The following is a 112,537-nucleotide window of genomic DNA, read 5'->3' as shown; positions in this document are numbered from 1 at the left end:
CGTCCGGTTGGCTGCTCGTGTTGCCGAAGTGGGCCATGGCCGCGCGCAGCGGCGCCAGCGCCGCGGACGGCTTGCCCCAGCGTTCCAGCAGGCGTCCCAGCGCAAGGTTGCCGGCGGCGCTGGTGGCGGGATCGGGCGAGGAGGCGAGCGCCTGGTACTGCGCCTGCGCGGCGTCGTAGTCGCCGTTGCGCTCGGCGGCGTCGCCCGCGGCCAGCGCGGCGGCGCGCATCGCCGCGTGCAAGGGCGCCAGCGGAACATCGGCCGCGGCCGGCGCTGCGCCGGCGAGCGTGAGCGCCATGAGCGCGGCCACGAGCACCAGTCGGTATTGCCACGCCGGCCGGCCGCCGGCCGCCGCGAGATGGCGGGCGGCGAGACGGCCACGCGCGCGGCGCTGCACCGGCTCACGGAGGCGCAGGTTCACAAACACCGCATACAGAGTACCCGTTTCAGGCGAACTGCATCGGGCGATCGTATGTCGGGTGCGGGGATTTCTCTTGCGCCGGCAGGCTGCCGGCGGCTCAGTCTCCGGCTGCCGGCGCTCCGTCCAGGCCGCGCGGCGTGCCCATGGTCTTCGCCGCAACGACGACGAACTGCAGGTCCTCCATACCCGTGTTGCGCACCATGTGCGGAATCGCGGCCGGGAAGAAGAGAAAGTCACCCGCGTTCACGCCGCGCTGCCACGGCCCGCAGGCGACCTCGCCCTGACCCTGGAGGAAGTAGTAGACCTTCTCGATGTCCTCGTGCACGTGCAGCTCGTTGGCGCCGCCGGCGGGAATGCGGTTCCAGAGCACGAATGAGAGCGAGCTTTCGAAGCCGGCCGTCTCGGCCTGGAAAATCTGGCGCACGCGCAGCTCGCCGCGCGACTGCCGCTCGGCGACCTCGGCCGCGGGCTGCACCAGCAGCCGTGACGCCGCGGCGCCGGTTTCTGGAGTGGTCATCGCGTCTCCTCTCGCGCTCTGCTCCCTGAGGGAGCCCGCGGCACTGACTATACACGCCCCCGCCGCGGCTCACTCGCGCTAGGATAGAGGGCGTGCGGCGCGGCGCTCGGGCCGGCGGCGCGCGAGTGAGACCTGGTTTCAAGTCCGGAGATGCGCTGCCATAGCGACGCTCAGGCGCAAGCCGCGGGCCGGTCTTGAAACCACCAAACGAAGCGGGGTGTGGCGATGGCGGACCTGCCGACCTGTCAACTGGGCCGCACGGGCCTGCGCGTAACGGCGCTGGGCTTCGGCGCGATGGAGCTGCGTGGGGCGCCGCGCGGCCGGCCGGTGCAGCCGGATCAGGCGCAGACGGTGCTCAACGCCGTGCTGGATGCGGGCATCAACTACATCGACACCTCGATCGACTACGGCCAGAGCGAGGAGTTCATCGGGCAGTTCATCGCCGGGCGCCGCGGCGAGTATTTCCTGGCGAGCAAGTGCGGCTGCCTCGTGGGCGCGCCGCCGGCGCCGGCCGGGCAGCGCAACCCGCACGACTTCAGCCGCGAAAACATCATCGCCGGCGTGAACCAGAGCCTGGCGCGGATGAAGACGGACTATCTCGACGTGGTACAGTTCCACGCCTCGCCCTCGGCGGAGACGCTGGCGCAGCAAGGCGCGATCGAGACATTGCGCGACCTGCAGCGCGAGGGCAAGATCCGCTTCCTCGGCATGTCCTCAACGCTGCCGAACATCGAGCAGCACGTCGATATGGGCGTCTTCGACGTCTTCCAGATTCCCTATTCAGCGACGGACCGGCAGCACGAGGCGGTCGTGACGCGCGCGGGCGAGGCGGGCGCGGGCATCGTGATCCGCGGCGGTGTGGCCCGCGGCGCCGTCTCGGCCGAGGGGCAGGCGTCCGACGCCGCGCGGACCTGGGAGCAGGCGCAGCTCGACGACTTGCTGGAAGGCATGAGCCGGCAGGCGTTCATGCTGCGCTTCACGCTTTCGCATCCGCAGCTCGATACGACGATCGTGGGCACGCTGAACCCGGAGCACCTGCTCGAGAATCTGGCCGCCGCCCAGGCCGGTCCTCTGCGGCCGGACGTCTACGAGGAAGCGAAGCGCCGCCTTGCCGCAGCCGGCAGCACGCCCGCAGCCTGAGGTAGATCGGCGTTTCAGTGTGCGCTGCCTGACGGGCGCTAGCCCCGCGGCGTGGAGGCGAGCAGGATAGCGAGCTTCTGATAGACCTCGCGGTTCCAGACCAGACCGCAGTGCGTGCCGTGGACTTCAATCCCCTGCGCCCGCGGGTCGCGATCGATGCAGGCGCGCCAGTCGACCACGGCGTCGCTTTGGCTGTAGAAGCAGGAGATGCGCACGTCTTGCGGCAGCGCCACGTCGAGCAGCGCGGCTTCGAGGGCGTCGTTGGCACGCATGCCGCCGCGCTCGGTCAGCAAGAGGTTGCCCAGGCTTGCCACCAGCGGATGCGAGGCCGCGCGCGGGTTGCCCTGCAGCGGCGAGCCGAGCGTGATGACGTGCGAGACCAGGTCGGGCCGCATCACGGCCACGGCGCGAGCGAAGATGCCGCCCAGACTATGGCCGATCAGCGTCAGCCGCTCGCCGCCCGCCACGAACTCGGCGCGGCGCAATAGCTGGGCGATCAGCGAGGAGGGGGTGCCGAAGTTGAAGACAATGCCCGAGGCCCGCGGTTCGTAGCCGACGCGCTGCAGCCAGCCGCGCAACGGGCGCAGGTATTCATCGTTGCCGAGGAAGCCGGGCAGCACCAGCACAGTGCGGCCGTCGCCCCGGGGCACGCCGACGCCGAGATAGACGGGGCTGCTCAGCAGGCAGGCAAGCTCGAGGCCGGCGGCGCTTTCGCCGCCCAACGGTGGGCGCGCCGTCTTTGATTCAGCATAGGGAACCTCGATCGGGGCGCCGCGCATCGCGACCATCGCCCGCCTCACCCACCTTCTGGTGTAAACGTATCCACGTTGTAACTCAGTTGCCATACTCCGCGCCATACGGAATCACCCACATAAACGGTTATGTTGCCAACACTTGTGCGCGCCCGGCTGGTTCCGGCCCTGTGCGCCCGCCCGGGCGGCGGTTCCAGCGCCGTCACGCCGGACCGTGCGGCGAATCCGCCGGCGCGGACGGGAGCGCGGCCGCGACCAGCTAGCCGTTCGGCCGGGTGATGGTCTGCCGATCCGGGCGTATGAGCGGCGCCAGCGCCGCGCCTACGCTTGCCGTACAACGAGACGGCGCCTGCCCGCGGAGGCCGGGCGCCGCTGGAGGAAGCACCATGGCAGAACCAGGAAACACGCTCAGCGCCTTCTCCGACGCGCTCGCCGCGGCGGTGGAACGCGCGGCGGCCGGCATCGTCAGCGTGCACGCGCGGCGGCGCCAGCCGGCCAGCGGCGTCGCCTTCACCGGCGGCGTGATCGTCACCGCGGACCATGTGATCGAGCAGGAGGAGGAGATCGGCATCGGCCTGCCGGACGGCAAGCGCGTTGCCGCGAAGCTGGTGGGCCGCGACGCCGGCACGGATCTGGCCGTGCTGCGGCCCGACGGCACCGCCCCGGCGCCATTGGCGCTCGGCGGCGCGGCGCGGCCCGGCACGATCGTGCTGGCGGTGGGCCGGCCGGGCGCGGGCGGGCCCGTGGTCTCGCTGGGCGTGGTCAGCTCCGTGAGCGGGCCCGCGCGCACCTGGCGCGGCGGTCAGCTTGAGGGCGTCATCCGCACCGACGCCACGATGTATCCGGGCTTCAGCGGCGGTCCCCTGATCGACGCCTCGGGCGCGATGCTCGGCCTCAACACCACGGGGCTTTCGCGCGGCGGCGGGCTCACGCTCTCGGTTGCCACGGTGCAGCGCGTTGTGGGTCAGCTCGTGCAGCATGGCAAGGTGCGCCGCGGCTTCCTCGGCATCAGCAGCCAGCCGCTGCGCCTGCCGGACGCGTTGGCGGGCAAGCTCGAGGGTCAGAGCAACGGCCTGCTGATCGTGGGCACCGAGGCCGGCGGACCGGCGGAGAAGGGTGGCCTGCTCGTGGGCGATATCCTGGTGGGACTGGCGGGCGCTGCCGTGAAGGACACGGACGATCTGCAGGCTCAGCTCGGCGGCGAGCGTATCGGCCAGTCGCTGCCGCTCAAAGTGCTGCGCGGCGGCGACGTGCGCGAGCTGAACGTGACGATCGGCGAGCGCGGCTGAGCGCGGCAGAGCCGGAGGGCGGCGAGACGGCGGGGCTCGCTGAAGGGCCGTCCGCCGCTCCCGGCTTCGGTTGGTTGAGGCGATGGTGAAGGATCTCGAACTGCCGCAGGTGGCGGGCATCACGGAGTTGCCGCCGCCACACGGCGCGGCTGCCGCCGGGGAGCCGATCGGCGTTGGCGTCGTCTCGCCCTACCCCAGCGTGCGCGCGGGCCTGCGCGTGCTGCTGCACGCGGACGCGGGGCTGGAGGTGCTGAGCGAGGCGTCCTCACTGGAATCGCTCGCCGCGGCGCGTCTTGACGTGCTGGTTGCGGATCTGCCGGCGCTTGAGGTGCTGGAGTGGTTTGGCCCCGAGGTTGAGGAGCACACGGCCGCGGCCGTCGTCCTGCTCGGCCCGGCGCCGGACGATGCCCGCGTGCTCGCCCGCCTGGCGCCGCGGCCCTGGGGCTACCTGCCGCGCGAAGTCGATGCGGCCGAGCTGGTGATGGCGGTGCGCACCGTGCACGCCGGCCTCAGCGTGTTGCACCCGGCGCTGGCGCCGGGGTTGTTCCTGCCCGCCGTGGGCGTGCGCAGCGCCCCCGCGGGCGAGGGCGTCGAAGAGCTGACGGCGCGGGAGCTGGAGGTGCTGGCGCTGCTGGCGGAGGGCATTCCCAACAAGGCGATCGCGCGACGGCTCGGCATCAGCGACCACACCGTGAAGTTCCACGTCGGCTCGGTGCTCTCCAAGCTCGACGCCGCCAGCCGCACGGAGGCGGTGCGCATCGGCGCTCGCCGCGGCCTGATCGCCCTGTAGCGCCGAAGGCGTGCCGCGCCGCCGGCACGCCCGTATCCTCGAACGAGAGGCCCGTTCCGCCGGGCCGGCCCCGCCGCGCTTAAACGACCCGCAGCACCCGGCGCAGACGCCGGCCGAGGCGGTGCAGCAGCCCGCCATGGCGCCGGGCATGCTGCCGTTCGAGTACCTGCACGTAGATCATCAGATCGGGCATCCGCGTCTCCTTTGTCCCATGTCGCATGTCGCATGTCGCATGTCGAACTTCACCCCTTGCAAAACGTGGACGGCCGCCGCGGGCGCTTCCTTGCGAGGAGTAACGTCCCGCCGCCGCTGGCTCGTTGCGCGAGCGCAACGCGTCCTGATGCCCTGAAGTGTGTCATCGTCCCGGCGCGGATTCCGTCAAGCCGTTCACAGATCGCGTGTGAAGCGCGCGGCCGCTGCGCTACGCTCGCGATCGATGGCCAGCGACGCTGCGCCGCCGACCTGCGCCGCCCGAAGCTGCCGGGAGCGATGCCGCGTATGAGTGAGCCGCCGCTCACCCTCACGCTCAGCGAGACGACGCCGAGCGATGCCGAGACCGTGGCCGCGGTGACGCTGGCCGCGTACGCGGAGTACCGGCTGACGCTGGTGCCGCCCAGCGGCGTCTTCAGCGAGGCGCTGGCGGACGTGCGCCGCGATCTGGCACACGGCGGCGGTGTGATCGCCTCCCTAGGAGGCGAGGCGGTGGCCTGCGCCCGCTACGAATGCGACCCCGCCGGCGGCTTTCTCTACTTCGGCCGGCTGGCGGTGCTGCCGGCCCATCGTCGCCGGGGCATCGCCGGGCAGATCGTGCGCTGGCTGGAGGAGCGGGCGCTGGGGCTGGGTCTGCCCGAGGTGCGGCTTGGTGCGCGGCTCAGCCTGCCCGCGAACATCCGCCTCTACGAAGGCCTCGGCTACACGACCTACAACTACGAGGAGCGTGCGGGCTTCGGCATCGTCTCCGCCGAGATGCGCCGCCGCCTGCGGCCAGAAATGCCTCGGCCCGAAGGCGGCCTGCTGGCGCTCTTCGGCGGCGCCGCCGGCGGCGGCAAGAGCACGATCGCGTCCGGCTGGTGCGCCACGCGCCCGCGCGCCCTGCACCTGCAGCTCGACGGCATGCGGGAGCTGATCGTCCAGGGCCGCGCCGACCCGCTGGCGCCCTCCGACCTTGCCGGCGAGCAGTATGTGCTCAGCGTGCGGGCCTGCATCGCGGCGGCCCGCCCGTTCCTCGAATCCGGCTACGACGTGGCGATCGACGACGTCTTCGAGCCGGCGCCCTTCACCACGCTCTGGCAGCCGCTGCTCGCCGGCCTGAACTGGCGGCTGCTGATCGTGCATCCGGACCTGGCCGAGCTGCTGCAGCGCGGCGCTGACCGCGGCAAGCGCGTGCCCGCCGCGATCGTGCGCGCCCAGCACGCGGCTTGCGAGCGCTGGCCGGAACCGCGCCGCCTCAACACCAGCGGCTTTTCGATCGAAGAGAGCGTGCGGCTTGCGGCACGGGCGATCGCGGCGGGTTGAGCGCGGCCGGACCTCGGCGCTGCGCTACACTGAGGGCCAAGAGGATCGCACCATGACGCTGCAAGAGATCGTCGAGCAACTGCCGAAGCTCACCGTCGCCGAGCGCCGCGCCCTGCGCGACGCCGTCGAGCGCTCGCTGCGCGAGGCCAAGCCGACGCCCGCCGAGCGCGCCGAGGCGATCCGTGGACTGAAGGGGATGGCAAAGCCAGACGCTCCCATTCCGCCAGAATGGGACGCGCGGGAGGGCTACATCGACTACCTCGTGAAGAAGTACTCATGACTGATGCCCTGCTGGACGTAAACATCGTTCTTGATTACGTCCTCGCACGAGCGCCATATCTCGCGGAAGCAACCGCGATCTGGGAGGCGGCGGCTCGTCACGAGTACACCGGGTATGTGGCTGCAATTACCCCGCCGACGGTGTTCTACATTGTGCGCCGGGAGCGCGGAAGGGCGGCCGCACGCCTGGCCATCGAACGCATCCTGGCGGGGTTGCAGATTTGTCCGGTTAGCGAACCGGTGCTGCGCGACGCGTTGCTGCTTCCATTCACCGATTTTGAAGATGCTGTGCAGTATGCGAGCGCCGTGGCCGCGAGCATCGACGTGATCGTGACGCGCGATCTGAATGACTGCCGCGGCGCGGCGCTGTCGGTGCTCTCGCCGGCCGAGTTCATCACGCAGCATCTCAGTGTGTAGGCGGGTGAGACGGAGGCAGCTCGGCGTGAACCTCGCAGAACTCGCTGCCGCGGCCGAACGGCTGCCGGTAGACGAACGACTGCAGTTGCTGGAGCGCATCGCCCGCTCGCTGCGCCGCGATCTCGGCGAGGCGGCCGCGGCGCTGACGCCCTCGCCGGGAGCCGCGTCAGTGACCACGCCGCCGGTCGAAGCCGGCCTCGACGACGCGGAGCTTGAAGAGCTGATCGCGGAGACGCTGTTCGAAGATCTGGGCTGAGGCGCAGAGCGCAGACGGCGATCGCTTCCTGTCACGCAGCCGTTCTGGCACGATGCACAGTGCCTGCCGTGCCGAGGCCGCGGCGTTCCAGGAGCAGCCGATGATCCAGCGTGACCGCCTGGTGCAAACGTTTCTCGATCTCGTGCAGATCGACAGCCCCTCGGGACAGGAGGCGGCGATCGCGCGGCGGCTGATCGCGCTGCTGGAGGAGCTTGGCGCAGAGGCGGGCCTCGATGCGCACGGCAATGTGCTCGCCAGCCTGCCCGGCCGCGGCGAGCCCGTGCTGCTTTCGGCCCACATGGACACCGTGCAGCCCGGCGAGGGCATCAAGCCGGTCGTGGAGGGCGACACGATCCGCACCGACGGCAGCACCGTGCTCGGCGGCGACCCCAAGGCCGGCGTCAGCGCGATCGTCGAGGCGCTGCGCTCGCTGCGCGAGGACGGCAGCGCCCACCGCGCCGTCGAAATCGCCTTCAGCCGCGGCGAGGAGATCGGTCTCGTCGGCGCCCGCAACCTCGACTACGAGCGCATCCGCGCCCGCCAGGCGCTGGTGTTCGACGGCGAAGGCTCCGTGGCGAACATCACCAGCGAGGCGCCCAGCCACCTCACGCTCGACCTGACGATCACGGGACGCGCCGCCCACGCCGGCGTCGAGCCGGAGCACGGCATCTCCGCGATCGGCATCGCCGCCGACTTCATCCGCGCCTATCCGCAGGGGCGGATGGACGAGGAGACGACGGGCAACATCGGCCTGCTGCGCGCCGGCAGCGCCCGCAACGCCGTGCCCGAGGAGGCCGTCCTGCAGGCTGAGCTGCGCAGCCGCGACACTGCGAAGCTGGCTGCCTTGCGGCAGCGTGTCGAAGACACGGCGGCCGCGCTGCGCCGCCGGTACCCCGAAGCGCGGCTCGATCTGCAGATCGCGGACCAGTACGGCGGCTACAAGCTGAACGAGTCGGACCCGCTCGTTGCACTGGCGATGGCGACGCTGCGCCAGATCGGCCTACAGCCGCGGCTGCTCGCCTCAGGCGGCGGCACCGACGCCAACGTCTTCACCACGCGCGGCATTCAGTCCGTGGTGCTCGGCCTGGGCGGTGAGCACTTCCACACGAAGGCCGAAACCCTTTCAATCCGACACATGCTGGACGCCGCCCGCTTCTGCGCCGCGCTGCTCGCCGGTTAGGCAGGCGCCGCCTCGGCCTCGGAGAAGATCTCCTCGCCGCGGTGCAGGCGCACGGCGATGCGCACCGTCTGGTTGAGAGCGCGGGCCGTGGGTGCGTGCGCCGCGAGGAAGCGCGTGACGCCGAGCAGGGCGCGGCGTGCCGCCAGCGGCTCGCGCTCGCGCAGGCTGCGGTAGAGGTGAAGGCCGGCCTCCAGCGTCTGGTACATGTGAAAGCCCGCGTCCTCCCGCAGCACGAGTTGGCCCAGTGTGGCGAGCAGCGGCGCGTCGTCGTGGCCGGCGGCGAGATAGGCGTCGATGACCCGTGCCGCCGGATCGACCTGCTGGTTGAGGTCGAACAGCGCCCGCAGCTCGCTTAGAAGCTCCTCGCCGTTCGCGCTGCGGCCGTTGCGGGGCAGCTCGTCCGGCAGGCGCGCGGCAGGCACCATCAGGAAGCGGTCGAGGTAGAGCGCCATCGCCGCGTGGTAGAGGCCGCGCGCCAGCTCCGGCGAAGGGTAGCGCGTGAGGGCGCGGAAGAGGGCGCTGCACGACGACCAGGTGTTGTGCACGCTGTCCCAGTCGCCGAACTCGTTGCTGGTGGGGAAGCGCGCCAGGCGCAGGGCGGCAGCGTAGGCGATCGCCTGCGCGACGGCGGCCGGCGCGGCGCCGGCGCGCAGCTCCTCCTGCACGGCGGCGGCGATCGGCGCCGGCTCCTCGCCAAGGAAGGCGGCGCTCAGGGCGTGCAGGTCGCGCACCGGGCCGTTTCCCCGCGCCGGCCAGACCGCGTCCAGCTCCTCCAGCGCCGGGGCGATCAGCGCGGGCAGATCGATCGGATAGCGCCAGGCGTACTGCTCCTCGCTGCGCTGCGCCTCGCAGAGGCCGCGGACCAGGCTGCCAAGGGCGGCCGGCGCCTGCCCTTCGCCGGCGTGCTCGAGATACTCTGCCGCCTTGGTGATGAAGTCCAGCTCGTGGCCGCCGTCGATGAAGAGATGGTCCGTCGCCGCGGAGTAGAGGAGGTCGAGCGCGGCGGAGACGCCCGCACCGGACGTGAGCACGGTCTGCAGCACACGCTCGGCGCCCTCGGCGTCGCGCACGTCCACGGCCCGCCGGAACCAGACCTTGAGCTGCGCGATCGGCACGTCGGCGGCGGGCAGCGCTTCCACGATGAAGCGCGGCGCCTCGCCCGAGGTATCGGCCGCTATGCGCGCCAGACCGTGGGTCAATGCCAGCGGCCGGTCTTCTTCGTTGAGCGCGGGCAGCACGTTGGTCACGGCGGTGAGGATCGTCATGCCCGAGCCCCAGCCGCGGCCGCGGTAGCGCAGGCCGAAGGCGCCGCCCTGCGCGGCGATCGTCTCGGCGGGCACGGCGGCGGCGCTGAGCGCCAGCACCGCCTTGGCCATCACCAGCGTGATCCCTTGCTCCAGGCCATCTCTCAGCCGCCGCTGCCAGTAGGCCACGTCGATCGGCGCCGCGCCGACCTCGACCAGCACGTCGTCGCCCTCGATGCGCAAGGGGTAGCTGCGCACGTCGTCGGCGAAGGGATCGAGCGTGCCGCCGCTGGCCAGGTCGAAGCGGGCGTGGTGCCAATGGCAGGTGAGCAGGCCATCGGCGACGCTGCCGCGGCTGAGGGGAAAGCCCATGTGCGGGCAGCGGTTGTCGATCGCGTGGAGTTGCCCGTCGCTGGCGACGACGGCGAGCGTGTGCCCGCCGGCGCTGACTACGCTGCAGCCGGCGGCACGCAGCGCCGTGGCCGACCCGACTCGCACCCAGCTCTCTTCCCGTCCGTTCATCGCGCCGCTCCTCACCGCCAGGCGCCGGCCGCCGCCGGTGACGGCCCGCCACGGGTTCACGATGACACGCGCGCGTCCGCCTGCCTAGCTGGCCGGGCGGACAGGGCCATTGCGCCATGCGTGGTCGTTGTTTACGCTGCGCGGCGTCGCGCAAGGGGCGAGAGGGGCCGGCCATGTCTCCGTTCGATGTCGCGGTGGTGGGCAGCTTCATGACCGACCTGGTCACGCGTGTGCCGCACTGGCCGCGGCCGGGCGAGAGCGTCTTCGCCAGCGAGTTCGGCATCTACCGTGGCGGCAAGGGCTGCAACCAGGCGATCGCCGCCGCCCGCGCCGGCGCCCGCGTGGGAATGCTCGGCCGTTTGGGTGCGGATGCCTACGGCGATGACTTTCTGGCGGCGCTGGCGGAGGAGGGGATCGTCGACGCCGGCATCGTGCGTGACTCCGACGAGGGCACCGGCATCGCGCTGCCGATCCTCGATTCCTCAGGCGAGAACATGATCGTCGTCGCTCCGCGCGCCAACATGCGCCTGCGGCCGGCCGACATCGAAGCGGGGGCAGACCTTCTGTCCGGGGCGCGCGTGCTGCTGTTGCAGATGGAGGTTCCGCTCGACGCGTCGCTCGCGGCGGCGACGATCACGCATGCCGGCGGAGGCACGGTGGTCTGGAACGTCGCGCCCGCGGTCGCCTTGCCCGATGCGGCGTTCGCGCTCTGCGATCTCCTGGTCGTCAACGAAGCCGAAGCGAGCGCCCTCTGCGGCGTGGCGACGACGGACCGCGCGGGCTGTGCGGCGGCCGCGCGGGCGATCGCGGCCCGCGTCCCGGCCGCCATCGTCACCCTCGGCGCCGCTGGCGTGCTCTACACGGCAGGCGGCAGCCTGCGCCGGCTGCCGGGCCACGCCGTGCCCGTGCTGGACACGACCGGCGCGGGCGATGCCTTCTGTGGGGCGCTGGCGGCGGCGCTGGCGCGCGGCGAGCCGCTGGAAGCGGCGATCGGGGCGGGAAACGCGGCGGGAGCGCTGTGCGTCGGCCGCCTGGGCGCCGCGCCGTCACTGCCACGGTCGGGACAGATCGAGGAACTGCTGCGGAACAGTTCTGCGACAATGGCCTGGGAGATCCTACATAACGGCCGCGAACTGTAAGACAACAGCAAGATTATGGCAGTCCATCCGCATTTTGCTGCGATGAGCGATTGACTTTCCCCGGCATTGCATCGGATAAATAGAATGGTCTGCAGCAGCGGGAACGTGGCTCCCGTCACGGCACGGCCAGCGCGGAAGCGAAATCATCGGCTGGACACCTTCGCAAGCATTACGTATGGAGAAGGTCTAGCTGGTGACACAACGGCCGGCTCTGGCATAGGCGGGTATGTGTGCGTTACTGCTGCTGGTCCGCGGCGTGTGTTGGGCGCGGCGTGTGGCAAGGACGGCGCCAAACTGCACAGAGGGGGTGCTATGGCATCACGCTTGACTAAACTGAGCAAGTGGCTGCTCATCTCCGGCGGCGCCATGGTGGCGCTCGGGCTGATCATCGGACTGGCCGTTGCCACCACGGGCGGCCCGTCCGTCTCCGCGCAGGCCTCGCCAACCGCGCGTCCGGCAACCGCGGCTCCCGCGACAGTGGCGCCGACGGTGGCGCCGACCGCAACGCGCCCGCCAACGGTGGCGCCGGCCGCGACAAGCACGGCGAAGGCGCCCGGGCAGTTGCCGGTCAACGGCGACAGCATGACCTTCCCGGCTCTGGCCATCGCCCTCGTGGGCGCTGGGCTCCTGGGTCTCGGCCTCTTCGCACGCTACGCCACAGGCAGATCGAAGGCCTAAGGGTCCGCGCCGTCTCCGATCGTCCCAACACACGGGCCGGGTGGTCGCGCCGTAGACCACCCGGCCTGCGGTTTTCCCGCCGTGCCGCCCTCTACACCGACTCTGTCGTGCGCGAGGCGCTCCGGCCGGCGTAGCATGGAAGCGGCGCTCCGGCACAAGCGCTGTATCACGGGGCGATCGGCGGTCTGGCCGCGCCTGTCGCGCTCGCAACGGATCGAACGCTCGTGCGCCGACTGCTCTCGCTGCTGCTCCTGCTCGATCTGCTGGCGCTCGCCGGCTTCGTGCGGCCGCTGCGCTTCAGCTCCCACTTCCCCGGTGCGACGCTCGCGCTGTTCGACATCATCGGCCACAACTACGGCGCCACCTGGCGCTACACGGCGCTCGTCGCCGCGCTGGTCGCGCTCTTCCTCGCCGCGCACACGCTGGCGGGTGAGCTGCGCGGCGGGCGGCTCACGTATCTGGTGTTCGGCGGCGCGGCGCTGCTCTCGCTCACCTACCTGTTGCTCTACCCGGCTACGTCGTCCGACCTCTTTCACTACGTGATGGAGGGCCGCATCCTCTGGGTGCACCACCAGAACCCGTTCACCGTGCCGCCCGCCTTCTACCCGCACGATCCGTTCTACCTGGTGAACGGCTGGGACATCGTCGTCTGGGAGACGCTGCCATCGCCGTACGGCCCGCTCTGGGCCGTGCTCACGGCACTGCCCTTGCTGCTGGGGCACGGCGACCTGCTCTGGACCTTCATGGCGTTTAAGCTGCTGGCGATCGCCTTCTACTTCCTGGGCGCGGTGGCGATCTTTCACACCGTGCGCTATCTGCGGCCCGGCAAGGAGTGGGCCGCGACGTTGCTCTTCACCTGGAACCCGCTGGTGCTGCTCTACGTGGCGGGCAACGGCGCCAACGACGTGATCATGATGGGCTTCACGCTGCTCGCGCTCTATCTCGGCGTGCGCGGACGCTGGAACGTCGCCTTCCCCGTGCTGGCGCTGGCCACGCTGGTGAAGTTCGTGAGCGCGGTGCTCATTCCCGTCTTCGTCGTCTATGCCGTGCTGACCACGCCCCGCGAGCAGTGGCGCGGGCTGGCGACCGCGCTGGGACTCTCCGCCCTGCTGGGGCTGCTGCTCTACGCGCCGTTCTGGCGTGGACAGCTCACCTTCACCACGTTGCGCTACCAGGCCTCGCAGTTCACCGACTCGCCCGGCGCCCTGCTGAAGACGGCGCTGGACAAAGTGCTCACGCTCAACGACGCGATCGTCATCACCAAGGTCATCTTCTTCTCGACGCTGGCGGCGGCCTACGCGCTGGTGCTCTGGGGCATGATCAAGCGGCGCGCTCGGCTCACGCCGGATGATCTGCCCAGCGCCTGTTTCGCCGTGATCTGCGCCTACCTGATGCTCGCCGTGTTCTGGTTTCAGCCCTGGTATCTGCTCTGGCTGATCAGCCTGGGCGCCCTCACCGTGGGTGTACGCCAGCGCGTGACCTTGCTGTTCACCTTTACCGGTCTGCTCACGCACACGGCGACCGCGATCGCCGCGATCGAGGGCTGGTACTACTTCTCGCCCGAGCTTCCCGGCCGCCCACTGCTGGAGATCGGCGGGGTGCTGGTGCTCGTCTTCCTGGCGCCCGGTCTCTACATCGGCGCTGCCCTGCTCTCCCGCACGCGGCAGGGCCAGGCGCTGATCGCCCGGCTGCCTCGCTCCGGCGCCGGTCCGCGCACGCCCGCAGTCGGTTCGGCCGGCGGCGCGCCCGCCGCCGGCGACTAGCCGGCGACGATGGCGAACACGATGAGTTACCGCGTGCGCGGGCCGCTCTCGATCGCGGCGGCAATCGCCGACCCTTCGCCGGCGCAGGTGACGCTTTCGCCTCGCGGCGACCGGCTCGCCTTCACGCTCGAACTGGACGAAGCGCAGCCGCTCTACCTGCTGGACGCCGCCGGCGGCTGGCCCCTGCGGCTAACCCCCGACGCCGGACGCTACGGCCGCCCGGCCTTCTCCCCGGACGGCCGACGCCTGGCCGCGGTGCTGGACAACGCACTGTGGACGCTGAACGACGGCGGGCTGGAGCGCACACGCGTCTATGCGCACCCCGCCGGCGTCTCCGAGCCTGCCTGGTCGCCTGACGGCGCCACGATCGCCTTCCGCTCGCGCGAGCGGGGCTGGGACCAGGTCTGGAGCGTGCCGTTCGCGGGCGGAACGGCGACGCGCCTGAGCGGCACGCCCGCCGACAACGGCCCGCCGCAGTGGTCGCCCGGCGCCCGTTTCCTGGCCTACACGTCCGTTCGAGAAGACCTGCGCGCCTCCGACATCTACACGGTCGATGCCGCCAGCGGCCGCGAGCAGAACCTCACCCCGGACAGCGGCTGTTGGAACACGGCGCCGGCCTGGGCCCCGAGCGGCGGGCGGCTGGCGTTCTTCGCCGAGCGCGACGGCTTCTTTCACCTGTACGTGCGATCCGGCGATGGCGAGGTGCGGCAACTGACCTTCGGGGAGTGGGAGGACGGCGGCCTGCACGCCAGGGGGCCGCAGCACCTTGCCTGGTCGCCCGACGGCACGGAGATCGCCTTCCTGCGCAACCGCGAGGGCAAGACGGATGTGATGGTGGTCGACGCGGCGGGCGAGTCGCTGCGCCGCGTCTCGCCGGGCGAAGGCAACTGGGGCATCGTCGGCTGGCTGCCGGACGGCAAGCGCCTGATCGCCACCTTCGACAGCCCGACGCAGCCGCCGGACATCTTCGTGCTCGCCGCTGACGGCGGCGCGGCCGAGCAGATCACTCGCTCGTGCGGCGGGATTCCCACCGCGGAACTGGTGACGCCGGAGCGGGTACCTTTCCGCGCCCGCGACGGGCGCACGATCTGCGGCTTCTTGTACCGGCCGAAGCTGGCGGCGGGTGAGCGTGCGCCGGCGCTGGTCGTGCCGCACGGCGGGCCGAACTCGCGGTTCCAGTTCGCCTGGCGGCCGCTGTTTCAGCTCTTCGCGCAGGAGGGCTACGCTGTCTTCGGGCCGGACTTCCGCGGCAGCACGGGCTACGGGCGCGAGTTCCGCGAGGCGAACTTCGGCGAGTGGGGGCACGCCGACCTGCATGACGTGTTCGACGCCGCGGAGTATTTGCGCTCGCTCGACTGGATCGACGCCGCGCGGATCGGCATCTACGGCCAGAGCTACGGCGGCTATCTGGTGCTCTGCGCGCTGACGCGGGCGCCGGAGCTGTTCGCCTGCGGCGTGGACCTGTTCGGCGACTCGGAGATCGCGGAGTCGTACCGGCACGGCGACCGCGTGGGGCGGCTCGACCTGCAGCGGCAGATGGGCGACCCGGCCGACAACACGGACCGCTACCGCCGCGGCTCGCCCGTCTACGCGGCGGAGCGGATCGAGGCGCCGCTGCTGATCCTGCATGGCCGCGACGATCGCCGCGTGGCGCCGCTGATGTCGGAGCGGATGATCGAGGCGCTGCGCATCGAGGGCAAGTTCTTCGAGCACCACTTTTATGACGGCGAGGGCCACGGTTTCCGCTCGCCCGCCAGCAAGCGCGACGCGACCGAGCGTACGCTCACCTTCCTCAAGCGCTATCTCAAAGGCGAGCGCGAGGAGTAGGCGGCGAAGGGCACCATCACTAATCGCGGGCTTTGCGCCGATAGCCAACAGCCGCGTTGTGAATCACAACTCCAACAGGGTACGGAGTCGCACATTGACCTGCCGCATGGTGGCCGGCGCCACGCGGCCCCATCTGGCGCGCAAACGCAAGTGTGAAATGGTTGTGGGCTGCTCGCAGAGGATGAAACTTGTCCGCCGGACACCACCTTCGGGAGGCCGGATCTCGAGGTGCATTGAACTCTCGTGCCGTTGTGTGGTCAGTGGCACAATCGTGAGCAGATTGGGGCCGCTGCTGTTGAACCAGTCGGCCGAGACGACAAGCGCTGGTCGCGGCTCCGCCTGTTCGTGTCCCTGAGCGGGCGGAGCCGGATCATAGACGAACCAAATCTCTCCGCGCTGTGGCCTGGGGCGCCCGCTATTCATGCGAGGCGTCTTCGTCGATTGGATACACCTCCTTGGGCCACGTCTCGATTCCCAAGCGTTCCCAGGCCGCTTGTTCCTCCTGATACTCCGTCCATGCGCGCGGATCCTCGCGCAGCGTGGCGTACGACTTGATGGCCTCGGCGATCAGCGCGGCCCGCTCCTCTTCACTGAAGTCGTCGCCAATGACCGGCCGAATCAGAACGCCGCCATCGAATTCTTCGGCCGTGACCGTCGTGCCCTCTTCGAGGCCGAGGGCATGACGGAACGTCGCCGGAATCACGAGCGTCCCGCGTTTGCCCACGCGCGTGGAAACCATGCCTCGGCTGCCGACGTGAGTCATCACTTCCGTCCCTTCGTCCGATACTCGGATATCAGAGTATCCGACGAAGGAGGGCACGACAAACCGCGCCGTCAGCAGCGGGCGCCGCGGCGCTTGGGGCCGAGGCGCGTGGCCTCGACCGCGTAGGCCAGCTCGGCCCAGTCGCAGAGCAGGGCGCGGGTGTCGCGCGGGTCGATCAGCTCCTCGATGCCGAAGGCCTCGGCCACGCGGAAGGGCGAGCGCACCATGTTGAGCTTGCGCTCGATCTCGGCGCGCAGGGCGGCCGGGTCGGGCGCGTTCGCCAGGTCGCGCCTGTAGGCCGCCTCGATGCCGCCCTCGATCGGCAGCGAGCCCCAGTCGCCCGAGGGCCAGGCCACGCGCAGGTTGTAGTGCGAGTGGTTCATGTGCGCGGCGCCGGCCACACCGTAGGCGCGGCGCAGCATGATCGCTGCCAGCGGCACCGTCGCCTGGTAGACCGCCGCCATCGCCGCGGCGCCCTTGCGGATCGTGCCCGCCTTCTCCGCCTGCACGCCGATCACGAAGCCGGGCTGATCGACGAAGTTGACGATCGGCAGGTGAAACGTGTCGGCGATGTCCACGAAACGCTCGAGCTTCTCCGAGGCGGGCGCGTCCATACCGCCGCCGTAGACCAGCGGATCGTTGGCGAGCACGGCCACCGGGTAGCCGTGGAGCCGGGCGAAGCCGGTGATCTGCGACGGTCCCTGGAAGCGCCCCATCTCGAAGAACGAGTCGCGGTCCACAACGAGCTGCAGCAGCTTGCGTGCGTTGTAGGGCCGGCGGCGGTTGCGCGGGATGATCGAGAGCAGTTCCTCCTCGCGGCGGCAGGGGTCGTCGTCGCTCGGGCAGCGGTGCGGCTGCTCCCAGACGTTCTGTGGCATGTAGGAGAGGAAGCGGCGGATCTGCTCGAAGGCGTCGTCCTCGCTCTCGGCTTCATTGTCCACGGCCAGGCTGCCGTGCGCGTGGATCTGCGAGCCGCCCAGCCCTTCCTTGGTGATCGGTGTGCCCATGCCCGCCTCGACCACCGGCGGCCCGGCGACGAAGAGCTGCGAGCTGTCCTTCACCATCACGGAGAAATGCGAGGTGACCACGCGCGCCGCGCCGAGGCCGGCGACCGAGCCCATCGCCGCGCCGACGACCGGGATCTCGCTCAGCGCCGCGATCACTGTCTCCCAGGCGGGATTGGCGGGCACATAGGTGCGGCCGCTGCTGCCCAGCGTGCGCACGCTGCCGCCGCCGCCGGTGCCGTCGACCAGCCGCACCAGCGGCAGCTTCATCTCCAGCGCCATGCGCTCCGAGTAGCCCTGCTTGCCGCCGACCGAGGCGTCGGCCGCGCCGCCGCGCACGGTGAAGTCGTCGCCGCCTATGACGACGCGCCGGCCGTCGATCCGGCCGTGGCCCATCACGAAGTTGGACGGGCGGAACTCGACCAGGTTGCCCTCGTCGTCGTAGCGGGCGCCGCCGGCCAGGGCGCCGACCTCGTGGAAGCTGCCCGCGTCCAGCAGGCGATCGACGCGCTCGCGCACGGTGAGCTTGCCGCCGTTGTGCTGGCGGGCGATATTTTCGGGACCGCCCATGCCCAGCGCCAGCTCGCGGCGGCGCGCCAGCTCATCCAGTTCCGGTTGCCAAACCATCGTTGCACTCCATGATGGGGCGGTTGCGCGTGCCCGCGCCGCTTCAGGCTCTGCCCCACCAGTGCGGCGCCCGCGGTGCGAGGCCTGGTGCAGCAACAAGCTCCGGCGCCTGCGTGAACAGCGCCGGCGCGCCGCCCGTGTGCAGAAAGACGACCGTCCTCTCCGCGCCGATGCGGCCCGTGCGCACGTAGTCGATCAAGAGCGCCATCGCCTTGCCGGTGTAGACCGGATCGAGCAGCACGCCTTCTGTGCGCGCGAGCAGGCGGATCGCCTCCGCGCCGCCGGGCGTGAGCACGCCGTAGCCCTTGCCCAGGTAGCCGGTGAGCAGGTGGAAGGGCGCCACCGGCTGCTCGCTCGGCAGGCCGAGCAGTGCCGCGCCCTCGGCGTAGACCTGGCGCGTGCGCCCTTCCAGCTCGTCGTTGGCCGGATCGTCCACGTTCACGGCCAGGATCTCGAAGCGCGGTTTGAACAGCGCCGCGCCCAATAACAGCCCGGCGTGCGTGCCGCCGGAGCCGGAGGCGCAGACCAGATAATCGGGCTCGACGCCGCGCGCCGCGAGTTGGTCGATCAGTTCCTGCAGCGCCAGCGCGTAGCCGAGCGCGCCCAGGCCGATCGAGCCGCCGGAGGGGAAGGCGTACGGTTTGCCGCCGCGGGCGCGCACCTGCGCCGCAAGCTCGGGCAGCAGCGCGTTGCGGTTGGGCACGCGGCTCGATGAGGCGAAGCAGACCTCGGCGCCGAAGAGCTGATCGAGCAGCAGGTTGCCCTGCAGCGCCGGCGCCTCGTCCTTCGCGCCGAGCAGCAGCAGGCACTTGAGACCGAGCCGTGCGGCCGCGGCTGCGGTCATGCGGCAGTGGTTGGAGTCAGCCGCGCCGGTGGTGATTATGGTGTCCGCGCCCTGCGCCAGCGCCTCGGCCAGCAGCAGCTCGAGCTTGCGCGCCTTGTTGCCGCCCAGCGCCAGGCCGCTGAGATCGTCGCGCTTGAGCAGGATGCGCGGCCCGCCGAGTGCCGCCGATAGGCGCGGCGCCTCGTCGAGCGGGGTGGGCACCTGCGCCAGCGGCACGCGGGCGAAGTCGTGCAAATGCATGACGGTTGCCATTCCCTCCGGCTCCCGCGGCCGCACGCGCCGGCGCCGCGCCGCGAGCCAAGTCTACCGTCCGGCCGCGCGGGGCGTACAGCGCCGCGGACCGCGACGGCTGGTGTACGCTGTGCAAACGAAACCGCACCGGCGGCACTGCCCGCGCATGGAGAGGAGCCGAGATGGCCGAAGGCGCGATGAACGAGTTCCCGCTCATCCTCGACGGCCATGAGGACTTTTTGACGCAGATGAGCGGCTATCAGGATGTCGCCGGTGGCCAGGGCCTCACCGTCGCGCCCGAAAAGGCGCCGCGCCGCCGCGACTTTCTCGCCGAGAGCAGCGATGGCCACGTCGATCTGCCGCGGGCGCGCAAGGGCGGCATCGGCGCCGCCTTCGCCTCGATCTGGATGCGCGACGAGGACGCCGAGCGTGATGCCCGCGGCACTGCCGCCGTGCAGATCGACGATCTGCTGCACACGATCGACCGTGCGGACGGCCAGGTGCGGCTGATCCGTTCCGCCGCCGACCTCGACGCCTGCCTTGCCGGCGAGGCGTTCGGCGCGATCCTGCACTTCGAGGGCGCGGATCAGGTCAGCGAGGACCTGCGCGAGCTGCGCTGGTACTACGAGGCGGGGCTGCGCTCGCTCGGCATCACCTGGAGCCGCTCGACGGTGTTCGGCCACGGCGTGCGCTCGGCCCGCGCCCAGCCGCCGGAGACGGGGCTGACCGAGGCCGGCAAGCACCTGGTGGCCGAGTGCAACCGGCTGGGCATCGTGGTCGACGTCTCGCATCTCAACGAGGCCGGTTTCTGGGACGTGGCGGCGATCTCCACGAAGCCGTTCATCGCCACACACTCGGACGCCTTCGCCGTCTCGCCGCACGTGCGCAACCTGACGGACGAGCAGATCAAGGCGCTGGCGCGGGCCGGCGGCTGCATCGGCATCAACCTGGCGAACAGCTTCATCCGGCCCGATCGCGGCCGCGACAGCTCGACCTCGCTGGCGATGGTGGCCGCGCACGTGGACCATATCGTCGGCCTGGTGGGCGACGCGCACGTGGCGATCGGCACCGACTTCGACGGCACCGACGTGCCCGACGTGCTGGCCGACGCCACGCGCCTGCCGCTGCTGCTGCGCGAATTGAAACGGCGCGAGTACAGCGACGACGCGCTGGAGCGGATCACCCACGGCAACTTCGCCCGTGTGCTGGGCGAGGTCTGGCGCTAGAAGCGGCTGGCAAGCTACGGTTTCCCGAGCGAGCGCGGCGATCGGACGGCGCGGAGGGCCGTGATTCTGCGATTCAGTGCGGCAGGAGCGTTGCGAGATGGAAGCGGGTGAAGAGCCGAACAAGGTCGGCAAACGGTATGTGTGCCCGGTGTGCGGCTCGGAGTTCATCGTGACGAAGGCAGGCACGGGCCAGATCCGGCCGCTGTGCTGCCACGCGCAGGTGATGGCGCCGAAGTGATCGGTTCGCGGCGGAGCGGGCGATGGCACAGTCGATTCCTGAACTGAAGCAGCGGGTGGAAGCCGTCGATCTCTGGCCGGAGAGCACGAACGACGACCGCTGCGACAACTGTCGCTTCTACAAGCTGCTGCGCGAGGGCATCGGCTACTGCGCCCATCGCGAGGTGGACATGGTGGTGGGCGGTCCCTGGTGGTGCAAGCTCTGGCAGCCGGACCGCGCCACAGAGCAGGCGCGGGCGCGAGCGTAGCGCCACCGTGGCGCCTGACCCAGATGCCGCAAGCGGCATCGGTCCCTTCCTGAAGCGGGTAAGGGGCTCCTGCAGCGTTCCTCGGTATGCGCCACGCGAGCGCAGGCTGGGTGTCCTCGCCGGACGCGCGGAGCACTTCACTCCGTGCTCTCCGCGAAGACACCAAACCCCGTTCCCCTCGTTCAGTGATTGGAACGCTCCAGAAGTCCCTTCCGGTGTCGGGAATGGACGGGTTTCGCCTGCGAAACCAGGGTGAGGCGCCCCGCTTACCGCGATCAGTCTGCGGCGTCTTCGCGCGGCGCCTCCAGCGGCGGGCGGTTGTCGAGGCTTTGCCAGAGCAGCAGCAAGGCGGCGCTGCGATGCGGCCGCCACGGCTCCGCGATCGTTTCCAGCTCCGCTGGTGTGGGCAGCGCCGGCAGGCGGTAGTGGCGCATCACCGCGTTGCGGATGCCGAGGTCGCCGGTGGAGAGCACGTCGGGGCGGGCCAGCGAAAAGAGCAGGATCATCTCCGCCGTCCAGCGGCCGATGCCTCGCACGCGCGTGAGCTGGGCGGCGACGGCATCATCATCGAGTCCCGGCAGCGCCGCGAGATCGAGCGTCCCTTCTACCACCGCCTCGGCGAGAGCGCGGACGTAGCGCGCCTTGGCGTTGGAGAGGCCGGCGCCGCGCAGGATCTCGTGGTCGGTGCGCAGCACGGCCTCGGGCGTCATGTCGCCAGTGGGCGCCACCGCCTCGTGCAGGCGGCGCATGATCGTCGCCGCCGCCTTGCCGGAGAGCTGCTGGCTGACGATCGCCTCGACCAGGTCGTGGAAGAGGCCGTGCTCGGGCCGCGGCGCGCGTGGCTGGAACTGTTCCAGCAGCGCCGCGAGCACGGGGTCCGCCGCGGCCAGGTGGGCGAAGGCTGCGTCGAGGTCGAGGGCAGCAAAACGGGGCATTGCAGGTACTCCAGCAGCAAGCTGCACGTCGGGAGGGCGCTCATTCCTCATTCGATGTAGTTTAGCACTGCTGTTCGCTTCGACGCGCGTTGACAGTGTCGTGGTGCGGGGCTATTGTCCCGATACCCCGTTCCCGCCGCCAACGCGGCGGTTTGGAGCGAAACGCCATGGTGACGGTCGATCCGCGCATCAACTTCGCCCCCTCAAGCTTCGATCCGGCCCGCGACCTGCCGCCCGGCTTCATGGACTTCCTCACGCCGCTGCACCGCGATCTGACGCCGCGCCAGCAGGCGCTGGTGCGGCAGCGCGCCGAGGTGCTGGCCGAAGCGCACGCCGGCCGGTTGCCGGCGTATCTGCCCCCCTCGGATGCGACGCGCGGCGACTGGCGCATCGAGCTGCCGGCGTGGAGCCTCGACCAGCGTAACCAGATGACCGGCCCCGCCGACGAAGCCGAGCTGGTGGTGAAGATGCTCAACTCCGGCGCGCCGGCGGTGATGCTGGACCTCGAAGACTCGATGGCCAACACCTGGCCGCACCTGCTGACCGGTGTCCAAAACATCCGCCGGGCGCTGCGCGGCGAGCTGACCTACGAGGACCAGAAGCGCGGGCGCGCGGTCGGCATCGAGCCGAGCGGCACCGTGATCTTCACCCGCGCCCGCGGTCTGCACCTGAACCAGGGCGGCGTCTTCTCCGGCGAGCTGATGGCGGCGGCGCTGCTGGACGTGGCGCTGGTCTGCTACCAGGCCGAGCCGGCTGCCCTGCGCCATCCGCTCTGCTTCTACATTCCCAAGTCGGAGTCCGCTCAAGAGGCGCTGTGGTGGCGCGACCTGTTCGACGCGATCGAGGAGGCGCGCGGCTGGCCGCGGGGCTGGATCCGCTGCATGGCGCTGGTGGAGGCGCACCCGCTCGCCTTCCAGATGGAGGAGTTCATCTACAACCTGCGCGGGCACATCATCGGCCTGAACCTGGGCCGCTGGGACTACATGGCCAGCCTGATCCACTTCAACCTCAACGATCCGGCCTGGGTGCTGCCCGACCGCAACACGATTCCGCACGACGTGCCCTTCTTCCAGAACCTGCGCACGCTGCTGCCGGAGATCTGCCACAAGCGCGGCATCTTCGCGATCGGCGGCATGACCGCGCTCTACCCCAGCCGCACGGACGCCGACCTGAACGCCCGCGCCCTGCGCGTGCTGGCGGAGGACAAGCACAACGAGGCCGCCTGCCTGATGGACGGCGCCTGGACGGGCCACCCGGACCAGAACGCGATCGCCGTGCAGCAGTTCCCGGCGCCGAACCAGTTGCAGGCGCGCCGGCCCGACGCCGACCTGCACCCGGACCTGCGGCCGCTGCCGACCGGCGTGGGGCGGCACTCGCTGCAGGGCACGCGGGCGGCGGTGCGCACGGTGATTCGCTACCGGCACGGCGTGCTGAGCGGGCGCGGCGCCAGCCTGCTGGATGGCTACATGGAGGACCTGGCCACGGATCGCATCTACCGGTTGATGCTCGCGCAGCGCGCGCAGCACCACGAGGTGGTGACGATCATGGACGACGCGGACCTGCCGCTCGTGCACACGCCGGTGCTGATCACACGCCTGTTCGACGAGGAGCTGACGAAGATCCTTGCGGAACTCCCGGCCGGCACGCCGGAAGACGAGCGTGCCCGCTACCGCGAGGCGCGGCGGCAGAGCGAAGCGATGATCGTAGCCGGGCGGCACGACCCGGTCTGATTCAGAACGGCGGCTGGCGGAGGGGGTGGGATTCGAACCCACGGCGGCGCGAAACCGCGACGGTTTTCAAGACCGTTGCCTTAAACCACTCGGCCACCCCTCCAGCGGCCCGATGCGCGCATGGCGCGCTTGCGCCGTACCATCGTACCGCTCCCGGCCTGTTGGCCCAACGGACAGCCGGCGGACCGGCCACGATTGGCCGGTCCGCCGGCCGTGCCGGATCAATGGCCGTTACGGTAACAGGTTGGCCAGGTCGTGCACGAAACTGTGCGCCTTCGGGCTGCCGAAGCCGGTGGCGAGGTCGTAACCGGGCGTGACCGCCATGCCGGCGATGCCGCTGCCGAACTCCGCGTTGTCCGCCAGCGTGACGGCGCCGGGGCCAAACGTCTGCGGCACGATGTCGGTGAAGTCGCCCGCCGGGAGCTGGTAGATCAGCGGGTTGAGATAGCCGACGTGGGCCTTGTGCGCCGCGTCGGCTAGCTGGTTGGCGAGCGCGACGAGCGCCGCGAGTTGCGGCGAGGCGGCGCTCGTGCCGCCGACGATGTGCCAGCCGACCCGCACGGTGGGGAAGCTCGTGTACACCAGCACGCCGCCGTCCACCGCCGCGTTCCAGGAGAGGTCCGGCAGGCCGCGGCGCCCCTGCAACAGGCTCTGGGCGATGCCGCTCTGGAAGGCGGGCGTGGAGAACAGCACGCTGCGGCCGCCGCCGCCGGCCGCCGGCAGGAACGGCTCATCCCACACGGCCTCGGTGCGGCTGCCGGGGGTGGTAAGGAAGCTCAGGCTGGTGGGGCTGGTTGGATTCCACGTCCAGCCGTACTGCAGCCAGGTGCCGCCCGCGGAGGTGACCATCGGGTCCGACGAGGGCCAGTTGACCGTCGGGAAGGGGAAGACGCGGCCCTGCTTGTCGCCGTTGGCCGTGCCGCTGTCGCCGCTGGAGCCAAGCACCGTGACGCGGTTCGCCGCGGCCCGCTGGTAGACCTGGCCCAGCAGTTGCACCTGCTCTGCGGCCGCGGCGTGGAAAGACTGCTCGGTCACGGCGAAGCTCTGGCTCAGCACCGCGCCGGGGAAGCGGCCGACCGCGATCTGCTCGCCCTTAAAGATGCCGGGGAAGCCCTGCACGCCCTGTGTCTCGGCCGGGTTGGCCGCGACCAGCACCAGGTGGGCGTCGGGTGCGATCGCGTGCGCCCACTGCAGGTCGAGGCTCGTCTCGAAGGCCCAGCCGGCCGGCGAACCGTTCACGGAGTTGTTGAACGGCGGCGTGCCGTCCGGATAGATGAACTCGATCTGCGTGCGCGGCAGCCCGAAGGTGTCGCTGAACACGTCGAGATCGTGCTGCGCGGTGGGGCTGCCATACGAATCGACGATCACGATCGTCTGGCCCTTGCCCGTGGTGCCCTCCGCGTGCAGTGCGTCCACGCCGTAGGCGGCGAAGATCTGCGACGGCGTGTAGCAGTGAAACGAGACGGAATGGACGACGGGGGCGGGCGTCGTGCAGGCGTAGGCCGGCCCCGCGGCGCCGGTCAGGTCGAGGTCGCTGTCGGGCGCCACTTCGGCCAGCGGGGCGAACTGCAGCCCGGCCGAGGCCGGCCGCCAGGCGGCAGCCGTGCTCAGCAGCGCCAGGGAAACGGCGCACAGCGCGAGGATGCGCCCGCGCCGCCAGTGCCAGGACATGAAACCACCTCCACGTGCAGTGTTGGGCAATATAACGCGGCGCGAGCGAGATTGTTACGAAACGGCGGCAGCCTGGCCAGCCGCGCCATGGCAGCCGGCAGCAACGAGCGCGGGGCCCGCGCGGTGGGAAGGCGGGGCGTGCCGCGGCAGCGGGCGGCTCACGCCCTTATGCAAGGCGACGGCGAATCAGCCAAGACTGCCGCCAATCCTCTTGCTTGCAATGTTGTTACTGCATTACACTGGCTGCAATATAAACGTTGCGGTGCGGTAACGTGACGCTTCACTACGACGCCCAGGGCCGGCGCTACATCGGCGAGCGCATCGCCGTGCCGGCGGAGGTCTTCGCCACGGTGCAGCAGGAGCTGGTGCGTAGCGGCGCCATCCCCGCCGACCGCGCCGAAACACTGCTGCTCAACGAGCTGGTCTGGAAATACGACCGCCGCGCCGTGGCCGTGGCGTAGCCCGTCTGCGAGTAGCACTGAACCTGCGCGGGTACCCCCGGGCGGACTCGAACCACCGACACGCGGTTTAGGAAACCGCTGCTCTATCCACTGAGCTACGGGGGCAGGGACGGCGTCCGGCGCCGTTCACCAAGTATAGCGGATGGCGACGCTTCAGCCCGTGGCGGCGGGCTGCGCCGCCGGCAGCGGCTTCAGCTTGCCGACCGCCGCGGCCGCACCGGCGTAGCTCCTGGCGGCAAGCAGGGCGTCCAGCTCGGCGGCGACGCGGGCGAAGATGCCGGTGCCCTCCTGCATGTAGGCCGTGCCGAGCTGCACGGCGCTGGCGCCGGCCAGCAAGAACTCGAACACGTCGCGGCCCGTGTAGGCGCCGCCCACGCCGATGATCGGAATCGCGCCGCCGGTGAGCGTGTGGAAGGCGCGTACGTTTGCCAGCGCCACCGGCTTGATGTATTCGCCGCCGAGGCCGCCGAAGCCGCCGCGCGGATGGATCACCGGCGTCTCGCTCTCGGCGTCGATCACCAGCGCGTTGCCCACCGAGTTGATCAGCGTGAGGAAATCCACGCCGCTGCGGCGCACGATCGCCGCCATGCGCTCGTGGTGCACCGGGTCAAAGTAGGGCGGCAGCTTCACGCCCAGCGGCCGCCGGCAGACGGCGCGCACCGCCGCCAGCACCTCCTCTGAATGCCCGAAGTCGTAGCCCACCTGCGGCTCGCCGGCGATGTTGGGGCAAGACAGGTTGACTTCGATCAGGTCGAAGCCCGCCTCCGAAGTCGCCCGCACGATCGTCACGTAGTCGTCCAAGGAGAAGCCGGCGATGCTGGCGACCACCGGCTTGCCGAACTCGCGCAGGCGCGGCAGCAGGCGGCAGTATGCGAGATAGCCCAGGTTCGGCAGACCCATCGAGTTGATCGATCCGAGCGGCAAGTCGGCGTAGCGCGGCTCGGCGTTGCCGGCGCGCGGCTCGCGCGTCATCGACTTGGTGACCACGGCGCCGGCGTCCGACTGCGCCAGCGCCGTGAGCTGCGCCAGTGTCGTGCAGTTCGGGCCGGAAGCGTTCATCAGCAGCAACGCGAGGCGCACACCGCCGATCTCGGCCGCAAGCTCGGGCATCGCGCTCCTCCCGCCGTCTCGTACCAACGAACAGCGTAGCAAATCGCCGCCGCGCGGGCCGGGCGCTTACGTCCTGCGCCGCGAATCGACTCACCGCGGGACGAAGGCGATCGGCACTCTCACGCGGCCCTGAACTCGACGATCGCCAGCGGCCCCGCCGGGTGCACCGCGGCCAGCTTCAGGCCGGCTTCCGCGCCGAGGGCGGCAAGCTCGGCCACGCCGCGCTCCTTGCCGCCGAAGAAGGCGAGCATGCGCAGGTCCATCGCCGTCTGCAGCGACTTTCCGTCCGCGCCGATCTTCTCCAGCACGAAGACCTTGCCCGCCGCACCCGCCGCCTCGGCGCAGCGCCGCAGAATGGCGAGCGCCGCCGCGTCGGGCCAGTCGTGCAGGATCGCCGAGAGCAGATAGCCGTCCGCCCCCGCCGGCAGGGGCTCGAAGAAGCTGCCGCCGACGGCATCGCCCCGCGCTTGCAGGCCCGCCGCCGCCAGCGCCGCGCGCGCCGTCGTGGCCGTGGCCGGCAGATCGAAGACCGTGCCGCGCAGCGCCGGGTGTGCCTGCAGCAGGGCGATCAGCATCGCGCCGTTGCCGCCGCCCACATCCACCAGGCGCCCGAGCGCGCCCCAGTCGTAGGCGCCGACCACGTCGCGCGCCCAGGCCGCGGCATCGACGCCCATCTGCGCGTCGAAGGAGGCGGAACGGGCGGGATTCGCCGCCAGGTCGTCCCAGAACGAGCGGCCGAACTGCAAGGGAAACGCCGACTCTCCCGTGCGGATGCTGTGCGACAGGCAGGCAAACGCCAGGTCCGCGTGGCCGACCGCGCCCTCGATGTCCAGCCGCTCGCGCAGGCCGGATGGATGATCGTCGCGCAGCGCCTCGCCCAGCGGCGTCACCCCGTACTCACGGGCGTCCCCGTGACTCAGCACCCCGGCCGTGACCAGATGGCGCAGCAGGCGCTCGAACGCGTCGGCGTCGGCGCCCGCCGCGGCGGCCAGCGCGGGCGCCGTGTTCGTGCCCTGCGCGATCCGATCGGCGATGCGCAGCGTGGCCGCCACGCGCAGGGCCATCGGCGTCACAAGGTCCGCCAGCTCCCAGAGGCTTCGCTCGCCCGGCACACCATCCTCCGATCCCGACGTTGCGGGGCACACCACAACGTCGAATGGTCTCACCTACGGGCGGACTGGCGCAGCGCCGTCGGTGCGACACTGCCGTCCACGGCGCAGCAGACGGCGGGGGGTTGGTTTGAGCGCAATTCAACCGGCCGGTCACGAAAATAGGGCCGCATCCGCAATGGCGGAAACGACCCCAATCGACGTGACTCCCGCGGTGAACAGCTCGGTGGAGATAGGGGGATTCGAACCCCCGACCTCTGCGATGCGAACGCAGCGCTCTCCCAGTTGAGCTATATCCCCATGCGCCGCGGCCCGATGCCGCCCGAAGATCGTAGCAGCGGCCGCAAAACGGTGTCAAGGAAAGTCGTGTCTCAAGGAACGGGCGCGGCCAGTGGCTCGGCCAGCAGGTCGTAGGGCATGGCGCCGGTGATGCGCACGGGCACGCGGCTGCCCGGCTCAAGCTCGCCGTGCACCAGCACCACGCCGTCCACCTCCGGCGCGTCGCGGGAGCCGCGGCCGACGGAGATCACCTCGCCGCCGTCCTGCTGCCGCTGCGCTGCCTCGATCAGCACCGTCATCTCGCTGCCGACCAGCGCCTTGTGCTTCTCGTGCGAGATGCCCTGCTGCTGGGCCATCAGCTCGTCGCGGCGGCGCCTTTTCACCCGCTCGGCGATCTGCCCGGGCATGGCGGCGGCGGGGGTGCCCTCCTGCGGCGAGTAGGTGAAGACGCCGACGTGGTCGAAGCGCGCCTCCTCGACGAACGCCTGCAGCTCGGCAAACTCGGCCCGCGTCTCGCCGGGAAAGCCGACGATCAGCGAGGTGCGCAGCGCAATTTCGGGCATCGCCGCGCGCAGCTCGGCCAGCGTGCGGCGCACCATCACCATGTTGCTCGGCCGCTGCATGCGGCGCAGCAGGGCGACGCTGCCGTGCTGCAGAGGCATGTCGAGATAGGGCACGACGGTCGGCAGCTCGGCCATCGCCCGGATCAGCGGCTCGCGCACGCGGCCGGGATAGGCGTACATGATGCGCAGCCAAGGCTGCTCGGGCAGCGATTCCGCCAGCAGGCGCAGCAGATCGGCGAGGCCGTCGCGCCGGCCCAGGTCTTCGCCCCAGGCCGTGCTGTCCTGCGCCACCAGCACCAGCTCGCGCGCCCCTTCCGCCACCAGCCGCCGCGCCTCGGCCACGATCGCGCCGGCGCCGAGGCTGGTGAAGCGGCCCTTGATCTTCGGGATGATGCAGAAGGTGCAGGGCGCGTCGCAGCCGTCGGAGATCTTCAGATAGGCGCTGGTGCGGTGGCGCATGGGCGATGCGGTCAGGGGGATGTCCCACGGCGCCGCGGCTTCGCCCTCGGCCAGCGCCGCCACCTGCTGCCACTGCTCGACGCCGAAGACGTGATCGACCTCCGGGATCTCCCGCGCGACCTCGTCGCCGTAGAGCTGCGTCATACAGCCGGCGGCGATCAGCCGCTGGCCCGGTTTCTTGATCGCGGCCAGCCGCAGGATCGTGTCCACCGATTCCTCTTTGGAGGCGTCGATGAAGCCGCAGGTGTTAACGATCAGCAGATCGGCGTCGGAGGGCCGTGGCGTGGGTACGTGGCGGCGGGCCAGCAGCAGCCGCTCCAGCCGCTCGGAGTCGACCGTGTTCTTGGGGCAGCCCAGGGTGACAAGGTGATAGCGCACGCGTTCGTCCGTTCTCTGCTGCCGATCAGCGTACCGTGCGGGGCGTCGCCGTGGCACGGGGCGTCGCCGTGGCACGGGGCGTGGCGCCCGGCTGCGGCGTCGGCGTGGCAGCGGCCGCGGCGCCGTTGACGATCAGGGAGATGGCGGAGTTGGTGGTGATCGCGGTGCCGGGCGAGGGATCCTGGCGCAGCACGGCATCAGGGGCCGCGGCGGCATTGGCGCTGCTTACTCCGACCACCAGCGGCGTCACCCCGGCCTGCTGCAACTGCGCGAGCGCCTCTTGTCGAGTCTTGCCGACCAGGTTCGGCATCTTGCCGGCGCTGCGCGGCGGCGCCGTCGGGCTGGCGGCGGGCTGGTTGCCGCCGGCGGGCCGGGAGGCGCTGGGCCGGTTGGCGCTGCCGCCTGGCGCGGACGCGCCGCCGGCGCGCGAGGCGATCAGGGCGATCAGCAACATAGCCACGACGGCGACGACCACCGCGAGAAGGGCGGGTGCGGCGGAAGTCTGCCCGCCACGCGGACCGGCGCCGCGCGAGAGCGGGCCGGGCGCCGCGCCGCCGCGCGAGCCGAACGGCCGGCGAATGCCGGAGCGATCCGACGGGCCGCGCGTGCGCAGCGGCCCCGTGCGCCGCTCGAACTCGCTGCGCCCGGTTTCGGGCGCTGGCTCCGGCCGTGCCGGCTGCTGATCGGCGTTCCCCGGCCAGAGGTCGGCCATCTCGTCCGGGTCGAGGCCGAGGTACTGGCTGTAGTTGCGCAGGAAGCCACGCGCGAAAACAGGAGCCGGAAAGACGCTGAAGTCCTCGTCTTCGAGCCCCTGCAGGTAGCGGCGGGCGATGTGCGTCACCCGCTCGGCTTCCTCCAGGGAGACGCCGCGCGCCGCGCGCGTTTGCTGGAGGATCGCTCCCAGGCCGGTCATCCGCGCTCCGGACTCGGTACTGGACCGGGCGCCGTGGATCAGGCCTGCGGCGCCTTGGCCGCGTTGAGCTTGCGCATCAGCCGCGACTTGCGTCGCGCGGCGTTGTTCTTGTGAATGATGCCCTTCTGCGCTGCCTTGTCCAGGGCGCGCAGGGCGAGGTGCACCGTCGTCTCCGCATCGGCCATCTCGCCGCCGGCGATCTGCCGTTCCGCGCGGTGGACGTAGGTCTTGATCGTGCTGGTTGCGGCACGGTTGCGCAGGCGGCGCTTCAGCGCCTGCCGCATGCGTTTTGCCGCCGATCGCGTGTTCGGCAAGGTCGCTCCCCCACTGCCGCGCTGCCCGCGGGCCGCCCAGCGGCGCGCAGCGTGCAGCCGCAGCCCGTTCACTTTACCCGACAATTGCAGCAATCATACGAAGCGGCATCGGCTGTGTCCAGCGAGCGCGAACGGCGCCATCAGGCTCGCCGAAGGCGCGTTGACGCGGCGCTCCGGCGGGCGTAGCGTCGGGACGGGGCAATGGCCCGGCGGAGGCGGCGATGCGCATCGTGCTGATCGGTCAGCAGGCGTTCGGCGAGAGCGTGCTCACGCGGCTGCGCGAGGCGGGGCACGACGTCGCCGGCGTCTGCGCCCCGGCGACGAAAGAGGGCGCCCGCCCCGATCCGCTGCGCGCCGCCGCCGAGGCCGCCGGCCTGCCCGTGCTGGAGACGCGACGCCTGCGCCGCCCCGAGGTCTTCGAGCAGTACGCGGCGCTGAAACCGGACCTCAACGTGATGGCCTTCGTCACCGACATCATCCGCGAGAACGTGCTGACGCTGCCGGCGCAGGGCACGATCCAGTATCACCCTTCGCTACTGCCCCGTCACCGCGGCATCTCCTCGATCAACTGGGCGATCATCCAGGGCGACGCCGTGACCGGCCTGACCGTCTTCTGGGTCGATGCCGGCATCGACACCGGGCCGATCCTGTTGCAGAAGGAGGTCCCGGTCGGACCAGACGACACGGTCGGCTCGATCTACTTCAACAAGCTCTTCCCGATCGGCGTGGACGCGATGGTCGAGGCGATCGACCTGGTGAAGGCCGGCACGGCGCCGAAGATCGTGCAGGACGAGAGCAAGGCGACCTACGAGCCGCCCTGCAGCGAAGAGCATACGCGGATCGACTGGCAGGCGCCGGCAGACACGACCTACAACCTGATTCGTGGCAGCAACCCGCAGCCCGGCGCCGTCACCAGCCTGGGCGGCGCCAGGCTTAAGCTGTTCGACGTGGAGCGCGTGCCCGGAGCAGGCGGCGCGCCCGGCTCCGTGCTGGCGGTGGAAGACGCGGGCGTGCTCGTAGCCATGCGCGAGGGCGCGGTGCGGCTCAAGCGCGTGACGCCGGAGGGCCAGGGCAAGATCGCGGCGGCGGACTGGGCGCGGGCCACGGGCCTTGCGCCCGGCGCCCGACTGGGCGGGTAGTCCAATGGCGCCGCACACCTGCCACGTCTGTTCAACCGTCATCGATGAAGGCGCCGGCGTGCCCTGCACCTCCTGCGACGGCTGGTTTCATCTGCCGCTGAACACCAGCACCGCCGGCGCCGTTTGCGGCCGGCGCACACTCAATTACACCGCCGAGGGCGCCTGCGGCGTGCTCTACGTCTGCGCTCCCTGCGAGGCGCGGCTGGCCAGGCAGTACGGCACGACGGGCGTGGCAGAACGCTGAACGCCGCCCCGCTCAGTAGTTGATGCGGCGGCGCAGGCCGTCGGCCTTGACCACGGTGATGCGCTGCCGCCCGAGCGTGATCAGCCCGGACTCCTGGAAGCGGCGCAGGCACTGGTTTACGCTCTCGCGCGTGGCGCCCACCATCGAGCCGAGCTCCGCCTGGCTCAGGTTCAGCTCGATGCGCCGGCCCTCCGGCGTGTCGGCGCCGTGGGAGTCGGCCAGCTCCAGCAGCCGCTTGGCGATGCGCGCGTCCAGGTTGAGGAAGACGATGTCGGCGACATCGCTGGTCAGCCGGCGGATCTGGGCCGCGAGCACGCTGAAGATCTGGCGCGAGACGCTGGGAAAGCGATCGATGATCGCGAAGAAGTCGTCGCGATTGAGGTTGAGCGTCAGCGTCTGCTCCATCGCCACGATGTCGGCCGAGCGCGGCATGTCGTCGAACAGCGCCAGCTCGCCGAAGAACTCGCTCGGCCCCAGCACTGCCAGCAGCGCCTCCTGCCCCTGCTCCGAGACGGAGACGACCTTCACCCGGCCCGATTCGATCACGCAGAGCGCACGGCCAGGGTCGCCCTCGTGGAAGATCACCTCGCCGTTGTTGAAACGGCGGCGCCGAACCTTGCCCGCGATCGCCTCGATCACGGCGGGCGGAAGGTTGGCGAAGAGGGGGACAGCCGTCAACGCGCGGACGGTGTGATCGCTCTGCACTGCGGTGCTGCTCCTCGGCGGCGGGCGCCGCTGCGCCTCGTGTCTCAAGCGGGCGCTGCCGCGTCCTGCTCGCTGGCTTACTCTACACGGCGCGGGCCGGCTCTGTCAGGTCCGTGTGGCGCGAGCGCAACGTTTCGGCCGCGTTGACCGTGCCGCGGCTGTGCCGCTAGCATGGCCGGCAACTGCGCCTACACGGTGAGCGATGCAGCCCGATGCGACGATCGTGGCCGCCGGCCCGACGAGCAGTGCGGTCGTCGCGGTCGCACCGCGGCCGCGGCTGTGGTCGGTTTCGCTGGCGCTGCTGTTCGGCGTCGTCCACCTCTACTTCCTCAGCTTCGCGCTCTACTTCGCCGCCCTGCCTTTGTACGTGAAGGGCGCGCCGCGCTGGCAGATCGGCCTGGTGGTAGGGGTGCCGTTCATCGCGTCGATGCTGTTGCGCCTGCACACCGGGCGCATCGTCGATCGCCTCGGCCGCCGCCGGTTGCTGGCTGCGGGCGCGGCGGGCTGCGCCCTCGCCTCGCTGCTGCAGGCCGTCAGCGCCGATGTCTGGTATCTCTCGGCGGTGCGGGCGCTGTACGGCATCACGGCCGCCTTCTTGACGACCGCAATCATGGCCTCGCTCGCCGACGTGCTGCCGGCGCCGCGGCGCGGCGAAGGCATGGGCTGGTATGGTGTCGTCTACACCAGCACCAGCCTCTACGGCCCGGCGCTTGGTCTCTGGCTGGCGCAGGCGTTCGGCTACGGCGCCTTCTTCGGCGCCGGTGTCCTGCTCAACCTCGGCTGCCTCGGCCTGGCGCTGCTGCTCCCGGAGACGCAGACGGCGCAACATCGTGCCGCGCCGCGCGGCAAGCTGTTCAGCCCGAGCGCCCGCCTGACGATGCTGACGTTCCTCTCGCTCACGATCCCGGCCGGCGCAGTCACCGCCTTCCTCGCCCTCTACGAGAAACAGCGCCACGCCGGCGATCCGGGCGTGTTCTTCGCGCTGTACGGCGTCACGCTGCTGCTGGGGCGGATCGGCGGCGGCTGGGTTGCCGATCGCTGGTCGCGGCGGGCGGCGATCGTGCCCGGCCTGCTGGTCACGGGCGGCGCGATGCTGCTGTTGAGCGCGGCACACAGCGCCGCCGCCTTCTATCTCGCCGCCTTGCTCTACGGCGCTGGCTTCGCCTTCGGCCATACCGGCCTGACGATCCTGACGATGGACCGGGCGCCCGAGGCCGAACGCGGGGCGGCGATGGCGACGCTCACGGGCGCCTGGGACGTAGGCACGGTGCTGGGCGCCTTCGTGCTGGGCTTTCTCGCGGACGCCGGCGGCTATGCGGCGCTGTTCGCGCTCGTCGGGTTGCTACCGCCGGCGCAGCTTGTGGTCTTTCTCGTCTGCCTGCGCCGCGATCGGCGGGCGGCGCCTGAGTCGGGTGACAGGTTCCTGGTGACAGGGTACAGGTAAGGGAACAGGGAACAGGGAACAGTGGTTTCGGCGACGTCAGCCGCGGGCAGCGGCGGGAGCCGGCTCGCCCTGACCCGCGGGAGTATCCCGGGAGTGTAGCTGTAGCGCCGCACGCTCCTGCAGCTCTTGCAAGCGAGCGGCCGCCTCCAGCGGCGAGATGCGCAGCACGTCGAGCGCCGCCAGCTCCGTCAGCAGCGCGTCGGCGTCGGTGCTCCGCTTCCCTGTTCCCTGTTCCCGGTCCCCTCCAAGTTCCCTGTTCCCTCGCAACAGCTCCTCGGCGCGGGCGGCGACCAGCGGCGGGATGCCGGCCAGCCGCGCTACGTGCACGCCGTAGCTGCGGTCGCTGCCGCCCGGCCGCACCCGATGCAGGAAGACGAGGCGGCCCGCCTCCTCGATCGCCGCGACGTTGAACGGGCGCAGCCGCGGCAGGGTGCGCTCGAGCAAGGCCAGCTCGTGGAAATGCGTGGCGAACAGGGTGCGGGCGCCGACGTAGTGGTGCAAATACTCGACCACCGCCTGCGCGATTGCCATGCCGTCCTGCGTGCCGGTGCCGCGGCCGACCTCGTCCAGCAGCACCAGGCTGCGGCGCGTGGCGTGACGCAGGATCGTCGCCGTCTCGATCATCTCGACCAGAAAGGTGCTCTGGCCGGCGCTGATGTCGTCCTGGGCGCCGATGCGGGTGAAGATGCGATCGACGACGCCGATACGCGCCGCCGCGGCCGGCACAAAGCTGCCGATCTGCGCCAGCACCGTGCAGAGCGCGATCTGGCGCAGGTACGTCGATTTGCCGGCCATGTTCGGCCCGGTGATCAGCGCGATCTGGCAGCCGTCGTCGCCGGCATCGAGGGCGCAGTCGTTGGGAATGAACTCGCCCGGCGGCAGCCGCTCCTCGACCACGGGGTGACGGCCGCCGTTGATCTCCAGCCGCAGCGACTCGTCCAGTGCGGGCCGTGTCCAGCCGTGCGCCACGGCCGTCTCGGCCAGCGCGAGATAGACATCGAGCTGCGCCAGGGCGCCCGCCGTGCGCAGCAGGCGTGTGCGCTGCCCGGCGAGCTCGCGCAGCAGCCCGGCGAACAACTCCTGTTCGAGCGCCGCCGCGTTCTCTTCGGAGTGCAGGATCTGGCTCTCGCACTCGCGCAGCTCTGGCGTGGTGAAGCGCTCCGCGTTGGCGAGCGTCTGCTTGTGCCGGTATTCCTTCGGCACGTGCGCCAGGTTCGGCCGCGTGACCTCGATGTAATAGCCGAAGACCTTGGTGTAGCCGACCTTGAGCGAGCGGATGCCGCTGCGTTCGCGCTCGCGCCGCTCCAGCTCCAGCAGCGTGCGCTGGGCGCCGTCCACGGAGCCGAGCAGCCCGTCCAGCCGTTCGTCGTAGCCGCGGCGGATCAGCCGGCCGTCCGCGTCCGCCACGCCGCGCTCGATCATCGCCACGGCTTCAGGCACGCCGTCCAGCTCGGCAGCAACGGGGGCGAGTGCGGCCAGCGGCGTCAGTTCCTCGCGCAGGGCCGGGGCGCGCCGCAGCACGGCGGCGAGGCCGTGCAGGTCACGGGCGCCGGCTGTGCCTTCGCAGACGCGCCCGGTGAGCCGCTCGACGTCCGCCAGCCGGTCGAGCGGGCCGCCGAGCCGGCGGCGGCGGGGCGCGTCGCTCACCAGCGCGGCCACGGCGTCGAGCCTCGCCTGGATCTCGGTCACGTCGAGCAGCGGCTGGCCGAGCACCCGACGCAGCAGCCGCCCGCCCATCGCCGTGCGCGTGCGATCGAGCACGGCGGCGAGACCGCCGCGGGCGGCGCCGCTGCGGGCGCTACGCAGCAGGTCTAAATTGCGTCGGCTCTGCGGATCCAGCGCCAGGTAACGTGCGGCGGTGTAGGTGCGGAAGCCGTCCAGCAGACCGAGCAGGTCGGGGTTGGTCTGCTGCAGGTAGGCGACGATCGCGCCGGCCGCGCCGGCAACCGCGGGCGCCCCGGCGCAGCCGAAGGCTTCGAGCGACGCGACCTTGAGCGCGCGCTTCAGCGTCTCGGCCGCGGCCTCTGGCTCGAACAGACGCGCTTCGAGCCGCGTGGCCGTGCCGGCGTGCGGCAGCCCTTCGCCCATCGCCAGCAGGCACTCGGCCGGCGCCACGCGCGCCAGCTCCGCCTCCAGCGCGGCCTCGGCCCGCTCGCCCGCGAACTGCGTGGCGGCGAACTCGCCCGTGGTCACGTCGACATACGCAAGGGCGAGCGTCTCTTCGTGGCGGCAGACGGCGGCGAGGTAGCTGTTTTCACCGGGCCGCAGCAGATCCGGTTGCGAGATCGTGCCCGGCGTGACGATGCGCACGACGCCGCGGTCGATGATGCCGCGGCCGGGTTCGGAGAGCTGCTCACAGACGGCGACCTTGAAGCCGCGCGCCAGCAGCCGCGCCAGGTAGCCGTTCAGCGCGTGATGGGGAATACCCGCCAGCGGCACCCGCACGCCGCGCCCGAATTCGCGCGAGGTGAGCGTGATGTGCAGCGCTTCGGCCACGCGCTGGGCGTCGTCGTCGAACGTCTCGTAGAAGTCGCCCAGGCGATAGAGCAGGATCGTGTCGGGCGGACACTCCGCCTTGATCTCGAGGTATTGGCGCCGCGCCGGTGTGAGCCGCGCGTCGGCAACAGGGGAAAAAGCCTGGGACACTGCCGTTTCCTGCGCCGCCCGGCTGTTATGTCCGGCGGTCGGGCCATTCTAGCACGGCGCTCGGCCCTCACCTCATTTCACATACCCCTCTCCCAATCCCGGGCGAGTGGCGATCGGGCGGAGCACGGCTCGGACGGCGTCGGGTTAACCGTTAACAGGTTGGAACGCTTCAACCTGGATCGTCTCCTTCTCCCAGGATTGGGAGAAGGAGACCGGAGAAGATGAGGGCCGTGCCCCCCGCCCCGCCGTATCATGGTGCTTGAACGGTGGAGGTGCGCGATGAGCGAGTCCGTTCCCCTGCTGCAGAACTACATCGGTGGGCGCTGGCAGCCCGCCAAATCCGGCGCCACATTCGAGAACCGCAACCCAGCCACCGGCGCCGTGCTGCACGAGGTCGCCGGTTCCGGCGCCGCGGACGTGGCCGAAGCCGCCGCCGCCGCCGAAGCGGCCTACCCGAAGTGGCGCGCCATGCCGGCGCCCAAACGTGGCGAGATCCTCTTCCGCGTGGCCGAGCTGCTGCGCGATCGCAAACAGCAGCTCGCCCGTGAGCTGTGCGACGAGATGGGCAAGGTCATGCCCGAATCGCTCGGCGACGTGCAGGAAGGCATCGACATGACCTTCTACATGGCGGGCGAGGGCCGGCGCCAGTTTGGCGAGACGGTGCCCTCGGAGCTGCCGAACAAGTGGGCGATGTCGGTGCGCATGCCCGTCGGCGTGATCGGCGCGATTACGCCCTGGAACTTTCCGATGGCGATCCCGACCTGGAAGCTGATGCCGGCGCTGATCAGCGGCAACACGGCCGTGTTCAAGCCGTCCGAGTACTCGCCGCGCAGCGCCTGGAACCTGGTGAAGCTCTTTGAAGAGGCCGGGCTGCCGCCCGGCGTGCTCAACGTCGTCTTCGGCCAGGGCGCGGAGCCGGGCGCCGCGGTGGTAGACGATCCGCGCATCCGCCTGATCTCCTTCACCGGCTCGAACGCCGTCGGCACGGGCGTCGGCAAGCGCTGCGGCGAGCTGGGCAAGTCCTGCCATTTAGAGATGGGCGGCAAGAACGCGATCATCATCATGGACGACGCCGACCTGGAGCTGGCGCTGGAAGGGGTGGTCTGGAGCGCCTTCGGGACGAGTGGCCAGCGCTGCACCGCGGCCAGCCGCGTGATCGTGCACCGCAGGGTCGAAGGGCAGTTCGCCGAGATGCTGGTCAAGCGGGCGCAGGGGCTGCGGCTGGGTCCCGGCTGGGAGGCGAGCACCGACGTCGGCCCGGTAATCAATCCGACCCAGCTCAAGAAGATCGAGTCATACATGCCCGTGGGCGTGAGCGAGGGCGCCCGCATCGCCACCGGCGGCCACGAGGCGCACCCGCAGGGCTTCGCCGGCGGCTACTTCTTCGAGCCGACCGTCTTCACCGGCGCCCGCGGCTCGATGCGCATCGCGCAGGAGGAGATCTTCGGCCCGGTGACGACGCTGATCGCCGTCGATTCGCTGGACGAGGCGATCGAGGTCAACAACAACGTGCCCTACGGCCTCTCCAGCGCGATCTACACGCGCGACGTGAACCAGGCGTTCCGGGCGATGGAGCGGCTGACCACCGGCATCGTCTACGTCAACGCCGGCACGATCGGCGCCGAGATTCAACTGCCCTTCGGCGGCACGCGCGGCACGGGCAACGGCCACCGCGAGGCCGGCCGCGCCGCGCTCGACACCTACACCGAGTGGAAGACGATCTACGTGGACTACAGTGGGCGCCTGCAGCGGGCGCAGATCGACACCAACTGATGGCCGCGCTGCCGGAGGCGGTCGATCTGGTGGTGGTCGGCGGCGGCATCGTCGGCGCCAGCGTCGCCTACTTCGCCCGCAAGGCGGGCATCGAGCGCGTGGCGCTGATCGATCGCGGGCTGTTCGGCTCGGGTTCCAGCGCGCGCGCCGCCGGCGGCATCCGCCAGCAGTTTTCCACGGAAGTCAACGTGCGGCTCTCGCAGCAGAGCCTCGCCTTCTACCACCGTTTCGAGGCCGAGCTGGGCATCGACGCTGGATTCCGCCAGAGCGGCTATCTCTTCCTGCTGACCGACGGCCGCGCCTGGAAGGCGTTCCAGCGCCAAGCGATCATGCAGCGCGACCTGGGCGTGCCGGCGCAACTGCTGGACCGCGCCGGCGCGCAGAAGCTGGTGCCGCAGCTCGCGGTCGGCGACGTGCTCGGCGCCACCTACTGCCCGACCGACGGCTTCGCCGATCCCGGCTCGGCCGTGGAAGGCTTCGTCGCCGGCGCGCGGGCTGCGGGCGTCGTTTGCCGCGACGAGACGTCGGTGACGGGCATCGAGCTGAGCGGGGGGCGCGTCGCGGCGGTGCAGACGGCGGCGGGCAGCGTGCGCACACCGATCGTCGTCAACTGCGCGGGCGCCTTCGCCGCCGTGATCGGCCGCATGGTGGGGCTGGAGCTGCCGGTGCTGCCCTACCGGCGGCAGATCTTCGTCACCGACCCGTTCGAGGGCCTGCCCGCGGAGATGCCGCTGACCGTCGATTTCGGCACCAAGTTCTACTGCCGGCGCGAGGGCCGTGCGGTGCTGCTGGGCATGGACGACCCGACCGAGCCGAGCGGCGAGGACACGGCGACCACCGTGGCCTTCCTGGAACGGCTGATCGAGGCGGCCACGCGGCGCGTCCCCGCCCTGGCCGAGGCGGCGATCCGCACGGGTTGGGGCGGGCTGTACGAGGTGACACCCGACCACAACCCGCTGATCGGCGAGACGAGCGTCCCCGGCTTCTGGTGCGCCTGCGGCTTTTCCGGCCACGGCTTCATGCACGCGCCGGCCGCGGGCATGGTGATCGCCAGCCTGCTGACGACCGGCCGCTCCGATCCCGACGTGAGCGAGCTGGCGCCGGATCGCTTCGCCCGTGGCGCCGCCATCCGCGAGACGGCGGTGATCTGAAGGCAGCCGCGCGGGGCGCCGGTATCGCATTTCCCTCGTCTCGCCCGCAAAACCAGCCCCTTCCCTGCAAACGCGTGATGCAGATTGCAGGGCTATTTCACCAGGGTTGCAAAGGCGAGGTTGGGGCGGTGCAGGCGCTGATTGAGCCGGCTGCCGAGGTTGTGCGCCACCAGCCTGGCCGCCGGCCGAGCCCGCGGCCTCCAGCACGTGCGCGCCTGTAGATACTCCGGGCCGAAGTCACCCTTCAAGCTGTCTGAAGATCGACCATGAACCTTCCTCTTTTGCATCACGCGTCACCGGGGAAGGGTGGGTTCGAGGACAACCGACAGCTCCAGCCCCCTTTCCTCGTAGGAATGGGACAGCCGAGCCAGAGCGGGGCGGGCATAGGCGCGACGCGCCTTGCTACACTGCTGGCGTGATGGAGAAGGCGCCCGTTCGCATCACCCCGCGTGCGCGGCCGCAGGAGCGGCGGCTGCCGGTGCCGCGCCGGTTGCTGACCCTGCCCATCTTCTACAAAGTGCTGTTGGCCAACTCCGCCATCGTGCTGCTGGGGGCGCTGGCCGGCACGGCGATCACGGCGGCACGCGTGCGGGCACATCCCGGCGTCAACGTCGCCGAACTGATGGCGGCGTTCGTGCTGGCCGGCATCGTGATCAGCGTCGCCGTCAACGCGATCGTGCTGCGCGCCGCGCTCTCACCCTTGCTACGCATTGAGCGCACGATCGACTCTGTGCGGGCCGGCAGCACCAGCGCTCGCGTGCCCGCGGGAGGGCTCACCGATCCGGAGATCGAGCGGCTGGGCGAAACGCTGAACGCGATGCTGGACGAGCTGGACCGCGCCCGCGACCGCCAGACCGCGCTCGCCGCGCAGGTGATCTCCGCCCAGGAGGAGGAGCGCCGCCGTATCTCCCGCGAGCTGCACGACGACACGGCGCAGTCGCTCACCTCGCTGCTCCTCTACGCGAAGGCACTCGAAGAAGGCGAACAGCGGCCGGCGGTGCGCGAGGCGCTCGCCGAGATCCGTGGCGAGGTCGGCCGCAGCCTGGACGGCGTGCGCCGGCTGGCGCGTGAGCTGCGGCCCTCCGCCCTCGACGATCTCGGGCTGGCGGCGGCGCTCGACTGGCACGTGCAGGAGTTCGGCCGGCGCACTGGACTCGCGGTCCGCTTCGAGAACGGCTGCGCCGGCGAGCGGCTGCGGCCCGCCGTCGAGCTGGCCCTCTTCCGCGTGGCGCAGGAGGCGCTGACCAACGTCGCCAAGCACGCCGGCGCCCGCTCGGCCACCGTGCGGCTCGCCTGCTCGGAGCACCTGGTCCGCCTCAGCGTGCAGGACGACGGCCGCGGCTTCGATGTCGCGGCCACGCCCGCCGGCGTCGGCCTCTACAGCATGCGCGAGCGCGTGGCGCTGGTACGCGGCGCCTTCACGATCGTCTCCGGCACGCACGGCAGCGAAGTGCGCGCCGAGGTACCCCGCGATGGCCGCTGAGGCGGGCGGCGGCCGGCGGGCGGGCCGCATCCGCGTGCTGCTGGCCGACGACCATCGCCTGGTGCGCGCCGGGCTTCGCCTGCTGCTGGGCACCCAGCCCGACATCGAGGTGGTGGGCGAGGCCGGCAACGGCGAGGAAACCGTGGTCGAGACGCAGCGGCTGCGGCCCGACATCGTGCTGATGGACCTCGCCATGCCGAAGGGCGGCGGCCTGGAGGCGACGCGGCGCATCGCCGAGAGCGGCCTGCCGGCGCGCGTGCTGATCCTCACGGCGCAGGCCGAAGCGCAATATCTGCTGCCGGTGCTGCGCGTCGGCGGCTCCGGCTTCTTGCTGAAGGACGCGGCCGACGAGGAGCTGGTCGAGGCGATTCGCGCCGTGCACCGCGGCGAGGCGTACCTGCCGCCCTCGGCCGCGACGCTGCTGGTGCGCGACTACCTGAAGCGCGTGGGCGAGAGCGAGCCGAGCGATGCCTTCGAGCAGCTCAGCCCGCGCGAGCGCGAGGTGTTGCGCATCACCGCCGAAGGCTACGACGCGCGCGCGATCGGCGAGCGCCTCTTTCTCAGCCCGAAGACGGTCGAAACCTACCGGCGCCGGGCTATGGAGAAGCTGGGCCTGCAGAGCCGCGCCGAGCTGGTGCGCTACGCCCTGCGCCATGGCCTCTTGCTGGCCGAGCAGAACTGAAGCGGAGCGCCGGCGCGCTGCCCCGCCGGCCTACTCGTAGGCGTGGCCGGGCAGGTACTCGATCCTCTTGAACGAAGTCGTGCCCTTTTCGTGCTGAATGCCGGTTTCGTCGTGACCGGGGAAGACGAAGGCGTCGTGCTCGGTGGCGATGCGGCGCAGCCTCGCCACGGAGCGCGCCCACAGCTCAGCGTTCCAGACGATCGGCGAGCCCGTGGCCGGCGGGCCGTAGCTGTCGTGCGTGTAGAGCGCGTCCGAGGTGAGCAGCACCCAGCCGGTGTGATCGAGCTTCATCAGCAGGCCCATCGTGCCGGGGGTGTGGCCGGGCAGGCTGATCAACCAGACGCCCTTGAGGATCTGCTGGTCGCCGTACGTCGTGACGGGCGCCTTGTAGCCGAGGAAGTCCCAGTCGGCGCGGACGAAGAAGGCGTCCGCCGTCTCGATGCCGCGCACGAACTTGTACTCGTCCTCGTGGCAGACGATCGTGGCGCCCGCGTCTTCGAACAGGCGCAGGCCGCCGGCGTGGTCGGTGTGCAGGTGGCCCTGGATCACGTACTTGAAGTCTTCCGGCGCCATGCCCACCGACTTGAGCCGTGCTTCGAGGCACATCTCCGGCGTGATCGCGCTGAGATCGACGAGGTACTGCCAGCCCGGCAGCCACTCGGCCTTCCAGTTGGTCGAGATGCCGGTCTCCCAGAGGATGCGGCCGTCCGGGTGGTCGATGATGTAGCTTTGCGCCGGACACTGGTACCAGGTCAGCGCGCCCGCGCGCTGGCCGCCGGCCATCAGCGCGTAGTTGGCGTGCGGATAGACCATCACGCCCATGTCCATGCCCATGTAGCCGAGATTCAGCCCCCTGAGCGTCGTGCCCATCGCCGCCTGCCTCCTGCCGGATACGACCGGCCCCCGCATGCCTTGCTCGCCGCTGGTCTCGCGTCGCCCGGGGCGGCCGAGCAGCGGCAACCGCCCATACGCTGGTCGGCGCATGGGCGGTTGACAAGACCTGAAGGAGGTAAATCTGCGCCCTGTTGCGCAACCAGCGGCCGCGGCGAGCCGAGCGAGCGGCTCTATGCCGGCAGCAGCACGAAGTCGTACTCGACGGTGTAGAACGGCGCCTGCACCCCGCGCCGCGCCGCCTCCTCGGCCGAGTCGTGGCGGGCGAAGTCGACCACGAGTGAATCCTTCTTGCCGAACACGGCGTCCGAATCGAGATACGGGTCGCCGCTGGCAAAGAGGTGCGTCGTCAGGCTTCGGTAACCGGGCGCGGAGATGATGAAGTGGATGTGCGCCGGCCGGTACGGGTGCCGGCCCAATGCGAGCAGCAACTCGCCCACCGGCCCGTCGACCGGCACGGGGTAGCTCACCGGCTTGATGCCGACAACGGTGAAGCGGCCCTGCGCATCCGTGCGGTAGCGGCCGCGCAGGTTCATGTCCGGCTGGTTCGCGTCCTGCTGCTCGTAGAGGCCGTCGTCGTTGCCCTCCCAGACGTCGAGCACGGCGCCGGCGATCGGCTTGCCGTCGGTGCCGAGCACGCGGCCGCTGACGATCGCCGGCTCGCCCTTGCCGTCGAGGCTCGTGGATTCGCCCGCCGCCAGCTCGCGCGCACCCTCGCGGTAGAAGGGGCCGAGCACGGTAGATTCCGTCGCGCCGTTCGCCGCGCGGTGGTTGATCGTGTCCACCAGCATACTGACGCCGAGCGTGTCGGAGAGCAGGATGAACTCCTGGCGCGTGTCGTCGCACTTCTGGCCCACGGCGGTGAGGAACTGGATCGCCCGCAGCCATTCGGCCTCGGTGAGCTGCACCTCCTGCACGAAGGCGTGCAGGTGCTTCACGAGGCTGGTCATCACCGTCTTGAGGCGCTCCTCCGGCGCCTGCTCCAGGCTCTTGAGCACGTTCGCGGTGATCTGCGCTTCGCTCTCGACCGCAACCATTTCTTCCCCCTCGCCTGTCCGGTCACGCGGCGCGCCGCTCACGCATCGCGCGCCGAAGCGCATACTATTTCTGCAGCCGCCGCGCGGCCAGATCAACACTACACCCGCCGCGGCCGGACGAGGAGATCGCAGATGACCGCACAGCCCGCCGATGCGACCACGCAGACCACCACCCGGCCGATGACCGGCGCCGAGTATCTCGAAAGCCTGCGCGACGGGCGCGAGATCTGGCTCTACGGCGAGCGCGTCAAGGACGTGACCACGCATCCCGCGTTTCGTAACACGGCGCGCATGATCGCCCGCCTCTACGACGCGCTGCACGACCCGAAGCACAAGGACGTGCTGACCACGCAGACGGACACCGGCTCCGGCGGCTACACGCAGCGCTTCTTCAAGGCGCCGATGAGCTGGGAGGAGCAGGTGGCGGGGCGCGACGCGATCGCCGCCTGGGCGCGGCTCACCTACGGCTGGCTGGGCCGCGCGCCCGACTACAAAGGCGCCTTTCTCGGCACACTCGGCGCCAACGCCGCCTTCTACAAGCCCTACGAGGCGAACGCGCGCGCCTGGTACAAGAAGGCGCAGGAGCACGTGCTCTACCTCAACCACGCGATCATCCATCCGCCGGTGGACCGCGACCGCGCCATCCACGAACGCGCCGAGGTCTGCGTGCACGCGGTGAAGGAGACGGACGCGGGCATCGTCGTCAGCGGCGCCAAGGTCGTGGCCACCGGCTCCGCCCTGACCAACGCGACTTTCGTGGCGCACAACGGCCTGATCCCCGTGCAGGACCGGCAGTACGCCTGCATCTTCATGGTGCCGATGGACGCGCCCGGCGTGAAGCTGATCTCGCGCGCGTCATACGAGAACACGGCGGCGGTGATGGGCACGCCCTTCGACTATCCGCTCTCCAGCCGGCTGGACGAGAACGACGCGATCTTCGTGCTGGACAATGTGCTGATCCCCTGGGAGGACGTCTTCTGCTTCGGCGACATCGACGCCGCCAACAACTTCTTCCCGCAGACCGGCTTCCTGCCGCGGGCGCTTTTGCACGGCTGCACGCGCCTGGCCGTAAAGCTGGAGTTCATTGCCGGCCTGATGATGCAGGCGTTCGAGGCGACGGGGCACAAGGACTACCGCGGCCAGCAGGTGCGCCTGGGCGAAGTGATCGCCTACCGCAACCTCTTCTGGAGCCTGTCGGACGCGATGGCGCGCAACGCCACGCCCTGGGTGAACGGCGCCGTGCTGCCCAACATCGAGGCGGCGACGGCCTATCACGTCTTCGGCGCGACCTTCTACCCGATCGTGAAGAACCTGATCGAGCAGAGCGTGGCCAGCGGGCTGATCTACCTCAACTCCAGCGCCCGCGACTTCCACAATCCCGAGCTGCGGCCCTACATCGACAAATACATCCGCGGCTCCGACGGCTACGACGCGGAGAAGCGGGTGAAACTGATGAAGCTGCTGTGGGACGCGATCGGCACGGAGTTCGGCGCCCGCCACGAGCTGTACGAGATCAACTACTCCGGCTCGACGGAGGAGAATCGTCTCACGGCGCTGAACATCGCCAACGCGATCGGCCTCACCGACCGCGCGAAGGCGATGGTCAACGCCTGCATGGCCGACTACGACATCAACGGCTGGACGGCGCCGGACCTGATCAACCCCGACGACGTGAGCTGGCTGCCGAAGCGCTGACTATGGTTGCGCGGAACCGGGCCAGACCTGCAGGGGCGCACGGCGTGCGCCCTGGCCGAAGATCCAGCCACGGTTTCGCAGAGAGCAGGTGCCTTAAGTTCGATTCCGAGGACGCGATGACGACACAGCAGGACCGGGACGCGCAGATCATCGCGGAGTTCCGCGCCAACGGTGGGCGCGTGGGCGGCAGGTTCGCGGATCGGCCGCTGCTGCTGCTGCACACGATCGGTGCGAAAAGCGGCATCGAACGCACGACGCCGGTCGCCTGCCTGCCGGACGGCGATCGCTGGCTGATCTTCGCCTCGAAGGCCGGCGCGCCGGTGAGTCCCGGCTGGTATCACAACCTGGTCGCGCACCCCGACGTCACGATCGAGGTCGGCACAGCGACGATCCCGGCGCGGGCCGTTGTCCTGACCGGCGAGGAGCGCGACCGGCTCTATGCGAAGCAGGCGGCGCTGGTCCCCGTCTTCGCGGAGTACCAGGCGAAGACCACGCGGCGCATCCCGGTCGTAGCCTTGCATCGGCGCGACGGCTGAGCGGGCGGACTGCCGCGTCGAGCGATATTGGCCAGCGAACCCGAGGTGAACATTGCGGCAAGGGCCGCTCTGCTCGTTGCCCCAGCCCCAGCGATGCTGATCCTGGCAGCGTTGTGCTGGCAGGCGTCGAACGTGTTTGGCAGCCCCAGGGCCAGCTCAGGCGTCGGTTTGTGCGTGCTCCGCCCGCTCCGCTCGCTGGGCGTCGACATCGGCTTCCATGCGCTGGCGCATCGCCGCCCGTTCCTGGTCTGTCTGGCCGGTCTCCTGCCCGTGCATTTGCTGTTGTCGCGCGCGGTCCGCCGCCAGCGTTGCGCTCGGAGCGGAACGCCTCCCGAGCAACCGGCCGATGCGTTCATTGAGTCCCATCATGAGCATCCTTTGGCTAAGCTACGGCCGCAGTAGCAGACCGCGCGGCAACTACGAGCATAGCGGTGCGAAGTCGAGAAATTCGACCGAATACTAACAGATTACAGACAGTATCCAGCAAACGCCGTCGGCGGTGGCGCATGAGTGGCCGGCGCACCGCACGAGCCGCTGGGCCCGGCTGACCTCGCCACCGTGACGGCCTCCCGATCGGACGGCGCATGGACGGCGACGGCTGCCGGTCGCATGGAGGCGAACTCGCGGCGAGCACCGCCGATGAGGCAGTTCCGCAGCACCACATTGTCTGCTAATTGGTATTAATACGTCGCACAATTCCACGTCGATCGGTTATAGTGGAGGTACGGGATCGCGGCGCATCGCCGGTCCTGGTCCTCCGCAGCGGGACGTTGCCGCGGTACATACCGGAAGGCGCATCCCATGCTCCGGCTCATCAAGAGTCACCCCGGCGTAAGCCTCGTGCTTACGGTCCTCGGTCTGTTCGTCCTGCTCAAGCTGGTTGGCTAAGGCGCCGCATTGCGCGTGTTCCTGACCGCTTGACCTGGGGAGCGGGCAGTACCCCTGCAGCCGGTCACCCCGCAGCGCTGTCTCACCCGTAACTCACGCCTCCGCGAGCCGGCGGGCAGGTCACGGGCTGCGCCCGACACACTGTTTTCCTACCTGCCTAAGCCGCCCGCAGCCGCGCTGCCCAGGCACACCGCGACCGTGTGGTTCTGTTGTCGAGATAGTCGGGCTCAAACGCATCCAGACGACGCGGCCGGAGCCGGGACAGGCAACCGCCGCTGTTGGCCGCGGCACGCCCGCAAGGGCAGAAGGGAATCGTTGTCATGAGCAGTTCAGCCGAAATGTATGGACGTCCGGAGGCGCCCGGCACCGCCGAGCAAGACCGCGGCCGGAGCAGGCTCGCACAGGCGGCGCGAAAGGTGGGCGCGGTTGTGCAGCAACTGCTGCGGCGCGTGCAAGCGGCGCGCCGGCGCTAAGCGGCTGGCGCGCAACGCCGCTCTCAGCGCAGCGCCTGTGAAACGAGGCATGACGTGAGGCTTCGCCGTCGTCTCTTTTTCCAGGTCGGCCAGAAGCAGCCGCCTGGTCCACAGCCGCAACCGGGCGGCGCGATGAAGGATCCGCCCGCGGCTGCCGCAATTGATACGGCGACTGCCGCGATCGAGCCAGCGCCACCGCGCCCGCCGATCGCCATCCGTTCGCTCACGCAATACCAGCGCGATCCAGCCTTCAAGAACTTTCAGAAGAAGCTCCGGCACGTGCCGGGGACAACGGCGTCACGCAATCGCGGCCGTGCCGATTACGAAGCGCGGCGCCAGGCGCCCGGAAGAGTCGAAGCAGAGGGCGTCGATCCGGGCACCGGGCAGAGGAGATAGCCAGCATGCGCAGCGATTCCGTGGCCGAGGTTCGCGGTCGGCCGGAACTGGAACGCGACCGCCTCACGACGTACCCGTCCGGCGCCGGACCCTACCGCGTGTTCGACGGTCCCAGCTACGACCACGCAAACGGACCCACGCATCAGGCGGGGGTGATGCCCGGACACGACTACGAGCCGCTGCGCACGCCGTTCGGGCAAACCGGCACGCCGGGCGCAGGGCTGGAGCGCAATCTGCGCGACCTGGATTTGGCGGCCAACCGTCATCCGACGAACCGCAACGTCGCAGTGCGGTAGTTCGTGCGAGAGAAGGCCAGCGTGCGCCTTGGCAATCTGTGGTGGCGGCATATCCAGCCCGCTCGGCCGGCCATGCAAGCGGGCAAGCCCTGTGTCCACGCCACGCTGCTGCCGCGCTGGTCGAACGTCGAGGGCGCCGCGTCACGGCAGACCGTGCAGGGGTGGCTGTGTCCGGCCTGCCACCAGGTCTTCACGGCCGAGGAGAGCCGTCTCCTGCGCGGACCCGCGGCCGCGGGAAGGTGAGCAGCGGCGCGGCGCTCGGCGATGCGCCCGCTCTGCAAGCCTGCGAAGGCTCTGCTCGAATCACCATCACGTTACAGCGTCGGTCAGCCGTGCCGGCGCTGCGCCGGCAGCATCGCCCAGGGCTACCGGCCGTTCGGGAGGACGACAATGGCTGAGAACAACTACTGGACCCGTCACGCCGCCCGGCACCCGCGACAGCGGCCGATCCGCTCGGCCTTGCTCGCAGCCTGCGCCGGAGCGGTTTCAGCTGCATACCTCCGCCAGCGCGCGAGCGCACGACCGGCCTGAGATCCGCCGATCCCACGCTCAGGCAAAACGGGCCACGCCAGAAAGCGATAGACCGTGACAGCGAAACCGGTAGCCCTCTACATCGCGACCTACGAGAGCGCCGACGGGGCGGAGGAGGACTTTGCCATTGTGCGCCGCCTGCGGCGCGATGGCGTGATCGGCACGGCCGTCGGTGGGGTCATGGCCCAATCCCCGGCCGGTTGGGCATGGCGCGAGGCTTCCTCATCGTCCAGCCCTGCCGCGGGTGCGGTATCGGAACTGCGCGTCGACGAGCTGCTCGGCATGCTCCTTTCGCCCTCGCTGCCCGGCGCCGCGGTCTCTTCATCCAGCGCCGATGCTGACCCAGATGCCCTGCCGAACAGGCTCGACGTGGCCGCACGCGAGGAGTTCCGGGAGACGCTTACCAACGCCGGTGCGGCTGTGGTCATCCTGGCGGAGGAGAAGATCGCCCCCGCGTTGCGTGTCGCGCTCGCGCGTGCGCACAACCTGATCCAGCACCGACTTTCGGAGGCCGGGATGCGGTGCGCGATCGCCGCCCAGACGGCCGCCGCCCCCGCTGGGTAGGTCCGGGATGCGCCGAAGGCAGAGTGCGCGGCTGCCCGCCGGTGTCCACGGTCCTACCATCCTGTGGTGTATGTCGTATCGCTGGACCTCTGGTCCAGCCCCAGCGCCGCCGATACCCGGTGCGGCAGAAAGCGAAGCGCCCCGATGCTTGCGATGTTGTCGCTGCTGAAGGCCCACCCGTGGACAAGCCTGCTCCTCGCCATCCTTGTGGTCTTCCTCGCGTTCAAGCTGGTGCTATGACGGTTGCAGCAGAAAACCAGGCGGAGGCACAGACTCCCGCCACGCACCGGGCCGTGCGCCTGTCCGCATGTCCCCGCTGCGCGGCCCGCTCCCTCTATCGCGAAGTCAGCGACGAGGAAGCGGATGGGACCGTGTGGTGTTGTCTAAGCTGCAGCTGGCGCCAGTCGCCGGGGGCCGTCGAACCGTCGCCGTCGAACCCAGGACGAGGGCGAGGCCACAGCCCGCTTCACGCCGGGCTGCTGCTGTGACGCACCGCGCAGAACGCCCTGCCGCGCGCTGCGTCCGCGCCGCCACCCGCCGCGGGCGAGCAGCGCTGACTGGTACAACGGCTGACTAGCGATACAGCCGTCATCGAAGGAGATTGCGCATGCGCATCGCGCAACTTGCACCGTTGCAGGAAAGTGTGCCGCCCGCCAGATACGGCGGCACGGAACGCGTCGTGTCGGTGCTGACCGAAGAGCTGGTGCGTCGCGGCCACGAGGTCACCCTCTTTGCCAGCGGTGATTCGACAACCACGGCTCGTCTGGTGCCGGTGGTGCCGCGGGCCCTCCGCCCGCTGGGAGTGCCCGACTATCTGCCGGCCACGATGCTGAGCATCGGCCAGGTGTTTGAACGAGCCGCCGAGTTCGATCTGATCCACGCGCACGTCGATGTGCCGGCTCTGCCCTTTGCCCGATTGGTGGAGACCCCTGTGCTGTTCACGTTGCACGGCCGCCTCGACCTGTCCTGGCTGCGTCCGCTGTTCGATGCCTACCGCGACACCAACCTGGTCTCGGTGAGCGACAATCAGCGCCGGCTGCTGCCGGGGTGGAACTGGCGCGGCACCGTCTACAACGGCATCAACCTGCCCGACTACAACTTCCATGCGCGCCCCGGCGATTACCTGGCCTTCCTGGGACGTCTCGCGCCTGACAAGGGCGTGGAGGACGCCGTTGCCGTGGCCCGCATGGCAGGGTTGCCACTCAAGCTTGCCGCCAAAGTTGACCCTATCGACCAGGCCTACTACGAGCAGCGAATTGTTCCCCTGCTGGCTGACCCACTGGTCACCTACATCGGCGAAGTGGATCAGCAGACGAAGGACGCCTTTCTGGGCGGCGCGTTGGCGCTACTTTTTCCGATTCGCTGGCCGGAGCCCTTCGGCCTGGTCATGGCCGAAGCTCTGGCGACCGGCACACCGGTGATCGCCGGGCGGTTCGGGTCGGTGCCCGAAGTCATCGACGACGGCGTGACGGGCTTCATCTGCGACTCAGTTGAAGAGATGGCGTTGGCCGTCGAGCGCGTGGGAGAGATCGACCGCGCAGCATGCCGGCGCGCGGCGCTGGAGCGCTTCTCGCCGGCGCAGATGGCGGCCGGCTACGAGGTTCTCTACGACCAGTTGACCGCATCCCGCACGGTTCCGGCGCTGGCGCTCAGCAGACCTTCGGCGCTGCGCACCGACCAGCCGGTGACGAGCAGCAACGGCACGGCGAGCACCTGATGTCAGGGGCAAGCGCACAGCATCGCTCGCCCGTACGCGTGGGCAGCGCCATCGGGCGGAGCCAGCAACGGGTACGCCGACACGGCCGCCGCAGCCCACACGGCGGCGTAATAGATTGTGGAGTACGTCCATGACCACTCCCCCCGAGCCCTCGATCGCAGCCACGTATGCCGGCTATCGCCTTGTGGCGCAGCTCGACCAGGCGCGCGAGGATGACGGCAGCTCGCGCTATTCATGTCAGCTAACGGCGAGCGAAATCTCCGACCGTCCCGACCCGCTCGTCTTCACGCGCACGCTGATCCTTGGCGAGGCCCAGGCGGCGCTGATGAACGCACGGCAACCGGGCACGGTCCCGCCGCTGGATCGCCTGCATGCGGATCTGGTGAAGCACGGCGTGCGTTACATGGAGGCGCTGATCAACGCGGTGAACCGCGGCTTCCGGACGATCGCCCCGGAAGGCAGACGCAGCGTCAGCGATGTGCGTTCATTTGTCGGGATGACCGACACGGCGTTGCAGAACCGGGAGGGCTAAGGCCAATACGGCTTCGTTAAGCGTCGGCGGGCCGTCGTCTGGCCCCGATGATCGTCGGGAAACGGCCGCCGAGGCTGCGCAGCCACGCCTGCAGGCGGCATCTCATTGCACCGCTCTCGGTAGTCCTCGCTGTTGCTCACGCCTGGAGCGCCACTAACGAAATCGTATTGGGGCCAGGGCCCGCGCTACGCCTTTGCGGTAGCTCTGGTCGCGGGAGCGCGCAGGCAAGGAGACGCACGCCGCCGGAGTTTGGTGGTTCATTGGTGGTTCCGAGGAAGGACGGGCAGAAGCGGGCACGATGAACCCTCGATGAGTCCTTCCCTGCTCGGCCGCTGACGGCCCGCTCCCGGCCTCTGCTAAGCTCTACACAGGCTGCCCTGCACCCCGGCTTTGTACACCCGGCAGGCACTGGCACGGTGGATGCCGCTCGCGCCGGGGCTTGAGGCTCGCCCGCATCCAACCTTGCAGCCTCGGAGGCGACGGCTATGGCGACCGAAGTGATCATGCCCCAGATGGGCGCCGACATGCAGGAGGGCACACTGCTGCGCTGGCTGAAGCAGCCGGGCGAGCACGTGGCGCGGGGCGAGATCATCGCCGAGATCGAGACCGACAAGGCCAACGTCGAGATCGAGTCGTTCATCGACGGGGTGCTCAGCCGGACACTGGCCGCCGAGGGCCAGGTCGTGCCGGTCGGCGAGGTGATCGCCCTGATTGAAGCCGGCGCCGATGCTGCCGTCTCGGCCCCGTCCGCCGCCGCGCCGCCCGCTCCCGAACCCGTGCTCGCGGCCGCCGGGGGAGCAGTGGAACCGCCGCCGGTGGCCGCGCCCGTCCCTGCAGCTAACGGCGCGGGCGGCGGCGAACAGGTGCGCGAACCCGTGGCCGCGGGCGCGGCGCCGCCGGCAAGCGATCGCGGAGAATTGCGCACGCCCCCCGACGGCTCGCAGATCGCGGGGCCGGGGCAGCGGCTGCGCGTCTCGCCCGTGGCGCGCAACATCGCCGAGGAGCTGGGTGTCGATCTGCGCTCGCTGCAGGGCAGCGGCCCCGAAGGCCGCATCATGCGCAAGGACGTGGAGCGCGCCGCGGCCCAGGGCCAGCCTGCCGCGGCGAGTGCAGCAACGGCGGCGCCCGCAGCGCAACCCGCAGGCGGGGTCGCCACCATTGAGCGCCCGGCAGCCGCCCCATCGCCGGCGCCTGCCGAGCCGGTCGTGCCGCGCCGCTGGGAGCAGCCGGCGGAGCCAGCGGCAACACCCGTCTCGACGCAACCCGCCGCCGCGCAGGCCGCGCCGCCGCCAGCGCCCCGGCCCGCCGCGCCGGCCGCGCCTCAGCGTCCCGCGGCGGCGCCTGCCGCCGGCGTGCAGCCGTTCTCGAAAATGCGGCAGGCGATCGCGCGGCGCATGGCGCAGAGCAAGCGGGAGGCGCCGCACTATTACGTCACCGCCGAGATCGACATGACGGAGGCGATGGCCTTCCGCGCCCAGCTCAACCAGGCGGCGCCGGAGGGCCTGCGCGTCTCCGTCAACGACCTGATCGTCAAGGCCTGCGCCGAGACGTTGAAGCGGTACACCCCCTTCAACGCCGCCTACGGCGACGACGGCCTGCACCTGAACGAGCGCATCAACGTCTGCATCGGCGTGGCTCTGCCCGACGGGCTGATCGCCCCGGCGCTGCTGGACGTGGGCGTGAAGAGCCTGGGGACGATCGCTGCCGAGGCGCACGACCTGGCGGAGCGCGCTCGGTCCGGCATGATGCGCCCCGCCGAGCTGAACGACGGCACCTTCACGATCAGCAACCTCGGCATGTACGGCATCGAGACGCTGATCCCGATCATCCAGCCGCCGCAGGCCGCGATCCTCGGCGTCGGCGCCGTCGAGGACAAACCGGCCGTGCGCGAGGGGCAGATCGTGATCCGCAAGCTGATGATGGTGGCGCTGGCCGCCGACCACCGCGTCACCGACGGCGCCCAGGGCGGCGAGTTCTTGCGCGACCTCAAGGAGCTGCTGGAGCACCCGCTGCGGCTGGCGTTGTAGCGCGGGTTCCAGCACGCGGCATCCCTGCTCACAACTTCAATCGGCCGCGACCACACCGAAGCCCCGGCAGAGGGAACTGAGTCCGTGCACATTTCCGATCAGCAGCTGGCCGAGGTGCGGGAGCAGGGCTTCACCGTCGTCCGGGGCTTCCTCTCCGGTACGGAGCTGGCAGAGGCGCAGGCGGCGCTCTGGCTGCACTTTCCGCGGCCGGAGGACTACTTCGCCGCGCCGGAGCAGTACGAAGCGATCGGCAAGAGCCAGTTCTCCGGAATCAACCTGTTCCCTTACAAGTCGTGGGCGCTGAACCGGCTGCCGTTCCATCCCGACATGGTGGACGCCGCGGAGCGCCTGATCGGCTCGGCCGAGCTGGAGATCTACAAGATCGAGCTGTGGGGCAAGTACGCGGGCGCCGTCAATTACGATCAGCCGCATCACTATGATTACGGCAACCACACGCTGGTTGTGCCGCGCCGCGATGGCCGCTGGCTGCAGATGACGACCTTTCTGCTGTTGTCCGACGTGACGGAGCTGGACGGCCCAACCAAAGTTCTGCCCGCGCCGCTGACGAAGGACTTGCCGCTGGTCCCAGACCTGCTGCCGATGGGCGAGCTGTTCGACCAGGAGATCGCGGCCACCGGCCCCGCCGGCACGCTCCTCATCTACCGCACCGACGTGATGCACCGCGGCTCGGACTTCCGCGCGCCCGGGCGCTCGCGCTTCGCGTTGCTGACCGATTACAAGGCGAGGGGCACGCCCTGGGCCGGCAAGCTCGCCTGGCCGAACCGCGCCAACGACCCGAACATGACCGAGGCGATCGTGCGCATGTCGGTGCGGGAGCGCGACCTGTTCGGCTGGCCGCCGCCTGGGCACGAGTACTGGAACGAGCAGACGCTGGTCGACACGGCCGCGCGCTATCCCGGCATCGATTTGTCGCCGTATCGGTAGCCGGGCCGCGGCCCCCATCCCCCGGCCCCTTCCCCCAATCCTGGGGGAAGGGGAGAGATGCAATACGGAGCGATTGGGGCTAGAGGCAGAGCTTCAAGGCCACCTGTAGGGGCGCACGGCGTGCGCCCTTCGCGCCGCCGGCCGCGACCCACGGCGCGCCGCGGTGCCAACCGTTCGTGACGGCCGGTCCATCACCGGGCGCGGTCGAGCTCGTCGCTACCGGGAATCGCCCTGACGGTTCCGGGAAAGTGCGCGAGCCCCCAGGTGGCGAGCGCATCGATCGCACGTCCCAGCCCTCTGCCTTCGGCGGTGAGGCGGTACTCGAAACGTGGCGGATGCTCGCGGTAGCGAATTCGCTCCAGCAGCCCCGCGCGTTCCAGGCGCTTCAGGCGGTCGGCCAGGATGTTGGTGGGGATGTGCTCCGCTGAGGCGAGGAGATCGCCGTAGCGCTTCTGGCCGCCGAGCAGATCGCGGATCACCAGCAGGGTCCAGCGGTCCCCCACCAGGTCCAGCGCGCGGGCCACTGGGCACAGCGAACGGCCGGGGCCAGCCGTGGTCTCATCGCCTGCCCGCTCCTGACCGATCATCGTTGCCGGTGAACTCCTCTCGCATGCCGCGTTCCAGCCACTTGCATTTTAGAACAGACTGGTTGACACTGGTCCATAGGATCACTTGTTATTCGCAAGTGACCAGTGCGGGACGCGTGGGCGGTAGCCGCCGCCTGGCTCGGCCCGCCGAAGCATTGACGTGCAAGACGAAAGGCAGTCTCGACCGATGCGTACTCATGCCAATCCCAACACCAGCCGATACCTGGAGCTCGATGCCCTGCAGGAGGCGGTCCGCTGGCCGACCGTGGAACGCCGCACCATCGTCGTGCTGGCCGGCCAGCTTCTGGCTACCCGCCAGTTTCAGCGCGGCTACGCCTTTTTCCGCGAGCGGGCCGCCGCCCAACCGAACGAGCCGCTCCTCCTCGCCCTGGAAGGGGTCTTCCAGGCGAGGCTCGCCGGCCGGAAGCCCCTGTTCCGGCGTCCGGCCTGGATCCGCGACGCGGTGGGCAAGCTGGACCGCGCCGTGGCCCGGGAACCTGGTCTGACGACCTACTTCCGCGGCCTGGTGCTCGCCGAGCTTCCCGCCATGCTGGGCAAAGCGGGCGCGGCGGTGGCCGATCTCGAATGGGTGCTCGCTCACATGAACGCGTTCCCGACCGCGATCCGGCGCAGCGTTTACCGCGCCCTGGCCAGGGCCTACACGGCGCAGGGACGTGGCGCGGAGGCGCACGAGGCGCTGCAGCGCTCGGGCTATGCTTCCCTGGAACCCGGCGAGCCCCAATTCGTGACCGACGCCTGGCTCACGGCGGCGGATGGTTACCGCTTCGTCGCGCCCAGGTTAATCGAGCCGTCGCCCGGGATCTACGTCGCCCAGGGCTACGACTTCAGCGACTTCGCCTTCATCGCCACCGGCGATGGCCTGGTGGCCATCGACGCCGGCACCACGCCGGCCCGCGCCCAGGCCGCCCTGGACGACCTGCGGCGGCGGACCGATGCCCCTATCCGCCACGTGATCCTCACCCATGCCCACTGGGATCTCATCGGCGGCCTGAGCGCGTTCGCGCCGCCCGGCGTTCAGGTGATCGCCAGCGCCAACTTTGCCGATGAACTGCGCATCGTGAACGAGACGGGCGGCCGGCTTGGCGCCTTCTTCGGACGGGACGACCGCCACGACTACGCGCTGGCGCCCGACCGCCTGGTGGCCGAGCCGGAGACGCTGACCCTCGGCGGGGTGCAATTCACCCTGTACCCGGCCCACGGGGGCGAGACCAACGACGCGCTCCTGGTTCACCTGCCTTCGGCCGGCGTCCTCTTTGTCGGCGATGTCCTCATGCCGGAATTCGGCGCGCCCTTCCTGCCGGAGGGCTCGGCGGAGGGTCTGTTCGATACCCTGGCGCTGATCCAGCGGCTCGCGCCGCGGCTGCTCATCCACGGGCACACGGCGCTGACCGAGAACATCGGCTCAGAAACGCTCCCCGGCCTCGACGCCGCGCTGCGCGAGGTGTATGCGCAGGTGATGCGGGCGATCCGCGAGGGCAAGACGCTGGTGGAAATCCTCGAGGACAACCCGCTGCCCGGCAGCCTGCGCTCGCACCCAGGCGTCGTCGTGCCGTTCGTGGTGATGCGCGACGGCTTCATCGAGCGGCTCTACCACCAGCGCACGGGCTACTGGCAGCCCGATGGCGAGGGCATGGAGCCGGTCTCGCCCGCGGAGTGGGCGGCAGCGCTCGACCTGCTGGCCGGAGGCAAGGAGCGGGCCTTCGTACGCAGCGCCCGCGTCTTGCTGAGCCGGGGGAATGCCGCACTCGCCCTCAAGCTCATCGATCTGGGCCGGCAGCGTCATCCCGCGAGCAAGACCCTGGCCCGACTCCGCCGGCAGGCGCTGGATCGATTGCGCGAGCGCTACCACCAGCTCAACCCCTTCAAGTTCATCGTCTACTCGGGACTCGCGGGCGCGGAGCTGCTCCCGCTGCCCGATGACGTCCGGCAGGTCGCACCCGCCTTCGCCGAGCGCGAGCTTCCCCAGGCGCTGGCCGGCTAGAAGCCGCGGCCCACGAAGGCAGCGAGGCCGCCGCGTGCCGCGCCTGCAGCAGCCTGCTAACCCGATGCACTCCCGGAACTTACTCCCCACGATCGCCCCTCTCCCTCTCCCAGGATTGGGAGAGGGAGAGGGGTCGGGGGTGAGGATGAGGGCCCGCCGCTCGCCCGCCCGACCTCACACCTCGAACGGCAGATCGTACAGCTCCACCACGTTCTTGACGGTCATCGCGTAGCGCTCGTCCGCGGTGCAGTCCTGCATGATCGTGTCCAGCACCTTCTGCGAGTCGGGGAAGACGGAGTCGCCGTGCGGGTAGTCGCTGCCCCACATCAGCGTGTTCGTACCGGAGAGATAGCGCGTCATGATCCCGATCTCGTCGTCTTCGAAGGTGATCAGGAAGTTGCGCCGCCAGTAGTCGCTCGGCTTCAGCGGCGTGGCGCCCGGCTGCCGCGGCCCGCCGCGACGGAAGTAGGCCATGTCGAGCCGCTTCAGCAGGGCGCCGAGCCAGCCCGTCTCGAACTCCGTGGGCACGAAGCGGATCTCGGGGAAGCGCTCGCAGACGCCGGAGGTGATCAGGTCGGCGATCGTGAACATCACGCCGGCGAAGGCAAGCGCGTAGCCGGCCTGCGGGTGCGGCAGGCCGTGATTCGGCGTGGCGCCCGTGAAGATGTGCATGGTGAGCGGCAGCTTCAACTCTTGCGCCGCGGCCCAGAACGTGTCGTACCAGGGGTCGGAGTAGGGGTGCTCCGGCGGCGCCGTGGCGGGAATGCAGACGCCGATGTGGCCCAGCTTTTTCGCCCGCTCCATCTCCGCGATCGCCGCGTCGAGATCGAAAAGCTGGATGCAGGCCAGGGGGAAGAGCCGGCCGGGCGCGGCGGCGCAGTAGTCGGCCGTCCAGTCGTTGTAGGTGGCGAAGCTGGCCTTCACGATCGCCAGATCTTCGATCTGGTAGACGTTGAACAGCACGCTGGGATAGAGCACCTCGGCATCGATGCCGTCGATTTCCTGGTCCGCGATGCGCTGCTTCACATCGTAGACGCCGGGCCGCGCCAGGCCGTAGCCCTGCTTCACCAGCTCGCGCGTGTCGGTCTTGGTGAAGTCGACGCCGGCCATAAAGAAGCCGGAGATGCCGAGGCCGAACTTGCCGTTGCCCAGGTCCAGCACCGGGCCGCGGTCTGCCGTCTCCACCACGCGCGGCGCCCGCTCGCCGAAGCGCTTCGCCAGCGGCAGGAACAGCTCCGGCGGCTCAACCACATGCGAATCGGCCGAAATGCACAACTGCTTCGCCATCACGCTTCTCCATCATGGAACGCTCAGTGCCCGCACCGGTGCCCGGTGCGCGGCCAACGTACACCCGCGAACCGCGCGGCAACAACCGGCCAGTGGCCGTCGCCCTTGACGGTGTCGGCTCCCGGTTCCACGCTAAGCCTGCGCCGCACGATCGAGGCCGGCGCTGCGGGAGACAGGGCACGGCTGGCGTATCCAACCTGCCCGAGGTGACATGTGTCGCAAGAGTGGGATACGGCGCCGCTCGCCGGCCTGAGCTTCGCCATCGGCAGCCGCACCGCCGCCGCCGATCTCGCCGCCTTCGTACTGCGCGACCTCGGCGCACGCACGGTCGCCGCATCCGACGGCGCCGCGGACCTGGCCGACGCCGGCGTAAACGTCCGGCGCAGCGCCGTGCTGCTCAGCCCCTACGGCGCAACGGGCCGCTTCGCCGGCGCGCCGGACCACCACGCCGCGATCGGGGCCGTGGGCGGCGCGCTGCTGGGACAGTACACCTACGCGCCCGGCCCGGCTTATCTCGTCTCGCCCTACGCCACGGTGGGTCAGGCGCTGCTCGCCACCGCGGCCGCCTGCGCCGCGCGCCTCGGCGGCGCAGGCGGCGAGCCACTGCCGGTGAGCGGCATCCAGGGGCTGTTCGCTGTGCAGGCCGGCTTCTACTGCTTCGGCGCCGAGCCGGAGCCACAACGTTTCGCCCACAGCCCGCGCGGCCAGTCGCCCACCTATTCGACCTACCGCGCCGCCGACGACTGGATCTTCATCGGCGCCTCCACCACGCCGTTCATGATCAAGGTCTTGCAGACGGTCGGCCTCGACAGCCTGCTGGACGACCCGCGCCTGCACGGCGGGGCGCGCGGGCTGCGCGACCCGGAGCTTGCCGGCGAAGTGTGGCAGCGCATGGACCCGATTGTCCGCCGCGAGCCGCTCGACGCATGGCTGGCCCGCTTCGAGGCGGCGAAGGTGCCCGCCGGACCGGTGCTCAGCCTGGAGGAGACGCTGGCCCACCCGCAGATCCGCGCCGCCGGCCTGGCCGAGCCCGGCGAGCCCATCGGCCGCCTGACGCGCATGAGCGCCGTGACGCGCCGTGGCGACGGCGTGCCTCGCACGGCGGCCGGGTCCGGCCCGCTGCCGCTCTCCGGCCTGCGCGTGGTCGAGCTGGCGGGCTACATCGCCGGCTCGTACGTCGGCCGGCTGCTGGCCGATCTCGGCGCCGACGTGGTCAAGATCGAGCCGCCGGACGGCGACCCGTTCCGCGTCAACGGCCTCGGCTTCCCGGCGTGGAACCACGGCAAGCGCGCCCTCTCGCTCAACCTGCGCGACGCGGCCGGGCGCGATCGCCTCACCGCGCTGGTGGCCGGGGCCGACATGCTCGTCACTAACTACCGGCCGGAAGCGCTGACGCGCATGGGCGTCGGCCGCGACGACCTGTTCGCGGTCAATCCGGCGCTGATTCACTGCACCGTCTCGGCCTTCGGCGAGAGCGGGCCGCTGGCGCACCTGCCCGGCTTCGACCCGGTGGTGCAGGCGTTCGCCGGCATCATGAAGCGGCAGGGCGGCGAGGGCGAGCCGGTGAAGCCGCAGATGGCGGCCACGGACTACCTCTCCGGCATGCTCGGCGCCATCGGCGTGCTGGCGGCGCGGCTGGCGCAGCTCCAGCGCGGCGGCGGCTACGAGGTGCGCACCTCGCTGCTCGCGGCGGCGCTGCTGCTCAACTACGCCGCCTACGAAGACGTGCGCGCCGGCCGCGCCTATCTCGTCGGCGGCCGCGACTTCAAAGGCCCGCGCCCGCTGCACGGCCTGCACCAGACGCGGGACGGCTGGCTGCTGACGGCCGCAGACGAAGAGGCGGCGCCAAACGCTGCGGCCGAGCGCTATCTCGCCGGCCATCTCGTTCAGGAGACCACCGAGGCCGCGATCGCACGGCTGGCGGCGCTGGGTGTGCCGTCCATCCCCTGCATCCACCCCTACGATCTCAGCGCCGAGCCGCACTTCAGCGAGAACCGCCTCTGGCTGCGCATTGAGCAGCCTGAGCTGGGGCCGCTGACGCTGCCCGCGCCCGTGCTCGGTCCGCCTGGCGACGGCGCGCCTGCCCCGGCGCTGGGCGAGCACAACGGGCTCGCGGACGTGTGGCGTGCAGGGCCGGCGGCGGTGCCCGTGCGGGGCGCCTCCCCCCGATTTGGCTGAAGCCAAATCTCCCTTCCCTGCAAACGCGTGATGCAAAACAGGGGCCGCCTGGCAGTGGCGCTGGCGGGCCGCCTATGGCGCGACGGTGGTGCCGCCGGCCGCCGATCGCCGCGGAGGGGCGATCGGCAATCAACGCGGGGTTAGGCGCGTAGGCCGGCCAGCACGTCGTCCGGGCGGTGCAGGCGGCCGCAGGCGAAGACGGCGGCGATGCGGCGCGTGTTGCGGATGTCGGCCAGCGGGTCGGCGTCAAGCAGCAGGGCATCGGCGCTGAGGCCGGGCTTGATCGCGCCGAACTCGTCCTGCCGGTCCAGCCGTTCGGCCGCGCGGCGCGTGGCGGCCTGCAGCGCGGCCAGCGGCGAGAGGCCCGCCCGCACCAGCAGCTCCAGCTCGCGGTGCAGGGAGAAGCCGGAGACGATCGCGACATTGGGGCAGTCCGTGCCGGCCAGCACGCGCCCGCCCGCGGCATGAAAGCCGCCCACGAGCTGCAAGATGTTCTGCCAGCAGCGCCGTGAGCGCCCCTTCGCGTTCTCCGAGGCGCCGGCCGCGGCCTGGCGGCGCTCGGCCCAGCGGCTTTGCAGCTCCTCGGCAACGGGCGCGGGCAGCAACGGCAGCAGGGGCGTGCGCTCGGGGTCGTCCATCGACGTGTCGCCGGCATCGTCGCCGATCGCGGCCGGGCGTGCGGCGAACAGCACCAGCGTCGGGTCCAGCGCCGTATCCGCGGCAAGCAGGCGCTCGTAGAGGCGCTGCACCGCCGGCCCGCGCGGATCGATCTCGGTCAGCACGCGCCAGAGCCAGCCGCCGTACTCGAACGGCGTCATGGTGCCGGGATGCTCCGGCCGCTCGGCGGCGGTCGCCAGCTCGCCGAAGGCCATCAGGTGTTCGAGGCAGTCCACGCCGGCGTCGGCCGCGTCCGCGCCCCAGGTCGCCTGCTGGTGCATGAAGACGCGCAGGCCGCGTGCGTGCGCCCGCGCCGCCGCTCGCCGCGCCGTCTGCGGCCGGATGGTGATGTAGAGCTTGACCGCGTCAGCGCCGGCGCCGGCCAGTCCGTCGATCTCGCCTTCGATCTGCTCGGCGTCGATCTCGCGGCTCATTGCGGCGAAGCCCGCGAAGGCCTTGCCCTCTTCCAGCATCGGGCCGGTGAACAGCAGGCGCGGGCCGAGCTGCTCGCCGCGTGCCAGCGCGCCGCGGCGGGGAACGAGGTCGCCGAGCTGGCCGCCGAGATCGAGCACGGTGGTGACGCCGGCGGCGAGGAACAGGGACAGATGCGCGCGCTCCGGCGGCTGCGTGTGCACGTGCATATCGACCAGGCCAGGAATCAGGAACTTGCCCCGGCCATCGATCGTCTCGGCGCCGTCCGGTTCGGGAATCGCCGCCGCGGGACCGACGCGGCTGAAGCGGCCGTCCTCGATCACGACGCCGGCGCCGGGCAGGGGGGCGCCGCCGAGGCCGTCGATCAGCGTGACGCCGGTGATGACGAGCGGCCGCGCGGCGTTGCCAGCATTCATGGGTTTCTGTCCTTCGAACGTAGCGGCGGGTTGCGGCGAGCGGCACCGACGTGGCGAACGATGACACGGCGGACGGCCGAAATGCAACGGTTTCCACAGCCGCGCCGCGCTCAACTTCCCCGAATTCCACTCGACACTCATCCGCAGGAGGCCGCATGGATCTGCCCTTGTCGCGCCGCAACGTGGCCCGTGCAGGGGCGGCGCTGTGCGTGCTCTGCGCGCTGATCACGTTGCCGAGCCTGCTGCTGCCCGGCCCTGGCGGCAGCAACGTGGCGGGCCTGCTGGGCGCAGCGCTCGCCGCCATGCTGCTGGCGCCGCTGCTCTGGCTGCTGCCGTGGCAGCGCTGGCCGCAGCGGGCGAGCCTGGTCTTCGCGGTCATCACCATCGGGCTGATCGCGCTGAATAACTACGTCGCCGGCGCCGCCCCGTACCGTCTCAGCGCGTTCTTTCTCGTGGTCTTCGTCTGGGTGGGCCTCGGCCAGCCGCGGGGCACGTCGCTGGCGCTGACGCCGCTGCTGGCGGCGGCGTCCCTGCTGCCGGTGCTGTTCCGGCCGCATCCCACCTCCGCGATCAGCTCGATCGGGTACGTGGCGCCGCTCTGCCTGCTCGTGGGCGAGACGCTCTCTTGGCTCACGGCCCAGTGGCGCCGCTCGCAGCAGGCGGTGATCGCCAACGAAGCGCGGCTGCAGCACATCGTCGAGACGTCCCCCGACCTGATCGGCGTGCTCGACCAGCGCGGCTGCTACACCTTCGCCAACCAGGCGCACGAGACGATCCTCGGCCGCCCGCCGCGACAACTGCTCGGCGCCTCGCCCTTCGCCTTCCTGCACCCCGACGAGCTGGCCGAGGTGCAGGAGCGGTTCAGCCGGCGCGTCGTCTGCGATACGGCCGGCAGCGCCCCGCACTCCGGCATCACCGTGCGCCTGCGCCACACGGATGGACGCTACATCTGGATCGAGGCCCGCACCCAGACCGTGTTTGACCCCGCCGGCCAGGCGGAGGGCCTGCTGATCATCGGGCGCGACATCACCGCCCGCGTTGACCTGGAGGAGCGCCTGCGTCACCAGGCCTTCCACGACCCGCTCACCGGCCTGCCCAACCGCGCCCTGTTTATGGACCGGCTGGCACAGGCGCTGAGCCGCGGCGAGCGCCGCGGCACGGTCACGGCCGTGCTCTTCCTCGACCTGGACCGCTTCAAGCTGATCAACGACAGCCTCGGCCACGAGGCCGGCGACGCGCTGCTGGTCGCCGTGGCCGAGCGGCTGCGCGCCTGCCTGCGGCCCGCCGATACCGTCGCCCGCTTTGGCGGCGATGAGTTCATCGTGCTGCTTGAGGAGGGCGTGTCACGAGAAAGCATCGTCGCCGTGGCGCAGCGCGTGCTCGCCGCACTGACCCAACCCTACGACCTGAATGGCGGCAATGGCAGCAATGGCAACGAGGTCTTCAGCGGGGCGAGCATCGGCATTACCCTGAGTGACACCGCCAGCGCACGGCCCGACGAGCTGGTGCGGGAGGCGGACATCGCCCTTTTCGAAGCGAAAGCTGCGGGGCGCGGCAGCTACGTGCTGTTCGACGCCGGCATGAAGGCCGCCAGCAGCGACCGGCTCGACCTGGAGACGGACCTGCGCCAGGCGTTGAGCCGCGGTGAGCTGCACGTCTACTACCAGCCGGAGGTCGATATCGACTCCGGCCTGGTGGTGGGGATGGAGGCGCTGCTGCGCTGGCAGCACCCGCGCCGCGGCCTAATCGGCCCGGATCGCTTCCTTGCCCTGGCGGAGGAGACCGGCCTGATCCTGGAGATCGGCCCCTGGGTGCTGGAGCAGGCCTGCCGCGACACGCGCCGCTGGCAGGAGCAGCACCTGGGCACCCGGCCGCTGGTGGTGAGCGTCAACCTCTCCCCGCGCGAGTTCGCCTGTGCAGCGCTGCCCGCCGAGGTGGCCCGCATCCTGGAGCGCACGCGGCTTGCCCCCGGCTCGCTGCGGCTGGAGATCACGGAAGCCGCGCTGATGCAGGACCTGGAGCTCACCCGGCGCACGCTGCACGCGCTCAAGGAGCTGGGCGTCTGGCTGGCGATCGACGACTTCGGCAGCGGCTACTCCTCGCTCAACCACCTGCGCCACTTCCCCGTGGACACGATCAAGATCGATCGATCGCTCATCGCCGGCCTGGACGGCGACGCCGGCGCCATCTCGATCGTGCGCGCCGTCACGGCCCTGGGCCACGCGCTGGGCTTGGACGTCACCGCGGAAGGCATCGAGACGGCGGACCAACTCGCGCTGATGGAGGCGGTCAACTGCGACCGCGGTCAGGGCTGGTTCTTTGCGCCGCCCGCTCCGGCTGCCGAGCTGGACGAGCTGCTGCGCCGCGACGCCGCCTCGCGCTCCGGCATGGGCAGCTTCGACGATCTGCGGCAGCAGGCCGGCTGAGCGCCGCGGCAAGGCCGCCTGCCGTCACGCGCCGGCCAGGTGCACGCGAGGAATTAGTGCTTTATCGAAGCGTGAAAGCGACTCGGGTGTGAGGGCTTCGACGGCGGCGAGGCAGCGCTCGGACTCGGCTACGAAGCGCTCGACATCGACACCCAGGCAGCGCGGCTGGAACGGCTGCAGCAGACGCAGTCCCTTCGCCATCATGCGAGCGGCGCCGTAGAGGTTGCCGCGCTGCAGGTGCAGCAGCCCTACGCCGACCTGCAAGATGCCCTGGTACAGATAGCGGATCGGGTCCGTCTCCGCGATCCAGGCGTCCTCCAGCGTCTCGTGCTGCTCAAAGAATTCGCCGCGGTTGAACTGCGCGAAGCCCTCCAGCACGAGCGCTGGCGGCGCCTCCGCGCAGCGGGGCGAGGGGAGGCCGCGGCCGATCTTTGGAATGGCCGGGCGCGGGCGCGCGCCGTGACCGCGCCGCGTGGTTCGCTCTTTGCCGGTCTGGCCGTCGCCTGCCATCGCCTCACTCTTGGTGGACCCAATCGGGTGACACGGGGCCGGTTGTGCGTGGAGAGCTTCGCGCGAAAGCGGTCTGACGCTCAAGCTTCCTGCGGCAGGGCGTCGGCGCCGGCATCCCACTCGACCTTGAAGCCGGCAAGCAAGCTCGCCGCCAGCTCGCCGCTCAGCCGGCGCGGATAGGCGGGATCGGCGGGCGTGCCCATGTTGCCGGGGAACTGCGCCGTGTCCAGCTCCAGCGCGCTCGATTCGCCGTACGGATCCTGGCTGACGACGACGCGCTGGCCGCGCATGCCCTCGTAGAAGAGGCGCGGCACGATCGTGGCGTCGGGCGCCTGGGCAAGGATGCGGCAGGCGAGCGAGACCATCGTGTCGATGCGCCGCGCCACGTCCTCGACCGTGCCGACGGTGTTGCCCGCCGGGCGACGCCGCACCTCGCCCACGGCCACGCAGCCGGCGCGGGTGATGCGCAGGTAGCCGAAGACCTCTTTCTCGCCGCGCAGATCGACCTCGCCCGGCCGTGTCTTCATCAGCTCCGGCGTCAGCTTCCAGCCGGCGCAGAAGGGGTCGCTCTCGCTGATCAGCTCGTCCGCGTGCTCGCGCGCCCAGAGATACGGCTCCGCCGTGGCGCGCTGCATGCAGGCGACGACGCCCACGCCGTAGAAGGCGTAGTGCGCCTGCAACAGCTTTTCGATCATCGCGTCGATCTGGCGCTCGGCGCGTTCGCGCTCGTTGCGCCCGCGCTGGTAGAGCGCGTCCAGCTCGGCGCGGGAGCGCACGGAGCGCACGCCCGCGGCGGTGGAGAGCAGCACGGCGCCGTCGGGCACCAGCAGGTGCGGCGGCGAGGGGCTCTGGCGCACGGAGACGAGGCTCAGCTCGGCGCCGGCGGGCGAGACGGTGCGCTCGCTGGTGAGCAGGTGCTCGACCGGCGGATCGACGCGGCCCAGTGCGGCGGCGAGCGCTTCGGCCGCTGCCTCGCCGGAGATGCCGGGCACGGCGCCCGGCGCGCCGCTCTCCGCGTTGATCTCGCAGCCGAGCGCAACGTAGCCGCCGGTGGCGTTGGCCAGCGCCACGATCAGCGGCGCCAGCGCTTCCGCCCCGTCCAGCAGCGCCGCGAAGCGGGCGCGATCGTAGCGGCCGCCGACGCGGCGCAGCAGCGGCGCCGGCAACAGCGCGGCCAGCGGATTCGCATCCGCCGGGGATCTCCTCGCGGGATCGGGCGCGGCGCTCGTCATCTCCCCTCCGTGGAGTAGGGTACAGGTGACAGGGTACAGGGAACAGGGGGCGAGGAAATAGGAACGGGGAAGCAGAATATAGGAGCGGCGGACCGCCACTATTTCCTAGTTCCTTCATCCTTTTTCCTCGCACTCAGTTCATGCGTTCGCGCTCTTCGGCGTCGCGCTCGCGCTCCAGCTCGCGGCGCTCGCGGTCCTCATCACTTTCCTCGCCCGGGCCGGCGCTTGCGGGCGGACGCGCCTGCAGCCTCGTGCCCAGCATGGCGTACCAGTCGCCGCCCAGGTAGTGCAGCGGCTTCTCGTCCTCGTCCGCCAGCGTCCACAGCTCGTTGTAGGCTTCCTCATCGGCCGAAACGGCGACGACGCGGCCGACGAACAGCGTGTGGTCGCCGATGCGCAGCGCGTCCTCCACGCCGCACTCGATGTAGGCGACGCAGCCCTCCAGCAGCTTCGCCCCCACCTTGCGGGCATGGAAGGTCGGCAGCTTCGACAGCTCCAGTTTGTCCAGGTCGCGGCCGCTGGTGGTGCCGAAGTACTGGCAGTGGTTCAGCAGCCGGCGGCCGGGGATGTTCAGCGCGAACTCTTCGGAGAAGCGGATCATGTCGTGCGTGTGGCGCGAGGGATGCACGGCCACGCCGATGAAGGGCGGGTCGGCGCTGAGCGGCATGCTCCAGGCCGCGGGCATCACGTCCTCGCTGTTGCGCCAGGTGGTGGTCACCAGCACCAGCGGGCCGCAGACCAGCAGGCGGCGGGCGTCGTGCTCGGAGAGGTTGCGTCGCATGAGGGCCCCTTTGAGGGTGGAGGGTGAAGGGCGCGGGGCGAAGGGCCGGCCTTCCGCCCGAACCGGCGTGCCGCGCTGCTGCCATCAGCGTACATGGTTATCCTCAGGATTCGCAGCGAGCGAAGCACAATCTGTTCAGGCGTCTTTCCTGCACGCGTCGCTCCTGCTCCGGCGCTCGCCGTGCTTCGCTTCTGTATAGGACGGATCCTCCGGCAGCTCCAGGCGCGGGTTGACCTGCGCCTGCTCCGCGCGTGAGTCGGTGAGCGAGCACGCTGCCGGCCGCGATCAAGCGCGCCAATGCTTCCCATTCAGATTTGGTCAATGTGATTGGTCAATGTGAAATGTGACAGGATAGCTCTGCTGCATCCGGGCAGCGTGTGCGCCGATCGCCGTTCGGTCACATCACGAGGAATCGAACGCAAGCCGATCTCAGGTTCGCGACAACGTCGAGCGCGTTCCAACGCGACGTTCGCCGCCGCGCGCTGGCGCGTTGATCCGGCGATCGGCCCTCTCACGGTTTCCTCATCCGTCGATGCTTAGGGTGAGTACGATAGGCGAGGGCCGGCGTGTGTGTGCCGGCGCGGTGAGGTGCGCATGGCCGGCCAGCCCTGCATCCTCGTGGTGGACGACGACGCCCGCATCGTCGCCTCGCTGCGGCGCGCCCTGATCTACGAGGGCTACCGGGTGGAGACGGCGGGCGACGGTCCGGCCGCCCTCGCCTGTACCCGTGAGCGGCTGCCGGACCTGGTCGTGCTCGACGTAATGCTGCCTGGCATCGACGGCATGGAGGTCTGCCGCCGCCTGCGCGACGACGGCGACATCCCGATCCTGATGCTTACCGCCCGCGACGCCACGGCCGACCGCGTGCGCGGCCTCGACAGCGGCGCCGACGACTACCTGGCCAAGCCCTTCGCCTACGAGGAGTTTTTGGCCCGGGTGCGGGCCCTGCTGCGCCGCCGTGCGCCGCAGACGAACGCGGTCCTGCGCTACGCCGATCTCTCGCTGGACGCCGATGCGCACCAGGTTCACCGCGGCGAACGGGCCGTCGCGTTCACCGCGCAGGAGTTCGAGCTGCTGCGCCTCTTCCTGCGCCATCCGCGCCAGGTGCTGACGCGCGATCAGATCCTGGAAGCCGCCTGGGGTTACGAATCCGAGGCCGTGAGCAACGTCGTCGATGTCTACGTCGGCTACCTGCGGCAGAAGCTGGAAGCCGGCGGCGAGCCGCGCCTGCTGCATACCGTGCGCGGCGTGGGCTACGTGCTGCGGGAAGGCGCGGGATGACGATCCGGCTGCGCATCGCCCTGTTCGCGGCGGGCGTGGTCTTGGTCGCGGTGGCGCTGTTCGGCCTGCTGCTCTATGCCCTCGCCGCCTACGGCGCCCGCGCCGGCCAGGACCAGGCGCTCTCGCTGCGCGGCCAGCAGGTCGTCACCTTTCTCAGCTTCGCTCCAGCCCAGGAGCTGGCCGCGGCGCGCAGCGGCCCGCCGCTCGACCTGGCGACAAGCGAGGACACCTTCACCGAGGTGCTCTCGCCGGACGGCTCCGTGCTCTACAGCAACGGGCAGCTCGGCGGCGCCACGCCGGCCGTACCGCAGGACGCCCTCACCGCGGCCGCGGCCAGGGGCTTCGCCTTCGCCAGCGTTACTCCGGGGCGGGGCGTGACCCTGCGCCTCTACGTGCAGCACTACACGCGGCCCGGCGGGCTGGCCGGCGGTTACGCCGTGGCCGGCCAATCGATGCGCCTGCGCAACAGGCAGTTGCGCAGCCTGCGCGGCCTGCTGCTGATCTCGGCGCTGGTCACGTTGCTCGCCGCCCTCGCCGCTTGCTGGCTCCTGGCACGCCGAGCGCTCAAGCCGATCGACAGGCTGGCGAACGCAGCCGATGCGATTGGCGCAACCGCTGATCTCTCGCGTCGCCTGCCGCCGCGCCGCACGCGGGACGAGGTCGGCCGGCTCACGGCAAGCTTTGATCGCATGCTGGCGCGGCTGGAAGCGGGGCAGGACCGGCTGAAGGACGCCTACGCGAAGCTGGCGCAGGCGCTGGAGGCGCAGAAGCGCTTTGTGGCCGACGCCTCGCACGAGCTGCGCACGCCGCTGACCACGATCCGCAACAACGTCGCCTTCCTGCGGCAACATCCGCAGGGCGACCCGGCCGACCGCGCCGCCGCGCTCGACGACATCGCCGCCGAGGGCGAGCGCATGAGCAGGCTGGTGCAGGACCTGCTGACGCTTGCCCGCGCCGACGCCGGCTACCACCTGGAGCTGACGCCGATCGATCTCGCGCCGCTCGCCCGAGACGTTTGCCGCCAGGCGCAGCGGCAGCAGCCCGCGCGCACGATTGCGCTTGCTGCCGAACCGCTGCCGGCCAGCGCGAACGCCGACGCGATCACGCAGCTCCTCTGGATCTTCATCGACAACGCGATCAAGCACACACCGGAGGGCGGACGCATCTCCGTGCGGTTGGCGCGGTGCGGCGATCGTGCGGTGCTGGCCGTCGCCGACGAGGGGCCGGGCATTCCGCAGGGCGAGCTGCCGCGCATCTTCGAGCGCTTCGTGCAGGCCGACCCGGCGCGGAGCACGGGCGGCGCCGGCCTCGGCCTCGCCATCGCCCGCTGGATCGCCGCGGAGCACGGCGGCACGGTCTCGGCGTGCAACAACCCCGGCGCAGGCGTCACCTTCACCGCCGAGCTGCCCGCGGCGGCAGGCGATGCCGTCCCATCTCTCCAGGGCTCCGCACCGGCCTGATGCCGCGCGGCGCCGACCGTCGCGCCTCGCTCGATCTCTCATCAGCCTCTCACGAATCGCTTAGGCAACGCTCACGAGCCTGCCCGACAGTGAAGACGCAAGCATCGCGACTTACCAGTAACGATGCCGCAGCGAGCGAGGCCGATGAACGAGCAGACGCCACGCCAACCAACCGCCGATGCGAGCCGAGCGACACTCAGTTTCGTGCTGCTGCTGATGCAGGCCGCGATCGGCCTACTGGAGACGCTTGTGACGCTCGCGTTTGCCGGCGCGACGCCCATCGGAGCCGCGGTAGGGCTGGCGTCGGCGGCGATCGTCACGCTGCTGGTCGTCATTGCGGCCGGCGTGGTGCGCGGCTGGCGCTGGGCGAGGATCGCGGCCACGGTCTTCGAGGGGCTGCTGCTGCTCGGCGCGGCGCTGCGCTTGCTGCTGCGGCACGGCACCAGCAACGGCCTCGTTTGGCTGCTGGCCGACGTGGCGTTGCCGATCGCCTTGATTGACCTGCTCTGGATTCGCTATGCGCCCGAGCCGAAGCTGCAAGTGGGTTCCGCCGTCGAGAGCACGGACACCGCCGCGCGGCGACGGAACGGCGCTGCACAACCGGCGCCACCGGCGTAGGAGCGTCGCAGGATGGTTGCGGCGCCGGCTCGCTGGCAGCGGCCGGCACGGGAGGCAACGAGATGGACGGTTCAAGCGGCAGCGGCTTGCTCTGGAACGTGGCGCCCGAGCACATGCCCGCCCTGGTCTGGCCGCTCTTCCTGCCCCTGGTGATCTGGCTGTTCCTGACGCTCGTCCGCCGAGCCGCGGCCGGCGGCAATCGCCTCTCGCTGCGCTTCGTGCGCGGCTATGAGGCGTCGTCCGACGCGACGCGGGTGGCGGCGGTGCTGCTGCTGCTGACGGCGATGATCCACCTCTCCATCGTGCCCACGCACGCGCAGGACGACCCGCAGCTGGCGAAGCTCTTCGCGATCAACGGCCTGCTCTTCATCGCCGCGGCGCTCGCGGCCTTCACCTGGCGCTGGTGGCGGCCGGCCGCCGCACTGCTGCTGGCGCTGACCATCCTCGCGTACATCTCCTACATCGCGCAGGGCAAGGAGGATGCGGACCAGGTCGGCCTTGCCACCAAGATGATCGAGGTGCTCGCGCTCGGCCTGATAATCGCACCGACGACAGCAACCGTCCGCTCCTGGGTGCGCAAGCTGCGCTGGACGGCCGCCGGGGTCGCCGTAATGCTGCTGACGTTGCTGACCGGCGTCACCGTCTGGGCAGCGCAGAACCGTGAGGCAAACGCGGCCTCGGCAATGGCTGCCAGCGCCAGCCAGCCGGCGCACCGGCCCGATGCGCACGACGAACTCCTCGCGGCGAACGCTCTGAGCATGCCCGGCATGGCTGGCGGCGGTACGCAGGCGGGAGATCACCTGGCGGGACAGCATATCGCCGTTGCCGCGGGACACGACCATGCCGGGCACGACGATCATGGCGGCGTGACTGGTATGCCCGGCACGGGCGGCGTGCCCAACAGCATGATGCACCGCGACGAGCCGGGAATGGTGATGCAGCCGGCGCCCGACACCCCGCCCACGCCGGAGCAGGTCGCCGCCGCGAACCAGCTCGCCGCCAATACCGCGGCCGGCATTGCCCGGTACCGGGATCTCGCCGCGGCCACCGCCGACGGCTATCGCGCCACCACCAACCCGCTCGGCCCCACGGTGCACTATCTCAACCCGAAGTACATGCACGACGGCAAGATCCTCGATCCCCAGGCGCCGGAGGTGCTGGTCTACGCCAACACCCGCTCCGGGCCGCTGCTGCTCGGCGCCATGTATGTGATGCCGAAGCCCGGCGAGTACGGCCCCGATCCCGGCGGCTCAATCACACGCTGGCACATGCACGACAACGTCTGCTTCACGGCCACCGGCTTCGTGGTGGGCGTGCTCTCGCCCTTCGGCACCTGCCCGGCGGGCTCGTTCAACGCGCCCACGGCCTACATGATGCACGTGTGGACCGCCGGCAACCCGGCCGGCCCCTTCGGCGACCTGGACCGCGCCTGGCTGGCCGGGTTGATCGCGCAGTAGCATCGGTGCGAGGACCGGTTCATGCCGCGCTTGCCGAACCCTCGTCTGCTCGTGCCGGCCAGCGTCGTCGCTGCCTCACTGCTGCTGGGAATCGCCTGCGGCCCCGCGACGAACCACGGTGCGGCTGGTCCCGCCACGCCTGCCAAAGCGGCTGCCGCAACGCCGATAGACGGCGCACCTGACACCGGCGTGTCGTCTCCGAGCGCCGTCGCGACCGTGGCCGAAGGGTTGCCGGCCGCCGTCGTGGCTGGATCGCAGCCCCGCGCCGGTGGTCGCACGGCCGGGCAGGAAGATTGCAACGAGGCGAGCTATGACTCGAGCGGCAGCCCGGTTGGGGCCTATCTTTGCCTGCCCGACGGCGCGGGGCCGTGGCCGGCAGTCGTCGTGCTGCACGGCGCCGAAGGGCCGCGGCTGAATCCGGGCTACCGGCTGATCGCGCAGGGGCTGGCGCAAAACGGCTTCGCCGCGCTGCAAATCGATTACTTCTCACAGACGCCCGGCGACGGGGCGTTCGGCAATCCCCCGGCCGCCGACTACCTGCAGGACGCGCCGACCTGGCTGCGGGAGATCGCCGACGGTATCAGCTATCTCCAGGGGCTGCCGCGGGTCGATCCGCAGCGCATCGGCGTCAACGGCTACTCGCTGGGCGCCTTCATGGCGCTCGACGCGGCGATGCTGGACCCGCGGATCAAGGCCGTGGTCGAGTTCTACGGCGGTGTTGTGCCCGGCTTTACCACGAACCTGGACCAGATGCCGCCGGTGCTGATGCTGCATGGCGATGCCGACGCGCTGGTGCCGGTGAGCGACGCCTACACCCTCAAAGACCTGCTCTCGTCGCACGGCAGGCCGTACGAGATCACGATCTACGCGGGTGCGCCGCACGGCTTCAACTTTATCCCCGGCCCCGCGCAGCAGGCGGCGCGCGACGACGCCTACGCGCGCATGGACGCCTTCTTCACCAGGTGGCTGCGTGCGCCGGACGGTGGCCCTTAAGTAAATAGCTCGCCCGCCGCTACGCGCCGCCCTGGACACCGGCCCGCGACTCCTGCTCGCGCAGCCACTGATCGCGCACGCCAAGCCCGTCGTAGGCGGCGTACTTGTAGGAGTCGGCGAGGCTGGGATAGTTGTAGACCGCATCGATGAAGGCGTCGATCGTGCCGTTATCGGCCATCACATGCGCGCCAATGTGCACCAGCTCGGAGGCCAGCTCGCCGATATGGTGGGCGCCGAGCAGCCGCTTGTCCTCCGGCGAGAAGACGAGCTTGAGCATGCCCGCCGTATCGCCGATGATCTGGCCGCGCGGGCTCTTATCGTAGTAGGAGCGGCCCACCAGGTAGGGGACGCCTTTCGCCCGGCACTCCTCTTCGGAGAGGCCAACGGTAGACACTTCGGGAATGCTGTAGACGGCCATCGGGCAGACGGCGGAGACGTGCTCGGTGGCGGGCAGACCGAAGGCATGCGTGATGGCGGCACGGCCCTGCTCCATCGAGACGGAGGCGAGCGCGGGAAAGCCCAGCACGTCGCCCGCTGCATAGATGTGCGGCGCGCCGGTGCGGAAGCATTCGTCTACCACCACATGGCCGTCCGCGTTCAACGCCACGCCGGCGTGCTCGAGTCCGAGTCCGGCAACGTTGCCGCGACGGCCGGCCGCGTACAGCACGATTTCGCTGTGAAGCGTGTCGCCGCCGGTGAGCGTCAACTCGACGGAGTCACGCCGCGTCTGTACGCCGGCCACGCGCTCGTTGAAGACGAAGCGCAGGCCGATCGACTCCAGGTGCGCCTGCAGGCGGTCGCGAATCTCGCAGTCTAAGAAGGAGAGCAGTTGCGGGCTGGAAACGATCTGCGTGACGTCCAGGCCGAGTGCGGTGAACAGCGCCGCATACTCGCAGCCGATGATGCCGCCGCCCACCACGGCGACCGACTTCGGCAGCCGCTTCATGCGCAGGATCGTGTCCGAGTCGAAGACCAGATCTTCGTCGAAGGGCACGTGCTGCGGGTGATTCGGCACCGAGCCGGTGGCGATCAGGAAGGCGTCGGCGCTGAGTTCCAGCCGGCCGCCGTCGTTCCGATCAACGCGCAGCCGGTCGGGCGCGACGAAAGCGGCCTCGCCCCAGATCAGGTCGATGCCGTGGCGCTTGAGGTTGCGCTCGATCAGCGCCCACTCGGTCTCGACCACGGCGCGCTCGCGGTGCATGAACTCCACCACGGTGACGCCCTCGCGCAGCGAGTAGTCGATACCGTAGAGACCGCGCTGGCGCAGGCCGGAGAAGTAGAGCGCCGTCTCGCGCAGCGTCTTCGAGGGGATCGTGCCGGTGTTGACGGTGGCGCCGCCGAGGTGCGGCCCGCGCTCGACGATCGCCACCTTCTTGCCGAAGTACGCCGCCCGCGCCGCGCCCTTCTCGCCTGCCGGGCCCGAGCCGATCACCACCAGGTCGTAGTGAGAGGTCATGCCGGCCACGATCCTGTGCGGGCTATTTGCAGATGGCTTCAAAACCGCCTCGGGTTACCGCTTGCAGGTGCGCAGTGTCGCTTGACCGCCGATTTTGAAACCATGTCCTATGGTTCCGCGCTGCACGCGGGCGCCCCGACGCCTGCAGGCTGCAGCGTATCACAGCGGCGCCGCGCGGCTGGTGAACCACGGCCCCTTTGCTGCCTCTCCGGGCGGGATGGCATGGGCGTGTATAATCTTCTTGCTTCTCCGCAACAACTCGGTCAGATCGAGTGCTGAAAGCGCCGGCCGTGCTCGCCGCTAGAACCCAGCCTCCTCGCCCTGCCGCGGATACGCTCCCACGCTCGCGGCTGCTGAACGCGCTTCAGCGCCACGCCGGCCGCAAGCTGCAACTCGTCGTGGCGCCGGCCGGTTTCGGCAAGACGACGCTGCTGGCCGATTTCGCCCGCGGCGCCGCGCATCCCGTCGCCTGGGCCGCGCTGGATGCCGGCGACCGTGACCTCGCCGTCTGCATCGAGACCCTGGCCGAGGCGCTGCGTCTCCACTGCCCCACGTTCGGTGAGCGGCTGCTCGCCACTCTGCGTGGCTCAAGCGACGTGGAGCAACGCGCCCTGCCCCTGGCTCGTCTGTTCGCCCTGGACGTGGCCGAACACATGGACGGCTTCGCGGTGCTGGTGCTCGACGATTACCACGAGGTGAACGAGAGTCCGCCGATCGCGCAGTTCATGGACGAGCTGCTGCGCCTCTTGCCCGAGAACCTGCGCTTGATCCTCGCCAGCCGCGCCTTGCCGTCGCTGACCGTCTCCCGGTTGATCGTGGAACAGCAGCTTTTCGGGCTGGGCGAGGCGGATCTACGTTTCACCGCCGCGGAACTGCTGACGCTGTTGCGCCGCCGCGGCGTCCAAATCGCGCCCGAGCAGGCGCGCGAGCTGGCCGAGGGCGCCGAGGGCTGGGTGGCGGGCTTTCTGCTCTCCGTGCCGCGGCTGTGGGAAGGGCTGGTGGGCGGCCTGATCGCGGCCCGCGGCGGCGATGGCCCGCTCTACGACTACCTGGCGGCCGAGGCGTTCGACCGCCAGCCGGCGGAGGTGCAGCGCTTCCTGCTCGCCACGGCGATTCCCGAATGCGTGGATGCCGGCCTCTGCGGAGCGTTGCTCGGCGCCGGCAACTGGGTGGCGATGCTCGATCGCGTCGAGTTCGCCGGCCTGTTTGTGCAGCGGCTGGCGAGCAGCCCCTCGGACTTTCGCTACCATCGACTCTTTCGCGTCTTCCTGCAAACGCGCCTGCGGCGCACGCGGCCGGCCGAGTTCGCGCGGTTGCACGGCGTGGCGGCGCGGCTGCTGGCGGCGCGCGAGGAGTGGCCGGCGGCGTTGCAGCACTTCCTGAGCGCGGGCGAGCCGCTGGAGGCGGCCGCGCTGGTGGCGCGCATCTTCCCGCGCCTGGAACAGAGCGGACGCTGGCGGGCGCTGGCGGAGGTGGTCGCGGCGCTCCCGGCCGAGGCCGCCGCCGCTCAACCCGGCGTGAACCTTGCCGGCGCCCGGGCGGCGCTGTTGATCGGGGATCTCGCCCAGGCCGAGCGGTTCGCGCTGGCGGCGATCGCCGCGGCTGTCGGCGGCGACGCCCCGCTCGAAGCCAGGGGCTTGGCGGCGCTGGGCAGCGTGCGGCGGCAGCAGGGGCGCACGCGCGAGGCGCTCCAGGCGCTGAGCCGCGCCCGCGAGCTGGCGCCCGAGGATGCGGCGTTGGTCGCCGCCGTGCGTCGTGACCACGGTAAATGCCTCGGTGTGCAGGGCGATTTCGCCGCGGCCGCGGTTGAACTGAGCGCCGCGCTCGAGTACTTCGATCGCGCGGGTGACGAGCACGAGGCGGCGCGCGCCGAGTTTGGTCTGGGCGTTGCGCTGACCAAAGCCGGACAACTGGCGCGCGCCATCGCCGCCTACGAGTCTTGCCTGGCCCGCTGGCGGCGCCTCGGCGATCTGGCCATGCAGGCGGAGATGCTCAACGCGCTCGGCTGCGCCTACGGCTACCGCGGCGACTATGCCCGCGCCCGCGACACGTTGACCGAAGGGCTGCGGCTGGCACGCGATGGCGGCAACGATTCGATCGAGGGGCTGACCCAGCACTCGCTGGGCGAGATCCTGCTGCAGACGGGCGACCTGGCCGGCGCCCGCGCGGCCTTCGAGCGCGGCCTGGCGACGATGCAGGACCTGGGCTCACTGTGGGCCGTGACCGCGATCTACGACTCGCTAGCGCTTACCGCCGCCTTCGCCGGCGACTTAACGCGGGCGGAGGAGCACGCTCACCACGCCCTCGGCCTCGCCCGACGGCAGGAGTCGCGCTATCTTGAGGCGCTCTGCTCGCTGACGCTGGGCGCGATCGAGAGCCGGATGGGGCGGCCACAGGCCCTGACGACGTTGCTTGCCGCGGCCGACGCCTTCGCCGCGATGGGCGCCCCGCGCGAGCATACCCGCGCCCATCTGTGGCTGATGCAGGCGCAGTATGCGGCGGGCGCGGAGCGGGCAGCCAATCGTCACCTGCGTGCGGCGCTGCGCGGGGCGGGCGAGCTGGGCGGCGACGCGGTCCTCGATCTGCACGCGCGCTGGGATGCTGCGCCGCTGCTGGCGGCGGCCGCGAGCGGCATTGAGCCGGCGCGGATCGAGGCGGTGCTGGCCCGCACGGGTCAGAAGCTGCCGCCGGGCAGCAGCGCGCCGGCGGTGCGTTTGCCCGCGCTGGCAGTGCGCGCCCTCGGCCCGGGCACGCTGCTGATCGACGGCGAGCGCCCGGTGGACTTCGTCTCGTACAAGGCGCGGGAGCTGTACTTCTACCTGCTGCACGGCGGGCCGCGGCGCCAGGAGCAAATCCTCGACGCGCTCTGGCCCGATGCGCCGATCGACCGCGCGCGGACGAACCTGCATACGGCTGCCTACCGGCTGCGCAAGGCGATTCACCACGACGCAATCGTGCTCTCGTCGGGCATTTACCGGGTGAACGAAGAGCTGATCGTCTCCTACGACGTGCGCGAGTTTGAGCGGCTGCTGCACGAGGCCGCGAGCGCGAGCGGCGACCAGGCCGTCGCGCTGCTCGACGGCGCCGTCGCCCGCTATACGGGCAAGTTTCTGGAGCAGCTTGAAGCGGAGTGGTGCGCGGAGCCGCGCACGCGTCTGGAACAGCGCTATCTGCTGGCGCTCGACCGGCTGTCGGATGCGCACGCCGCCGCCGGCGAACCGAGCGAATGCATCGCGGCAGCCGAGCGCCTGCTGGCACGCGATCCCCTGCGCGAAGCCGCGTATGCCCGCGTCATCCGCGCCAGCCTGCGCCTTGGCGACCGCGCCGCCGCACGGCGTTGCTACGAGCGCTGCGCGGCGGTGCTGCGCGACGAGCTCGGCATCCTGCCCGGCGCCGAGCTGCAGGCGCTGGCAACGCAATTGCGCGCCTGACCCTGCCGCAGATTCACGACCGTGGAACGGCGGTCACAGATCACGGTCAGGAATCGCCCCGTCTGTCACTTTTTTGTCAGCGGCGGACGTTAGCCTTTCCTCAGCACGGCCGGCACTGTGCCGGCCGCCCGATGAGGAACCGCTGTGCTCGAACGCGTACAACCACGCACCCTCCTCCGCGACAGCCCGACGTTTGGCGAGCCGCTGACCTGTCCGGTCTGCAGCGCGGCGTTGCGGCTCGACTCCTGGTGGATCTCCCCGCACTGGCTCTGCGCTTCCGGCCACAGTTATTCGAACCTCAACGTGCTGGCCGCCGAGCTGCGCGAGCAGCGCCTGTCCGCGTTTGTAAGAAGCAAGGAAGCTTCGAATCCTGTCGAGTAGGGGCGCTCGCGAGAGCGTGTTGCGTGGATGCAACGCCGCCGAGCAGCAGCGAGGAGTCCCGATGTCTCGCCGCGCCTCAGCGGCCGCCGGCCACCGCCGCCCGCCGCGGTCACCGCCACGAGCGCTCGCTCCGCACGCCTGTTCCCGCCACCATCGCCTGAAGCCCGTTCGATCGTGTCTGCACGTCCGCACATGGAACCCGGAGAAAGGGCTGCCGCTCGTGGCGGCGGCCGAGGAAAGGATCTCGCCGAGATGACTTATCTGCGCACGCACCTGCACCTGCTGCTTGCCCTGGCCGCCGGGCCGCTGGCGCTGTTCCTGGCCAGCCCGCATGCCAAGGCCCTGGCCGACGGCATCGAGTCCTGGGGGCATTAAGCGGCCGATCACGCGAAGGAGGGCCGGTCATGGCCATGCAAACCTTGCAAACGATTCTCTGCCGCGCCGCGCTGGACGGCGCCTTTCTCGGCGTGTTGCTGGAGGCGCCGCGCCTTGCGGTGCAGCAGTACGACCTGAGTGGCGCTGAACTGGGCGTGCTCACCGGTTCGGGCGCCAACTCGCTCACCGACCTGGCGCTGGCCGTGGAGGCGTGGCGCCGCGGTGCGCCGGCGATGTCGCCCGAGTTGGCGGCGATCGCCTGATCCCCCGTCCGTGCCTTCGCCACGGCGGACCTCGACCATTCAAATTCGCACTCGGGAAGGTTCTGATGTCGTATCTGCGCACGCACCTGCACCTGCTGCTTGCCCTGGCCGCCGGGCCGCTGGCGCTGTTCCTGGCCAGCCCGCATGCCAAGGCCCTGGCCGACGGCATCGAGTCCTGGGGCCACTAAACACCGCGCATCACCGGCGCTTGCGCCGCTGCGCGGTGCGCGACCATGTCGGTGTCGGCCGGCGCGACGGTGCTTTCGGCGCCGCCCATCGTAGCCGTGGCGCGGGCCGGACGCAGCGGACGATCGCCCTTGACTGCTTGCGTCGCCGGTTCGCGCCGGAGTCCGGGAGGGTCGCGGGCGGATGTCCGGGCCGCGGCCGCGACCCGCCGGCGGCGAGCACGCTCGATCGACAGCGAAGCGGTCTGACGGTACGATGGGCGCCGAGCGAGCGCCGGCAAGCCCGGCGCCGCCGATCGCGCGTGCAGAGGTGTGCCGGTGACCGAGGTGGCGCTGTTGGACCGGGCGTTCGCGGCGATCACCGCCCGCATGGTGGCCACGGGCCAGGCGCCCCATTACGCGGAGCTGGCCGCCGAGCTTGGCCTCGACGTGGAAGCGGGGCGGCAAACCCTGCGCGACCTGATCGAGACCGGCATTCCCGCCTGGCTTCATCCCGGCACCGACTACATCGTCTCCTTTCCGCCGTTTCACAACCTGCCGACGCAGTACCGGGTTACCGTCGAGGGTGAGCAGCGCTGGTTTGCGCAGTGCGGCTTCGAGGCGCTGGCCGTGCGCTGGCTCTTTCCCGGCAAACGCGTGCAGATCGACGCGCCGTGCCTCGACTGCGGCGAGCCGCTGCGCGTCCTGATGCGCGACGAGTTGATCGCCGTGGCCGACCCGGAGACGATCGTCGGCTACTCGCGCAGCCAGGTCGGAGGCGCGGCCGAGACGCGGGCGTGGCGTTGAGCGGGCATGAACCTCTTCCGGTCGGAAGAGCACGCGCGACGCTGGGCGGAGTTCGATCCCGCATTCGCCGAGTTACTGCAGCCGCTTGATCACTGGGCCGAGCGCTTCAGCGCGCCCCTGTTTCGCAATCGCGGCCGCGCGGACTACATTACCTGGCTGCTCAGCGAGCGAGCCGGTCGGCGCCCGACCCCCTGACCTCCAGCCAGGCCGAAACCAGAGCGCAACCTGCGGTGCCGCCATCGGCTTTACCGTTTCGTTACCAGACCCGCCGACCACCCGACAGAAAACTGTAATTTGGCCGCAACCCTGATGGATTGACATAGTTCCGAAACGGCTCGATGATGAATTCAATACGTTACTGAACAGTTAAGCCGCAGATCGGCCGTGCCACACCCGGGCGCCGGGACCCGGTCAGGGTGGCGCTCCCGCCGCGATCGGTGCGAGCTACGGAGATGGGGCGATGAGGTTAGTCCGGGAGTATATTTTGAGCTGGTACGCCGAAATGCGATAACATTCCGGACTCGCGGGCGTTCAATCTCTTGCAGAAGACCGAAACCGCGCCGGTTTCGCCGTCTCGGGCTGGCTACAACCCGGCATTGGCGCTGTACGCTTCGTTGAATGGCGATTCTGGTCGATATATAGCATTTAGGAGATATGTAGGTGATGTTTTCTGGCCAAGCCCCCGCCCTCACCACAAAAGCTGCCACGGCAAACGAACAGCACATGGCTGCGGATCTGCGCACCCTAGAGAGCCGAATCCGCAGCCGCAAGGCCGTGGTCGGCGTAGTCGGCCAGGGTTACGTCGGTTTTCCGCTGGCGCAGCGCATCGCACAAAGCGGTTACAAGACCTACGGCTTCGACCTCAACGGCGACACCGTGGTGCGTTGCGAGCAGGAGAATAAGTCTGGCCGCTATCGCGCGGTGATGACGGTGCTGGCGCTGCGCCCCTGTGATGTGCTGGTCGTGGCCGTGCCGACGCCTACGCGCTTCACCGGCGCCGCCTACGAGCCCGACCTGGCGATGGTGATCTCTGCGGTACGCTCGCTCGTCAACCACGTGTTGGACGAAACCCGGCCGCGCCTGGTCCTGCTGGAGAGCACCTACGCCCCCGGCACCACACGTAACGTCGTAGCGCCAATCATCGCCGAACGGCACGCCCTGGGCGAGACGGTGCTGCTCGGCTACTCGCCCGAGCGGATCGACCCGGGCAACACCCGCTTCCACCTCGAAAACACACCGAAGATTACCAGCGGCATGGACGTCACCGCGGCCGAGCTGGCGCAGCTCTTCTACGCCAGCTTCGTCGAGCACGCGGTGCCTGCCACCTCCATGGAGGCGGCGGAGGCGACCAAGATCCTCGAAAACACCTTCCGCTTCATCAACATTACCTTCGCCCAGGAGTTCGACGCCTACTGCGAGCGGGCAGGGATCAGCGCCCACGAGGTGGTGAGCCTGGCCGCGACCAAGCCGTTCGGCTTCATGCCCTTCTACGCGGGGCCTGGCATCGGCGGGCACTGCATCGCCGAGGACCCGTACTTCCTCTACCAGGCGATGCTGGACAGCGGCAGCGAGGCGGGCATGCTGGCGGCGGGTCTGCGCAACCACGAGCAGCGCGCGGGCGTGATCGTCGAGCGCATCGCCCGTGCCATTGGCCGCCCGCTGGCGGGCGCCCACATCCTGCTGCTGGGCGTGAGCTACAAGCCGAACATCGGCGACGCGCGGCGATCGCCCGCGATGCCGATCCTACAACTGCTCGAAGCCGCCGGCGCCATCGTGGACTATCACGACCCGCACGTGGCGCGGTTTGCCGACCGCGCCTCGACCGACCTCGCCAGCGCCAGCCCCGAGCGCTACGACCTGGCGGTGCTGCTCACCGAGCACCGCGGCGTCGACTACGCCGCGCTTGAGGCCGCGGGTTGGAGGCTGTGGAACGCCCATGGCCGCACCATGCCGCACGCCGCCCAGGCTGCCGAGGCTCGCTCGCACCGGCTGAGCGAGTTCGTGCGCCGCTCCAGGGGGCTGCGCCTGGCGGAGGATCGGTCATGACGGTCCTCGTCACCGGCGCCGGCGGCTTCCTCGGCCGCAACCTCGTGCACAACCTGCTGGACGATGGCTTCGCCGTGGCCGGCGTGGACAACTTCATCACCAGCGACCGGCGGGATATGGTCTCGCTGGCTGGCCGGCCGGGATTCGCGTTCGCCGAGCTGGACATCACCAGGCCGGAGTTTGGCGCCTTTGCCGGCAAGCTTGGCCAGATCGAGGCGGTCTATCATCTCGCCTGCCCGACGGGCGTGCCCAACACGGGCCCGCTTGCCTACGAGATGATGACCACCTGCTATGAGGGCAGCAAAGCGGCGCTGGAGATCGCCCGGGCGCACGGCGCCCCCGCTCTGCTCACCTCTACCGCCGAGGTGTACGGCAATCCGCTGGTAGTTCCGCAGAGCGAAACGTACAGCGGCAACGTCGACCCGCTGGGCGCCCGCAAGGGCTACGAGGAGGGCAAGCGCGCGGCCGAGGCGCTGTTCGCCATCTATCACGAGCGCTATGGCGTTGCGGCGAAGATCGTGCGCGTCTTCAACACCTACGGCCCGGGCATGTGCCTCGACGATACGCGCGTGATTCCGGCGTTCCTCAAGGCCGCGCTCAGCGGGCAGGCGCTGACCATGCACGGCGCCGGCGGCCAGACGCGTTGCTACACCTACGCCGGCGACATGGTGAACGGCATCCGCCTGGCGATGGCGAAGGGCGCGCCGGCGCGGGCCTACAACCTGGGATCGCAACAGCCGGTGACGGTGCGCGATCTGGCCGGGCTGGTTCTGCGGCTCACCGGCTCGCTCAGCTCAATTATCTCGATCGACCGGCCGAGCCACGATCACGATTCGCGCCTGCCCGACACAACGCGGGCGCACACCGAGCTGGGCTGGAGCCGCGGCGTCGAACTGGAGGACGGACTGCGGGCATCGATCGCCGACTTTCGGCGGCGGATGGGGCTCGGCGAGGAGCATGCGACCGGCAGGGAGACGGCGGTTCGCGTGGCGTGATCAGGCGGCGCGCGGTTGCGCCGGCGCATCCCGTGTTCACTGATTTGGTGCAGGACGCTTCATGCTGTACACGGTTGGCTTCGTGATTCTGGCATGCATCGCGGCGGGCGGCTTCGGCTGGCTGGCCGAGCGGCGCCGGCGCGCCGACCTGGCGCCGTCGCGGCTGGCGGGAGCCGTCGAACTGTCGGGGCATGTCGGGCGCGCCCGCGGTCTGCGCCGCTGGTTCGGCCGGCAACCCGCCCTGGTGATACCCCCGGGCGTTTGCGCGGCCGTCATCCCGGCGCATAACGAGGAGGCCGTGATCGCCGCGACGCTGCGTTCCGTGGTGCAGGTCTGGCAACGGGAGGACGTGTTCGTCTTCTGCGACAACTGCTCGGATCGCACGGCGGAAATCGCTCGTCGGTATCTGCCCGAGGCCAACGTGCTGGTGGGCGAACGGCAGTTCGGCAAGTCGCGTGGGCTGGAGCACGTGCTCTCGAACCACGTGTTTCCCCGCGAGTACGTGTACGTCTCGGTCATTGACGCCGACACCACCGTCGATCCGGCGTTCCTGCAGAACACGCTGCAGGTGCTGCGCTATACGGACATCGCCTGCGCCGTCGGCCAGGTGCGCTCGCGCTGGCATGCGAACAACCTGATCTCCGTGTATCGCACCTACGTCTACACCTTGTGGCAGCTCATCTACAAGCGGCTCCAGAGCTACACCAACTCGGTTACGATCGCGTCGGGCTGCAGCACGACGTGGAAGACGCGGGTGCTCAAACAGCTCACGTTCGATCACCGCATGTCTACCGAGGACTTCAGCCTGACCATGCAGGTGCACCGTCAGCGGTTGGGCAAGATCAAGTACGTGCCTTCAGCCGTGGTTGCCACCCAGGATCCGTTCACGATCGATTCCTATCAACGGCAGATGTACCGCTGGGATCGCGCCTGGTGGGAGTCGGTTCGCAGATACCAGGTGGGGCTGCGCTGGTTCCACATGCGCAACGGGCTGCCCACGGGCGTGAGCGTCCTCGATATCTCCACCGTCTTGCTGACGCTTGATATCGCGGTTTACATGCTGACCGTCCTCGCGCTGCCGGTGCTGCTCATTCACCCCGTGCAACTGCACGTCTGGTTCTTCGACGTGCAGAGCCGGTCGGCGGTGCTGCATCTGTTCGCCTGGCAGTACGGCAGTGTGCTGTTGACGGCGCTTGTCGTCAGCTTTGTCACGCGCAGGCCGCGCGTCCTTTACTACAGTCCACTGTTCCTGTTCTTGCTGTACGTGGACATCATCGTGACCTTCCGGGCGGTGGGCAGCACGGTCCGGAGCCAATATCAGCAGCTCAAGACGGCTGCCGGCAATACGGACGCTTCCATTTGGACGAGCCCCGAGAGAAGGCAGGAGGTTTAGCCATGACGACCCCCGTAACCGAAGGCGCGGCCACTGCGGTGGCGGGCGCGTCCGCGGCCACGACGGTCGCGGCCGCGGCCGGCGCGCCGGCCGCGGTGCAACTGCCGAACACCGGCACCGGGCACGGCGCTCCCAACACCAGCATCACCTTTATGCTGGTCGCCGGCGCGATTTCGGCCCTGGCCGGCGCGGCGATGTTCCTGCTGGGCCATCGCCGCGAGCTCGAAGACGACGGTCTGGGCTAGCCGGACGGCGACGGCGGGCGGTGCAGCGCCCGGCCAAGCGGCTGGTGATGATGCGCGTCTGGTGAGCGTGCCGCTGCATGCGCGGCGCGACGGCTCTGTTGTTGCCGGCAAACGCCCATGAAACGGGCGTGGATCTGCGACGTAACACGGCAGGCAAGTCCGGCCGGCGGCAGGCGAACTGCCGCCGGCCGGACTTGCCTGCTGCTCCGGAACGGCAGAGCGTGGCCGCATGCCGGCGCTCCAGCCGTTGCGCCGCGCTCAAGCGGCCGGCTGCGCCTGGACCACCACCCAGCCGTTGCCGTCGGGGTCGTCGAAGGTGGCGAAGGTCCCCCAGGACGCCTCCTCGATCGGCCCGTTCCAGCGCAGGCCGCGCCCCGCGCATTCCTCGTACGTCTTGCGGATGTCCTCCGCCGCCAGCACGATCCCCTTGAGCGAGCCGGGCGGCATGGTCTCAAACCAGGTCACGAGCGTGATCGAGGCGCCGCCGCCCGCCGGCGCGAGCTGCACCCAGCGCAGGCCGTCGGCCATGGTCATGTCGGCCCGCGGCTGGAAGCCGAGCACCTCCGTGTAAAACGCCCTGGCGCGGTCCTGGTCGCCGACGGGCACCGAGACAACATCGAGATACGTTCCGGCCATCGCGCCTCTCCCTGCGGACTGATCCGCGGCACGCTTTGCCTCCGCTGGCGTGGCGGTTCCCTCCATGATGCGGACACATCTCCCTCTCCCTCAAGCGCCGGCGCGTCATAACGAGGCGCTATACTCGGCGCAGCGCGGCGCCGCCGCGCGGGAGGGTGTCATGCCGGCAGCGCGCGTGAACGGCATCGATCTATACTACGAGGAGGCGGGCGCGGGCACACCGCTGGTCTTCAGCCACGAGTTCGCCGGCAGCGTCGAAAGCTGGGAGCCACAGCTCGACTTCTTCGCGCGCCGCTACCGCTGCATCGCCTACAACCACCGCGGCTATCCGCCGTCGACGGTTCCGGACGATCCCGCGGCGTACTCCGAAGAGCAACTGGTGGACGACCTGCGCGGGCTGCTGGACGCGCTCGAGATCCAGCGTGCGCATATCTGCGGACTCTCCATGGGCGGCGCCGTGGCGCTCAAGTTCGCGATCGCGCACCCCGATCGCTGCCTCGGCGTGGTTGTCGCCGGCGCGGGCGGCGGCTCCGGCAATCGCGAGCAGTGGCAGCGCGACGCGCTCACCACGATCCGCACCTTTGAAGAGCAGGGGACGGCGGCCGTCGCCGAGTTCTACACACGCGGACCGGCGCGCGTCCAGTATTTGCGCAAGGACCCGCGCGGCTGGCAGCGCTTCTACGACCTGTTCCGCGGGCACTCGGCGCGGGGCTCGGCGCTGACAATGCGCGGCGTGCAGCTGAAGCGCCGCACCGTGTTCGAGGTCGAAGACGAGCTGGCGCGCATCCAGCCGTCCGTCTGCATCATGGTGGGCGACGAAGACGAAACCTGCCTCGAGCCGGCGCTGCTGATGAAACGCCGCATCCCCAACGCGGGGCTGTGGATCCTGCCGAAATCGGGCCATGCGATCAACCTGGAGGAGCCCGGCCTCTTCAACGACGCGCTGCTGGCGTTCCTCACCGCCGTCGAGCAGGGGCGTTGGCTGCCGCGCGCTGAGGTCAGCACCTCGCTGCTGCCCGCCGGCGTTGCCGCCGAGCGAGGGTGAGCCTCTCGCGGCGGCGAGCTCCGCCCACTGCTCCGGTGGCCACGCAGACGAGCGTTGAACGAGCGCGGATTCCCGCCCGAATCGTCGCTGCCACGTTGTATCGCGGCGGAACGGTCGAGTTCTGCCGGCACGCTGCCGCCGATGCCGTGCGGTCGTCGCGACCGGCGGGCGCGCCCTTCCGTGAGGGGCTGCCTGCGGGCACACTGGATGCTGCAAGACGCTGCCGCAAGGGCGCCGGGAGGCACGCGTGCAAACCAGTCTCTTCTACTTGCCGTCGATCGGCTCGCGCCAGGAGATCGAGCAGGGCATGGCCGGACTGCGGCCCGATCTCTACCAGCGCATGCTGGCTGAGCTGAAGGAGCAGGCGCAGCTCGGCGACGAGCTGGGCTACGACTCGATCTCCTTCACCGAGCACCACTTTCACATCGAGGGATTCGAGATCTCGAACAACCCGGTGATGCTGGACCTCTTCATCGCCATGCACACCAAGCGCATCCGTGTGGGACAGCTCGGCATCGTGCTGCCGGCGCAGAATCCGCTGCGCGTGGCGGAAGACATCGCCATGCTCGACCACATGAGCGGTGGCCGCGCCAACGCCGGCTTCGCCCGCGGCTATCAGCGCCGCTGGGTGGACGTGATGGCGCAGCAGATGCACGGCATCCATGGCGCCACGCCCGGCCAGCACGACGCGATCGACCAGGCGAACCGCCAGGCGTTCGAGGAACACTTCCGCATCATCAAGCAGGCCTGGACGCAGGACATGCTGCAGTTCGAAGGCAAGAACTGGCAGATCCCGCCGCCGGACACGCCCTGGGACCTGGACGCGACGCGCCAGTGGGGCGCCGGGCTGGACGAGGAGAACATCGTGCGGGCGATCGGCGTCGTGCCCAATCCGCTGCAGCAGCCACACCCGCCGATCTTCCAGCCGTTCGCTTCCAGCGAGAACACGATCCGCTGGTGCGCCCGCGAAGGCGTCACCGCGATCCTGCCGGCCATGCGGCTGGAGCTGCAGAACCATCTCTACGAGGTCTACCGCGAAGAGGCCGCCGCCCACGGCCGCGCCTTGCAGCAGGGCGACGGCCTCGGCGTGCTGCGCGACGTGATCGTCTGCGACTCGGACGAAGAGGCGCAGGAGCTGTGGTCGTACGGCGCGGCCTTCTGCGGCTCGGCCTGGTTCGCGCCGTTCCACTTCGGCGACGTGCTGCGCGGCCCGGATGGGGTCGCGCCCTCGCGCGAGGAGATGCTGCAAAACGGCATGCTGCTGGTCGGCAGCCCGGATACCGTCAGCCGGCAGCTCGAACGGCTGCAGGCGGACACGCCGGTGAACTGGGTCTTCGCCTGGATGTACAACGGCCTGGTGCCGCACGCAAAGCTGCTGCGCTCGATGGAGCTCTATGCAACGAAGGTGTTGCCGCGCTTCTCATGAAGGCAGCCGCCCGCCCGAGGTATCGCAGGTACATGCGTGAAGGGGTGAGCGCCGTTCGGCGCTCACCCCTCGCACAGTGCTGGTCGATCGCTCTCGCTGCCTACCGCTGCGACGGGCGGAAGCCGGCGGCGCGCGCGGCCTCTTCGCTCTCGAAGAGCATATCGGGATCAACACGGTCGTAGTTCGCCTGGCCGGGCAGGTGATAGATGCGCTCGCCCTCGCGCGTGATCTTGCCACGGATCTGAGGTTCCGCCGCGGCCTGCGCGCCGTTGTTCGCGCCTGGCGCTGACTGCCGGCCGGTGGCTTCGGCCGGCTGCACGGCCGCTGCGGGCGCCTCGATGACGGCGCGACTTTCCCGCTCGACAGCGGTGGCTGACTTCTGCAGCGCTTCCGTCTGCGCTTCGACCGCTGCCTCGGCGGCTCTGCCGGCGCGCTCGGCGCTCCGCGCCGGCAGCATCTGCAGCGGCGCCGCGGCCGACACGTAGGCAGCAAAGACCTGGCCGTAAGCTTCGATCAGGCGGCCGTAGCTGGCCGTGAGGCCGGCGGTGCTGCCGGGCTGCGTCAGGGCGAGCGGCAGCCGCAGCCACTCTGCCGCGACGTCGAGCTGGGCCAGGCCGAGCGCCTGTGTGCTCGCGGCGATCCGCTCCAGGGCGCTGCCCGATGCCTGCTGCTCAGTGCCGGCGTCGGCCGCGCCGACACCGATCGCGGTCAATTGGCGCTGAACGCCGCCGAACAGCGCCCGCCACCCGTTCTGCCAGGTTTGCAGCGCCTGCTCGGCGGCGCCGCGCCGCGCGTCCGTGGTCATGTTCGGTTCCTCTCCCTCTGGAACGCGCACCGATGGCGCATCTAGATGCATAGTACACCTAGATGCCTGACCGAAGTCGAGCCGCGGCCCATCACCGGCGAACTGTCAGATTGTTGCACGACTGCCCTCCCGATGCTCTGCGCAGTCGCTTGCCCGCGCGGCGCCGCGCGCTGGATACTGGCGCGGAGCGCGACGTGGCCTGCCGCCGGCGCTGGGAAGGACGAAGCTTGACCACCACGAACACCGCCGTCAACGCCAAAGTGCAGGAGCTGGTCGAGCGACAGCTTGCGGAGGGCCAGCAGCTCGGCGTGCAGGTGGCGGCCTATCTGCACGGCGAGCCGATCGTCGCGGTGTGCGCCGGCCAGATGGGGCCGGATGACCCGCGGCCGGTGCGGCCAGACACGCTCTTCAACTGCTTCTCGACCACCAAGGGCGTGGCTGCCGCCGCGCTGCACATCCTCGCCGACCGCGGTCAGATCGACTACGATGCGCCGGTTGCCCGCTACTGGCCGGAGTTCGCCGCCAACGGCAAGGAGCGCGTCACCGTCGCGCAGGCGATGAGCCACCAGGCCGGTCTCTATGCCATGCCGCCCGGCGCCAACGTCGACTTCCTGGCCGATTGGCAGGCCGGCCTCGACTGGATCGCCAATAGCACGCCGGCCTGGGAGCCGGGCACGGCCACGGGCTACCATGCCATGACCTACGCCTGGATCGTGGGCGGCATCGTGCAGGGCGCGTCCGGGCGGCACATCAAGGACGTGATCCGCGAGGAGATCGCCGCGCCGCTCGGCGTGCAGGACGAGATGTTTGTCGGCATTCCCGACGGCGTAGAAGATCGTCTGGCCGTGCTGAAGCTTGGCCCGCGCCCGGAGCAGCCGCCGGCCATGCCGCCCGACCACCCGATGTTGCAGGCGATGCCCCCGAACCTGGGCCTGACCGTATTCAACGAGATGCGTGTGCGCCGCGCTTGCCTGCCCTCGGCCAACGGGCACTTCAGCGCTCGCGCCCTGGCGCGGATGTACGCGGCGCTGGCCAACGGCGGGCAGATCGACGGCGTGCGGCTGGTTTCGCCCGAGCGTATCGCGCAGATGCAGCGCGTGATCACCAGCGACGTGGACCGTGTGCTGATGCTGCCCATGCGCAAGGGCATCGGCTTCTGGATGGGCGGCCAGATCGGGCCGCTGCCGTCGGTGCGCGGCCCGCGCATTACCGCCTTCGGGCACGACGGCGCCGGCGGCTCCTCGGCCTTCGCCGATCCCGAGGTCGGGCTCGCCGTGGCCGTGGTGCCGAACCTGATGCAGCTCACGCTGACCGCGGAAGGGCCGACGCTGGCGATCTGCAACCTGATCCGCGCCGAGCTGGGCCTCGGCTGAGGCGGCGCATGGCAGAAGAAGCAGCGCTTCCTGACGCGGCGCCGCCCGCCGGTATCCCTCCGGTGGCCGGCCCTGCGGTGCGCTCGATCAGCGCGCTCACGCTGGCGACGCACGCGATGGCGCGCTCCGTTGCCTTCTACCGCGCCCTCGGCTTCGTGCTGCACTACGGCGGCGAAAACGCCAGCTTCAGCAGCTTCTACGTGGGCACGTCGCACCTGAACCTGATCGCCGTGCCGCCGGAGACGCGGCTCTCGTGGTGGGGCCGCGCCGTCTTCTACGTCTCGGATGTGGATGCTTTCCACGCGGGCGCCGTCGCGGCCGGGCTGCACCCGGAGACGGCGCCGGCCGATGCGCCCTGGGGCGAGCGCTTCTTCCACATCCTCGACCCCGACGGCCACGAGCTGAGCTTCGCCGAGCCGATCGTCGATCGCGGCCGCCGAGCCTGAGCACACCACCGCCCCGACCGGGATCCCGTGCGCGTACCGGCAACGCCCGTGGTTGACATATACTCGCAACAGATAAGCCACGGTGGCGGGCACTACCTTCGGTGCGCTTCGCGCCGCGCGACCCGCGCCGCTGGCGCCATCCGTTGGGAGAGGCAAGACATGACCACGCTTGATCCTTCCGCCCTCGCCACGCTCTATCCGCGCCATGCGCTCTCCGACATGCTGGCCGAGACGGCGCGGCGGCTGCCCGACAAGCCCGCCTTCATTGACACGGCCGGCAACACCTTCAGCTTCGCGCGCGTCTGGAAGGCGGCGCGCGGCCTCGCCCGCTTCCTGCAGGTTCGGGATCGCCTGCAGAAGGGTGAGACGGTGGCCGTCTTCTCGCCGAACTGCCCCGAGTTCGCCGTGGCGCTGCACGGCGCACTGCTCGCCGGCGCCAAGGTCACGCCGCTCAACCCGCTCTACCGCGAGCGCGAGGTCGAGCACCAGCTCGACGATGCCGAGGCCGTGGTCATCTTCGCGCACAGCTCGCTGCTGCCGCCGGTGAGCGGCGTTCAAGGCCATCTGCCACGCGTGCGCGCCGTGCACGCGATCGAGGAGGTCTGGGCGCTGGCGGAAGCGGAGCCGGGCGAGCCGGCGGTGGTGACGATCGACCCGCTCAACGACCTGGCCCTCCTGCCCTATTCGAGCGGAACCACCGGCCTGCCCAAGGGCGTGATGCTGACGCACTACAACCTCACGTCGAATATTCGCCAGTCGATCGCCACCGGCCTGGCCAAAGAGGACGCGGTGCTGCTGGCCTTCCTGCCCTTCTACCACATCTACGGCGCCACGCTGCTGCTCAATGCGCCGCTGGCCGTGGGCGCCACCTGCGTGATCATGCCGCGCTTCGACGCCGAGCAAACGCTGGCGCTGATCGAGCAGCACGGCGTCACCGACCTGTTCGTGGCGCCACCGGCGTTGCTGGCGCTGGTGCACCACCCCGCGGCCGCCACCCGCCGGCACGATTCGTTGCGCTTCATTCTTTCCGGTGCGGCGCCGCTGCCGGCCGAGGTTTCGAACCTGGCGCTGCAGCGCTTCGGCTGCCCGGTGATCCAGGGCTACGGTATGACCGAGGCCAGCCCGGTGACCAATGCGCAGCGGCCCGGCAGCATCGTGCCCGGCTCGGTCGGCGCGGCGATCGAGAATACGGAGGAGAAGGTCGTCGATCGCGAGACGTTTGAACCGATCGCGCGCGGCGAAGTGGGCGAGCTGCTGATCCGCGGTCCGCAGATCATGCGCGGCTACTGGAAGAGCCCGGCGGCCACGGAGGAGACGTTGCTGCCCGGCGGCTGGCTGCGCAGCGGCGACATCGCGCGCATGGACGCGAAGGGCGAGGTCTTCATCCTCGACCGTGCCAAGGAGATGATCAAGTACAAGGGCTACCAGATCGCGCCGGCCGAGCTGGAGTCGCTGATCATGGAGCACCCCGCCGTGCTGGACGCGGCGGTGACGCCGAAGCCGGCGGGCGCCGACGGCGAACAGCCGAAGGCGTATGTGGTGCTGAAGCCGCAGCAGCAGGCGAGCGCGGACGAGCTGCTCGCCTTCGTGGCCCAGCGTGTGGCGCCCTACAAGAAGCTGCGCGAAGTGGAGTTTGTCGCCGCGATTCCGAAGAACCCCTCCGGCAAGATCCTGCGCCGCGTGCTGATCGAGCAGGAGCGGGCAAGGGCGGGGCAGTGACGCGCTGATGCCGGCGGACGCGCACCCCTGCTGTTCGAGGCGGCAAGCGGGCGCACGTCATCGGGTCGCGGGATCCGGTGCGAGTGAGCCGTATCTGACCGCGCGGGTTACGCCCGATGCATCTCCGTGGAGATTGTCCCGCGGGCGGAAGACAGCGAGCGCAGCGTCCAGCCCGCCATCACCATGGCGAGCCCACGCAGGATGAAGCCGATACCCACGATGGCAGCCAGCGCCGCCACGCCGATGCCCACATCCGACACGACGATGATGCCGAAGATCAGCTCAAGGACGGCAACCAGGAGCATCCAGAGACGCTGCCCCTCGAACGGGCCGAACGCCTCGACCAGGCGCACCGCGCCCATCACGATGAACCAGGCGCCCAGCAGCAGCGCGATCGCCGCGACGCTGGCGATCGGGTGGCGCACGAGAAACAGCCCTGCAATCACGCTGAGCGCGCCGAGAATCGCCAGCATACCGCGGCCCTCGCTGCGCGGACTCAGCGCGGTGAGCAGCTCGAACACGCCGTCGACGAGCAGAAAGATGCCGGCGACCCAGGCGAGCGAGACGATGCCGATCCCCGGCCAGACCAGCATGATCACCCCGGCGGCGATGCTCGCTACTCCGAAGAGAAGCACGAGCCACCAGCCCTCGACGAGCTGGTGCACGACTGTCTCGGGCGTTGATCGGGCTGCCATGGCCTTGCTCCCGCGGGTTGCTCCGTGCCGGCCCAGAAATGGCGCCCATCACTGTAGCACACGGGTCGGGAAACCGGCGCCACGGCGTCGCGCCGAAAATGGTCTGCGCGGCCGTCGCGAGCCGGGACGGGCGACCGGGCGGCGTCCTTGGCTCGCGGCTGAGGCCCCGCCCGCTGGCCGAGCCGGCCTTTCTATGCCGGCTCGCGTTCAGCCGTGCGGCGGCAGGCGGCGGTGCCAGTCCGTGCGCTGCTGGTAGGCGCCGGCAACGGCCAGGACGGTGTTCTCCGCGCCGGCGCGGCCGACGAACTGGATTGCAGTCGGCAGGCCGCGTTCGCCGAAGCCGTTCGGCACGCAGACGGCGGGCAGCCCGGCGATGTTGCCTGCCGCACCCAGACCGTCGCCCGCGGCGCGGCGCAGGCTCTTGCTGAAGGATTCGCTGATCGGGCCGGCGACGGTGCGCGTGCCCGGCGCCACAATCGCATCGAAGCGGCTGAGCAGTGCGTCCATCTCGCGCTGGATGTGGCGGCGGATGCGCAGGGCGCGCAGATAGTCACGCGCCGGCAGGACGCTGTAGGCGAGGGGGTTGATGCGGTCCTCCGGTGCCGTCAGCCCGGAGGCGCCACCGCTCAGCAGAAACGCGTCGAAGGCGCTGGACGCTTCGGCGCGGATGATCGTCATCGCCACCGCGTCGTAGGGCAGCTCCGGCAGCGCCAGCGTCTCGATTGTGCCGAGTTCGCGCAGCACGCCCAACGCCGTCTCGAAGTTCGCCGCGACCTCGGGCTGCGCGCCGGCGGTGGCATTCTCCAGCACCGCCAGGCGGAAGCCGTCGTGTCGCTGCTGCTCCGGCCGGTACTGAAACAGCGCATCGAGGCTCGTCTCGTCGAGCGGGTCGCGGCCGGCGATCGCGTCGAGAACGAGGCCGCAGTCGTCCGCCGAGCGGCACATCGGTCCGAGCTTGTCCATCGTCCAGCAGAGCGCCATGGCGCCGTGGCGGCTGACACGGCCGTAGGTCGGGCGCAGGCCGGAGACGCCGCAGAACGAGGAGGGCGTGACGATCGATCCCCAGGTCTCCGAGCCGATGGCGAAGGGCACGGCCCGCGCGCCGACGGCCGAGCCGGAGCCGCTGGAGGAGCCGCCGCTCCACGCCTCCGGATTCCAGGGCGAAAGGCCGGGGCCGGTGATGCTGGCGTCGGGCTGGTCGTAGCCCATGCCGCCCGCCAGCTCGACCATGCCGAGCTTGGCGACGAGCACCGCGCCCGCGGCCTCCAGGCGGGCGGCGACCGTGGCGTTCCGCGGGAAGACCTGATCTTTGAAGGGCACGGCGCCCCAGGTGGTGGGAGTGTTCGCCGTAGCGACGAGATCCTTGAGGCCGAAGGGGATGCCGTGCAGCGGGCCGCGATCGTGACCCGCTGCCAGCTCCTCATCCGCCCGCCCAGCCTCGCGCAGCGCCCGTTCCGGCGTGAGCGTGACCACGGCGTTGAAGCGCCGGCCGACCGAATCGAGCCGATCCAGATAGTACTTCGCCAGCGCCGTCGCCGAGGTTTGTCCCGAGCGCAGCATGGCGCCCAGGTCGCGCAGCGAAGCGAGCGCGAGGGCGGCGTCATCGATCGACATCGAGGCGAGTTCCTTGCGCCACGTGTGACGCCACCTGCCGGCGGTCGGCCGCCGACGGGGCGCGCCGCAGCGCCGGTATGGACGGGCCCGCGCCGGGTCAGTGCGTGCAGGCGAGCGGGGTCCGGCGCTAGAGGCTGGCGCCGATCTTATTCATCGTGGTGCCGCAGACCGGGCATTTGCCCTGAACAGCCGGCTTGCCGTTCTTCATCGTCACCTGCTTGGCCTGCGACATCTCGCGCTTGGCCCGGCACTTGACGCAATACGCTTCCACGAACGTCCTCCTCGTGTGCTGTGCGGGTGAATCCGTGCGCGGCCACCCGGCAGCGCGACGCCTCCCGACACAGTACTCCCGCGTGGCGCCGGCCGCTATCCCGCCGTGCGGCCTCCTTCATCTGCCGGCACGAAGACTTTATGCGGCCGCCAACGCCCGTGCAGAGCATCATAGCGCAGCAAGGCGGTAAACGCGCCCGCCCGATCGTATGCTCTGCACAGCATTGCAGCCGATTCTTCCGGTTTACGCGGCGCTCCGCCCCCCGGATCACGCCCGTGGCGCACGGCTTCGACGTCCGCTTCCATAAGCGTCACTGCCGGCAGGTGCTGCACGGCGCGATCGGGGGGCAGCAGACGCTGGCGCAGCAGATCGCGGCCGCCCCGTTCCAGCTCCTCAAGCGCGACCGCTTCTGCCACGGAGAGGCCGCGGCTGGCCGTGCGCCGCAGCGCCGCGAGGTGTGCCGCGGAGCCGAGCGCCAGGCCGAGATCGTGCGCAAGGCTGCGGATGTACGTGCCGCTGCCGCAGACCACGCGCAGGTCGAACTCGGGCGGGGCGAAGCGCCGCAACTCGATCGCGGCGATCGTGACGGTGCGCAGCGGCGTATCGACCGCTTCGCCGCGACGGGCGAGTTCGTAGAGCGGCCGGCCATGTCGCTTGATCGCGCTGAAGGCCGGTGGTCGTTGCTCGATCGTGCCGGTGAAGGCGACCAGCGCCGTGCGCAGCGCGGCCTCGTCGATGTGCGCCCACGGCGCCTCGGCCGTGAGCGTGCCCTCGGCGTCGTAGGTGGTGGTGGCAGCGCCGAGGCGCACCGTGGCTTCGTACGTCTTGCCGCCGGTAGAGAGATATTCGAGCAGGCGCGTCGCCATGCCCAGGCCAAGCGGCAGCACGCCGCTGGCCAGGGGATCCAGCGTGCCGGCGTGGCCGACCTGCCGCTGACCGGCGATGCGGCGCACGCGCGCCACCACGTCATGCGAGGTCCAGCCGCGCGGCTTGTCGATCGCGAGGATGCCATGCAGCTCGGCCGGGCGCCGCACCGGCTCAGCCTTCGATCTCGACGTTGGCGATGCCGACCGTGCGGTAGAAGCTCGCATCCAGCGTCGGTTTGCGGCCGTGCTCCGGGTGGCGTGCGGCGATCTGCGGGTCGCGCGCCAGGTCCCAGGCGGAGGCGTAGGGTCGGTGAGTCATCAAGAAGAGCTGGCCGGCCAGCGGGTCGAAGACGGCCCAGGCGCCCATGATGAACAGCTCACAGACGGCATGGAACGCGGGCTGCGCAGCCGGCTCGCGGTACAGCAGGCAGACGCGCGAGGCGATTCCGGCGGCCTGCGCCAGCAGCGCCAGCAGCCGCGCCCGCTCCAGCGGCGTCGCCTCGCCCGAGGCAAGGATTGCCTCCTCGGCGCGGTCGCGGCCGTCGAAGTCGATCGGTCGCAGCCGTGCCAGCGCCCGGTTCAGCGCCGTGGCGCGGGCGAGACCGGGGCGGGCGTTGCCGGCCAATTCCTGGGCGGCGGCGTCCAACACCGGCCGCTTGCCGGGCAGCAGTTGCGGTTCCAGCGGCGTGAACTCGCCGCCGGAGGGGCGTTGCGTTTCGCTTGCCGTGGGGCTGACGCCGAAGCGGGCGTAGAGCAGCGTCGCCTCGCCGCCGTAGAGGCGCGGCATCGTCTGCGGCGTCAGCAGCAACTGGCGATCGAGCAGGCGCGCGTCGCACCCACCCGGCGCCAGCCGCGGGCGCAGGTCTGCCGCCGGATCGCGCGGCGCCGCCTCGCTCATGCGGAGCTTTCTGGTGCGTCGTGTTCGTGCGCGACCTGGTCGAGCAGGGCGCTCATACGGACGCCCTCGGCGATCGAGGTATCGGCCTTGAAGCTCAATTCCGGCACAATGCGCAGCGATTCCAGCCGCTCGCGCAGGGCGTGGCGGATGAAGCGCGCCCCGGCGTTCAGCGCGGTCAGCGACGAGGCGCGTTCCTCGTCGCTGCCCAGCACGCTGACGAAGACACGCGCGTGGCGAAAGTCGGGCGAGGCTTCGACGGCGGTGATCGAGATCAGGCCGCCGAGGCGCGGGTCCTTCAGCTCGCGCTGCACGATGGCGCTGATCTCCTCCCGCAGCAGTTCGTTTACGCGCTCGGAGCGTCGGGTCATGGCGCATCCTGAGGGACGAGGAAAGAGGAAATAGGAGAGCACGGGCCCTCGTTCCTCGTTCCTGGTTCCGACTTCCTCGTTCCTACGACTGCCGTTCGCGGTGGTAGAACTCGATCACGTCGCCGATCACGAAGTCGTCCCAGCCGTCGAGCGTGATGCCGCACTCGTAGCCCGTCGCGACCTCGCGCACGTCCTCCTTGAAGCGCTTGAGGTTCTCCACCCGGCCCTCGAAGACCAGCTCGCGGCCGCGGCGGATGCGGGCGCCGGCGGAACGCGCCGCCTTGCCGTCGGTGATGTACGACCCGGCGATGTTGCCGAAGCGGCTGATACGGATGATCTGCCGCACCTCGGCGTGGCCGTCGATGACTTCTTCGTAGACCGGCTCCAGCATGCCTTTGAGCGCGTTCTCGATGTCCTCCACGGCGTGATAGATCACGTCGTACTGCTTGATCTCGACGTGCTCGGCCTCGGCCTGGCGGCGGGCGCCCTGCTCCGTGCGCGTGTTGAAGCCGAGGATCACGCCCTTCGCCGCCTTGGCCAGCATCACGTCCGACTCGGTTACGGTGCCCGTAGCGGCGTGTATGACCTTGACGCGCACCTGCTCGTTGCTGGCGCGCTCCAGCGCGTTCTTGATCGGCTCGATGCTGCCCTGCACGTCGGTCTTGAGCACGATGTTCAGCTCTTTGACCTTGCCGGCGGTGATCTCGCCGAAGAGCGTGTCGAGCGTGACGGCGCCGGCAGCGCCTTCCGCTGCCGCGGCTGCCTTCTCGCGCTCGCGGCGATCGACCCAGTCGCGGGCGGTGCGCTCGTCTTCCACCACGGTCACGCGGTCGCCGGCCTGCGGCACGCTGCTGAGGCCGAGGACCTTCGTGGGAATGCTGGGGCCGGCGCTGCGCAGCTTGCGGCCGCGCTCGTCGAACATCGCCTTGACGCGGCCATAGGCGGTGTCGCCCGCCACGATTACGTCGCCCGGGCGCAGGGTACCGGTTTGCACCAGCACCGTGGCAACGGTGCCGCGCAGCGACTCCTTCTCCGCTTCGAGCACGACGCCGACGGCGGAGCGGCGCGGGTCGGCGCGCAGCTCCAGGATCTCGGCCTGGGCGAGCAGGCTTTCCAGCAGGTCGTCCAGCCCGTCTTTCGTGCGGGCGGAGACGGGCACGGCGATCGTCTCGCCGCCGTACTCTTCGACGGTGATGCCGTAGTTGAGCAGCTCCTGCTTCACCCGATCGGGGTTGGCGCCGGCCAGGTCGATCTTGTTGATCGCGACCACGAGCGGCACGCCAGCAGCCCTGGCGTGGTTGATCGCCTCGATCGTCTGTGGCATGACGCCGTCGTCCGCCGCCACCACGAGCACGGCGATGTCCGTGACCTCGGCGCCGCGGGCGCGCATCGCGGTGAACGCTTCGTGGCCGGGCGTATCGAGGAAGGTGATGCGCTGGCCGTTGATGATGATCGTCGAGGCGCCGATGTGCTGGGTAATGCCGCCCGCCTCGCCCTCGGTGACGCGGGTATTGCGCACGGCGTCAAGCAGGCTGGTCTTGCCGTGGTCGACGTGACCCATGATCGTCACGATCGGCGGGCGCGGATCGAGGTGCTCGCCACTCTCCACGACCTTGCGACTGGCGGCGGGCTGGGCCTGCACGGGCGGCGCGGCGGTCTCCTGCGGCTCAAAGCCGAAGTCGGTGGCGACGATTGCGGCCGTGTCGAAGTCGATCGACTGGTTGACCGTCGCCATCACCCCGTTCTTCATCAACTCCTTGATAACTTCGACGGGGTTGATGCGCATGCGGTCCGCCAGCTCTTTGACGGTCAGCGCACGCGGCAGGTCGATCGGCCCGCGATCTTCCGGCGGGCCGGCCGGCGCCTGTGGTGTTCGGGTTGTCATACGGACCTCCTTGGTGAGCCTGCTGGCCGCGGGCGGGGAACGCCTCGCTCCGAACGCGGCCTCGGGCGGGAGCGCGGTGCGCTCCGGGACGCTGGCGGCGGCACGGCCGCGGCCCGAGAGACCCGCGGGCCGGGCATGGTGCGAGCGCAGCCCCGTGGGGCCGCGCTGTCTACCGGAGCCGGGCTGCGCCAGGCTCTGGGTGGGCTACTCGGGGTGCGGGGGTTCCGGGGCGAGCGTGGCGGCGTGCGCCTGCAGACCCTGGAAGTCCTCGTCGGAAACGGTCGTCTTCAGCGCGTTGCCCAGGCGCTGGCGCAGCCCGGGTGCGCGCCAGCAGGCGGGATCGTCGCAGAGGTAGGCGCCGCGCCCCGCCTGCTTGCCGGTGCGATCGAGGCGGACGCCCCCCTCCGGCGGCCGAACGAGCCTGACGAGGGCCCGCTTTGCGGTCGTCGTGCGGCAAACGACGCACGTCCGCTGCGGCACGTGCCGGGGAGGAAGCGGCTGCCGCCGGGCCGGCGTGCCGGCCGGCGCGCCCGATCGAGGGCCATGCGACCCTCGGGCGGGCTTATCGCCTCTTCGTGAGGTACTGGTACTCGTCGTACTCTTCCTCTTCCACCTCTTCAACGTGGCCGCGCTTGCCCTTTTTGGACTTCGTCGCCGCTTCGAGCAGCTCGATCTCATCTCGCTGCTCGCCGGCTTTCCGGTGCTTCTGCTTCTTGCCGCTGCGCCCGCCTTCCGGACGCACCGGCTCGGCCATCGGTTGACGGATGTTCAAGTCTTCGGCGAAGCGAATGCCGCCGAGCGCCGCCGGCCGGCCCGTGGGCGTGGCCACCGCGGCCACGCGCAGCGGCTCGGGCTCCGGCTCGGCGAAGGGCCGCGCCGGCTCCGGTGTCTCGAACGGCTGCGGCGCGAGCACCGGTTCGCCGGGCGCAAGCGCCGCGGCAGGCCGGTCGATCTCGCGCTCTTCGCCGGCCGGCTCGGGCTCGGCGATGATCGCGGCTTCGGGCGGCAGCTCTGCCAGCCGCTCCTGCTCCACCGCGGTCTGGCTGCGGATGTCGATGCGCCAGCCCGTCAGCTTGGCCGCCAGGCGGGCGTTCTGGCCCTCTTTGCCGATCGCCAGCGAAAGCTGCCGGTCGGGCACGACGACCGAGGCGGTGTTGTCCTCTTCGCTGACAGAGACGCTGACCACCTGCGCGGGGCTGAGCGCGTTGGCGACGAAGCGCTCCGGCTCGGGATCCCACTGCACTACGTCGATGCGCTCGCCGCCCAGCTCGTTGACGACGTTCTGGATGCGGATGCCGCGCAAACCAACACAGGCTCCGACCGGATCGACACCTTCCTGCCGCGCCCAAACCGCGACCTTGCTGCGGAAGCCGGCCTCGCGCGCGATCGACTTGATCTCGACCGAGCCGCGGAAGATTTCCGGCACCTCCAGCTCGAACAGGCGCTTGATCAGATTCTTGTGGGCGCGGGAGACGATGACCTGCGGCCCCTTCGTGTCCTTGCGCACTTCGGCGACGTAGACTTTGAGCCGCTGGCCGGGCTGGTAGTGCTCGGTGCGCACCTGTTCCGGCGGCGGCAGCAGCGCTTCGGTCTTGCCGAGGTCGATGTAGACGCTGCGATGACCGCCGCTGCCCTCGATGCGCTGCACGGCGCCGGAGATGATGTCGCCCTCGCGGCCGGCGTATTCTTCAAAGACGACCTCGCGCTCGGCGGCGCGCAGCCGGTCGAGCACGACCTGCTTCGCCGCCTGCGCGGCGATGCGGCCGGCGGGCTTCGCCGCGACTTCCTGATCGACGTGCTCGCCGAGCACAGAGCCGGGGCTGAGGGCGCGCGCCTCTTTCAAGGTCAGCTCGATCTTCGGATCGGTGACCTCGTCGACGACGGTGCGGCGGCTGAAGAAGTGCGCCGTGCCCGTGTTGGGATCGATCTTGACGACGATGTTGCCCGCGCTCGCCTGGTCCTTCTTATAGGCCGATGCGAGCGCCGCCTCGACCGCGTCGAAGACGACTTCTTTGGGGAGGTTCTTCTCCCCCGCCAGCTGTGCGATCGCCAGCAGAAAATCGTTCTTCATGCCCGGCTGTTCCTCCCCGAGGGTCACCGCCTTCGACGCCGGGCGGGCGCACGAAGGCCAACAAAAAAGTGGGGGGAACCCCACTTCAACACTGCTCCCCTGGCGGTCTTTATGGTAGCATCCGGCGCCCGCCAACGCAACGAAGCACGGCATGCAACGATGGCGGCGGGGCCGCTGTCGGCGCCGGCGCCGCGGCGGCAGATCGGCTGGGTGGCGGCCACCGACCGTGCAACGAAAATCTTGCGCTGACCATAACAGCAGCGCCGGTAAGCGCGGCGCGCTCGTACGATACGGCACAAGCGAGGGGCGGCGCCTGCATCGCGCCCTTCGTGCGAAGGCGGACCCGGAACACGGGGATACAGGGGGCGGCATTGCGCGGGGCGCCGGTTCGGGCGCCCAGGGAAGGTGCGCCTGCCATGTATTGCTGCGTGATCTGCCACTTCGCCGTGCCGCTGGACGACACGGTGATTAGCGGCCGTACCGGCCGCTGTATCTGCCTGCGCTGCTACGTGCGCGAAACCGGCTCAGAGCAAACGATGCCCGCCTGGCTGACGCGCGATCTGCGCACCACGCTGAGCGCGATCGGCGGCGACTGAGCCGCCGACCGACGCGGCCGTTCGCCGTTCCAGGCGGCGGCTACAGGCGCAGGGCGGCTTCGAGCTTGCGCCTGTCAAGCGTCGGGCCGACGGCGGCGAGGGCGAGGTTGTCCGGGCGGAAGATCTTGGCGGCGACGCGCTGCACGTCGGCGGCCGTCACACCGCGCAGGCCGTCCACGACCGTCTGCACCGGCTCGATCTTCTTGACGACCAGCAGGTTTTCGCCCGCACGCTGCGCGAGCGCCATCGAGCTTTCGAGGCCGAGGCGGAAGCTGCCTGCGGCGTAGTCGCGTGCCTTCGTCAGCTCAGCCTTGCCGACCGGACGGTCCACCAGCTTCTTCAGCTCGGCCATGATCACCTTCACGGCCTTGACGGCGTTCTCGGGGCTGACGCCGGCCGAAACGGAGAAGGCGCCCGTGTCGGTGTAGCGCGCGGTAGAGGCGCCGACGGAGTAGGCGAGGCCGCGCTTCTCGCGCACCTCGCGGAACAGGCGCGAGCTCATGCCGCGGCCGAGCACGTTGGTGAGGATCGTGAGGGCGAAGCGGTCGGGGTCTTCGCGGCGGATGCCGCGCATGCCGATCGCGAGGTTGGCCTGCGCCAGGTCGCGCTCGTCTACCTGCAGCCGCTGGGCCCCGAGGTCCGGTGCGGCCGCCGACACGCAGGGCACCTCGCGGCTGGCGGCCTTGCCCCAGCACTTGTGCGCCAGCTCCAGCACCTGCTCGTGGGTGACGTTGCCGGCCACGCTCAGCACCATGTTGTTCGGCACGTACCAGGTGTCGAGGTGGTCGCGCATATCCTGCCGGGAGATGCCATCCACGATCTCCAGCGTGCCGGCGATGCTGCGGCCGATCGGCTGGTCGCCGTACACGGCCCTCGACAGCAGCTCGCCCACCCAGGCGCCGGGCTGGTCGTGCGTGCGCCGGATCTCTTGCTGCACCACCGTGCGCTCGCGCTCGACCTCAACCGGCTCGAGCAGCGAATTCTGCACCATGTCGGCGACGACGTCCATCGCCAGCGACAGCATCTCGTACGGCACCTGGTTCCAGTAGCAGGTCAGCTCTTTAGTCGTGTAGGCGTTGAGCACGCCGCCGGCGCCCTCGACCTGGCCGGCGATGATCGTGGCGTTGGGGCGGCGGGCCGTGCCCTTGAAGAGCATATGCTCCATGAAGTGCGAGACGCCGTTGACGCGCAGTTCCTCGGCGCGCGAACCGACGCCGACGAAGACGTTGACGCTGGCGGACTGGGCCGTGGGAATGGGCGTGGTCACGACGCGAAGCTGATTCGGCAGGGTCGAGATCTGCCAGGGTTCCGTGCCCTCGCTCGCCGCCATCCTGCCCCCCGCGTTCTGCATACTAGCAAACGGCGCCCCGGCGGCCGGAAACCGCAGCGCAGGGCGCCCGCCGCGAGTATAGGCAGCCCCCGAAGAGCCGGTCAATATTCGCCGTCTGCGCCGCGGCGCCCGCGGGACTGCAACGATTCCCGGCGAAGGTGCGCGATCGCTGCGCAACGACGATCATGATGCTGGCCGGGAGTGCGGCCCGAGGGACATGGTGAAGACGGTCTGGAGACTCGCCAGGGCGTCGGCAAGCGCCTACGCGCGCGACAAGGCCAGCACATTCGCGGCCGCGATCGCCTATCACACGCTGTTCTCGCTCTTCCCCCTGGCGCTCTTCGTGATCGGCGTCGGCGGCTACTTTATGACCAAGGGACAGCGCGACGCCCTGGTGCGTGAGTTGGCGCGGGCGCTCGGCAGCAGCTCCGGCGCCAACATCGAGCGCCAAATCCGCCTGGTGACCAACGGGCGAGCGGGCATCAGCCTCGTCGGCCTGGCGCTGGCGCTGTGGTCCGCCAGCGCGATCTTCGGGTCGTTGCGTACCGGCCTGAACGTGGTTTGGAAGTACGAGCGCCGCCGCTCCTTGCTCACGGGCAAGCTCCAGGATCTGATCGCCGTGCTTGGTTTCGGCGGCTTGCTGGGCATCGCCTTCGCCGGCACGTTCGTGCTCACGCTGCTCTCCGAGATCGCGCACCGGCTGCTGGGCGCGCGGCTGGGTGAGGTCACTACGCTCGTCTTCGGCGCCCTCTTCTTTCTCCTGCCCTTCGCCCTGAGCTTCGGCACCTTCGGCGTGCTCTATATCGTGACGTCGCCGCCCGGCGTGCGCTGGCACCGGGTTTGGCCGGGCGCCCTGATCGGCGCCATCGGTTTCCAGGCGCTCAATCTCGGCTTCAGCGTCTTCGTGCGCTCGTACGGCAGCTTCGACAAGGTCTACGGCTCGCTGGGCGCGGTGATCGCCTTCCTCTTCTACGCCTATCTGCTGGGCAGCCTGTTGCTCTTCGGCGGTGAGGTGGCGCACGAACACGCGCGGCTGCAGGCACGGCCGGCAGACCCGGCGCTGCCCGCCGACGACGCGCTTCGCCTGGCGCCTCCTGGCTGATGCGGCCGCCGGCGCCGCGCCGGGAGGAGTAGTGGACGCGAAACCGCCATCAGTTCGGCGCCGTATACGCAAGTGCCCGTGCTATGATCGCGCCACGCCGGCATAAGCCTGCTGAGGAGATTCGCCATGGCTGCGGCGCCGGTTCGCTACATGGTCGTCGATGACCACACGCTCTTCCGCAACGGCCTGGTCAGTCTGTTGCAGCAGTTTGACGACGTGCAACTGGTTGCCGAGGCGAGCAGCGGGCCCGAGGCGATCGAAAAGGCGCGGGAAACGGCTCCCCAGGTCGTGCTGATGGACATCAGCATGCCGGGAATGACGGGAACCGAGGCCACGCGGGCGATCCTTGAAGAAGCGCCGGAGACGGCGATCTGCGTGCTCACCGTCTCGGAACAGGACGAAGATCTCTTTTCGGCCGTCCGCGCCGGCGCCCGCGGCTATCTGCTCAAGGATACGGAGCTGGATACCTTGCACGACGCGATCAAGGTGCTGGCCGAGGGCGGTACCTCGATTACGCCGGCGCTGGCCACCCGCCTGCTCGAAGAGTTCGCTCGCGCCAGCCCCGCGCCGCGCAGCGGCGGTCCGGGGCTCGACCAGCTCACCACCCGCGAACGGGAGATCCTCGAATACGTCGCCGCCGGCTGGCGCAATCAGGAGATCGCCGACCACCTCCAGATCGCGGTGAACACGGTGAAGGTGCATCTGCGCAACATCCTGGAGAAACTGGATCTGCGCAACCGTCAGCAGGCCGCCGCCTTCGCCGCGCAGGAAGGGCTCGTCGGTCCGCCGCCGGTCGGGCGCCACGCTGAAGCGGACCGCGCCTGAGCGGGCGCTACGCCGTGAGCCGCACGATGTGCGACGATACGGACGTGGCGGCGCTCGTGCCCGTCTGAACCGCTCGATGGAGTCCGTCCCGCATGCGTGTGCTCGGCATCGAAACCTCCTGCGATGAGTCCGCGGCGGCGATCGTGGAAGACAGCCACCGTATCCTCGCTAACACGGTAGCGACGCAGATCGACGTGCATCGACGCTACGGCGGCGTTGTGCCGGAGGTCGCCTCACGCCAGCATTTGCAGACGATCATGCCGGTGGTCGAGACGGCCCTGCATCTCGCCGGCTGCGGCTGGGACGCGATCGACGGCGTGGCCGTGACCCACGGCCCCGGTCTCGCCGGCTCGCTGCTGATCGGCGTGAACGCCGCCAAGGCGCTGGCCTTCGCGCGGCGCAAGCCGCTGGTCGGGCTCAACCATCTCGAGTCGCACATCTACGCCAACTGGCTGGACACGGACACGCCGACCGAGCCGCCGGCCTTTCCCGCGCTCTGCCTCGTCGTCTCCGGGGGCCACACCGACCTGATCGTGATGGAGGATCACGGCCGCTACCGCCGGCTGGGCCGCACGGTGGACGATGCGGCCGGCGAGGCGTTCGACAAGGTGGCCCGCCTGCTCGACCTGGGCTTTCCCGGCGGCCCGGCGATCGAAAAAATCGCCGCCACGGTGCAGCGGCGCGAGCTGGAGCTGCCACGTGCCTGGCTGCCGGGCACTTTCAACTTCAGCTTCAGCGGTCTGAAGACCGCCGTGCTCAACCTGACGCGCGAGCCGGAGCACCCGGAGGCGCCGGAAGTTGCCGCCGCCTTCCAGGAATCGGTTGTGGATGTGCTCTGCGCGAAGACGGTGCGCGCGGCGCGCGAGCTGGAGGTGCGGCAGATCCTCGTTGCGGGCGGTGTGGCCGCAAATGGGGCGCTGCGCCGGGAACTGAGCGCGCGGGCGCCCGTGCCCGTGCGCGTGCCGCCGCCGAGATACTGCACGGACAATGCGGCGATGGTCGCCGCCTGCGGGTACTTTCATTTCCGCACCGGTGAACGCAGCGACTTCGCCCTCGATGTCGAGCCAAGCCTTGCCTTCGCCAGCTAGCCGCTCGCTGCGCTACCGGCGCTGGACCACCTGCCGGCACTGCGGTTTGCCCTACGCGCTGCGCCATGCGGCGCCGCGGCCGGGCCATGCCTGCTCGGTTGCAGCCGGCTGTCTGGTGATCATGCCCTTCCGCCGCTGCGCCGTCTGCGACGCGGCCGTGCATGCGGTCTGTCCCGACGAGGCGGCCTCTGCCTGCCCCGCTGAAGCGGGCGTGGGCGCACAGGCTGCCGGGCAGCGCTGAGCGCCGGCCATGGACCGGGAGGAAGGAGGCCGCCGCGTGTACGAACGCCGCGCGATCTCCCGGCGACGCTTCGAGAGCCTGGTGCGGCGCGCCATGCGCAGCATCCCCTCGGAGCTGGCGCAGCGGCTGGAGAACGTCGATATCGTGGTGAAGACGCGGCCTTCGCCGGGGCAGCTGAGCGCCGGGCGCGTGCCTGCCGGCCACACGCTGCTCGGCCTGTACGTCGGGACCGACCTCACCCGCCGCGGCAGCGCCTACTCCTTTGCCATGCCTGACCGGATCTTCATTTATCAAGAGCCGCTGGAGCGCCTTGCGCGCAATGAGGATGATCTCACCGCCCGCATCCGCCAGACCGTGCTGCACGAGATCGCCCATCACTTCGGCATCAGCGACGCGCGCCTGCACGAGATCGATCGCTACTGAGCAGGCGAAAGGGCGCCTGCTGCCAGTCAGCGGGGAGTGCGGGACGATGATGGACGTGCGCGAGTGGATCGGCCGCTGGTTCGGCGGCGAGGAGCCATCCCCGAACCACCCGCCCGCCTGGACTCCGGGACCGGGCCGGCCGCGCCCGCACACCATCCTCTACTGGGCGCTGACCGCCTGGACGGGCCTCTGTGCGCTGGCCCTGCTCTTCTCGCGCGGCAGCTTCGCCCGAGCGCTGGCGGGCGGGCTCGGCGACCAGGCGGGACGGCATCTGCTCGGCGCGCAGGCGCTGCTGCTCGCGATCGTCTTCGGCGCGATCGCCCTGCGTCCCGGCCGGTTGGAGTGGCTGCCCCTGCTTTCGCAGTGGCTGATCGTCGTCGTGCTCGCCTACGACTGGCTGGCCGGCCGCAGAGCGTTCGGCGGCGTCGCGCTGGCCCTGCTGATTGCGCTGGCCTTCGCCTTGCTCCTGACCGGCTTCCGCCTTGCCGGCGAATCCACGGTGCACGCGCGCCCGCCGGTGGGGGCGCCGCCGCGCGGCCCCGACGGCCTGCCGTACGGCGAGACGCCGACGGAACGGCTCTCGCCCGGGCCGGAGATGCCTGCGGCGCCGTCCGCGGCCGGCCAGCCTTCGCCGACGCGCACGCCGGATGACCACCCCGACGACCACAATCCGGGCGCGTGAAGGCGCTCGCGGCCCGCGCCTCAGTAGCGAGAGACGTTGAGCTCGTCCATGCGGCCGGTAACGAGGAAGACGACGCGCTCGGCGATGTTCGTCGCTCGGTCGGCGATGCGCTCCAGGTTGTGCGCGGTCCACAGGTGATAGGTGAGCGGCGTAATCGCCGCCGGCTCGCGAATCATCTGGTTGATGGTGACGGCGTACACGGTGTCGTAGAGGGCGTCCACTTCGTCGTCGCGCATGCAGACGGCGAGCGCCGCGTCCACGTCGTGCTCGATGAAGGCGGTCAGGCTGTCGTGCAGCATGCCGCGCGCCTTGGTCGCCATCTCGGGAATGTGCCCGAAGTCCTGGCCGTATGCCTCACCCACCATCAGCAGGCAAATGCGGCCGATCCCCTCCGCGTGGTCGGCCATGCGCTCCAGGTCGGAGATGATGTTCAGCACGGCGACGATCACCCGGAGATCGGTTGCCAGCGGCTGCTGCGTCGCCATCACCTGGATGCATTGCTCTTCGATGGCGAAGCGCTGGTGATTGATGCGCGAATCGTCCTCGATCACCCGCCGGGCGAGCTCGACGTCGCGGCGCAGCAAGGCGTCGATCGCGCCCGCAATCGCCTTCTCGGTCATGCTGCCGAGCACCAGGAGTTCGTCCTGGATGCGCTGCAGCTCGCGCTCGAAGACGGTTCGCACCATCGCGCTCGATCATCCTTCCCGCGCGTCGTCCGTTCTGCCGCGTGCGGCGCCGCGCAGCCGCACACGGACCAGGCGGCAACCGCTGACGGGGCAGATCCGCGAACGAATGTCGCGCTGCGCCGAACGCCGGCGCTGCGGACCGGGCACGTTCCGCTGCATGGTACGCTCCGTGCTGTCGCCTGTGAACACCACCGAGGCAGCGCGGCTCAACGCCGAAGCCCGCGCCGGGAGAGGGCCGGCCGGCCAGGCGCTGCCGGGGCAGCGAACGGGGAGGCCTCCTGTTCAGGCATCGCGTGGCAGGCAGAGCGGCGCTTCCCAGCTGCGGCGCCCGCGGCTCAGGCACGCAGGCAGTAGCCGACCTGGCGCACGGTGTGCAGCAGCACCGGGTTGGCGGGGTCGTCCTCCAGCTTTTCCCGCAGCATGCGCATATGCACGTCCACGGTGCGCGGCTCGCCCTCGAAATCGTGACCCCAGACCCGTTCGAGCAACAGATCGCGGGTGAACACCTGGCCAGCATTGCGGGCGAGAAAGAGCAGCAGGTCGAATTCGCGGCGGCGCAGTTCGACCGGCGCGCCCCGGCGCAGCACCTGGCGCCGCCGCGGGAAGATCTCAAGCGGGCCGACCTGGATGGGACGGTCGGCGTTGCTGCTGGTTTCCGGCCCGGCGCGGCGCAGCAGCGCCCGCACGCGCGCCACCAGCTCGCGCATGCCGAACGGCTTGGGCAGGTAGTCGTCGGCGCCGAGCTCGAGCCCGCGCACCGTGTCGGCCTCGCTGCCCCTGGCGGTGATCATGATGATCGGCAGCGAAGAGACCTGGCGAATCGCGCGGCAGATCTCCAGCCCGCTCATGCCCGGCAGCATGATGTCCAGCAGGACGAGGTCGACATCCTCCCCGCGAAACACGTCGAGGGCGCCGCGGCCATCGGGCGCCCAGTGCACCAGGAAGCCTTCTCGTTGCAGCGCCAGGCGCACGGCGCGCGCAAAGGTGGTTTCGTCCTCGACCAGCAGGATCGAAGCGGCACGAACCTCGGCGGCCGGCTCGGCGGTTGGTGTGGCCACGGCGGCTACTCCGCCGCGCCGGGGGGGAAGGCCATGTTGAGCCGGTCCAGCGGATCGTCGCCCTTGACGTTGTCGACCGCGTCGAGCTCTTTCTCGATGCGCGGATCGAGCTGCTCAAGCTGCATCTTGAGCGAGCGGTGGTAGGCGAAAGAGGAGAGCAGGCGCTCGGTTTCGGCGCCGCACTGCGGGCAGCGCGGCAGCGGCTCACCGTCCTGCGCGACGCGCCGCGCAAACTGGCTGAAGCGATGGGCGCAGGCGGTGCAGCGGTACTCGTAAACCGGCATGTCTGTGGCGCTCGCCCGGCTCAGGAGCGGGCGATGGCGGACATCTTCTCAACGCAGCTGGGGCAGAAGACCACGCTGCTGCCGTTGGCCGGGGCGTCGGTTTCGGTGCCGCAGGCCATGCAGTTGGCGGTGTAGCTGCCGGAGGCGCCGCCGCCATCGAACGAGCGGGCGGCGACGCTGCCGTCACCGTCGCCGCGTCCGCCGCGGTCGTAGTCGTCGCGCCGGCCGCGCGGCCGGCCCGAGCGGTTGTTCACGTGGCCACGGCCAGAACCGCCCTGTGCCCGCGGCCCGGCGTAGGTGGGGCTGCCGGAGCGGGCGCCGGCGCCGGCCGGGACCGATTCGCCGCGCTGCACGCGCCGCGCCGCACGGCAGGATGGGCAGCGCTTGGGCTCGTTGCTGAAGCCCTTCGAAGCGTGGAACTCCTGGTCGCGGGCGCTGAAGACAAACGTGGTCTTGCACTCGACGCAGGTCAAGTTCTTGTCGGTGTACGTCGTCACTCGACGGCCTCCTCGATCGGTTGTGGGTCGTGTGGTCATCGAGTGGGCGGCGGACGTGGCGCGATTGGGCGCGTCGCGCGGCGCGAAGCCGGAACCCGTTTCCCGAACGAGCGTAGCACACGCCGCCCATGCGTCCAACCCCTGTGCGTTTCCGCACAATCGGCGCCGAGGCGCCAACTGCGCACCGGTAGGTACTGCGCAGCACGTACTGCGTAGAATGAGGGCCGCTGATGTCTGGGGTGACGAGGCAAGGAACCATGCCGGTTTCGCTGCGCGGCATCGAGCGCGAGCTGCGCCGTCGCCTGGCCGGCGCAGGCCGCGCCGACCTGGCCGATCGCGCGCTCGATCGCGTGGCACTGACCGACGACGGCGGCACCGTCTACGTCCACATCTTCATGCGCCCCGACTGGCCGCACTTCCGCGCCGGCGACGCCTATCCGCTCGCCTTCGCCGACCACCCCGACCTTCGCAGCCTGGCGCAGTGGCGTGCCTTCCTGCACGAAGCCCGGCTCCTGCTTGCCGATGACTTCGGCCGCATCGTGCTCTGGCTCGAGGGACGCTGACGCCCCGCGCCGCTGTCTACCCCGCACCGGGAGCCGGCTCGCGTGCCAGCGCCGCCGCGGCAGGTTCCTCCGGCACGGGCTCCGCGGCCAGGGCCAGCGCTGCTGCCACGGCCTGAGCCGGTGTGAGCGCACGGCCCTCCCGCCAGGCCTGCGCGAAGCCGCCCTCGCCCAGTTCCTCGCGGGCCGACCTCAGTGCCCGCTCCGCGTCCGCCCTGTACGCCGGTCGCAAGCCCGTTTCACTGGCTGATTCGAGTGCGGAGGCAGCGGCGAAGAGCCGCACCGCCGCCGGCAGGGCGCCACGCGCGACGGCGCTCAGCCCGAACGCGCTCAGGTTCTGGGCTGTGCCCCAGAGTATGCCGTCCTCCCATCGCAGCCGCAGCGCTTCCGCGAGCGCTGCCTCCGCCCGCCCTACCTCTCCCCGACGCAGGGCGGCGCGGCCCGCCAGCTCGATCCCGTGCGGCAAGACGAGCCGAGCACCTGAGGCCCGCTCCAGCGCTATCGATCGCTCCGCCAGCGCGATCGCCTCGGCGTCATCACCCTGGGCGAAGGCGATGAGGCCGAGGTAGAAGAGTGGCCGCGCCGGCGCCCACGGGTCGCCCAGTTCACTGAAGATGGCCAGAGCCTCTTCACATAGTGGCTTGGCGGCGTCCGGATCGCCCCCGTTGAGCACCGACATCACCTGTGCATCCAGGGCCCAACCGAGGCCAAATTGATCGCCGCTGGACCGCAGCGCCGCCACGCTGTCCTCGGCCAGCAGCCGGGCTGCAGCCGGCTCGCTGTAACTCAATGCGGCCGCCTGCCCTGCCTGGGCGAGCGCACGGCTGCGGCTGTCTCCCAGCTCACGCCAGCGCGCCGCGCTCCCCGCGAACCTGGCGACAGAGGTACGGGATAAACCGTATTGAAGGGCGACCCTGCCCGCAGTGAAGAGCGCCCGGGCCCGGGCCGCGCCGCAGCCGGCCGCGGCGGGCAGGGCCAGCAGTTCCTCGATCTGGCGCCGGTCCTCCTGCGTGGCCCCGGTGTGGAACCAGAGCCACAGCGCGCCGACGAAGTTCAATGCCTCCTCGATCTGCCCCTTGGCCCGCAGCCAGCCCAGCGCCAGGCGCAGGTTATCGCGGTCGGCGGTCAGGCGCGCCTGCCACACCCCGTGTTGCGCCCCCTTCATCCCCGGCTCCGACGCCTCCGCCAGCGCCAGCAGCGCCCGCGCGTGGCGCTCGCGCACCGCCGCTTCCTCACCGCTCTCCGCCAGCCGCTCCAGGGCGAACTCGCGGATCGTCTCCAGCATCGCGAAGCGCGGCTCGCCCGCAACCGCCGGCCGTGGCTGCAGCAGGCTGTGCTCCGCTAGCGTCGCGATCCCCTCCAAGACTTCACCGGCGGCGCCGGCCTCGGCCGAGCAGACGGCCTCCGCCATCTCCAGACCGAACCCAGTCACGAAGACCGCCAACCGCCGCAGCAGCGCTTGCTCCGCCGGTCCCAACAGGTCGTAGCTCCAGGCGATCGCGTTGCGCAGCGTCTGCTGGCGGAGCGGCGCATCCCGCGCCCCGCCAACCAGCAGCGGCAGGCGGCGCTCTAGCCGCGCCAGCAACGCTTCCGGCGGCAGCAGCCGGGCACGGCCGGCCGCCAGCTCGATCGCCAGCGGCAGTCCGTCCAGCCGGGCGCAGATCGCCGCCACCGCCGCCGCGTTGCCGTCCGTCAGCCCGAAACCCGGCAGCACGGCGCGGGCCCGGTCCACAAACAGCGCCACCGCCGCGTTCTGTGCCGCGACACCGGGAGCCGTGCGACCATCTTCGGGCACCGGCAGCGGGGCCAAAGGGTACTCGCGCTCGCCGGTGACACGCAGGGGTGCGCGACTGGTCGTGAGCAGCCGCAGGCGGGGGCAGGCCGCGAGCAACTCGGCCACGAGCGCTGCGGCGGGCATCAGCTGCTCGAAGTTGTCCAGCAGCAGCAGGGTGGCGCGGTCGTGCAGGGCGATGGCGAGGCTCTGCGCGAGCGGACGGGCGCCGGTCTCGGAGATGCCCAGCACGTGGGCGATGGCGGAGGCAACCAGCGTCGGGTCCGTAAGGGGCGCGAGGTCGACGAAGAGGACGCCATCGGGGAAGTCGTCGAGCAATGCGGCGGCGACCTGGAGTGCGAGCCGGGTCTTACCGGCGCCGCCGACGCCCGTAATGGTGACGAGGCGGGTACCGGCGTGGCGCAGCAACGCGGCGACGGCCGCGACCTCGTCCTCGCGCCCGATGAAGCTGGTGAGCGCGAGCGGCAGGTTGTTGGGGCGGGCATCGAGCGTGTTCAGCGGCGGGAAGGTTTCGGGCAAGCCGGCCGCAGCAAGCTGGAAGACCTGCTCAGGTTCGCTCAGATCGCGCAGGCGATGGCGGCCCAGCTCGGTGAGCGTCGCGCCGGGCGGCAGTGTCTCGCGCACCAGCCGGGCGGTCGCCGCGGAGAGCAGCACCTGGCCGCCGTGCCCCGCGGCGCGCAGGCGAGCGCAGCGGTTGACGGCGGCGCCGTAGTAGTCGCCCTCGCGCAGGTCCGCCTCGCCCGTGTGCAGCGCCAT

General features: G+C 70.3%; 109 protein-coding genes and 3 tRNA genes (1 of these 112 cut by a window edge). 64 read left to right on the top strand and 48 right to left on the bottom strand.

Going from position 1 to position 112,537, the window contains the following annotated elements; genetic code table 11:
• Both VKV26_19955 and VKV26_19950 read right to left on the bottom strand, forming a co-directional pair.
• A protein-coding gene (locus VKV26_19955) for a lytic transglycosylase domain-containing protein (GenBank protein HLZ72185.1) crosses the window boundary here: on the bottom strand, window positions 1–421 show its beginning. 1,892 nt of this gene lie to the left of the window's left edge; only the first 421 of its 2,313 coding nucleotides appear in the window; it begins with the start codon at window positions 419–421; its stop codon lies off the left edge, out of view.
• Window positions 422–518: 97 nt separating this feature from the next.
• Window positions 519–938, bottom strand: coding sequence for a cupin domain-containing protein (locus VKV26_19950; protein HLZ72184.1), 420 nt, complete (start codon window positions 936–938; stop codon window positions 519–521).
• A 225-nt stretch (window positions 939–1,163) separates the two neighbouring features.
• On the opposite strand from VKV26_19950, the gene VKV26_19945 reads away from it, so the two are divergent.
• Entirely contained in the window at window positions 1,164–2,078 is a 915-nt protein-coding gene (locus tag VKV26_19945; GenBank protein HLZ72183.1) for an aldo/keto reductase, read from the top strand.
• Between the two features lie 38 nt (window positions 2,079–2,116).
• Here VKV26_19945 and VKV26_19940 read toward each other — a convergent pair whose 3' ends face one another.
• Window positions 2,117–2,866, bottom strand: a complete 750-nt coding sequence (locus VKV26_19940; protein HLZ72182.1) for an alpha/beta fold hydrolase — start codon at window positions 2,864–2,866, stop codon at window positions 2,117–2,119.
• Between the two features lie 350 nt (window positions 2,867–3,216).
• On the opposite strand from VKV26_19940, the gene VKV26_19935 reads away from it, so the two are divergent.
• The 7 genes from VKV26_19935 (at window position 3,217) to VKV26_19905 (ending at window position 8,556) form a co-directional block, all read left to right on the top strand.
• Window positions 3,217–4,119: a trypsin-like peptidase domain-containing protein gene (locus VKV26_19935; protein ID HLZ72181.1), complete on the top strand. Its 903-nt coding sequence runs from the start codon at window positions 3,217–3,219 to the stop codon at window positions 4,117–4,119.
• An 85-nt stretch (window positions 4,120–4,204) separates the two neighbouring features.
• A complete protein-coding gene (locus VKV26_19930; GenBank protein ID HLZ72180.1) occupies window positions 4,205–4,909 on the top strand; it encodes a response regulator transcription factor in 705 nt (234 codons plus the stop codon).
• A gap of 498 nt (window positions 4,910–5,407) precedes the next feature.
• Window positions 5,408–6,424 carry a GNAT family N-acetyltransferase gene (locus VKV26_19925; protein ID HLZ72179.1) on the top strand — a complete coding sequence of 339 codons (1,017 nt, stop codon included), beginning with the start codon at window positions 5,408–5,410 and terminating at the stop codon, window positions 6,422–6,424.
• 52 nt (window positions 6,425–6,476) lie between these two features.
• Window positions 6,477–6,704 (top strand): hypothetical protein, encoded by a 228-nt coding sequence (locus VKV26_19920; GenBank protein ID HLZ72178.1) that lies wholly within the window; start codon window positions 6,477–6,479, stop codon window positions 6,702–6,704.
• Complete coding sequence (locus VKV26_19915) at window positions 6,701–7,120, top strand: PIN domain-containing protein (protein HLZ72177.1); 420 nt, start codon at window positions 6,701–6,703, stop codon at window positions 7,118–7,120. Before VKV26_19920 ends, VKV26_19915 begins: the two co-directional genes overlap by 4 nt.
• 25 nt (window positions 7,121–7,145) lie before the next feature.
• On the top strand, window positions 7,146–7,376 hold the full coding sequence (locus VKV26_19910) for a hypothetical protein (GenBank protein HLZ72176.1): 231 nt from the start codon (window positions 7,146–7,148) through the stop codon (window positions 7,374–7,376).
• A gap of 100 nt (window positions 7,377–7,476) precedes the next feature.
• Window positions 7,477–8,556, top strand: a complete 1,080-nt coding sequence (locus VKV26_19905) for a M20/M25/M40 family metallo-hydrolase (GenBank protein ID HLZ72175.1) — start codon at window positions 7,477–7,479, stop codon at window positions 8,554–8,556.
• Here VKV26_19905 and VKV26_19900 read toward each other — a convergent pair.
• The gene (locus VKV26_19900; protein ID HLZ72174.1) at window positions 8,553–10,322 is read right to left on the bottom strand and encodes a Rieske (2Fe-2S) protein; all 1,770 of its coding nucleotides are present in this window, start codon (window positions 10,320–10,322) and stop codon (window positions 8,553–8,555) included. The genes VKV26_19905 and VKV26_19900 overlap by 4 nt on opposite strands.
• Before the next feature lie 173 nt (window positions 10,323–10,495).
• Between VKV26_19900 and VKV26_19895 the strand changes: the two genes are divergently transcribed.
• From VKV26_19895 to VKV26_19880, 4 genes are all read left to right on the top strand, one after another.
• Window positions 10,496–11,461, top strand: a complete 966-nt coding sequence (locus tag VKV26_19895) for a ribokinase (protein HLZ72173.1) — start codon at window positions 10,496–10,498, stop codon at window positions 11,459–11,461.
• Between the two features lie 312 nt (window positions 11,462–11,773).
• Complete coding sequence (locus VKV26_19890) at window positions 11,774–12,139, top strand: hypothetical protein (protein ID HLZ72172.1); 366 nt, start codon at window positions 11,774–11,776, stop codon at window positions 12,137–12,139.
• A 224-nt stretch (window positions 12,140–12,363) separates the two neighbouring features.
• A complete protein-coding gene (locus tag VKV26_19885; GenBank protein HLZ72171.1) occupies window positions 12,364–13,902 on the top strand; it encodes a hypothetical protein in 1,539 nt (512 codons plus the stop codon).
• A gap of 9 nt (window positions 13,903–13,911) precedes the next feature.
• Window positions 13,912–15,729, top strand: coding sequence for a S9 family peptidase (locus tag VKV26_19880; protein ID HLZ72170.1), 1,818 nt, complete (start codon window positions 13,912–13,914; stop codon window positions 15,727–15,729).
• A gap of 63 nt (window positions 15,730–15,792) precedes the next feature.
• Here VKV26_19880 and VKV26_19875 read toward each other — a convergent pair whose 3' ends face one another.
• From VKV26_19875 to VKV26_19860, 4 genes are all read right to left on the bottom strand, one after another.
• The gene (locus tag VKV26_19875) at window positions 15,793–16,152 is read right to left on the bottom strand and encodes a type II toxin-antitoxin system PemK/MazF family toxin (protein HLZ72169.1); all 360 of its coding nucleotides are present in this window, start codon (window positions 16,150–16,152) and stop codon (window positions 15,793–15,795) included.
• Complete coding sequence (locus VKV26_19870) at window positions 16,145–16,468, bottom strand: AbrB/MazE/SpoVT family DNA-binding domain-containing protein (GenBank protein HLZ72168.1); 324 nt, start codon at window positions 16,466–16,468, stop codon at window positions 16,145–16,147. The genes VKV26_19875 and VKV26_19870 overlap by 8 nt, the downstream gene beginning before the upstream one ends.
• 95 nt (window positions 16,469–16,563) lie before the next feature.
• Window positions 16,564–18,123 carry a carboxyl transferase domain-containing protein gene (locus VKV26_19865; protein ID HLZ72167.1) on the bottom strand — a complete coding sequence of 520 codons (1,560 nt, stop codon included), beginning with the start codon at window positions 18,121–18,123 and terminating at the stop codon, window positions 16,564–16,566.
• Between the two features lie 43 nt (window positions 18,124–18,166).
• Window positions 18,167–19,219, bottom strand: coding sequence for a D-cysteine desulfhydrase family protein (locus tag VKV26_19860; GenBank protein ID HLZ72166.1), 1,053 nt, complete (start codon window positions 19,217–19,219; stop codon window positions 18,167–18,169).
• Window positions 19,220–19,380: 161 nt separating this feature from the next.
• On the opposite strand from VKV26_19860, the gene VKV26_19855 reads away from it, so the two are divergent.
• The 3 genes from VKV26_19855 (at window position 19,381) to VKV26_19845 (ending at window position 20,909) form a co-directional block, all read left to right on the top strand.
• Window positions 19,381–20,424, top strand: coding sequence for a dipeptidase (locus tag VKV26_19855; GenBank protein ID HLZ72165.1), 1,044 nt, complete (start codon window positions 19,381–19,383; stop codon window positions 20,422–20,424).
• Between the two features lie 97 nt (window positions 20,425–20,521).
• Entirely contained in the window at window positions 20,522–20,662 is a 141-nt protein-coding gene (locus VKV26_19850) for a hypothetical protein (GenBank protein ID HLZ72164.1), read from the top strand.
• A gap of 22 nt (window positions 20,663–20,684) precedes the next feature.
• The gene (locus VKV26_19845; protein ID HLZ72163.1) at window positions 20,685–20,909 is read left to right on the top strand and encodes a hypothetical protein; all 225 of its coding nucleotides are present in this window, start codon (window positions 20,685–20,687) and stop codon (window positions 20,907–20,909) included.
• A gap of 275 nt (window positions 20,910–21,184) precedes the next feature.
• Here the strand turns inward: VKV26_19845 and VKV26_19840 are convergent, their stop codons facing one another.
• Complete coding sequence (locus tag VKV26_19840) at window positions 21,185–21,844, bottom strand: DNA-3-methyladenine glycosylase (protein HLZ72162.1); 660 nt, start codon at window positions 21,842–21,844, stop codon at window positions 21,185–21,187.
• A gap of 167 nt (window positions 21,845–22,011) precedes the next feature.
• On the opposite strand from VKV26_19840, the gene VKV26_19835 reads away from it, so the two are divergent.
• Complete coding sequence (locus VKV26_19835) at window positions 22,012–23,574, top strand: hypothetical protein (protein ID HLZ72161.1); 1,563 nt, start codon at window positions 22,012–22,014, stop codon at window positions 23,572–23,574.
• A gap of 14 nt (window positions 23,575–23,588) precedes the next feature.
• Here VKV26_19835 and VKV26_19830 read toward each other — a convergent pair.
• Window positions 23,589–23,677: transfer RNA gene (locus VKV26_19830), tRNA-Ser, on the bottom strand.
• Between the two features lie 128 nt (window positions 23,678–23,805).
• Complete coding sequence (locus tag VKV26_19825; protein ID HLZ72160.1) at window positions 23,806–25,245, bottom strand: S53 family peptidase; 1,440 nt, start codon at window positions 25,243–25,245, stop codon at window positions 23,806–23,808.
• 272 nt (window positions 25,246–25,517) lie between these two features.
• Here VKV26_19825 and VKV26_19820 point away from each other — a divergent pair, with 272 nt between their 5' ends.
• Window positions 25,518–25,706, top strand: coding sequence for a hypothetical protein (locus VKV26_19820; GenBank protein HLZ72159.1), 189 nt, complete (start codon window positions 25,518–25,520; stop codon window positions 25,704–25,706).
• A 32-nt stretch (window positions 25,707–25,738) separates the two neighbouring features.
• Here the strand turns inward: VKV26_19820 and VKV26_19815 are convergent.
• The 7 genes from VKV26_19815 to rpsT form a co-directional block, all read right to left on the bottom strand.
• A tRNA-Arg gene (locus VKV26_19815) sits at window positions 25,739–25,811 on the bottom strand.
• 48 nt (window positions 25,812–25,859) lie between these two features.
• On the bottom strand, window positions 25,860–26,816 hold the full coding sequence (locus VKV26_19810; GenBank protein ID HLZ72158.1) for a dihydroorotate oxidase: 957 nt from the start codon (window positions 26,814–26,816) through the stop codon (window positions 25,860–25,862).
• Window positions 26,817–26,935: 119 nt separating this feature from the next.
• Window positions 26,936–27,880 carry a methyltransferase gene (locus VKV26_19805; protein ID HLZ72157.1) on the bottom strand — a complete coding sequence of 315 codons (945 nt, stop codon included), beginning with the start codon at window positions 27,878–27,880 and terminating at the stop codon, window positions 26,936–26,938.
• Between the two features lie 272 nt (window positions 27,881–28,152).
• Window positions 28,153–28,225, bottom strand: a tRNA-Ala gene (locus VKV26_19800).
• 71 nt (window positions 28,226–28,296) lie between these two features.
• The gene (gene rimO / locus VKV26_19795) at window positions 28,297–29,604 is read right to left on the bottom strand and encodes a 30S ribosomal protein S12 methylthiotransferase RimO (GenBank protein ID HLZ72156.1); all 1,308 of its coding nucleotides are present in this window, start codon (window positions 29,602–29,604) and stop codon (window positions 28,297–28,299) included.
• A 25-nt stretch (window positions 29,605–29,629) separates the two neighbouring features.
• On the bottom strand, window positions 29,630–30,517 hold the full coding sequence (locus VKV26_19790; GenBank protein HLZ72155.1) for a helix-turn-helix domain-containing protein: 888 nt from the start codon (window positions 30,515–30,517) through the stop codon (window positions 29,630–29,632).
• A gap of 38 nt (window positions 30,518–30,555) precedes the next feature.
• A complete protein-coding gene (gene rpsT / locus VKV26_19785) occupies window positions 30,556–30,831 on the bottom strand; it encodes a 30S ribosomal protein S20 (protein ID HLZ72154.1) in 276 nt (91 codons plus the stop codon).
• 221 nt (window positions 30,832–31,052) lie between these two features.
• On the opposite strand from rpsT, the gene VKV26_19780 reads away from it, so the two are divergent.
• Together VKV26_19780 and VKV26_19775 are read left to right on the top strand one after the other, a co-directional pair.
• Window positions 31,053–31,970 carry a methionyl-tRNA formyltransferase gene (locus VKV26_19780; GenBank protein ID HLZ72153.1) on the top strand — a complete coding sequence of 306 codons (918 nt, stop codon included), beginning with the start codon at window positions 31,053–31,055 and terminating at the stop codon, window positions 31,968–31,970.
• A 4-nt stretch (window positions 31,971–31,974) separates the two neighbouring features.
• Window positions 31,975–32,214 carry a hypothetical protein gene (locus tag VKV26_19775; protein HLZ72152.1) on the top strand — a complete coding sequence of 80 codons (240 nt, stop codon included), beginning with the start codon at window positions 31,975–31,977 and terminating at the stop codon, window positions 32,212–32,214.
• 12 nt (window positions 32,215–32,226) lie between these two features.
• Here the strand turns inward: VKV26_19775 and VKV26_19770 are convergent, their stop codons facing one another.
• Complete coding sequence (locus VKV26_19770; protein ID HLZ72151.1) at window positions 32,227–32,919, bottom strand: Crp/Fnr family transcriptional regulator; 693 nt, start codon at window positions 32,917–32,919, stop codon at window positions 32,227–32,229.
• Between the two features lie 202 nt (window positions 32,920–33,121).
• Here VKV26_19770 and VKV26_19765 point away from each other — a divergent pair, with 202 nt between their 5' ends.
• Complete coding sequence (locus VKV26_19765) at window positions 33,122–34,363, top strand: MFS transporter (GenBank protein ID HLZ72150.1); 1,242 nt, start codon at window positions 33,122–33,124, stop codon at window positions 34,361–34,363.
• Between the two features lie 36 nt (window positions 34,364–34,399).
• On the opposite strand, the gene mutS is transcribed toward VKV26_19765, so the two are convergent.
• Window positions 34,400–37,009: a DNA mismatch repair protein MutS gene (mutS, locus tag VKV26_19760; protein ID HLZ72149.1), complete on the bottom strand. Its 2,610-nt coding sequence runs from the start codon at window positions 37,007–37,009 to the stop codon at window positions 34,400–34,402.
• A 279-nt stretch (window positions 37,010–37,288) separates the two neighbouring features.
• Between mutS and VKV26_19755 the strand changes: the two genes are divergently transcribed.
• From VKV26_19755 to VKV26_19740, 4 genes are all read left to right on the top strand, one after another.
• Window positions 37,289–38,782 carry an aldehyde dehydrogenase family protein gene (locus VKV26_19755; GenBank protein HLZ72148.1) on the top strand — a complete coding sequence of 498 codons (1,494 nt, stop codon included), beginning with the start codon at window positions 37,289–37,291 and terminating at the stop codon, window positions 38,780–38,782.
• The gene (locus tag VKV26_19750; GenBank protein HLZ72147.1) at window positions 38,782–39,933 is read left to right on the top strand and encodes an FAD-binding oxidoreductase; all 1,152 of its coding nucleotides are present in this window, start codon (window positions 38,782–38,784) and stop codon (window positions 39,931–39,933) included. Before VKV26_19755 ends, VKV26_19750 begins: the two co-directional genes overlap by 1 nt.
• Before the next feature lie 478 nt (window positions 39,934–40,411).
• The gene (locus tag VKV26_19745; protein ID HLZ72146.1) at window positions 40,412–41,416 is read left to right on the top strand and encodes a HAMP domain-containing sensor histidine kinase; all 1,005 of its coding nucleotides are present in this window, start codon (window positions 40,412–40,414) and stop codon (window positions 41,414–41,416) included.
• Entirely contained in the window at window positions 41,406–42,098 is a 693-nt protein-coding gene (locus VKV26_19740) for a response regulator transcription factor (protein ID HLZ72145.1), read from the top strand. Before VKV26_19745 ends, VKV26_19740 begins: the two co-directional genes overlap by 11 nt.
• Before the next feature lie 30 nt (window positions 42,099–42,128).
• On the opposite strand, the gene VKV26_19735 is transcribed toward VKV26_19740, so the two are convergent.
• Window positions 42,129–42,968: an N-acyl homoserine lactonase family protein gene (locus VKV26_19735; GenBank protein ID HLZ72144.1), complete on the bottom strand. Its 840-nt coding sequence runs from the start codon at window positions 42,966–42,968 to the stop codon at window positions 42,129–42,131.
• 194 nt (window positions 42,969–43,162) lie between these two features.
• Complete coding sequence (locus VKV26_19730; protein ID HLZ72143.1) at window positions 43,163–44,026, bottom strand: intradiol ring-cleavage dioxygenase; 864 nt, start codon at window positions 44,024–44,026, stop codon at window positions 43,163–43,165.
• A gap of 132 nt (window positions 44,027–44,158) precedes the next feature.
• On the opposite strand from VKV26_19730, the gene VKV26_19725 reads away from it, so the two are divergent.
• Together VKV26_19725 and VKV26_19720 are read left to right on the top strand one after the other, a co-directional pair.
• A complete protein-coding gene (locus tag VKV26_19725) occupies window positions 44,159–45,721 on the top strand; it encodes a 4-hydroxyphenylacetate 3-hydroxylase N-terminal domain-containing protein (protein HLZ72142.1) in 1,563 nt (520 codons plus the stop codon).
• Between the two features lie 116 nt (window positions 45,722–45,837).
• Window positions 45,838–46,257, top strand: coding sequence for a nitroreductase family deazaflavin-dependent oxidoreductase (locus VKV26_19720; GenBank protein HLZ72141.1), 420 nt, complete (start codon window positions 45,838–45,840; stop codon window positions 46,255–46,257).
• 156 nt (window positions 46,258–46,413) lie between these two features.
• On the opposite strand, the gene VKV26_19715 is transcribed toward VKV26_19720, so the two are convergent.
• Entirely contained in the window at window positions 46,414–46,623 is a 210-nt protein-coding gene (locus VKV26_19715; protein HLZ72140.1) for a hypothetical protein, read from the bottom strand.
• 851 nt (window positions 46,624–47,474) lie between these two features.
• Window positions 47,475–47,897, bottom strand: a complete 423-nt coding sequence (locus VKV26_19710; GenBank protein HLZ72139.1) for a hypothetical protein — start codon at window positions 47,895–47,897, stop codon at window positions 47,475–47,477.
• A 122-nt stretch (window positions 47,898–48,019) separates the two neighbouring features.
• Between VKV26_19710 and VKV26_19705 the strand changes: the two genes are divergently transcribed.
• From VKV26_19705 to VKV26_19680, 6 genes are all read left to right on the top strand, one after another.
• Window positions 48,020–48,310: a hypothetical protein gene (locus tag VKV26_19705; protein ID HLZ72138.1), complete on the top strand. Its 291-nt coding sequence runs from the start codon at window positions 48,020–48,022 to the stop codon at window positions 48,308–48,310.
• Window positions 48,311–48,895: 585 nt separating this feature from the next.
• Entirely contained in the window at window positions 48,896–49,405 is a 510-nt protein-coding gene (locus tag VKV26_19700) for a hypothetical protein (protein HLZ72137.1), read from the top strand.
• Window positions 49,406–50,012: 607 nt separating this feature from the next.
• Window positions 50,013–51,122: a glycosyltransferase family 4 protein gene (locus VKV26_19695; GenBank protein HLZ72136.1), complete on the top strand. Its 1,110-nt coding sequence runs from the start codon at window positions 50,013–50,015 to the stop codon at window positions 51,120–51,122.
• Window positions 51,123–51,252: 130 nt separating this feature from the next.
• Window positions 51,253–51,654, top strand: a complete 402-nt coding sequence (locus VKV26_19690; protein HLZ72135.1) for a hypothetical protein — start codon at window positions 51,253–51,255, stop codon at window positions 51,652–51,654.
• Between the two features lie 485 nt (window positions 51,655–52,139).
• Window positions 52,140–53,681 (top strand): dihydrolipoamide acetyltransferase family protein, encoded by a 1,542-nt coding sequence (locus VKV26_19685; protein ID HLZ72134.1) that lies wholly within the window; start codon window positions 52,140–52,142, stop codon window positions 53,679–53,681.
• An 84-nt stretch (window positions 53,682–53,765) separates the two neighbouring features.
• A complete protein-coding gene (locus tag VKV26_19680) occupies window positions 53,766–54,626 on the top strand; it encodes a phytanoyl-CoA dioxygenase family protein (protein HLZ72133.1) in 861 nt (286 codons plus the stop codon).
• A gap of 191 nt (window positions 54,627–54,817) precedes the next feature.
• Here the strand turns inward: VKV26_19680 and VKV26_19675 are convergent, their stop codons facing one another.
• The gene (locus VKV26_19675) at window positions 54,818–55,213 is read right to left on the bottom strand and encodes a helix-turn-helix domain-containing protein (protein HLZ72132.1); all 396 of its coding nucleotides are present in this window, start codon (window positions 55,211–55,213) and stop codon (window positions 54,818–54,820) included.
• Between the two features lie 187 nt (window positions 55,214–55,400).
• Between VKV26_19675 and VKV26_19670 the strand changes: the two genes are divergently transcribed.
• Window positions 55,401–57,215 carry an MBL fold metallo-hydrolase gene (locus tag VKV26_19670; protein HLZ72131.1) on the top strand — a complete coding sequence of 605 codons (1,815 nt, stop codon included), beginning with the start codon at window positions 55,401–55,403 and terminating at the stop codon, window positions 57,213–57,215.
• 174 nt (window positions 57,216–57,389) lie between these two features.
• Here the strand turns inward: VKV26_19670 and VKV26_19665 are convergent, their stop codons facing one another.
• Entirely contained in the window at window positions 57,390–58,502 is a 1,113-nt protein-coding gene (locus VKV26_19665) for an amidohydrolase family protein (GenBank protein HLZ72130.1), read from the bottom strand.
• A 213-nt stretch (window positions 58,503–58,715) separates the two neighbouring features.
• Between VKV26_19665 and VKV26_19660 the strand changes: the two genes are divergently transcribed.
• Window positions 58,716–60,680, top strand: a complete 1,965-nt coding sequence (locus VKV26_19660; protein ID HLZ72129.1) for a CoA transferase — start codon at window positions 58,716–58,718, stop codon at window positions 60,678–60,680.
• Between the two features lie 140 nt (window positions 60,681–60,820).
• On the opposite strand, the gene VKV26_19655 is transcribed toward VKV26_19660, so the two are convergent.
• Window positions 60,821–62,185, bottom strand: a complete 1,365-nt coding sequence (locus VKV26_19655; protein HLZ72128.1) for an amidohydrolase family protein — start codon at window positions 62,183–62,185, stop codon at window positions 60,821–60,823.
• Between the two features lie 155 nt (window positions 62,186–62,340).
• On the opposite strand from VKV26_19655, the gene VKV26_19650 reads away from it, so the two are divergent.
• The gene (locus VKV26_19650) at window positions 62,341–64,611 is read left to right on the top strand and encodes an EAL domain-containing protein (protein ID HLZ72127.1); all 2,271 of its coding nucleotides are present in this window, start codon (window positions 62,341–62,343) and stop codon (window positions 64,609–64,611) included.
• 24 nt (window positions 64,612–64,635) lie between these two features.
• On the opposite strand, the gene VKV26_19645 is transcribed toward VKV26_19650, so the two are convergent.
• The 3 genes from VKV26_19645 to VKV26_19635 form a co-directional block, all read right to left on the bottom strand.
• A complete protein-coding gene (locus VKV26_19645; protein HLZ72126.1) occupies window positions 64,636–65,121 on the bottom strand; it encodes a DUF309 domain-containing protein in 486 nt (161 codons plus the stop codon).
• A gap of 80 nt (window positions 65,122–65,201) precedes the next feature.
• On the bottom strand, window positions 65,202–66,353 hold the full coding sequence (locus VKV26_19640; GenBank protein ID HLZ72125.1) for a hypothetical protein: 1,152 nt from the start codon (window positions 66,351–66,353) through the stop codon (window positions 65,202–65,204).
• A 133-nt stretch (window positions 66,354–66,486) separates the two neighbouring features.
• On the bottom strand, window positions 66,487–67,134 hold the full coding sequence (locus tag VKV26_19635; protein HLZ72124.1) for a flavin reductase family protein: 648 nt from the start codon (window positions 67,132–67,134) through the stop codon (window positions 66,487–66,489).
• Between the two features lie 594 nt (window positions 67,135–67,728).
• Here VKV26_19635 and VKV26_19630 point away from each other — a divergent pair.
• The 5 genes from VKV26_19630 to VKV26_19610 all read left to right on the top strand — a co-directional run bounded on the left by VKV26_19630 (window position 67,729) and on the right by VKV26_19610 (window position 72,943).
• Complete coding sequence (locus VKV26_19630) at window positions 67,729–68,415, top strand: response regulator transcription factor (protein ID HLZ72123.1); 687 nt, start codon at window positions 67,729–67,731, stop codon at window positions 68,413–68,415.
• Window positions 68,412–69,875, top strand: a complete 1,464-nt coding sequence (locus VKV26_19625) for a HAMP domain-containing sensor histidine kinase (GenBank protein ID HLZ72122.1) — start codon at window positions 68,412–68,414, stop codon at window positions 69,873–69,875. Before VKV26_19630 ends, VKV26_19625 begins: the two co-directional genes overlap by 4 nt.
• 144 nt (window positions 69,876–70,019) lie before the next feature.
• Entirely contained in the window at window positions 70,020–70,493 is a 474-nt protein-coding gene (locus tag VKV26_19620; protein ID HLZ72121.1) for a hypothetical protein, read from the top strand.
• Between the two features lie 62 nt (window positions 70,494–70,555).
• Entirely contained in the window at window positions 70,556–71,950 is a 1,395-nt protein-coding gene (locus tag VKV26_19615; GenBank protein HLZ72120.1) for a hypothetical protein, read from the top strand.
• Between the two features lie 21 nt (window positions 71,951–71,971).
• Complete coding sequence (locus VKV26_19610; GenBank protein ID HLZ72119.1) at window positions 71,972–72,943, top strand: dienelactone hydrolase family protein; 972 nt, start codon at window positions 71,972–71,974, stop codon at window positions 72,941–72,943.
• A 19-nt stretch (window positions 72,944–72,962) separates the two neighbouring features.
• On the opposite strand, the gene sthA is transcribed toward VKV26_19610, so the two are convergent.
• On the bottom strand, window positions 72,963–74,399 hold the full coding sequence (sthA, locus tag VKV26_19605; protein ID HLZ72118.1) for a Si-specific NAD(P)(+) transhydrogenase: 1,437 nt from the start codon (window positions 74,397–74,399) through the stop codon (window positions 72,963–72,965).
• Between the two features lie 290 nt (window positions 74,400–74,689).
• Here sthA and VKV26_19600 point away from each other — a divergent pair, with 290 nt between their 5' ends.
• From VKV26_19600 to VKV26_19550, 11 genes are all read left to right on the top strand, one after another.
• A complete protein-coding gene (locus VKV26_19600; GenBank protein ID HLZ72117.1) occupies window positions 74,690–77,830 on the top strand; it encodes a BTAD domain-containing putative transcriptional regulator in 3,141 nt (1,046 codons plus the stop codon).
• 144 nt (window positions 77,831–77,974) lie between these two features.
• On the top strand, window positions 77,975–78,211 hold the full coding sequence (locus VKV26_19595) for a hypothetical protein (protein HLZ72116.1): 237 nt from the start codon (window positions 77,975–77,977) through the stop codon (window positions 78,209–78,211).
• A 252-nt stretch (window positions 78,212–78,463) separates the two neighbouring features.
• Window positions 78,464–78,586 (top strand): hypothetical protein, encoded by a 123-nt coding sequence (locus VKV26_19590; GenBank protein ID HLZ72115.1) that lies wholly within the window; start codon window positions 78,464–78,466, stop codon window positions 78,584–78,586.
• Window positions 78,587–78,615: 29 nt separating this feature from the next.
• A complete protein-coding gene (locus VKV26_19585) occupies window positions 78,616–78,849 on the top strand; it encodes a hypothetical protein (protein ID HLZ72114.1) in 234 nt (77 codons plus the stop codon).
• A 65-nt stretch (window positions 78,850–78,914) separates the two neighbouring features.
• A complete protein-coding gene (locus VKV26_19580; protein HLZ72113.1) occupies window positions 78,915–79,037 on the top strand; it encodes a hypothetical protein in 123 nt (40 codons plus the stop codon).
• Between the two features lie 315 nt (window positions 79,038–79,352).
• On the top strand, window positions 79,353–79,820 hold the full coding sequence (merB, locus tag VKV26_19575) for an organomercurial lyase (protein ID HLZ72112.1): 468 nt from the start codon (window positions 79,353–79,355) through the stop codon (window positions 79,818–79,820).
• Window positions 79,821–79,826: 6 nt separating this feature from the next.
• Entirely contained in the window at window positions 79,827–80,015 is a 189-nt protein-coding gene (locus VKV26_19570; GenBank protein HLZ72111.1) for a hypothetical protein, read from the top strand.
• 528 nt (window positions 80,016–80,543) lie between these two features.
• Window positions 80,544–81,866 carry a nucleotide sugar dehydrogenase gene (locus VKV26_19565; protein ID HLZ72110.1) on the top strand — a complete coding sequence of 441 codons (1,323 nt, stop codon included), beginning with the start codon at window positions 80,544–80,546 and terminating at the stop codon, window positions 81,864–81,866.
• Window positions 81,863–82,861, top strand: a complete 999-nt coding sequence (locus VKV26_19560; GenBank protein ID HLZ72109.1) for an NAD-dependent epimerase/dehydratase family protein — start codon at window positions 81,863–81,865, stop codon at window positions 82,859–82,861. Before VKV26_19565 ends, VKV26_19560 begins: the two co-directional genes overlap by 4 nt.
• A 61-nt stretch (window positions 82,862–82,922) precedes the next feature.
• A complete protein-coding gene (locus VKV26_19555) occupies window positions 82,923–84,254 on the top strand; it encodes a glycosyltransferase family 2 protein (protein ID HLZ72108.1) in 1,332 nt (443 codons plus the stop codon).
• A 2-nt stretch (window positions 84,255–84,256) separates the two neighbouring features.
• The gene (locus VKV26_19550; GenBank protein HLZ72107.1) at window positions 84,257–84,499 is read left to right on the top strand and encodes a hypothetical protein; all 243 of its coding nucleotides are present in this window, start codon (window positions 84,257–84,259) and stop codon (window positions 84,497–84,499) included.
• 258 nt (window positions 84,500–84,757) lie between these two features.
• On the opposite strand, the gene VKV26_19545 is transcribed toward VKV26_19550, so the two are convergent.
• Window positions 84,758–85,135, bottom strand: coding sequence for a VOC family protein (locus VKV26_19545; protein HLZ72106.1), 378 nt, complete (start codon window positions 85,133–85,135; stop codon window positions 84,758–84,760).
• Window positions 85,136–85,295: 160 nt separating this feature from the next.
• On the opposite strand from VKV26_19545, the gene VKV26_19540 reads away from it, so the two are divergent.
• Together VKV26_19540 and VKV26_19535 are read left to right on the top strand one after the other, a co-directional pair.
• Window positions 85,296–86,180: an alpha/beta fold hydrolase gene (locus VKV26_19540; GenBank protein ID HLZ72105.1), complete on the top strand. Its 885-nt coding sequence runs from the start codon at window positions 85,296–85,298 to the stop codon at window positions 86,178–86,180.
• A gap of 247 nt (window positions 86,181–86,427) precedes the next feature.
• On the top strand, window positions 86,428–87,606 hold the full coding sequence (locus VKV26_19535; GenBank protein ID HLZ72104.1) for an LLM class flavin-dependent oxidoreductase: 1,179 nt from the start codon (window positions 86,428–86,430) through the stop codon (window positions 87,604–87,606).
• Between the two features lie 100 nt (window positions 87,607–87,706).
• Here the strand turns inward: VKV26_19535 and VKV26_19530 are convergent, their stop codons facing one another.
• Window positions 87,707–88,411: a hypothetical protein gene (locus VKV26_19530; protein ID HLZ72103.1), complete on the bottom strand. Its 705-nt coding sequence runs from the start codon at window positions 88,409–88,411 to the stop codon at window positions 87,707–87,709.
• A 227-nt stretch (window positions 88,412–88,638) separates the two neighbouring features.
• Here VKV26_19530 and VKV26_19525 point away from each other — a divergent pair, with 227 nt between their 5' ends.
• The 3 genes from VKV26_19525 to VKV26_19515 all read left to right on the top strand — a co-directional run bounded on the left by VKV26_19525 (window position 88,639) and on the right by VKV26_19515 (window position 91,949).
• On the top strand, window positions 88,639–89,784 hold the full coding sequence (locus tag VKV26_19525; protein HLZ72102.1) for a serine hydrolase domain-containing protein: 1,146 nt from the start codon (window positions 88,639–88,641) through the stop codon (window positions 89,782–89,784).
• A gap of 8 nt (window positions 89,785–89,792) precedes the next feature.
• Entirely contained in the window at window positions 89,793–90,230 is a 438-nt protein-coding gene (locus tag VKV26_19520; protein ID HLZ72101.1) for a VOC family protein, read from the top strand.
• A 159-nt stretch (window positions 90,231–90,389) separates the two neighbouring features.
• Window positions 90,390–91,949, top strand: a complete 1,560-nt coding sequence (locus VKV26_19515; GenBank protein ID HLZ72100.1) for an AMP-binding protein — start codon at window positions 90,390–90,392, stop codon at window positions 91,947–91,949.
• Window positions 91,950–92,056: 107 nt separating this feature from the next.
• On the opposite strand, the gene VKV26_19510 is transcribed toward VKV26_19515, so the two are convergent.
• From VKV26_19510 to nusA, 9 genes are all read right to left on the bottom strand, one after another.
• The gene (locus VKV26_19510) at window positions 92,057–92,644 is read right to left on the bottom strand and encodes an HdeD family acid-resistance protein (protein ID HLZ72099.1); all 588 of its coding nucleotides are present in this window, start codon (window positions 92,642–92,644) and stop codon (window positions 92,057–92,059) included.
• Window positions 92,645–92,851: 207 nt separating this feature from the next.
• Complete coding sequence (locus VKV26_19505) at window positions 92,852–94,258, bottom strand: amidase (GenBank protein ID HLZ72098.1); 1,407 nt, start codon at window positions 94,256–94,258, stop codon at window positions 92,852–92,854.
• 127 nt (window positions 94,259–94,385) lie between these two features.
• Complete coding sequence (locus VKV26_19500; protein ID HLZ72097.1) at window positions 94,386–94,529, bottom strand: DUF5679 domain-containing protein; 144 nt, start codon at window positions 94,527–94,529, stop codon at window positions 94,386–94,388.
• 95 nt (window positions 94,530–94,624) lie between these two features.
• Window positions 94,625–95,563 (bottom strand): tRNA pseudouridine(55) synthase TruB, encoded by a 939-nt coding sequence (gene truB, locus VKV26_19495; protein ID HLZ72096.1) that lies wholly within the window; start codon window positions 95,561–95,563, stop codon window positions 94,625–94,627.
• A gap of 4 nt (window positions 95,564–95,567) precedes the next feature.
• On the bottom strand, window positions 95,568–96,293 hold the full coding sequence (locus VKV26_19490) for a transglutaminase domain-containing protein (GenBank protein ID HLZ72095.1): 726 nt from the start codon (window positions 96,291–96,293) through the stop codon (window positions 95,568–95,570).
• The gene (gene rbfA, locus VKV26_19485; GenBank protein HLZ72094.1) at window positions 96,290–96,661 is read right to left on the bottom strand and encodes a 30S ribosome-binding factor RbfA; all 372 of its coding nucleotides are present in this window, start codon (window positions 96,659–96,661) and stop codon (window positions 96,290–96,292) included. The genes VKV26_19490 and rbfA overlap by 4 nt, the downstream gene beginning before the upstream one ends.
• Window positions 96,662–96,743: 82 nt before the next feature.
• Entirely contained in the window at window positions 96,744–98,546 is a 1,803-nt protein-coding gene (gene infB, locus VKV26_19480) for a translation initiation factor IF-2 (protein ID HLZ72093.1), read from the bottom strand.
• A gap of 204 nt (window positions 98,547–98,750) precedes the next feature.
• Complete coding sequence (locus tag VKV26_19475) at window positions 98,751–99,224, bottom strand: YlxR family protein (protein HLZ72092.1); 474 nt, start codon at window positions 99,222–99,224, stop codon at window positions 98,751–98,753.
• Complete coding sequence (gene nusA / locus VKV26_19470) at window positions 99,109–100,617, bottom strand: transcription termination factor NusA (GenBank protein HLZ72091.1); 1,509 nt, start codon at window positions 100,615–100,617, stop codon at window positions 99,109–99,111. The genes VKV26_19475 and nusA overlap by 116 nt, the downstream gene beginning before the upstream one ends.
• A gap of 416 nt (window positions 100,618–101,033) precedes the next feature.
• Here nusA and VKV26_19465 point away from each other — a divergent pair, with 416 nt between their 5' ends.
• A complete protein-coding gene (locus tag VKV26_19465; GenBank protein HLZ72090.1) occupies window positions 101,034–101,213 on the top strand; it encodes a hypothetical protein in 180 nt (59 codons plus the stop codon).
• A 40-nt stretch (window positions 101,214–101,253) separates the two neighbouring features.
• Here VKV26_19465 and VKV26_19460 read toward each other — a convergent pair whose 3' ends face one another.
• Entirely contained in the window at window positions 101,254–102,543 is a 1,290-nt protein-coding gene (locus tag VKV26_19460; protein HLZ72089.1) for a pitrilysin family protein, read from the bottom strand.
• Between the two features lie 220 nt (window positions 102,544–102,763).
• Between VKV26_19460 and VKV26_19455 the strand changes: the two genes are divergently transcribed.
• From VKV26_19455 to VKV26_19430, 6 genes are all read left to right on the top strand, one after another.
• Window positions 102,764–103,645 (top strand): YihY/virulence factor BrkB family protein, encoded by an 882-nt coding sequence (locus VKV26_19455; GenBank protein HLZ72088.1) that lies wholly within the window; start codon window positions 102,764–102,766, stop codon window positions 103,643–103,645.
• 126 nt (window positions 103,646–103,771) lie between these two features.
• Complete coding sequence (locus VKV26_19450; GenBank protein ID HLZ72087.1) at window positions 103,772–104,470, top strand: response regulator transcription factor; 699 nt, start codon at window positions 103,772–103,774, stop codon at window positions 104,468–104,470.
• 92 nt (window positions 104,471–104,562) lie between these two features.
• Window positions 104,563–105,558, top strand: coding sequence for a tRNA (adenosine(37)-N6)-threonylcarbamoyltransferase complex transferase subunit TsaD (gene tsaD / locus VKV26_19445; protein ID HLZ72086.1), 996 nt, complete (start codon window positions 104,563–104,565; stop codon window positions 105,556–105,558).
• A complete protein-coding gene (locus tag VKV26_19440; GenBank protein HLZ72085.1) occupies window positions 105,542–105,799 on the top strand; it encodes a hypothetical protein in 258 nt (85 codons plus the stop codon). The genes tsaD and VKV26_19440 overlap by 17 nt, the downstream gene beginning before the upstream one ends.
• A gap of 36 nt (window positions 105,800–105,835) precedes the next feature.
• Window positions 105,836–106,222: a metallopeptidase family protein gene (locus VKV26_19435; protein ID HLZ72084.1), complete on the top strand. Its 387-nt coding sequence runs from the start codon at window positions 105,836–105,838 to the stop codon at window positions 106,220–106,222.
• Between the two features lie 46 nt (window positions 106,223–106,268).
• Window positions 106,269–106,904: a hypothetical protein gene (locus VKV26_19430; GenBank protein HLZ72083.1), complete on the top strand. Its 636-nt coding sequence runs from the start codon at window positions 106,269–106,271 to the stop codon at window positions 106,902–106,904.
• A 20-nt stretch (window positions 106,905–106,924) separates the two neighbouring features.
• Here VKV26_19430 and phoU read toward each other — a convergent pair whose 3' ends face one another.
• The 4 genes from phoU to VKV26_19410 form a co-directional block, all read right to left on the bottom strand.
• The gene (phoU, locus tag VKV26_19425) at window positions 106,925–107,590 is read right to left on the bottom strand and encodes a phosphate signaling complex protein PhoU (GenBank protein ID HLZ72082.1); all 666 of its coding nucleotides are present in this window, start codon (window positions 107,588–107,590) and stop codon (window positions 106,925–106,927) included.
• Window positions 107,591–107,925: 335 nt separating this feature from the next.
• Complete coding sequence (locus tag VKV26_19420) at window positions 107,926–108,648, bottom strand: response regulator transcription factor (protein HLZ72081.1); 723 nt, start codon at window positions 108,646–108,648, stop codon at window positions 107,926–107,928.
• Between the two features lie 5 nt (window positions 108,649–108,653).
• A complete protein-coding gene (locus tag VKV26_19415; protein ID HLZ72080.1) occupies window positions 108,654–108,932 on the bottom strand; it encodes a zinc ribbon domain-containing protein in 279 nt (92 codons plus the stop codon).
• A 20-nt stretch (window positions 108,933–108,952) separates the two neighbouring features.
• Window positions 108,953–109,429 (bottom strand): zinc-ribbon domain-containing protein, encoded by a 477-nt coding sequence (locus VKV26_19410; GenBank protein ID HLZ72079.1) that lies wholly within the window; start codon window positions 109,427–109,429, stop codon window positions 108,953–108,955.
• Window positions 109,430–109,686: 257 nt separating this feature from the next.
• Between VKV26_19410 and VKV26_19405 the strand changes: the two genes are divergently transcribed.
• Window positions 109,687–109,992, top strand: a complete 306-nt coding sequence (locus tag VKV26_19405) for a hypothetical protein (protein ID HLZ72078.1) — start codon at window positions 109,687–109,689, stop codon at window positions 109,990–109,992.
• 16 nt (window positions 109,993–110,008) lie between these two features.
• On the opposite strand, the gene VKV26_19400 is transcribed toward VKV26_19405, so the two are convergent.
• On the bottom strand, window positions 110,009–112,537 hold a 2,529-nt coding region (locus VKV26_19400), incomplete at its 5' end, for an AAA family ATPase (protein ID HLZ72077.1).

It is taken from the genome of Dehalococcoidia bacterium (assembly GCA_035310145.1).
GTDB lineage: Bacteria > Chloroflexota > Dehalococcoidia > CAUJGQ01 > CAUJGQ01 > CALFMN01.
Note: the sequence above shows the minus strand (reverse complement) of the source record. Positions and strands in the feature narration are given on the sequence as shown.

Coding starts and splice junctions, on each gene's coding strand:
- VKV26_19415 (HLZ72080.1), bottom strand. CDS start 108,932: ATGCCGGTTTACGAGTACCGCTGCACCGCCTGCGCCCATCGCTTCAGC.
- VKV26_19920 (HLZ72178.1), top strand. CDS start 6,477: ATGACGCTGCAAGAGATCGTCGAGCAACTGCCGAAGCTCACCGTCGCC.
- VKV26_19560 (HLZ72109.1), top strand. CDS start 81,863: ATGACGGTCCTCGTCACCGGCGCCGGCGGCTTCCTCGGCCGCAACCTC.
- VKV26_19925 (HLZ72179.1), top strand. CDS start 5,408: ATGAGTGAGCCGCCGCTCACCCTCACGCTCAGCGAGACGACGCCGAGC.
- VKV26_19775 (HLZ72152.1), top strand. CDS start 31,975: ATGGCGCCGCACACCTGCCACGTCTGTTCAACCGTCATCGATGAAGGC.
- VKV26_19630 (HLZ72123.1), top strand. CDS start 67,729: ATGGCCGGCCAGCCCTGCATCCTCGTGGTGGACGACGACGCCCGCATC.
- VKV26_19950 (HLZ72184.1), bottom strand. CDS start 938: ATGACCACTCCAGAAACCGGCGCCGCGGCGTCACGGCTGCTGGTGCAG.
- VKV26_19750 (HLZ72147.1), top strand. CDS start 38,782: ATGGCCGCGCTGCCGGAGGCGGTCGATCTGGTGGTGGTCGGCGGCGGC.
- rbfA (HLZ72094.1), bottom strand. CDS start 96,661: ATGACCCGACGCTCCGAGCGCGTAAACGAACTGCTGCGGGAGGAGATC.
- VKV26_19550 (HLZ72107.1), top strand. CDS start 84,257: ATGACGACCCCCGTAACCGAAGGCGCGGCCACTGCGGTGGCGGGCGCG.
- VKV26_19905 (HLZ72175.1), top strand. CDS start 7,477: ATGATCCAGCGTGACCGCCTGGTGCAAACGTTTCTCGATCTCGTGCAG.
- infB (HLZ72093.1), bottom strand. CDS start 98,546: ATGACAACCCGAACACCACAGGCGCCGGCCGGCCCGCCGGAAGATCGC.
- VKV26_19720 (HLZ72141.1), top strand. CDS start 45,838: ATGACGACACAGCAGGACCGGGACGCGCAGATCATCGCGGAGTTCCGC.
- VKV26_19670 (HLZ72131.1), top strand. CDS start 55,401: ATGCGTACTCATGCCAATCCCAACACCAGCCGATACCTGGAGCTCGAT.
- VKV26_19860 (HLZ72166.1), bottom strand. CDS start 19,219: ATGGCAACCGTCATGCATTTGCACGACTTCGCCCGCGTGCCGCTGGCG.
- VKV26_19530 (HLZ72103.1), bottom strand. CDS start 88,411: ATGACCACGGACGCGCGGCGCGGCGCCGCCGAGCAGGCGCTGCAAACC.
- VKV26_19655 (HLZ72128.1), bottom strand. CDS start 62,185: ATGAATGCTGGCAACGCCGCGCGGCCGCTCGTCATCACCGGCGTCACG.
- VKV26_19450 (HLZ72087.1), top strand. CDS start 103,772: ATGGCTGCGGCGCCGGTTCGCTACATGGTCGTCGATGACCACACGCTC.
- VKV26_19490 (HLZ72095.1), bottom strand. CDS start 96,293: ATGAGCGAGGCGGCGCCGCGCGATCCGGCGGCAGACCTGCGCCCGCGG.
- VKV26_19895 (HLZ72173.1), top strand. CDS start 10,496: ATGTCTCCGTTCGATGTCGCGGTGGTGGGCAGCTTCATGACCGACCTG.
- VKV26_19740 (HLZ72145.1), top strand. CDS start 41,406: ATGGCCGCTGAGGCGGGCGGCGGCCGGCGGGCGGGCCGCATCCGCGTG.
- VKV26_19645 (HLZ72126.1), bottom strand. CDS start 65,121: ATGGCAGGCGACGGCCAGACCGGCAAAGAGCGAACCACGCGGCGCGGT.
- VKV26_19765 (HLZ72150.1), top strand. CDS start 33,122: ATGCAGCCCGATGCGACGATCGTGGCCGCCGGCCCGACGAGCAGTGCG.
- VKV26_19585 (HLZ72114.1), top strand. CDS start 78,616: ATGGCCATGCAAACCTTGCAAACGATTCTCTGCCGCGCCGCGCTGGAC.
- VKV26_19570 (HLZ72111.1), top strand. CDS start 79,827: ATGAACCTCTTCCGGTCGGAAGAGCACGCGCGACGCTGGGCGGAGTTC.
- VKV26_19565 (HLZ72110.1), top strand. CDS start 80,544: ATGGCTGCGGATCTGCGCACCCTAGAGAGCCGAATCCGCAGCCGCAAG.
- VKV26_19520 (HLZ72101.1), top strand. CDS start 89,793: ATGGCAGAAGAAGCAGCGCTTCCTGACGCGGCGCCGCCCGCCGGTATC.
- VKV26_19580 (HLZ72113.1), top strand. CDS start 78,915: ATGTCGTATCTGCGCACGCACCTGCACCTGCTGCTTGCCCTGGCCGCC.
- VKV26_19475 (HLZ72092.1), bottom strand. CDS start 99,224: ATGAGATCGAGCTGCTCGAAGCGGCGACGAAGTCCAAAAAGGGCAAGC.
- VKV26_19900 (HLZ72174.1), bottom strand. CDS start 10,322: ATGAACGGACGGGAAGAGAGCTGGGTGCGAGTCGGGTCGGCCACGGCG.
- VKV26_19825 (HLZ72160.1), bottom strand. CDS start 25,245: ATGTCCTGGCACTGGCGGCGCGGGCGCATCCTCGCGCTGTGCGCCGTT.
- sthA (HLZ72118.1), bottom strand. CDS start 74,399: ATGACCTCTCACTACGACCTGGTGGTGATCGGCTCGGGCCCGGCAGGC.
- VKV26_19685 (HLZ72134.1), top strand. CDS start 52,140: ATGGCGACCGAAGTGATCATGCCCCAGATGGGCGCCGACATGCAGGAG.
- phoU (HLZ72082.1), bottom strand. CDS start 107,590: ATGGTGCGAACCGTCTTCGAGCGCGAGCTGCAGCGCATCCAGGACGAA.
- VKV26_19840 (HLZ72162.1), bottom strand. CDS start 21,844: ATGCCCCGTTTTGCTGCCCTCGACCTCGACGCAGCCTTCGCCCACCTG.
- VKV26_19505 (HLZ72098.1), bottom strand. CDS start 94,258: ATGTCGATCGATGACGCCGCCCTCGCGCTCGCTTCGCTGCGCGACCTG.
- VKV26_19735 (HLZ72144.1), bottom strand. CDS start 42,968: ATGGGCACGACGCTCAGGGGGCTGAATCTCGGCTACATGGGCATGGAC.
- VKV26_19625 (HLZ72122.1), top strand. CDS start 68,412: ATGACGATCCGGCTGCGCATCGCCCTGTTCGCGGCGGGCGTGGTCTTG.
- VKV26_19705 (HLZ72138.1), top strand. CDS start 48,020: ATGCGCAGCGATTCCGTGGCCGAGGTTCGCGGTCGGCCGGAACTGGAA.
- VKV26_19690 (HLZ72135.1), top strand. CDS start 51,253: ATGACCACTCCCCCCGAGCCCTCGATCGCAGCCACGTATGCCGGCTAT.
- VKV26_19590 (HLZ72115.1), top strand. CDS start 78,464: ATGACTTATCTGCGCACGCACCTGCACCTGCTGCTTGCCCTGGCCGCC.
- VKV26_19935 (HLZ72181.1), top strand. CDS start 3,217: ATGGCAGAACCAGGAAACACGCTCAGCGCCTTCTCCGACGCGCTCGCC.
- VKV26_19945 (HLZ72183.1), top strand. CDS start 1,164: ATGGCGGACCTGCCGACCTGTCAACTGGGCCGCACGGGCCTGCGCGTA.
- VKV26_19850 (HLZ72164.1), top strand. CDS start 20,522: ATGGAAGCGGGTGAAGAGCCGAACAAGGTCGGCAAACGGTATGTGTGC.
- VKV26_19555 (HLZ72108.1), top strand. CDS start 82,923: ATGCTGTACACGGTTGGCTTCGTGATTCTGGCATGCATCGCGGCGGGC.
- VKV26_19405 (HLZ72078.1), top strand. CDS start 109,687: ATGCCGGTTTCGCTGCGCGGCATCGAGCGCGAGCTGCGCCGTCGCCTG.
- VKV26_19855 (HLZ72165.1), top strand. CDS start 19,381: ATGGCCGAAGGCGCGATGAACGAGTTCCCGCTCATCCTCGACGGCCAT.
- VKV26_19545 (HLZ72106.1), bottom strand. CDS start 85,135: ATGGCCGGAACGTATCTCGATGTTGTCTCGGTGCCCGTCGGCGACCAG.
- VKV26_19780 (HLZ72153.1), top strand. CDS start 31,053: ATGCGCATCGTGCTGATCGGTCAGCAGGCGTTCGGCGAGAGCGTGCTC.
- VKV26_19515 (HLZ72100.1), top strand. CDS start 90,390: ATGACCACGCTTGATCCTTCCGCCCTCGCCACGCTCTATCCGCGCCAT.
- VKV26_19640 (HLZ72125.1), bottom strand. CDS start 66,353: ATGACGAGCGCCGCGCCCGATCCCGCGAGGAGATCCCCGGCGGATGCG.
- tsaD (HLZ72086.1), top strand. CDS start 104,563: ATGCGTGTGCTCGGCATCGAAACCTCCTGCGATGAGTCCGCGGCGGCG.
- VKV26_19730 (HLZ72143.1), bottom strand. CDS start 44,026: ATGGTTGCGGTCGAGAGCGAAGCGCAGATCACCGCGAACGTGCTCAAG.
- VKV26_19465 (HLZ72090.1), top strand. CDS start 101,034: ATGTATTGCTGCGTGATCTGCCACTTCGCCGTGCCGCTGGACGACACG.
- VKV26_19510 (HLZ72099.1), bottom strand. CDS start 92,644: ATGGCAGCCCGATCAACGCCCGAGACAGTCGTGCACCAGCTCGTCGAG.
- VKV26_19715 (HLZ72140.1), bottom strand. CDS start 46,623: ATGGGACTCAATGAACGCATCGGCCGGTTGCTCGGGAGGCGTTCCGCT.
- VKV26_19675 (HLZ72132.1), bottom strand. CDS start 55,213: ATGATCGGTCAGGAGCGGGCAGGCGATGAGACCACGGCTGGCCCCGGC.
- VKV26_19835 (HLZ72161.1), top strand. CDS start 22,012: ATGGTGACGGTCGATCCGCGCATCAACTTCGCCCCCTCAAGCTTCGAT.
- VKV26_19755 (HLZ72148.1), top strand. CDS start 37,289: ATGAGCGAGTCCGTTCCCCTGCTGCAGAACTACATCGGTGGGCGCTGG.
- VKV26_19875 (HLZ72169.1), bottom strand. CDS start 16,152: ATGAATAGCGGGCGCCCCAGGCCACAGCGCGGAGAGATTTGGTTCGTC.
- VKV26_19915 (HLZ72177.1), top strand. CDS start 6,701: ATGACTGATGCCCTGCTGGACGTAAACATCGTTCTTGATTACGTCCTC.
- VKV26_19540 (HLZ72105.1), top strand. CDS start 85,296: ATGCCGGCAGCGCGCGTGAACGGCATCGATCTATACTACGAGGAGGCG.
- VKV26_19790 (HLZ72155.1), bottom strand. CDS start 30,517: ATGACCGGCCTGGGAGCGATCCTCCAGCAAACGCGCGCGGCGCGCGGC.
- VKV26_19725 (HLZ72142.1), top strand. CDS start 44,159: ATGACCGCACAGCCCGCCGATGCGACCACGCAGACCACCACCCGGCCG.
- VKV26_19810 (HLZ72158.1), bottom strand. CDS start 26,816: ATGCCCGAGCTTGCGGCCGAGATCGGCGGTGTGCGCCTCGCGTTGCTG.
- VKV26_19890 (HLZ72172.1), top strand. CDS start 11,774: ATGGCATCACGCTTGACTAAACTGAGCAAGTGGCTGCTCATCTCCGGC.
- VKV26_19870 (HLZ72168.1), bottom strand. CDS start 16,468: ATGGTTTCCACGCGCGTGGGCAAACGCGGGACGCTCGTGATTCCGGCG.
- VKV26_19880 (HLZ72170.1), top strand. CDS start 13,912: ATGGCGAACACGATGAGTTACCGCGTGCGCGGGCCGCTCTCGATCGCG.
- VKV26_19865 (HLZ72167.1), bottom strand. CDS start 18,123: ATGGTTTGGCAACCGGAACTGGATGAGCTGGCGCGCCGCCGCGAGCTG.
- VKV26_19665 (HLZ72130.1), bottom strand. CDS start 58,502: ATGGCGAAGCAGTTGTGCATTTCGGCCGATTCGCATGTGGTTGAGCCG.
- VKV26_19650 (HLZ72127.1), top strand. CDS start 62,341: ATGGATCTGCCCTTGTCGCGCCGCAACGTGGCCCGTGCAGGGGCGGCG.
- VKV26_19805 (HLZ72157.1), bottom strand. CDS start 27,880: ATGGCCCTGCGCGTGGCGGCCACGCTGCGCATCGCCGATCGGATCGCG.
- VKV26_19940 (HLZ72182.1), bottom strand. CDS start 2,866: ATGGTCGCGATGCGCGGCGCCCCGATCGAGGTTCCCTATGCTGAATCA.
- nusA (HLZ72091.1), bottom strand. CDS start 100,617: ATGAAGAACGATTTTCTGCTGGCGATCGCACAGCTGGCGGGGGAGAAG.
- VKV26_19460 (HLZ72089.1), bottom strand. CDS start 102,543: ATGGCGGCGAGCGAGGGCACGGAACCCTGGCAGATCTCGACCCTGCCG.
- VKV26_19635 (HLZ72124.1), bottom strand. CDS start 67,134: ATGCGACGCAACCTCTCCGAGCACGACGCCCGCCGCCTGCTGGTCTGC.
- VKV26_19610 (HLZ72119.1), top strand. CDS start 71,972: ATGCCGCGCTTGCCGAACCCTCGTCTGCTCGTGCCGGCCAGCGTCGTC.
- VKV26_19695 (HLZ72136.1), top strand. CDS start 50,013: ATGCGCATCGCGCAACTTGCACCGTTGCAGGAAAGTGTGCCGCCCGCC.
- VKV26_19615 (HLZ72120.1), top strand. CDS start 70,556: ATGGACGGTTCAAGCGGCAGCGGCTTGCTCTGGAACGTGGCGCCCGAG.
- VKV26_19845 (HLZ72163.1), top strand. CDS start 20,685: ATGGCACAGTCGATTCCTGAACTGAAGCAGCGGGTGGAAGCCGTCGAT.
- VKV26_19620 (HLZ72121.1), top strand. CDS start 70,020: ATGAACGAGCAGACGCCACGCCAACCAACCGCCGATGCGAGCCGAGCG.
- VKV26_19430 (HLZ72083.1), top strand. CDS start 106,269: ATGATGGACGTGCGCGAGTGGATCGGCCGCTGGTTCGGCGGCGAGGAG.